The organism is Pseudomonas sp. B26(2017), assembly GCF_002113045.1.
Lineage (GTDB): Bacteria > Pseudomonadota > Gammaproteobacteria > Pseudomonadales > Pseudomonadaceae > Aquipseudomonas.
Genome location: NZ_NEJJ01000002.1, coordinates 341449 through 454752, shown reverse-complemented (window position 1 = coordinate 454752; position 113304 = coordinate 341449). Strand labels below are relative to the sequence as shown.

Annotated in this window: 109 protein-coding genes and 1 other RNA gene (2 of these 110 cut by a window edge); 46 read left to right on the top strand and 64 right to left on the bottom strand. The window is 61.4% G+C overall.

Annotated elements, in window-relative coordinates; all coding sequences use genetic code 11:
- Together CAF79_RS05145 and CAF79_RS29415 are read right to left on the bottom strand one after the other, a co-directional pair.
- On the bottom strand, positions 1-6 hold the start of the coding sequence (locus CAF79_RS05145; protein ID WP_085696928.1) for a glutamine synthetase family protein. 1353 nt of this gene lie to the left of the window's left edge; 6 of the gene's 1359 nt are visible here — the first part of the coding sequence; it begins with the start codon at positions 4-6; its stop codon lies beyond the left edge, outside the window.
- Positions 7-100: 94 nt separating this feature from the next.
- The gene (locus CAF79_RS29415) at positions 101-457 is read right to left on the bottom strand and encodes a gamma-glutamyl-gamma-aminobutyrate hydrolase family protein (protein WP_227233833.1); all 357 of its coding nucleotides are present in this window, start codon (positions 455-457) and stop codon (positions 101-103) included.
- Between the two features lie 278 nt (positions 458-735).
- On the opposite strand from CAF79_RS29415, the gene CAF79_RS05135 reads away from it, so the two are divergent.
- Positions 736-2112 carry a glutamine synthetase family protein gene (locus CAF79_RS05135; RefSeq protein WP_085696926.1) on the top strand — a complete coding sequence of 459 codons (1377 nt, stop codon included), beginning with the start codon at positions 736-738 and terminating at the stop codon, positions 2110-2112.
- 118 nt (positions 2113-2230) lie between these two features.
- Positions 2231-2857, top strand: a complete 627-nt coding sequence (locus CAF79_RS05130; protein WP_085696925.1) for a TetR/AcrR family transcriptional regulator — start codon at positions 2231-2233, stop codon at positions 2855-2857.
- A gap of 178 nt (positions 2858-3035) precedes the next feature.
- Here CAF79_RS05130 and CAF79_RS05125 read toward each other — a convergent pair whose 3' ends face one another.
- The 11 genes from CAF79_RS05125 to argE form a co-directional block, all read right to left on the bottom strand.
- Positions 3036-3251: a molybdopterin-binding protein gene (locus CAF79_RS05125; protein WP_065259896.1), complete on the bottom strand. Its 216-nt coding sequence runs from the start codon at positions 3249-3251 to the stop codon at positions 3036-3038.
- Between the two features lie 27 nt (positions 3252-3278).
- Positions 3279-4085, bottom strand: a complete 807-nt coding sequence (gene ssuB, locus CAF79_RS05120) for an aliphatic sulfonates ABC transporter ATP-binding protein (RefSeq protein ID WP_085696924.1) — start codon at positions 4083-4085, stop codon at positions 3279-3281.
- A complete protein-coding gene (gene ssuC / locus CAF79_RS05115; protein ID WP_085696923.1) occupies positions 4082-4864 on the bottom strand; it encodes an aliphatic sulfonate ABC transporter permease SsuC in 783 nt (260 codons plus the stop codon). The genes ssuB and ssuC overlap by 4 nt, the downstream gene beginning before the upstream one ends.
- A 9-nt stretch (positions 4865-4873) precedes the next feature.
- On the bottom strand, positions 4874-6022 hold the full coding sequence (gene ssuD / locus CAF79_RS05110) for an FMNH2-dependent alkanesulfonate monooxygenase (protein WP_011336452.1): 1149 nt from the start codon (positions 6020-6022) through the stop codon (positions 4874-4876).
- Between the two features lie 25 nt (positions 6023-6047).
- Complete coding sequence (locus tag CAF79_RS05105) at positions 6048-7028, bottom strand: sulfonate ABC transporter substrate-binding protein (protein ID WP_085696922.1); 981 nt, start codon at positions 7026-7028, stop codon at positions 6048-6050.
- A 90-nt stretch (positions 7029-7118) separates the two neighbouring features.
- Entirely contained in the window at positions 7119-7712 is a 594-nt protein-coding gene (ssuE, locus tag CAF79_RS05100) for an NADPH-dependent FMN reductase (RefSeq protein ID WP_085696921.1), read from the bottom strand.
- 348 nt (positions 7713-8060) lie between these two features.
- Positions 8061-8699, bottom strand: coding sequence for a peroxiredoxin (locus CAF79_RS05090; protein ID WP_085696919.1), 639 nt, complete (start codon positions 8697-8699; stop codon positions 8061-8063).
- 307 nt (positions 8700-9006) lie between these two features.
- Entirely contained in the window at positions 9007-10374 is a 1368-nt protein-coding gene (locus CAF79_RS05085; RefSeq protein WP_085696918.1) for an OprD family porin, read from the bottom strand.
- A gap of 418 nt (positions 10375-10792) precedes the next feature.
- The gene (locus CAF79_RS05080) at positions 10793-12121 is read right to left on the bottom strand and encodes an OprD family porin (RefSeq protein ID WP_085696917.1); all 1329 of its coding nucleotides are present in this window, start codon (positions 12119-12121) and stop codon (positions 10793-10795) included.
- A 553-nt stretch (positions 12122-12674) separates the two neighbouring features.
- A complete protein-coding gene (gene argA, locus CAF79_RS05070; RefSeq protein ID WP_085696916.1) occupies positions 12675-13973 on the bottom strand; it encodes an amino-acid N-acetyltransferase in 1299 nt (432 codons plus the stop codon).
- Positions 13974-14108: 135 nt separating this feature from the next.
- On the bottom strand, positions 14109-15257 hold the full coding sequence (argE, locus tag CAF79_RS05065) for an acetylornithine deacetylase (protein ID WP_085696915.1): 1149 nt from the start codon (positions 15255-15257) through the stop codon (positions 14109-14111).
- 156 nt (positions 15258-15413) lie between these two features.
- On the opposite strand from argE, the gene CAF79_RS05060 reads away from it, so the two are divergent.
- A complete protein-coding gene (locus tag CAF79_RS05060; protein WP_085696914.1) occupies positions 15414-16784 on the top strand; it encodes an inorganic triphosphatase in 1371 nt (456 codons plus the stop codon).
- Positions 16785-16929: 145 nt separating this feature from the next.
- Here the strand turns inward: CAF79_RS05060 and CAF79_RS05055 are convergent, their stop codons facing one another.
- Positions 16930-17400: an Lrp/AsnC family transcriptional regulator gene (locus tag CAF79_RS05055; RefSeq protein WP_007951785.1), complete on the bottom strand. Its 471-nt coding sequence runs from the start codon at positions 17398-17400 to the stop codon at positions 16930-16932.
- 126 nt (positions 17401-17526) lie between these two features.
- On the opposite strand from CAF79_RS05055, the gene CAF79_RS05050 reads away from it, so the two are divergent.
- From CAF79_RS05050 to CAF79_RS05040, 3 genes are all read left to right on the top strand, one after another.
- Positions 17527-17865, top strand: a complete 339-nt coding sequence (locus CAF79_RS05050; RefSeq protein ID WP_085696913.1) for a hypothetical protein — start codon at positions 17527-17529, stop codon at positions 17863-17865.
- A 90-nt stretch (positions 17866-17955) separates the two neighbouring features.
- Positions 17956-19740 (top strand): GspE/PulE family protein, encoded by a 1785-nt coding sequence (locus CAF79_RS05045; RefSeq protein WP_085696912.1) that lies wholly within the window; start codon positions 17956-17958, stop codon positions 19738-19740.
- A 69-nt stretch (positions 19741-19809) separates the two neighbouring features.
- Positions 19810-20127 carry a DUF2388 domain-containing protein gene (locus CAF79_RS05040; protein WP_007951791.1) on the top strand — a complete coding sequence of 106 codons (318 nt, stop codon included), beginning with the start codon at positions 19810-19812 and terminating at the stop codon, positions 20125-20127.
- A gap of 103 nt (positions 20128-20230) precedes the next feature.
- On the opposite strand, the gene gcvP is transcribed toward CAF79_RS05040, so the two are convergent.
- From gcvP to CAF79_RS04990, 10 genes are all read right to left on the bottom strand, one after another.
- Positions 20231-23104 carry an aminomethyl-transferring glycine dehydrogenase gene (gene gcvP / locus CAF79_RS05035; protein WP_085696911.1) on the bottom strand — a complete coding sequence of 958 codons (2874 nt, stop codon included), beginning with the start codon at positions 23102-23104 and terminating at the stop codon, positions 20231-20233.
- Positions 23105-23238: 134 nt separating this feature from the next.
- Positions 23239-23622 (bottom strand): glycine cleavage system protein GcvH, encoded by a 384-nt coding sequence (gene gcvH, locus CAF79_RS05030; RefSeq protein WP_085696910.1) that lies wholly within the window; start codon positions 23620-23622, stop codon positions 23239-23241.
- 49 nt (positions 23623-23671) lie between these two features.
- Positions 23672-24754, bottom strand: coding sequence for a glycine cleavage system aminomethyltransferase GcvT (gcvT, locus tag CAF79_RS05025; protein WP_085696909.1), 1083 nt, complete (start codon positions 24752-24754; stop codon positions 23672-23674).
- Positions 24755-24911: 157 nt separating this feature from the next.
- Positions 24912-26528, bottom strand: a complete 1617-nt coding sequence (locus CAF79_RS05020) for an iron ABC transporter permease (protein WP_085696908.1) — start codon at positions 26526-26528, stop codon at positions 24912-24914.
- Between the two features lie 157 nt (positions 26529-26685).
- Positions 26686-27690, bottom strand: coding sequence for an extracellular solute-binding protein (locus tag CAF79_RS05015; RefSeq protein WP_085696907.1), 1005 nt, complete (start codon positions 27688-27690; stop codon positions 26686-26688).
- Between the two features lie 137 nt (positions 27691-27827).
- Positions 27828-29045, bottom strand: a complete 1218-nt coding sequence (locus CAF79_RS05010; protein ID WP_170929697.1) for a 2-octaprenyl-3-methyl-6-methoxy-1,4-benzoquinol hydroxylase — start codon at positions 29043-29045, stop codon at positions 27828-27830.
- A gap of 9 nt (positions 29046-29054) precedes the next feature.
- Complete coding sequence (locus CAF79_RS05005; protein WP_085696905.1) at positions 29055-29540, bottom strand: DUF4442 domain-containing protein; 486 nt, start codon at positions 29538-29540, stop codon at positions 29055-29057.
- Positions 29533-30720, bottom strand: coding sequence for a 2-octaprenyl-6-methoxyphenyl hydroxylase (ubiH, locus tag CAF79_RS05000; RefSeq protein ID WP_085696904.1), 1188 nt, complete (start codon positions 30718-30720; stop codon positions 29533-29535). The genes CAF79_RS05005 and ubiH overlap by 8 nt, the downstream gene beginning before the upstream one ends.
- Positions 30717-32051, bottom strand: a complete 1335-nt coding sequence (pepP, locus tag CAF79_RS04995) for a Xaa-Pro aminopeptidase (RefSeq protein ID WP_085696903.1) — start codon at positions 32049-32051, stop codon at positions 30717-30719. The genes ubiH and pepP overlap by 4 nt, the downstream gene beginning before the upstream one ends.
- 27 nt (positions 32052-32078) lie before the next feature.
- The gene (locus CAF79_RS04990) at positions 32079-32639 is read right to left on the bottom strand and encodes a YecA family protein (protein ID WP_085696902.1); all 561 of its coding nucleotides are present in this window, start codon (positions 32637-32639) and stop codon (positions 32079-32081) included.
- A 125-nt stretch (positions 32640-32764) separates the two neighbouring features.
- Here CAF79_RS04990 and CAF79_RS04985 point away from each other — a divergent pair, with 125 nt between their 5' ends.
- From CAF79_RS04985 to CAF79_RS04970, 4 genes are all read left to right on the top strand, one after another.
- Positions 32765-32974: a TIGR02449 family protein gene (locus CAF79_RS04985; RefSeq protein WP_007940359.1), complete on the top strand. Its 210-nt coding sequence runs from the start codon at positions 32765-32767 to the stop codon at positions 32972-32974.
- Positions 32971-33288, top strand: a complete 318-nt coding sequence (locus tag CAF79_RS04980) for a cell division protein ZapA (protein WP_007951811.1) — start codon at positions 32971-32973, stop codon at positions 33286-33288. The genes CAF79_RS04985 and CAF79_RS04980 overlap by 4 nt, the downstream gene beginning before the upstream one ends.
- Positions 33289-33318: 30 nt before the next feature.
- Positions 33319-33497, top strand: a non-coding RNA gene (gene ssrS, locus CAF79_RS04975) — 6S RNA.
- A gap of 80 nt (positions 33498-33577) precedes the next feature.
- Positions 33578-34183 carry a 5-formyltetrahydrofolate cyclo-ligase gene (locus tag CAF79_RS04970; protein ID WP_085696901.1) on the top strand — a complete coding sequence of 202 codons (606 nt, stop codon included), beginning with the start codon at positions 33578-33580 and terminating at the stop codon, positions 34181-34183.
- 35 nt (positions 34184-34218) lie between these two features.
- Here the strand turns inward: CAF79_RS04970 and CAF79_RS29100 are convergent, their stop codons facing one another.
- Complete coding sequence (locus tag CAF79_RS29100; RefSeq protein WP_007911192.1) at positions 34219-34374, bottom strand: hypothetical protein; 156 nt, start codon at positions 34372-34374, stop codon at positions 34219-34221.
- Positions 34375-34571: 197 nt separating this feature from the next.
- Between CAF79_RS29100 and CAF79_RS04965 the strand changes: the two genes are divergently transcribed.
- From CAF79_RS04965 to CAF79_RS04950, 4 genes are all read left to right on the top strand, one after another.
- Complete coding sequence (locus CAF79_RS04965; RefSeq protein ID WP_085696900.1) at positions 34572-35021, top strand: EVE domain-containing protein; 450 nt, start codon at positions 34572-34574, stop codon at positions 35019-35021.
- A gap of 121 nt (positions 35022-35142) precedes the next feature.
- Positions 35143-36108 carry an HlyD family secretion protein gene (locus tag CAF79_RS04960; protein ID WP_085696899.1) on the top strand — a complete coding sequence of 322 codons (966 nt, stop codon included), beginning with the start codon at positions 35143-35145 and terminating at the stop codon, positions 36106-36108.
- The gene (rbbA, locus tag CAF79_RS04955) at positions 36105-38825 is read left to right on the top strand and encodes a ribosome-associated ATPase/putative transporter RbbA (RefSeq protein ID WP_085696898.1); all 2721 of its coding nucleotides are present in this window, start codon (positions 36105-36107) and stop codon (positions 38823-38825) included. Before CAF79_RS04960 ends, rbbA begins: the two co-directional genes overlap by 4 nt.
- Positions 38825-39943: an ABC transporter permease gene (locus CAF79_RS04950; RefSeq protein ID WP_085696897.1), complete on the top strand. Its 1119-nt coding sequence runs from the start codon at positions 38825-38827 to the stop codon at positions 39941-39943. Before rbbA ends, CAF79_RS04950 begins: the two co-directional genes overlap by 1 nt.
- A 16-nt stretch (positions 39944-39959) precedes the next feature.
- Here CAF79_RS04950 and CAF79_RS04945 read toward each other — a convergent pair whose 3' ends face one another.
- The gene (locus tag CAF79_RS04945; RefSeq protein WP_027610485.1) at positions 39960-40367 is read right to left on the bottom strand and encodes a flagellar basal body-associated protein FliL; all 408 of its coding nucleotides are present in this window, start codon (positions 40365-40367) and stop codon (positions 39960-39962) included.
- Positions 40368-40517: 150 nt separating this feature from the next.
- On the opposite strand from CAF79_RS04945, the gene CAF79_RS04940 reads away from it, so the two are divergent.
- Positions 40518-41495 carry an NADPH:quinone oxidoreductase family protein gene (locus CAF79_RS04940; protein WP_085696896.1) on the top strand — a complete coding sequence of 326 codons (978 nt, stop codon included), beginning with the start codon at positions 40518-40520 and terminating at the stop codon, positions 41493-41495.
- A 51-nt stretch (positions 41496-41546) separates the two neighbouring features.
- Here CAF79_RS04940 and CAF79_RS04935 read toward each other — a convergent pair whose 3' ends face one another.
- Positions 41547-42155, bottom strand: coding sequence for an energy transducer TonB (locus tag CAF79_RS04935; protein ID WP_085696895.1), 609 nt, complete (start codon positions 42153-42155; stop codon positions 41547-41549).
- A gap of 326 nt (positions 42156-42481) precedes the next feature.
- Between CAF79_RS04935 and glpT the strand changes: the two genes are divergently transcribed.
- The gene (gene glpT / locus CAF79_RS04930) at positions 42482-43831 is read left to right on the top strand and encodes a glycerol-3-phosphate transporter (protein WP_085696894.1); all 1350 of its coding nucleotides are present in this window, start codon (positions 42482-42484) and stop codon (positions 43829-43831) included.
- Here glpT and CAF79_RS04925 read toward each other — a convergent pair.
- From CAF79_RS04925 to CAF79_RS04895, 7 genes are all read right to left on the bottom strand, one after another.
- Positions 43807-44475, bottom strand: coding sequence for a gamma-glutamylcyclotransferase (locus CAF79_RS04925; protein ID WP_085696893.1), 669 nt, complete (start codon positions 44473-44475; stop codon positions 43807-43809). The genes glpT and CAF79_RS04925 overlap by 25 nt on opposite strands.
- A gap of 197 nt (positions 44476-44672) precedes the next feature.
- Complete coding sequence (locus CAF79_RS04920) at positions 44673-45641, bottom strand: CDP-6-deoxy-delta-3,4-glucoseen reductase (protein WP_085696892.1); 969 nt, start codon at positions 45639-45641, stop codon at positions 44673-44675.
- Complete coding sequence (gene ubiD / locus CAF79_RS04915; RefSeq protein ID WP_085696891.1) at positions 45641-47107, bottom strand: 4-hydroxy-3-polyprenylbenzoate decarboxylase; 1467 nt, start codon at positions 47105-47107, stop codon at positions 45641-45643. Before ubiD ends, CAF79_RS04920 begins: the two co-directional genes overlap by 1 nt.
- An 80-nt stretch (positions 47108-47187) precedes the next feature.
- Positions 47188-49143, bottom strand: coding sequence for an acyltransferase family protein (locus tag CAF79_RS04910; RefSeq protein ID WP_085696890.1), 1956 nt, complete (start codon positions 49141-49143; stop codon positions 47188-47190).
- A gap of 134 nt (positions 49144-49277) precedes the next feature.
- The gene (rho, locus tag CAF79_RS04905) at positions 49278-50537 is read right to left on the bottom strand and encodes a transcription termination factor Rho (RefSeq protein WP_007951825.1); all 1260 of its coding nucleotides are present in this window, start codon (positions 50535-50537) and stop codon (positions 49278-49280) included.
- A 249-nt stretch (positions 50538-50786) separates the two neighbouring features.
- Positions 50787-51119, bottom strand: a complete 333-nt coding sequence (gene trxA, locus CAF79_RS04900; protein ID WP_085696889.1) for a thioredoxin TrxA — start codon at positions 51117-51119, stop codon at positions 50787-50789.
- Positions 51120-51239: 120 nt separating this feature from the next.
- Positions 51240-51947 (bottom strand): FadR/GntR family transcriptional regulator, encoded by a 708-nt coding sequence (locus CAF79_RS04895; RefSeq protein ID WP_007951828.1) that lies wholly within the window; start codon positions 51945-51947, stop codon positions 51240-51242.
- 256 nt (positions 51948-52203) lie between these two features.
- Between CAF79_RS04895 and CAF79_RS04890 the strand changes: the two genes are divergently transcribed.
- The 5 genes from CAF79_RS04890 (at position 52204) to ppx (ending at position 56735) form a co-directional block, all read left to right on the top strand.
- Positions 52204-52989, top strand: coding sequence for a transporter substrate-binding domain-containing protein (locus CAF79_RS04890; RefSeq protein ID WP_085696888.1), 786 nt, complete (start codon positions 52204-52206; stop codon positions 52987-52989).
- 21 nt (positions 52990-53010) lie between these two features.
- A complete protein-coding gene (locus tag CAF79_RS04885; protein ID WP_085696887.1) occupies positions 53011-53691 on the top strand; it encodes an amino acid ABC transporter permease in 681 nt (226 codons plus the stop codon).
- A complete protein-coding gene (locus tag CAF79_RS04880; protein ID WP_085696886.1) occupies positions 53688-54338 on the top strand; it encodes an amino acid ABC transporter permease in 651 nt (216 codons plus the stop codon). Before CAF79_RS04885 ends, CAF79_RS04880 begins: the two co-directional genes overlap by 4 nt.
- Positions 54325-55062, top strand: coding sequence for an amino acid ABC transporter ATP-binding protein (locus CAF79_RS04875; RefSeq protein ID WP_011336491.1), 738 nt, complete (start codon positions 54325-54327; stop codon positions 55060-55062). Before CAF79_RS04880 ends, CAF79_RS04875 begins: the two co-directional genes overlap by 14 nt.
- Before the next feature lie 170 nt (positions 55063-55232).
- Positions 55233-56735 carry an exopolyphosphatase gene (gene ppx / locus CAF79_RS04870; protein ID WP_085696885.1) on the top strand — a complete coding sequence of 501 codons (1503 nt, stop codon included), beginning with the start codon at positions 55233-55235 and terminating at the stop codon, positions 56733-56735.
- 67 nt (positions 56736-56802) lie between these two features.
- On the opposite strand, the gene ppk1 is transcribed toward ppx, so the two are convergent.
- Together ppk1 and hemB are read right to left on the bottom strand one after the other, a co-directional pair.
- On the bottom strand, positions 56803-59028 hold the full coding sequence (ppk1, locus tag CAF79_RS04865; RefSeq protein ID WP_085696884.1) for a polyphosphate kinase 1: 2226 nt from the start codon (positions 59026-59028) through the stop codon (positions 56803-56805).
- An 18-nt stretch (positions 59029-59046) separates the two neighbouring features.
- On the bottom strand, positions 59047-60060 hold the full coding sequence (hemB, locus tag CAF79_RS04860) for a porphobilinogen synthase (RefSeq protein ID WP_085696883.1): 1014 nt from the start codon (positions 60058-60060) through the stop codon (positions 59047-59049).
- A 208-nt stretch (positions 60061-60268) separates the two neighbouring features.
- Here hemB and CAF79_RS04855 point away from each other — a divergent pair, with 208 nt between their 5' ends.
- Positions 60269-60925: a DedA family protein gene (locus tag CAF79_RS04855; RefSeq protein ID WP_085696882.1), complete on the top strand. Its 657-nt coding sequence runs from the start codon at positions 60269-60271 to the stop codon at positions 60923-60925.
- Here CAF79_RS04855 and CAF79_RS04850 read toward each other — a convergent pair.
- A complete protein-coding gene (locus CAF79_RS04850; protein ID WP_085696881.1) occupies positions 60906-62141 on the bottom strand; it encodes a sterol desaturase family protein in 1236 nt (411 codons plus the stop codon). The genes CAF79_RS04855 and CAF79_RS04850 overlap by 20 nt on opposite strands.
- 115 nt (positions 62142-62256) lie before the next feature.
- Here CAF79_RS04850 and elbB point away from each other — a divergent pair, with 115 nt between their 5' ends.
- Entirely contained in the window at positions 62257-62925 is a 669-nt protein-coding gene (gene elbB, locus CAF79_RS04845; protein ID WP_085696880.1) for an isoprenoid biosynthesis glyoxalase ElbB, read from the top strand.
- 139 nt (positions 62926-63064) lie between these two features.
- Here the strand turns inward: elbB and CAF79_RS04840 are convergent, their stop codons facing one another.
- The gene (locus CAF79_RS04840; RefSeq protein WP_085696946.1) at positions 63065-63520 is read right to left on the bottom strand and encodes a YaiI/YqxD family protein; all 456 of its coding nucleotides are present in this window, start codon (positions 63518-63520) and stop codon (positions 63065-63067) included.
- A 4-nt stretch (positions 63521-63524) separates the two neighbouring features.
- Complete coding sequence (locus CAF79_RS04835) at positions 63525-65420, bottom strand: FTR1 family protein (RefSeq protein WP_085696879.1); 1896 nt, start codon at positions 65418-65420, stop codon at positions 63525-63527.
- A 151-nt stretch (positions 65421-65571) separates the two neighbouring features.
- Between CAF79_RS04835 and CAF79_RS04830 the strand changes: the two genes are divergently transcribed.
- From CAF79_RS04830 to CAF79_RS04810, 5 genes are all read left to right on the top strand, one after another.
- Positions 65572-66945, top strand: coding sequence for a COG3014 family protein (locus CAF79_RS04830; RefSeq protein WP_085696878.1), 1374 nt, complete (start codon positions 65572-65574; stop codon positions 66943-66945).
- Between the two features lie 202 nt (positions 66946-67147).
- Positions 67148-68542: a COG3014 family protein gene (locus tag CAF79_RS04825; RefSeq protein ID WP_085606055.1), complete on the top strand. Its 1395-nt coding sequence runs from the start codon at positions 67148-67150 to the stop codon at positions 68540-68542.
- Positions 68543-68557: 15 nt separating this feature from the next.
- Complete coding sequence (locus CAF79_RS04820; protein ID WP_085696877.1) at positions 68558-68932, top strand: YcfL family protein; 375 nt, start codon at positions 68558-68560, stop codon at positions 68930-68932.
- Between the two features lie 36 nt (positions 68933-68968).
- Positions 68969-69556, top strand: coding sequence for a penicillin-binding protein activator LpoB (lpoB, locus tag CAF79_RS04815; RefSeq protein WP_085696876.1), 588 nt, complete (start codon positions 68969-68971; stop codon positions 69554-69556).
- 3 nt (positions 69557-69559) lie between these two features.
- Entirely contained in the window at positions 69560-70303 is a 744-nt protein-coding gene (locus tag CAF79_RS04810; protein ID WP_085696875.1) for a penicillin-binding protein activator LpoB, read from the top strand.
- Between the two features lie 60 nt (positions 70304-70363).
- Here CAF79_RS04810 and CAF79_RS04805 read toward each other — a convergent pair whose 3' ends face one another.
- The 3 genes from CAF79_RS04805 to CAF79_RS04795 form a co-directional block, all read right to left on the bottom strand.
- Positions 70364-70996: a LysE family transporter gene (locus tag CAF79_RS04805; protein ID WP_064600316.1), complete on the bottom strand. Its 633-nt coding sequence runs from the start codon at positions 70994-70996 to the stop codon at positions 70364-70366.
- 115 nt (positions 70997-71111) lie between these two features.
- The gene (locus tag CAF79_RS04800; RefSeq protein WP_011336505.1) at positions 71112-71693 is read right to left on the bottom strand and encodes a mechanosensitive ion channel family protein; all 582 of its coding nucleotides are present in this window, start codon (positions 71691-71693) and stop codon (positions 71112-71114) included.
- On the bottom strand, positions 71693-73603 hold the full coding sequence (locus CAF79_RS04795; protein ID WP_085696874.1) for an ATP-binding cassette domain-containing protein: 1911 nt from the start codon (positions 73601-73603) through the stop codon (positions 71693-71695). The genes CAF79_RS04800 and CAF79_RS04795 overlap by 1 nt, the downstream gene beginning before the upstream one ends.
- A gap of 50 nt (positions 73604-73653) precedes the next feature.
- Between CAF79_RS04795 and CAF79_RS04790 the strand changes: the two genes are divergently transcribed.
- On the top strand, positions 73654-74115 hold the full coding sequence (locus tag CAF79_RS04790; protein WP_085696873.1) for a TIGR02444 family protein: 462 nt from the start codon (positions 73654-73656) through the stop codon (positions 74113-74115).
- Here CAF79_RS04790 and CAF79_RS04785 read toward each other — a convergent pair.
- The gene (locus tag CAF79_RS04785; protein WP_085696872.1) at positions 74112-75320 is read right to left on the bottom strand and encodes an AlgP family protein; all 1209 of its coding nucleotides are present in this window, start codon (positions 75318-75320) and stop codon (positions 74112-74114) included. The two genes, CAF79_RS04790 and CAF79_RS04785, sit on opposite strands and share 4 nt — an antisense overlap.
- 192 nt (positions 75321-75512) lie before the next feature.
- Between CAF79_RS04785 and CAF79_RS04775 the strand changes: the two genes are divergently transcribed.
- The gene (locus tag CAF79_RS04775) at positions 75513-76178 is read left to right on the top strand and encodes an FKBP-type peptidyl-prolyl cis-trans isomerase (RefSeq protein WP_085696871.1); all 666 of its coding nucleotides are present in this window, start codon (positions 75513-75515) and stop codon (positions 76176-76178) included.
- Between the two features lie 60 nt (positions 76179-76238).
- Here CAF79_RS04775 and CAF79_RS04770 read toward each other — a convergent pair whose 3' ends face one another.
- From CAF79_RS04770 to CAF79_RS04740, 7 genes are all read right to left on the bottom strand, one after another.
- A complete protein-coding gene (locus tag CAF79_RS04770) occupies positions 76239-76697 on the bottom strand; it encodes an Rsd/AlgQ family anti-sigma factor (protein WP_007951863.1) in 459 nt (152 codons plus the stop codon).
- A gap of 185 nt (positions 76698-76882) precedes the next feature.
- Positions 76883-77434 (bottom strand): disulfide bond formation protein B, encoded by a 552-nt coding sequence (locus CAF79_RS04765; RefSeq protein ID WP_085696870.1) that lies wholly within the window; start codon positions 77432-77434, stop codon positions 76883-76885.
- A gap of 220 nt (positions 77435-77654) precedes the next feature.
- The gene (locus CAF79_RS04760) at positions 77655-78893 is read right to left on the bottom strand and encodes a heme biosynthesis protein HemY (RefSeq protein WP_085696869.1); all 1239 of its coding nucleotides are present in this window, start codon (positions 78891-78893) and stop codon (positions 77655-77657) included.
- A complete protein-coding gene (locus CAF79_RS04755) occupies positions 78890-80032 on the bottom strand; it encodes a uroporphyrinogen-III C-methyltransferase (protein ID WP_085696868.1) in 1143 nt (380 codons plus the stop codon). Before CAF79_RS04755 ends, CAF79_RS04760 begins: the two co-directional genes overlap by 4 nt.
- 16 nt (positions 80033-80048) lie before the next feature.
- On the bottom strand, positions 80049-80816 hold the full coding sequence (locus tag CAF79_RS04750; RefSeq protein ID WP_085696867.1) for a uroporphyrinogen-III synthase: 768 nt from the start codon (positions 80814-80816) through the stop codon (positions 80049-80051).
- Positions 80813-81754: a hydroxymethylbilane synthase gene (gene hemC / locus CAF79_RS04745; protein WP_085696866.1), complete on the bottom strand. Its 942-nt coding sequence runs from the start codon at positions 81752-81754 to the stop codon at positions 80813-80815. The genes CAF79_RS04750 and hemC overlap by 4 nt, the downstream gene beginning before the upstream one ends.
- A 138-nt stretch (positions 81755-81892) precedes the next feature.
- Positions 81893-82639, bottom strand: a complete 747-nt coding sequence (locus CAF79_RS04740; protein WP_085696865.1) for a LytTR family DNA-binding domain-containing protein — start codon at positions 82637-82639, stop codon at positions 81893-81895.
- 474 nt (positions 82640-83113) lie between these two features.
- Here CAF79_RS04740 and argH point away from each other — a divergent pair, with 474 nt between their 5' ends.
- Complete coding sequence (gene argH / locus CAF79_RS04730; protein WP_085696863.1) at positions 83114-84508, top strand: argininosuccinate lyase; 1395 nt, start codon at positions 83114-83116, stop codon at positions 84506-84508.
- 129 nt (positions 84509-84637) lie between these two features.
- Here argH and CAF79_RS04725 read toward each other — a convergent pair whose 3' ends face one another.
- Positions 84638-85297 carry a glutathione S-transferase family protein gene (locus CAF79_RS04725; RefSeq protein WP_085696862.1) on the bottom strand — a complete coding sequence of 220 codons (660 nt, stop codon included), beginning with the start codon at positions 85295-85297 and terminating at the stop codon, positions 84638-84640.
- Between the two features lie 123 nt (positions 85298-85420).
- Here CAF79_RS04725 and CAF79_RS04720 point away from each other — a divergent pair, with 123 nt between their 5' ends.
- From CAF79_RS04720 to CAF79_RS04710, 3 genes are all read left to right on the top strand, one after another.
- Positions 85421-85705 (top strand): hypothetical protein, encoded by a 285-nt coding sequence (locus CAF79_RS04720; RefSeq protein ID WP_085689966.1) that lies wholly within the window; start codon positions 85421-85423, stop codon positions 85703-85705.
- Between the two features lie 191 nt (positions 85706-85896).
- A complete protein-coding gene (locus CAF79_RS04715) occupies positions 85897-86142 on the top strand; it encodes a TIGR02647 family protein (protein WP_085696861.1) in 246 nt (81 codons plus the stop codon).
- Between the two features lie 195 nt (positions 86143-86337).
- Positions 86338-89181: a class I adenylate cyclase gene (locus CAF79_RS04710; RefSeq protein WP_085696860.1), complete on the top strand. Its 2844-nt coding sequence runs from the start codon at positions 86338-86340 to the stop codon at positions 89179-89181.
- A gap of 6 nt (positions 89182-89187) precedes the next feature.
- Here the strand turns inward: CAF79_RS04710 and rnk are convergent, their stop codons facing one another.
- The 3 genes from rnk to cyaY form a co-directional block, all read right to left on the bottom strand.
- Positions 89188-89598 (bottom strand): nucleoside diphosphate kinase regulator, encoded by a 411-nt coding sequence (gene rnk, locus CAF79_RS04705; RefSeq protein WP_085696859.1) that lies wholly within the window; start codon positions 89596-89598, stop codon positions 89188-89190.
- Positions 89599-89726: 128 nt separating this feature from the next.
- Positions 89727-89951, bottom strand: a complete 225-nt coding sequence (locus CAF79_RS04700) for a DUF1289 domain-containing protein (RefSeq protein ID WP_085696858.1) — start codon at positions 89949-89951, stop codon at positions 89727-89729.
- A gap of 4 nt (positions 89952-89955) precedes the next feature.
- On the bottom strand, positions 89956-90288 hold the full coding sequence (cyaY, locus tag CAF79_RS04695) for an iron donor protein CyaY (protein WP_085696944.1): 333 nt from the start codon (positions 90286-90288) through the stop codon (positions 89956-89958).
- 239 nt (positions 90289-90527) lie between these two features.
- Between cyaY and CAF79_RS04685 the strand changes: the two genes are divergently transcribed.
- The 6 genes from CAF79_RS04685 to CAF79_RS04660 are packed head-to-tail and all read left to right on the top strand — an operon-like array spanning position 90528 to position 95135.
- Complete coding sequence (locus CAF79_RS04685) at positions 90528-90701, top strand: lipoprotein (protein ID WP_085696945.1); 174 nt, start codon at positions 90528-90530, stop codon at positions 90699-90701.
- A 9-nt stretch (positions 90702-90710) separates the two neighbouring features.
- Positions 90711-91958 (top strand): diaminopimelate decarboxylase, encoded by a 1248-nt coding sequence (gene lysA / locus CAF79_RS04680; protein WP_085696857.1) that lies wholly within the window; start codon positions 90711-90713, stop codon positions 91956-91958.
- Between the two features lie 4 nt (positions 91959-91962).
- A complete protein-coding gene (gene dapF, locus CAF79_RS04675; protein WP_085696856.1) occupies positions 91963-92793 on the top strand; it encodes a diaminopimelate epimerase in 831 nt (276 codons plus the stop codon).
- A gap of 13 nt (positions 92794-92806) precedes the next feature.
- The gene (locus CAF79_RS04670; protein ID WP_007951894.1) at positions 92807-93532 is read left to right on the top strand and encodes a DUF484 family protein; all 726 of its coding nucleotides are present in this window, start codon (positions 92807-92809) and stop codon (positions 93530-93532) included.
- Positions 93533-93534: 2 nt separating this feature from the next.
- Positions 93535-94434, top strand: a complete 900-nt coding sequence (xerC, locus tag CAF79_RS04665) for a tyrosine recombinase XerC (protein WP_085696855.1) — start codon at positions 93535-93537, stop codon at positions 94432-94434.
- Positions 94431-95135 carry an HAD family hydrolase gene (locus CAF79_RS04660; RefSeq protein ID WP_085696854.1) on the top strand — a complete coding sequence of 235 codons (705 nt, stop codon included), beginning with the start codon at positions 94431-94433 and terminating at the stop codon, positions 95133-95135. The genes xerC and CAF79_RS04660 overlap by 4 nt, the downstream gene beginning before the upstream one ends.
- A gap of 65 nt (positions 95136-95200) precedes the next feature.
- Here the strand turns inward: CAF79_RS04660 and sutA are convergent, their stop codons facing one another.
- The 4 genes from sutA to glnK all read right to left on the bottom strand — a co-directional run bounded on the left by sutA (position 95201) and on the right by glnK (position 97984).
- Positions 95201-95527: a transcriptional regulator SutA gene (gene sutA / locus CAF79_RS04655; protein ID WP_007951900.1), complete on the bottom strand. Its 327-nt coding sequence runs from the start codon at positions 95525-95527 to the stop codon at positions 95201-95203.
- A gap of 102 nt (positions 95528-95629) precedes the next feature.
- The gene (locus CAF79_RS04650; RefSeq protein WP_085696853.1) at positions 95630-96055 is read right to left on the bottom strand and encodes a secondary thiamine-phosphate synthase enzyme YjbQ; all 426 of its coding nucleotides are present in this window, start codon (positions 96053-96055) and stop codon (positions 95630-95632) included.
- A 215-nt stretch (positions 96056-96270) separates the two neighbouring features.
- Complete coding sequence (locus tag CAF79_RS04645) at positions 96271-97608, bottom strand: ammonium transporter (RefSeq protein ID WP_007951904.1); 1338 nt, start codon at positions 97606-97608, stop codon at positions 96271-96273.
- Between the two features lie 37 nt (positions 97609-97645).
- Positions 97646-97984 carry a P-II family nitrogen regulator gene (gene glnK, locus CAF79_RS04640; protein WP_002555808.1) on the bottom strand — a complete coding sequence of 113 codons (339 nt, stop codon included), beginning with the start codon at positions 97982-97984 and terminating at the stop codon, positions 97646-97648.
- 398 nt (positions 97985-98382) lie between these two features.
- Between glnK and CAF79_RS04635 the strand changes: the two genes are divergently transcribed.
- Together CAF79_RS04635 and CAF79_RS04630 are read left to right on the top strand one after the other, a co-directional pair.
- Entirely contained in the window at positions 98383-98643 is a 261-nt protein-coding gene (locus tag CAF79_RS04635) for an accessory factor UbiK family protein (protein ID WP_011336527.1), read from the top strand.
- 394 nt (positions 98644-99037) lie between these two features.
- Entirely contained in the window at positions 99038-99565 is a 528-nt protein-coding gene (locus CAF79_RS04630) for a Bro-N domain-containing protein (protein WP_085696852.1), read from the top strand.
- Here the strand turns inward: CAF79_RS04630 and CAF79_RS04625 are convergent.
- Positions 99560-99829: a HigA family addiction module antitoxin gene (locus CAF79_RS04625; RefSeq protein WP_085696851.1), complete on the bottom strand. Its 270-nt coding sequence runs from the start codon at positions 99827-99829 to the stop codon at positions 99560-99562. The two genes, CAF79_RS04630 and CAF79_RS04625, sit on opposite strands and share 6 nt — an antisense overlap.
- A gap of 487 nt (positions 99830-100316) precedes the next feature.
- Between CAF79_RS04625 and CAF79_RS04620 the strand changes: the two genes are divergently transcribed.
- On the top strand, positions 100317-101810 hold the full coding sequence (locus CAF79_RS04620; RefSeq protein WP_085696850.1) for a YifB family Mg chelatase-like AAA ATPase: 1494 nt from the start codon (positions 100317-100319) through the stop codon (positions 101808-101810).
- Between the two features lie 105 nt (positions 101811-101915).
- On the opposite strand, the gene CAF79_RS04615 is transcribed toward CAF79_RS04620, so the two are convergent.
- Positions 101916-103892 carry a methyl-accepting chemotaxis protein gene (locus tag CAF79_RS04615; protein ID WP_085696849.1) on the bottom strand — a complete coding sequence of 659 codons (1977 nt, stop codon included), beginning with the start codon at positions 103890-103892 and terminating at the stop codon, positions 101916-101918.
- A gap of 184 nt (positions 103893-104076) precedes the next feature.
- Positions 104077-104997, bottom strand: a complete 921-nt coding sequence (locus CAF79_RS04610; RefSeq protein ID WP_085685856.1) for a LysR substrate-binding domain-containing protein — start codon at positions 104995-104997, stop codon at positions 104077-104079.
- A gap of 158 nt (positions 104998-105155) precedes the next feature.
- On the opposite strand from CAF79_RS04610, the gene CAF79_RS04605 reads away from it, so the two are divergent.
- A complete protein-coding gene (locus CAF79_RS04605; protein WP_085696848.1) occupies positions 105156-106550 on the top strand; it encodes a NorM family multidrug efflux MATE transporter in 1395 nt (464 codons plus the stop codon).
- A gap of 42 nt (positions 106551-106592) precedes the next feature.
- Here CAF79_RS04605 and CAF79_RS04600 read toward each other — a convergent pair whose 3' ends face one another.
- On the bottom strand, positions 106593-108263 hold the full coding sequence (locus CAF79_RS04600; protein ID WP_085696847.1) for a bifunctional diguanylate cyclase/phosphodiesterase: 1671 nt from the start codon (positions 108261-108263) through the stop codon (positions 106593-106595).
- 264 nt (positions 108264-108527) lie between these two features.
- On the opposite strand from CAF79_RS04600, the gene rep reads away from it, so the two are divergent.
- On the top strand, positions 108528-110537 hold the full coding sequence (gene rep / locus CAF79_RS04595; protein ID WP_039765244.1) for a DNA helicase Rep: 2010 nt from the start codon (positions 108528-108530) through the stop codon (positions 110535-110537).
- Positions 110538-110594: 57 nt separating this feature from the next.
- Entirely contained in the window at positions 110595-111167 is a 573-nt protein-coding gene (locus CAF79_RS04590) for a xanthine phosphoribosyltransferase (RefSeq protein WP_075946495.1), read from the top strand.
- A gap of 67 nt (positions 111168-111234) precedes the next feature.
- Here the strand turns inward: CAF79_RS04590 and CAF79_RS04585 are convergent, their stop codons facing one another.
- Both CAF79_RS04585 and CAF79_RS04580 read right to left on the bottom strand, forming a co-directional pair.
- Positions 111235-113157: an acetyl-CoA hydrolase/transferase C-terminal domain-containing protein gene (locus CAF79_RS04585; RefSeq protein WP_085696846.1), complete on the bottom strand. Its 1923-nt coding sequence runs from the start codon at positions 113155-113157 to the stop codon at positions 111235-111237.
- A gap of 136 nt (positions 113158-113293) precedes the next feature.
- Positions 113294-113304: the 3' portion of a cytochrome c5 family protein gene (locus CAF79_RS04580; RefSeq protein ID WP_039765242.1), read on the bottom strand. Its footprint extends 406 nt past the window's final position; the window shows 11 of its 417 coding nt (coding positions 407-417); the start codon falls outside the window, past its right edge — the gene reads right to left on this strand; the stop codon is at positions 113294-113296.

Below are 113304 nucleotides of genomic sequence, written 5' to 3'. Positions count from 1 at the left end.
ACTCATAAATGCCTCTGGGCTGAGTCTCCTGACAGATGTCAGGCAATGTTTGACGCACCAGGCGTCGCGTTAAAGGGCCTTGCTCGCGCGCAGTGCCGGCTTACGCCTGGCACCGCGCATAGACAATGAAGGAGGAGCTTACCTGCCCTTTACGCTGGTGTTGCATTTCCTGTGCACATTCCGGGTGTGCAGAATCACGGGCACGGCGACGGACGCGATGCAGGCCGGGAGCGGGAAAGAGATCTATATTGAAAGTAGAACCGTTAAAGAGGATGCCCTCGCACACGTCCGGAATATCGGACGCTGCCGCTCGATCTGCCATGGGCAGGGAGATCGCTGGCACGTTGCAGGCCTTGCGGGCCGTGCTGCGGACGGACGTGTCGCCACTGATGTGATAAGCATGCAGACCGGACTGCAAAGAGCAGTCGGTGACGCCGATTAACGGCAGGCGAGACATGAAGCACCCCGGTATTATTGCTGTTATGGGTTTGACCCGAGCTTAGCCTTGTTCATTTTTTTACACAACACCCCCGTAAAAAATACAACACGGCCTGCTCAAGCCTGCGGGTGGCGCGTCCTTCACGGATAAAAAAATGCCCCAAAGTGCCCCATAAATGCCCTCGTGGCGCTTTTTCAGGGCAGAAAAGGCCTCGCTTGACTTCGGCAGGCCGTTCGGGTTGACTGAAACCAGAAAAGATCAATGATTGATATTTTTAACAACAAAGGTGTTGCATCATGTCGGTACCCCCGCGTGCCGTTCAGCTTAACGAAGCGAACGCGTTCCTTAAGGAACATCCTGAGGTTCTGTACGTTGACCTTCTGATTGCGGATATGAATGGTGTGGTGCGCGGCAAGCGCATCGAACGCACCAGCCTCCACAAGGTTTACGAGAAAGGCATCAACCTGCCGGCCTCTCTATTTGCTCTGGATATCAATGGTTCGACGGTGGAAAGCACCGGCCTGGGCCTGGACATCGGCGACGCCGACCGTATCTGCTATCCAATCCCCGATACCCTGTGCAACGAGCCATGGCAGAAGCGCCCGACCGCGCAACTGTTGATGACCATGCACGAACTCGAAGGTGACCCTTTCTTCGCCGATCCGCGCGAAGTGCTCCGTCAAGTTGTTGCAAAGTTTGACGAGCTTGGCCTGACCATCTGCGCCGCATTCGAACTCGAGTTCTACCTGATCGACCAGGAAAACGTGAACGGCCGCCCTCAGCCGCCACGCTCGCCGATCTCCGGCAAACGTCCGCACTCGACCCAGGTCTACCTGATCGACGACCTCGACGAGTACGTCGACTGCCTCCAGGACATTCTGGAAGGTGCCAAAGAGCAAGGTATCCCGGCCGACGCCATCGTCAAGGAAAGTGCCCCGGCGCAGTTCGAAGTGAACCTGCACCACGTCGCCGACCCGATCAAGGCGTGCGACTACGCAGTCCTGCTCAAGCGTCTGATCAAGAACATCGCCTACGACCATGAAATGGACACCACTTTCATGGCCAAGCCGTACCCGGGCCAGGCAGGCAACGGTCTGCACGTCCACATTTCGGTTCTCGACAAACAAGGCAAAAACATTTTTGCCAGCGAGGATCCCGAGCAGAACGCCGCGCTGCGTCACGCGATCGGCGGTGTGCTCGAGACCCTGCCCGCGCAGATGGCTTTCCTCTGCCCGAACGTCAACTCCTACCGTCGTTTCGGCGCACAGTTCTACGTGCCGAACTCGCCGAGCTGGGGCCTGGACAACCGCACCGTGGCCCTGCGCGTACCGACCGGCTCCGCCGACGCGGTCCGTCTGGAACACCGCGTGGCCGGCGCCGACGCCAACCCGTACCTGCTGATGGCATCGGTGCTGGCGGGCGTGCACCATGGTCTGACCAACAAGATCGAGCCACCGGCCCCGACCGAAGGCAACAGCTACGAGCAGAACGAGCAGAGCCTGCCGAACAACTTGCGCGATGCCCTGCGCGAGCTGGACGACAGCGAGGTGATGGCCAAGTACATCGATCCGAAATACATCGATATCTTCGTCGCCTGTAAAGAGAGCGAGCTGGAGGAGTTCGAACACTCCATCTCCGACCTCGAGTACAACTGGTACCTGCACACCGTTTAAGCGGATTGCAGCAAACGAAAACGCCGTTGGCTTCTCAGCCAGCGGCGTTTTTTTATTGGCCTCTGTGGCAGAGATTCAAGCTCTGCGTACAATGCCCGCTGCCCCGCAGGAGACTTTCATGACGCGTCCCGCCCCCGTCCGCAAACCCCGTGCCCGCAGTCAGGCGCGGATCGATTCGATACTCGACGCCGCACGCACGCTGCTGGCCGCCGAGGGCGTGGCGAGCCTGTCGATCTACAGCGTGGCCGAGCGCGCGCAGATTCCGCCCTCCTCGGTCTACCACTTCTTCGCCAGCGTCCCGGCGCTGCTTGAAGCCCTGACGGCGGACGTGCACGCAGCCTTCCGCGCCTGCCTGCAAGCGCCGATCGACCACGCCGCCCTGCGCAACTGGCGTGACCTGTCGCGGCTGGTCGAAGAGCGGATGCTGCAGATCTACGGCGAGGATGCCGCCGCCCGGCAACTGATCCTCGCGCAACACGGCCTGACCGAAGTCACCCAGGCCGACCGCCAGCACGACCTCGAACTCGGCGACCTGATGCACAAGCTGTTCGATCATCACTTCGAACTGCCGCGCCTGCCGGATGACGTGGATGTGTTCGCGCTGGCCATGGAACTGGGCGACCGCGTCTACGCCCGTTCGGTGCAGCAGCATGGGCAGATCACCCCGCGCATGGCCGAAGAAGGGATGCGAGTGTTCGATGCCTATGTCGGGCTGTATCTGCCGCCCTATCTGCCCAAACGCTGAGACATGATCGTTCCCACGCTCTGCGTGGGAATGCCTCTGGGGACGCTCCGCGTCCAGTGACGCGGAGCGTCACGGGCTGCATTCCCACGCGGAGCGTGGGAACGATCACTCGACCGCACTGACCATAAAAAACCCCGAAGGGCTCACACCCTTCGGGGTTGTTTTTTTACTCACAGACTTACAACTTGGCGATGGACACCTCGGTGGATTTCACGAAGGCGATCACTTCGCTGCCGACCTCCAGTTCCAGTTCCTTGACCGAACGGGTGGTGATCACCGACGTGACGATGCCGGAAGCGGTCTGCACGTCGATTTCCGACAGCACGTCGCCGAGAACGATCTCCTTGATCGAGCCTTTGAACTGGTTGCGTACGTTGATGGCTTTGATAGTCATGGCATTGATTCCTGTCGTTTGCTTGAGTTATTGAGCCCAACGCAGTTGCGTCGGCAAGGGTGAAACGGGTTCCGGCGCCGGCGGCTCGCCGGGCAGGGACAACACACGATTGAGTACTTCGGTTTCCAGCGCGGCCAGGCGATGTGAGCCTCGTACCCGAGGGCGCGGCAGCTCTATTGGCAGATCGAGACCGATTTCGCCGTCCTCGATCAGAATCACCCGGTCGGCAATCGCCACCGCTTCGCTGACGTCGTGGGTCACCAGCAACACGGTGAAACCATGTTGTTGCCAGAGACGTTCGATCAGTTGCTGCATCTCGATCCGGGTCAGCGCATCCAGCGCACCCAGCGGCTCGTCGAGCAGCAAAAGACGCGGTTGATGAATCAGCGCCCGAGCCAGCGCCACGCGCTGCTTCTGCCCGCCGGACAACGCCGCCGGCCATTCACTGGCGCGATCGGCGAGACCGACTGCATCCAGCGCCTGCAAGGCCTGCGGGCGCCAGTCGCCCTTGAGGCCGAGACCGACGTTGTCGATGATCTTTTTCCACGGCAGCAGCCGCGCTTCCTGGAACATCAGCCGGGTGTCATCCCGGGCATCGCTGAGCGGTGCAGCACCCGCCAGCAGATCGCCGCCGGTGGGTTGATCGAGGCCGGCCAGCAAGCGCAGCAAGGTGCTTTTGCCGCATCCGCTGCGCCCGACCACAGCGACGAACTGCCCCGCCGGAATGTGCAGATCGATGTCTCGCAGCACCTGCCGCGCGCCGAAGGTCTTTCGCAGGTTGCGCACCGCCAGCGGAATCCCGCGCAGCAGGCGTGGAGGTTGTTGAGCGGTCATGCCGCACCTCCTTTGGCCACTTGATACGCCGGATGCCAGCGTAGCCAGACGCGCTCAAGGCCACGGGCAGCGAGGTCGGCCAGCTTGCCGAGCACCGCGTACAGCAAAATCGCCAGCACCACCACGTCGGTCTGCAAAAACTCCCGGGCGTTCATCGCCAGGTAACCGATGCCGGAGCTGGCAGAAATGGTTTCTGCCACGATCAGCGTCAGCCACATGAAGCCAAGGGCGAAGCGCACACCGACCAGAATCGAAGGCAGCGCGCCCGGCAGAATCACCTGCCAGAACAGGCTGAAACCGGACAGGCCATAACTGCGCGCCATCTCCACCAGCGCCGGATCGACGTTGCGGATGCCGTGATAGGTGTTGAGGTAGATCGGGAACAACGTGCCCAACGCCACCAGAAAAATCTTCGCCGACTCGTCGATGCCGAACCACAGAATCACCAGCGGAATCAGCGCCAGGTGCGGCACGTTGCGGATCATCTGTACCGAGCTGTCGAGCAGACGCTCGCCCCACTTCGACAGACCGGTGATGAACCCCAGCACCAGGCCGATGCTGCCACCGATGGTGAAGCCCAGCGCGGCGCGCCAGCCGCTAATTGCCAGGTGCATCCAGATTTCGCCGCTGCGCACCAGACTCACGCCGGCTTCGATCACCGCCACCGGTGCCGGCAGAATCCGCGTCGACAACCAACCGGCCGACACCGACAACTGCCACACCCCCAGCAACAACACCGGCAACGCCCAGGGCGCGAGGCTGTGGATAAATTTCTTCATGGCAGCGCCTCAGCTCTGGGACGCGGCTTTGGGAAGAATGTCGTTGGCCACCATCTCGCCGAACGGGCTGACGTAACCGGCGCTTTTCGGCAGTTCCGGGCGCTCGACGTCGAGGTGCGGAAACAGCAGCTCGGCCACGCGATAGGATTCTTCGAGGTGTGGATAACCGGAGAAGATGAAGGTATCGATGCCCAGATCCGCGTACTCCTTCACCCGTGCCGCCACGGTCGGGCCGTCGCCGACCAGCGCCGTACCGGCACCGCCGCGCACCAGACCGACGCCGGCCCACAGGTTCGGGCTGACTTCGAGGTTGTCGCGGCTGCCGCCGTGCAGCGCGGCCATGCGTTGCTGACCGACCGAATCGAACCGCGCCAGCGAGGCCTGGGCACGCTTGATGGTGTCGTCGTCCAGATGAGAAATCAGACGATCCGCCGCTTGCCAGGCTTCGGCGTTGGTTTCCCGCACGATCACATGCAGACGGATGCCGAAGCGTACGGTGCGGCCGAGCTTGGCAGCCTTGGCGCGAACCTGTTCGATCTTCTCGGCGACTGCCGCAGGCGGCTCGCCCCAGGTCAGCACCATTTCCACTTGCTCGGCGGCCAGATCCTGCGCGGCTTCCGACGAGCCGCCAAAGTACAGTGGCGGACGCGGTTGCTGGATCGGCGGATAGAGCAATTTGGCGCCCTTCACGCTGATGTGCTCGCCGTCGTAATCCACGGTTTCGCCCTCCAGCACACGGCGCCAGATCCGGGTGAATTCCACCGAGGCCTGATAGCGCGCTTCGTGATCGAGGAACAGACCGTCACCCGCCAACTCTTCCGGATCGCCACCGGTCACCAGGTTGAACAGCGCACGGCCGCCGGATAGACGATCCAGGGTCGCGGCCTGACGCGCCGCCACCGTCGGGGAAATGATCCCGGGGCGTAGGGCGACGAGGAATTTCAGACGCTGGGTCACCGGGATCAGCGAGGCCGCCACCAGCCACGAGTCCTCGCAGGAACGGCCGGTGGGAATCAGCACGCCGCCGAAACCCAGTCGATCCGCCGCTTGCGCGACCTGTTGCAGATAGCCGTGGTCGACGGCGCGGGCGCCTTCGGCGGTGCCAAGGTAATGGCCGTCGCCGTGGGTCGGCAGAAACCAGAAGATGTTGAGGCTCATGGAGTGGTCTCCTTGGGGATTCGAATTACTGGGCCTGGGTGGCCGAGCTTTGGGCCACAGCGGCCGGTGGGGTCCAGATCACGTCCTTGATGCTCAGCGGCTTGGGAATCAGCTTGAGCTGGTAGAAGGTGTCGGCGATTTTCTGTTGTGCGGCGACCACTTCCGGGGTCAGGAACAGCGCGCCATAGCCCTGGCGTTTCACCGAGGTCAGGGTGATGTCTGCCGGCAGGCCGAGCAGCGGCGACACCTGTTGGGTGACGTCTTGCGGGTTGGCTTTGGACCACTCGCCGACGGCGCGCACTTCGTCCACGAGGGTCTTGATCACCTCGGGATTTTTCTGTGCATAGGGTTTGGTCGCCAGGTAGAACTGGTGGTTGTCGACGATGCCTTTGCCGTCACGCAGGGTGTGCGCTTGCAGCTGTTTCTCGGCGGCGGCCTGGTAGGGGTCCCAGATGACCCAGGCGTCGACGCTGCCACGTTCGAACGCGGCGCGGGCATCGGCCGGCGGCAGGAATACGGTTTGAATGTCGGTGTACTTGAGGCCGGCGTCTTCCAGCGCACGCACCAGCAGGTAGTGAACGTTGGAGCCTTTGTTCAGGGCGACTTTCCTGCCCTTGAGATCCGCCACCGATTTGATCGGCGAATCTTTCGGCACGAGGATCGCTTCGCTGTTCGGCGCTGGTGGCTCGTAGGCGACGTAGAGCAGGTCGGCACCGGCTGCCTGGGCGAAGACCGGTGGGGTTTCGCCGGTGACACCGAAGTCGATCGAGCCGACGTTCAGGCCTTCCAGCAATTGCGGGCCGCCGGGGAATTCAGTCCATTGCACGTCGACGCCTTGGGCGGCGAGGCGTTTTTCCAGGGTGCCCTTGGCTTTGAGCAGCACCAGGGTGCCGTACTTCTGATAACCGATTCTTAGCGTCTCGGCTTGAGCTTGAGTGATGGCGCCGAAGGACACAGCCGCAGCAAACAGAGCGACCAGACCACGACGCAAAAATACAGTGCGCATAGCGCTCTCCTTTTTTGCTGTTGGGTTTTGGCTGCACCTGCTTGCCCGTTGGCGGGCGAGTAAGGCCAGTACTTCAAATTTCGATGTGGCTTAAATGCTCCAGCGAGCACTCAACAAACGTTCGTTCAACAACCCCGGCTCCAGTGGCTTCGGCCGACGGGCCATGGCGCTGACAAACTGGTCCAGCGCTTCATGCAACCGCTGCTCCAGCGCCGGTGCCAGCTGCGCCTGGGCACTGCCCTCGCCGTAGGCGATCTGGCTGTCCTCGGCAAAAATCCCTTGCAGCATTTCCTGGGCTTTCAATGCCGACAGCACAGGTTTGAGGGCGTAATCGACCACCAGCATGTGGGCGATGCTGCCGCCGGTGGCCATCGGCAAAACAATCTTGTGGTTCAGCGCACGTTCGGGCAGCAGATCCAGCACGGTCTTCAGAGCGCCGGAAAACGACGCCTTGTACACCGGCGTGGCGATCAGCAGGCCATCGGCGTTTTCAATCTGTTGCAGCAGGTGGAGCACCTTCGGGCTGTCGAAGCGGGCGTGGAGCAGGTCTTCAGCCGGAAAGTCCCGCACCTGATAACTCACCACTTCCACCCCTTGCTGCTGCAACCAGCGTTGCGAGCGCTCCAGCAACACCCCTGAGCGGGAACGTTGACTGGGACTGCCACCGAGTGAGACGACCAGCATTCAGAAGATTCCTTGCGCGTTACAGGCGATTCGCGGGTTGCGGTCTCGCTTCAATGACAGTGACCTTACCAGCTCATTTATATATCCATAAATCATATTTATTCATTTGGTTATTCTTTAAAGATATATGTATTTCACTTTCCTGCGGGCAAAAAAACAGGCCGTGAAAACGGCCTGAAACCCTGCATCGTGTTCGTACTGATCGCTCCCTAGCACTGATGATCGTTCCCACGCTCTGCGTGGGAATGAATCCATGGACGCTCCGCGTCCACTGTGACGCAGAGCGTCACGGGCGGCATTCCCACGCGGAGCGTGGGAACGATCTGCAACGAGGTGTGCCCGGTCAGATCACTTGTTCGGCTGTGGGGTCAGGCGCAGGTAGGGCTTCACCGCGCGGTAGCCCTTCGGAAAGCGTTGCCTGATTTCGTCTTCGTCCTTGAGCGACGGCACGATCACCACGTCTTCACCGTCCTGCCAGTTGGCCGGGGTGGCCACCTTGTAGTTGTCGGTGAGCTGCAGCGAATCGATCACCCGCAGAATCTCGTGGAAGTTGCGCCCGGTGCTCGCCGGGTAGGTGATGGTCAGGCGGATCTTCTTGTTCGGATCGATCACGAACAGCGAACGCACGGTCAGGGTGTCGTTGGCGTTCGGATGGATCAGATCGTACAGATCGGAGACCTTGCGATCGGCGTCGGCCAGGATCGGGAAGTTGACGATGGTGTTCTGCGTTTCGTTGATGTCTTCGATCCACTTGTGGTGCGAATCCACCGGATCGACCGACAGCGCAATGGCTTTCACGCCACGTTTGCTGAACTCATCCTTGAGCTTGGCAGTGAAGCCCAACTCGGTGGTGCAGACCGGGGTGAAGTCCGCCGGGTGAGAAAACAGCACGCCCCAGCTATCGCCCAGCCATTCGTGGAAACGAATCTTGCCGGCGCTGGAATCCTGTTCGAAATCGGGGGCGATATCGCCAAGTCTGAGGCTCATGGTGCGGCTCCTGATGAGTTGTTGGAGACCTCAACTGTAGCTCGGGATTTGTTCTTCTGAAAAAGAATAAATAACGAGATATTTATATCGTTATTGAATATTAAACATCTGTTCACTGGACGCCCCGCAGCATCGCGACGAACATCGCCCACAAGGTTCGAGAAGGCCTTGAGTTGCTGTAAAGAGGGGAACATCGGGAAAGGCTTACGGGGGTGAGCCGGACCCGAAACGCAAAAGCCCCGTCCGGCGCGATGCCGGACGGGGCTTTTTTACATCGGGCTTTTTACATCAGTGCAGGAGCGCGCTATTACAGCAGCGGGATCGAGTAGCTGACGATCAGGCGGTTTTCGTCCTGGTCACGCTGACCTGGAATGTCGTTGCGCCAGGTAGCGTTTTTCCACATCAGACCCAGGTTTTTCAGCGGGCCTTCTGGTACCACGTAACCAACAGTCAGGTCGCGTTCCCACTCGGAACGACCGCTGCCAGCCACCGGGTGAGCAGGCGTGTTGGCGATGGTGTCGATGTTATCGCCACGCAGGTAAACCACACCGGCGGTCAGGCCTGGCAGGCCGACTTTCGCGAAGTCGTACGAGTAGCGTGCTTGCCAGGTGCGCTCGCCGGCACGGCCGAACTTCTGGATTTGCATGTCGGTGATGGTGTAGTTCGACGAACCATCACCTTGGTTCAGCCAAGGGAAGTCGCTGCTGCCATTGGAAACCTGATAGCCGCCACCGAAGGTGTGACCGGCCACGGTGTACAGGAACAAGCCGCTGTACAGGTTGTTGTCGACTTTACCGCGACCAGCACGGAAGCCTTGGTAGTTACCCGAACTGAAATAGTTCGAATCATGGCCGTTGGCACCGTCATCGGAGCTGTTGAAATAACGGAAGTCGGACTTCAGCACGCCTGGGCCGATTGCCCAGTTGTGAACCAGACCCAGGAAGTGTTGCTTGTAGAAGTCTTCCAGGTTGCCGTAGTAGTACTGGGCAGTCAGGTCTTTGGTGATCTTGTAGTCACCGCCGGCGTAGATGAATTTGTTGCTGTCGCGGAAAGTTGCGCCACGGGAGTTGGCACCACCGATCGACAGGTTTTCGTTGTTGCTGGAGTTACGACCTTTCACTTCTTCGATCTGACCGCCAACCAGAGTCAGGTCCTTGATCTCGCCGGAAGTGATCTGACCGCCCTGCCAGGTTTGTGGCAGCAGACGGCCATCGTTGGTCACGATAACCGGGTTCTTCGGCTGCAGAGTACCCAGCTTCAGTTCGGTCTGGGAGATCTTGGCCTTGGCAGTCAGGCCCAGGCTGGAGAAATTATCAACCGCTTCACCGTTGGACTTGCTTGGGAACACGGTGCCGCCGTAAGAAGCGCCAGTGGCGCCGTTAGTGCCGCCACCCGAATCCAGACGAACGCCCAGCAGGCCGATAGCATCAATACCGAAGCCTACGGTGCCTTGGGTGTAACCGGAGATGAAACGCAGATCGAAGCCTTGGCCCCATTCTTCGTTCTTGCTCTGCACGCCGGAGGCGGTTTTGGCAGCGCTGTCGCGGTTGTCAGTGTTGATGTAGAAGTTACGCAGCCCCAGGGTGGCCTTGCTGTCTTCGATGAAACCGGCGGCGCCTGCCTGCTGCGCCAAAACCCCTACGGCCACGGCCAGGGCCAAGGTGGACTTGTTCATGTTTCGCTCCTCTCGTTTCTATTTCTTTTGCTTTTTTTTTGCTGTCGGCTCCGGATCAATTGCCCGAAAACCTGAAACACCTAACGCTGCGGATCTCTTAGCCCCGTCAAAGCCGCGGAAGCATACCTCGTCATAATCTCGAAAAGAATTGTTCCACTCTTTTTAAGAACGTCGAGACATATACAAACGCGCGACAGAATCGAGGTATCGGCTCAAACGCCGATTCCTGAACCCTTTAGATTGTCGAGGGACAAAAATGCCAAAACACCGCAGCGCATTCCGGACATCGGACGGTCTACTCTAGACTGACGCCGAAAAACACAAAAAGAATAAAAAACACTCAATAAGTAACATTCAGGAATATGGAATAAAAGGCAAAAAAAACCTTGCCGAGCGGCAAGGTCTTTTTCAGCATTTTTTACAGGAAGCTATAGGTGTAGTTGAAGATCAGACGGGTCTGATCCTGATCGGCAATATTGATCTGGCTGCCACGATAAACACCATTGCGCAGTGTCACGCCGAAGCCTTTGAGTACGCCCTCTTGAACGGTGTAATCAATACGCATGTCTCGCTCCCACTCGGACATGTCGCTACCGGTACCGTTCGTTGCCTTGATGTTTTCGCCATGCAGATAAGCGATCGAGGCTTTGAGGCCCGGTACGCCCAGACCTGCGAAGTCATAGGAATACTGTCCGAAGGTGGTGTTTTCACCGGCACGGACAAAGCCGTTAACCATGGCGTCAGTGAACAAATAGAAACTGGTCCCACCGGCACCTTCGGGACGACCGTTGCCATCCACCACGTTGCCTTGGTTCAAGTAGACGAAACCACCGTCATCGTTGACGCGTTGATGGCCGAGCAAGAATGCGTTGCCACCCAAGGTGTATGTGAACATGGCGCTCCAGGTCTTGTTATCGACCTCGCCCGGGTTCCTGGCATAACCACCGTTGTTATTGAAGCGGTAGCCTGCCTCCCCGTTCTTGCCATCGGAGCTGCTGTCAAAATAGCGGATATCGGTCTTGAACGACTGGTTGGTGCCGATCGGAAGAACATGCACCAGGCCGAAGAAGTTCTGCTTGTAATAATCCTGCAGGTTGGAGTGGTAGTACTGCAGGGTCAGGTCTTTGGTGACCTTCCAGTCGGCGCCTGCATAGCGGAACTGATTGCTGTCCTGCGTACCACCAGCCACTGCCAGGCCAGTGCTGTTTGTCGAGGCACGACCCACTGCATGCTCGAGCTGACCGGCGTTGAAGGTGACGTTGTCGATTTCCTTGGAGGTGACCGTGCCACCCTCGAAGGTTTGAGGCAGCAGGCGGCTATCGTTCGCGACCAGAATCGGCAAGTTAGGTTGCAGAGCACCACCCAAGTGAGCTTCGGTCTTGGACAGACGTGCCTTGACGTTACCCGCTATGCGGCTCCAGGAATGTGTTGCCGAGCCGTCGGAATCACTTGGGGAGAACGTGTTGCTGTCCGGGTGGTGCCCACGTCCACCATCCAGGTGAATGCCGCTGATCGCCTGCACATCCAGACCAAACCCGACCGTGCCCTGAGTGAAACCGGAGAGGTAATCGAACTTGAAGCCCTGCGCGGTCTCTTTCTGATCGGCGCCGCCATCACGGTTATCGTTGTTGTAGTACATGGTGCGGGAGCTCAGGGAAGCCTTGCTGTCTTCGATGAAACCCGCGGCACCTGCCTGCTGCGCCAATACCCCAAAGGCCACAGCCACGGCCAAGGTGGACTTATTCATTGTCAAGCTCCTCTCGTTTCTAATTCTTGTTTTCCCGGCCCGGATCGACGCCCGAGTCCCAAGGTTAGCGATTAGCGCCAGAGCGTGACTCACAAGTCAATCGTAACCATGTGTGTCTACGACCATAGTCTAATCTCCGGTTTTTTGGTCCATGCAGTTTCATGAGTTCGTCATGAATCCGAAAAGAATTGATGTCTTCTTTTCTAATACCCTTTAGGAATTTAAACCCCGTGTTTAAAGGCTCGAGTGCTCCCCACGCGAACGCGACGATCAATTTCTGAAGAGTATTTGAATCACCCTGTCGAGAGTGATTTGTGCTGAAGCAATCCGGAAACATTTCCATCACAACAACCGCCAACCCGCGCAATATCCAGATCAATTGTTACAGTTTGTGTATCGGGATATTTTTTTCACGCACAACGCATCCGCCTTGCCGAATTGACCTGGCTCGATGCAGCAATCGTGTTCAGTGATGTTGAATCAGGGGGGGACTGCAGAAAGCGGCTGAGTGGGGAGCTTGCGGCCTGCATCTGCTGCCCCACAGCCTGATGAATCAAAGCGTCTTTTCGAAGATCTTCGAATTGCGCTGATAGTTATAGAGCGAAGCCCGCGCCGCCGGCAGGCGCTCGACGCTGCTCGGTTCGAAACCGCGCTCGCGGAACCAGTGGGCCGTGCGGGTGGTGAGGACGAACAGGGTCTTCAGGCCCTGCGCCCGGGCGCGGGTTTCGATGCGCTCGAGCAGTTCGTCGCCGCGACCGCCATGGCGATACTCGGGATTCACCGCCAGGCACGCCAGCTCGCCGGCATCCGAATCGGCAATCTGATACAGCGCCGCACAGGCGATGATCATTCCTTCACGCTCGACCACGCTGAACTGCTCGATTTCACGCTCCAGCACTTCACGGGAGCGACGCACCAGAATCCCCTGCTCCTCCAGCGGGCTGATCAGATCGAGCAAGCCGCCGACATCCTCAATAGCCGCCTCGCGCACCAGTTCGAATTGCTCCTGGGCCACCAGCGTACCGCCACCGTCACGGGTGAACAGTTCGGTCAGCAGCGCACCGTCCTCGGCATAACTGACGATATGGCTGCGCGCCACGCCGCCACGACAGGCTTCGGCAGCAGCATCCAGCAGTTCCGCCTGATAGTTGCTGCCCAGACGCTGCAAGTGCGCCGGCACCTGTTGCGGGCGCAGCTCACGCACCAGTTTGCCGTTTTCGTCGATCAGACCGGGGTCGGCACCGAACAGCAGCAGCTTGTCGGCACCCAGATCGATCGCAGCACGGGTCGCCACGTCTTCACAGGCCAGGTTGAAGATTTCACCGGTCGGCGAATAGCCCAGCGGCGACAGCAGCACGATGGAGCGCTCGTCAAGCAGGCGGTTGATGCCCTTGCGGTCGACCCGGCGCACTTCGCCGGTGTGGTGATAGTCGACACCTTCCAGCACGCCGATCGGCCGTGCCGTCACGAGGTTGCCGCTGGCCACCCGCAGACGCGAGCCCTGCATCGGCGACGAAGCCATGTCCATCGACAGCCGCGCTTCGATGGCGATGCGCAGCTGGCCGACCGCGTCGATCACGCACTCCAGCGTCGCGGCATCAGTGATGCGCATGCCGTGGTGGTAGTGCGGGGTCAGGCCGCGGGCGGCGAGACGGGTTTCAATCTGTGGGCGAGAACCATGAACCAGCACCAGCCGCACGCCGAGGCTGTGCAGCAGCACGATGTCGTGGACGATATTGCCGAAATTCGGATGCTCGACGCCGTCGCCCGGAAGCATGACGACGAAGGTGCAATCGCGGTGAGCATTGATATAGGGAGACGCGTGGCGAAGCCAATTGACGTATTCGGGCATGAACCTGGGCCTGTAATAAATAGCAGCCGGAAAAGGGGCGAAACGGAAAACGCACAGCGGGCTGATGGTTATCGTCGGAACAGGCTTGGCGACACGCGCGCTCTCCTCATGAATACGGGTGGGTGTGTGGGCAATTTATACAGCTTTGAGACAGTAATGTTCGATCAACTGCCGCAATAGATGCACGGTAGGCTGCAAACGTGACATTTCGAGGTACTCGTCCGGCTGGTGCGCACAAGCGATGTCGCCGGGGCCGAGGACGATGGTTTCGCAGCCAAGGCGCTGAAGATAAGGCGCTTCGGTGCCGAACGCTACCGCTTCGGCCGCGTGGCCGGTGAGTTTTTCGGCAATTCGCACCAGTTCCGCGTCTTCGGCCTGCTCGAACGGCGGCACTTCGGGAAACAGCGGTGCGTAATCGATCTTCACCTGATGGCGTTCGGCGACCGGATTGAGCCTGTGCAGAATCTCGCTGCGCAAGACCTTGGGGTCCATCCCCGGCAGCGGCCGCAGGTCGAATTCCAGCGAACACTGGCCGCAGATGCGGTTGGGGTTGTCGCCACCGTGGATACAGCCGAAGTTCATGGTCGGCTGCGGCACGCTGAACTGCGGGTTGTTGAATTCGCGCTGCCACAACAGGCGCAGGCCGCGCAGTTCGCCGATGGCGTCGTGCATTGCTTCGAGAGCGCTGTGTCCCAGACGCGGATCCGACGAATGGCCGCTCTGCCCGAGGATATCGATGCGCTCCATCATGATGCCCTTGTGCATGCGGATCGGCTTGAGCCCGGTCGGCTCGCCGATCACCGCCGCCCGGCCCAGCGGCCGCCCCGCTTCAGCCAGCGCCCTGGCACCGGACATCGAGCTTTCTTCATCGCAGGTGGCAAGGATCAGCAGCGGTTGCTTGAACGGCTGGTCGAGCAGCGGTTGCACGGCTTCGATGATCAGGGCGAAAAAGCCCTTCATGTCGCAACTGCCGAGGCCGACCCAGCGGCCATCGACTTCGGTGAGTTTCAGCGGGTCGGTTTTCCACAGCACATCGTCGTACGGCACCGTGTCGCTGTGCCCGGCCAGCACCAGCCCGCCGGGGCCGCTGCCGAAACTGGCGAGCAGGTTGAATTTCCCGGGGCTGACCTGCTGGATGTCGCAAGCGAAACCGAGGTCGCCGAGCCAGCCCGCGAGCAGGTCGATCACCGCCCGGTTGGACTGATCGAGGCCCGGCTGGGTGCAACTGACCGACGGCGCGGCGATCAGTGCAGCGAACTGGTCTTGCATGGACGGCAAAGGCATCGCTGACTCCAACTCCCGGATTGAGGTTCATCATAGAACCATCCGGCGCCGAGAATAAACCGCCGCAAAGCGTAGGAAGGTTCAGTCCTGTACACTGCACGACCTTGGCAGCCACACATTCCCCCGGCTGCGCTCCCGATCCTGGATTTTCCGGCCATGCAGAAAGAAACCGAAATCAAACTCCGCGTCAGCCGCGAAACCCTCGCCGCCCTGCGCGAGCACCCTCTCCTGAAAAAACGCAACAAAAGTGGCTGGGAACGCCGTGAGTTGATGAATCAATACTTCGACACGCCCGAGCGTGACCTGGCCCGGGCCAAGGTTGCCCTGCGCCTGCGCAAGGACGGTGAAGAAGTGATTCAGACCCTCAAGACCCGTGGCCAGAGCGTCGCCGGCCTGTCCGAACGTAACGAGTACGACTGGCACCTGCCCAAAGCCAAGCTCGACGTGAAGAAACTCGACGGCGAGTGCTGGCCCGAGTCCCTTGCCGAGCTGGACAAGAAAACCCTGAAACCGATCTTCACCACCGATTTCGTCCGCGAACGCGCCGAAATCGCCTGGGGCCGTGGCAAGACCAAAGTGGTCATCGAAGCCGCGCTGGACCTGGGCCACGTGGTGGTCGGCAAGCAGAAAGAAGAAATCTGCGAGCTGGAACTGGAACTGCGCGAAGGCGAACCTGCCGCACTGCTGGAACTGGCCGCCGAACTGGCCGAAACCCTGGCCCTGATGCCGTGCGACATCAGCAAGGCCGAGCGCGGTTATCGCCTGTACGACGCCAACAGCTACTCGCTGAGCCTGCCGGCGCCGGCCATTACCGCCGAAACGCCGCTGGACGACGCCTTCGCCGCCCTGGCCTGGCACTTGCTCGGCAGCAGTCAACGTCTGGCCGAACAGTATCGTTTCAACGGTCACTGGCGCCTGCTGCAGGACTGGGTCGAGAACCTTGCGGAAATGCGCGCCCTGCTGAGCAGCCTTGGCCAGGCTGCGCCCCGTCAGTCGACCCACGACTTGCGCGTTGCGCTGGATGCACTGCTGGAAGACTGGCGCCCGCTGGTACAGGTCGGCATCGAAGACGAAGACGTGCGCAAAGCCGCGCCGGAGCAGTTCCTCGAAGAACTGGAAGACCCGCGCTGGGGCCTGTTCTCGCTGAACGCTTCGCGCTGGTTGCTGGCCCGCACCTGGACGGCTGACCGCAACACCCGTGGCAATCGCCAGGGTGCCGCGCAGTTGCAAAGCTGGCTGCCGCGCCTGCTGGGCGAAGAAGCCACTTCGCTGCAATTGCAGCGTTATCAGCAGCAACCGGAAGATCTGGCCGAGCAACTGCCGCGCATCGAGCGCATCCAGGTCTGGCTGCACCACGCGCGCAACGTGCTGGACATCCCGGAAATGGATCGTCTGTACGGCGAGCTGAACAAACTGGCGCAACTGGCCAACGAGCCGACCATCACCGACGAACTGCTCGATGCACGCAAGCATCAGGCGATTGCGGTGTACCAGAATCGCGCCTGGAAAATGCTGCTGCGCATGTAACACCGCCATCGCCAGCAGACTGTGATCGTTCCCACGTCGAGGCGTCGAACCGTCTGCGTGGGAATGCCTCAATGGACGCTCTGCGTCCGCTTTGGGACGCGGAGCGTCCCGGGCTGCATTCCCACGCAGAGCGTGGGAACGATCATCAGCGCAGTACCGGCAGGCTCGTCGTCGACTTGATCTCCGACAACGCCACAATCGAGTTCACTTCCTGAATCCCCGGCACCAGCGACAGCTTTTCGAAGAAGAATCGCTCATACGCCTCGATGTCCGCCGCGACGATCCGCAGCAGGAAATCCACCGCCCCCATCAGCACATAACACTCCAGCACTTCGGGAAAGCCGCGAATCGCCTCGGTGAATTCAGTGAAGTTCGAACGGCCGTGGGCGTTGAGTTTGATCTCGGCGAAGATCTGCGTGTTCAGGCCGATTTTCTTGCGATCGAGCAAGGTCACCTGACCACGAATGATCCCCTCCTCCTTCATTCGCTGAATTCGCCGCCAGCAGGGCGACTGCGACAGGCCGACCTGTTCGGCAATCTGTGCGCTGGACAGGGAAGCGTCCTCTTGCAGCAACGCGAGAATGCGTCGGTCGTAACTGTCCAGCTCACTGTGCATAAATAATCCTCGGAATCAGCCAATAGCGAATTGATCCAGCCGATCAATCGCAGAATCGGCTCATCTTAGATAAGAAATGCCCGGCATCGAATGTAAAAATTTCTCCACTGACTCCGGAGACCTGCCATGCCACACCTCGAAGCCGTCAACACCCCCGCGCCCCGTGCCGATGTGTGGAACGCCAGCAACCCTCATTGCCTTGCGCAGTACCGGATCCTGGCCGAGGCCGAGCCGGATGTGCTGGTGCGCGTGCTGAACCTGTTCGCCTTGCAGTTCCTCACCCCGGAACAGGTCAATGTCCAGCGAATGGACGATTTGCTATCGATCGACATCGTCATGGGTGGCCTGAGCTGGCACCGCGCCCAGGTGATCGCGGAAAAACTTCGTAACCTGATCAGCGTCTGCTCGGTAAACCTGCAAAACCCCGACGCGGCGTGGGATGCGCCGGCGCAGGCGGCCGGCTGACAAGAGCCGAAACGTCTTCGTCGGGTAGTGGCCCAACGGTCGGCGGGGCCACGACTATTCTTTGCGCACTGTCGTTCAAAAGGAGTCCGCATGCCCGTTCAACTCGCCACTCAGGACCGCTGGCTGGATCTCAATGAGGTACTGCGTGAACTGGTCGCCCAGGGTTTCATCTGCCAGGACTCGGCCGAGCAGGCGCTGAATGCCCGGCGCCGGCATGCCGCCCACGGCCAGAAGCACCCGCTGGAATTCATCGCCAGCCAGCAACTGGACGACCTCAGCCGTCCGGGCAAACACCTCGACCTGGAAAGCCTGACCCTGTGGCTGGCGCAGCAGGCCGGCCAGCCGTATCTGCGGATCGATCCACTGAAGATCAACGTCGCCGCCATCACACCGCTGATGTCCTATGCGTTTGCGCAGCGCCACAAGATCCTCGCGGTTTCGGTCGACCGCGACGCGGTCACTGTGGCCAGCGCCCAGCCCTACGTCAGCGGCTGGGAGGCGGATCTGACTCACGTCCTGAAACTGCCGATCAAACGGGTGGTGGCCAACCCCGCCGACATTCAGCGTTTCAGCGTCGAGTTCTTCCGTCTCGCCAAATCGGTCAGCGGTGCCAGCAATGCCGATGCGCAGGGCGGCAACCTCGGCAACTTCGAGCAACTGCTCAATCTCGGTGCCAGCGATCAGGAACCCGACGCCAACGACGCCCACATCGTCAACATCGTCGACTGGCTGTTCCAGTACGCCTTCCAGCAGCGGGCCAGCGATATCCACATCGAGCCCCGGCGCGAGCAAGGCACGGTTCGCTTTCGCATCGACGGTGTGCTGCACAACGTCTATCAATTTCCGCCGCAGGTGACGATGGCCATCGTCAGCCGCCTGAAAAGCCTCGGCCGGATGAACGTTGCCGAGAAGCGCAAACCCCAGGACGGCCGGGTCAAGACCAAGACCCCGGACGGCGGCGAAGTCGAGCTGCGGCTGTCGACCCTGCCCACCGCGTTCGGCGAAAAAATGGTGATGCGGATCTTCGACCCGGAGGTGCTGCTCAAGGATTTCGACCAGCTCGGGTTTTCCGCCGACGACCTGCGGCGCTGGCAGGACATGACCCGCCAGCCCAACGGCATCATTCTGGTCACGGGCCCGACCGGTTCGGGCAAGACCACCACGCTCTACACCACACTGAAAAAACTGGCGACCCCGGAGGTCAACCTCTGCACCATCGAGGATCCGATCGAGATGGTCGAGCCGGCGTTCAACCAGATGCAGGTCCAGCACAACATCGACCTGACCTTCGCCGCCGGCGTGCGCGCGCTGATGCGGCAGGATCCGGACATCATCATGATCGGCGAGATCCGTGACCTAGAGACCGCCGAAATGGCAATCCAGGCGGCGCTGACCGGGCACCTGGTGCTCTCGACCCTGCATACCAACGATGCGCCGAGCGCCATCAGCCGCCTGCTGGAACTCGGCGTGCCGCATTACCTGATCAAGGCCACCGTGCTCGGGGTGATGGCGCAGCGACTGGTACGAACCCTGTGCCCGCACTGCAAGGCGCCGCTGACTCTGGACGAAGAAGACTGGGAAACCCTGACCCGGCCGTGGCAGGCGCCGCTGCCGGGCAATGCGCAACGGGCCATCGGTTGCCTGGAATGCCGCGACACCGGTTATCACGGTCGTGCCGGGGTCTACGAAATCATGCAACTGACCGACAGCCTCAAGGCCTTGATCAGCCCCGACACCGATCTCACCGCGATCCGCCGGCAGGCGTTCAAGGAAGGCATGCGCAGCCTGCGATTGTCCGGCGCACAGAAAGTCGCGGCAGGGCTGACAACCCTTGAGGAAGTGTTGCGGGTGACACCCCAGAGCGAGCAGAAATAGCCGCTCACGGAACCGGATCGGGGAAACGGCGATCCAACCGGTTATTCAACACCAGTGGAGTCACCCAACATGCGTCTCAAACTTGCTGTCGCCACCCTTGCCCTGCTGTCTCTGCCTGTTGGTTCGGCAATGGCCGACAGCTTTTGGCGTAACGTCATTTCGTCCGGTGCCACCACCGGCTCGACCTACCTGACCTTCAAGGATCACAAACTGATCGTTGCCGCCCAGGACGATGCCGGCAGCTTCGTCGCCAGTGACGGCGGTATCCGTGGCCCGTACCTGGAAGCGGCGATGCAGAAAGTCCGCGCCGACAATCCGGGCCTGCAGGCAACGGACATGGAACTGGCGAACGCGATTCTGGCGAAGAACGCCGTGGCGTCGGAATAACTTTCCGGACAGACAAAAATGCCGCTCACACGAGCGGCATTTTTGTGCCCGCAGTTTCCGGTTCGCCCTGACCCGCTCCCACGGTCGAGGCATACGCGAAAGATCAGCGGTAATCGTCCACCGGCACGCAGGCGCAGAACAGGTTGCGGTCGCCGTAGACGTTATCGACCCGGTTCACCGCCGGCCAATACTTGTGCGCCTTGGTGTGAGCATCCGGCGTGATGCCCTGCTCGATGCTGTAAGGCCGATCCCACACGCCGGTGATATCGGCCAAGGTGTGTGGCGCCCGCTTGAGCGGGTTGTCTTCGGCCGGCCAGTTGCCGTTCTGCACCTCGGTGATTTCTGCGCGGATGCTCAGCATGGCGCCGATGAAGCGATCCAGTTCGGCCTTGGACTCACTTTCGGTCGGCTCGACCATCAGGGTGCCCGGCACCGGGAACGACATGGTCGGCGCGTGGAAGCCGTAATCCATCAGGCGTTTGGCGACGTCTTCCTCGCTGATGCCGGTGGCGGCCTTGAGCGGCCGCAGATCCAGAATGCATTCGTGGGCGACCCGCTCGTTGCGCCCGGTGTACAGAACGGGGAAAGCGCCGGACAGGTGCTGCGCCAGGTAATTCGCCGCGAGGATCGCCACTTCGCTGGCGTCCGCCAGTTGCGGCCCCATCATCGCGATGTACATCCAGCTGATCGGCAGAATGCTCGCACTGCCCCATGGGGCGGCGCTGACCGCTCCATTCTGCGGTTGCGGCCCGTCGATCGGAATCACCGGATGGTTGGCAACAAATGGCGCCAGATGCGCACGCACGCCAATCGGCCCCATGCCCGGCCCGCCTCCGCCATGGGGAATGCAGAAGGTCTTGTGCAGGTTCATGTGTGATACGTCGGCGCCGATGTCCGCCGGCCGCGCCAGCCCGACCTGGGCGTTGAGGTTGGCGCCGTCCATGTACACCTGGCCGCCGTGCTTGTGGATAACTTCGCAGATTTCGCTGATGCCTTCCTCGTACACACCGTGGGTCGACGGATAGGTCGCCATCAGGCACGACAGCCTGGCGCCAGCCTCGGACGCCTTGGCTTTCAAATCTTCCAGATCAACGTTGCCGGCCTCGTCGCACTCGACAATCACCACGTGCATCCCGGCCATCTGCGCCGAGGCCGGGTTGGTGCCGTGGGCCGAGGAAGGAATCAGACAAATATTCCGCCCGCCCTGCTGGCGGCTCTCGTGGTATTTGCGGATCGCCAGCAACCCGGCGTACTCGCCCTGGGCGCCGGAGTTGGGCTGCATGCAGATCGCATCGAACCCGGTGATCGCGCACAGCCAGCGCTCCAGCTCTTCGATCATCAGCGTGTAACCGACAGCCTGCTCGCGGGGCACGAAAGGGTGCAGGTTGGCGAACTGCGGCCAGGTGATCGGGATCATCTCGCTGGTGGCGTTGAGTTTCATGGTGCAGGAGCCCAGCGGGATCATCGACTGGTTGAGCGCCAGATCCTTGTTCTCCAGCTGCTTGAGGTAGCGCAGCATCTCGGTTTCGCTGTGGTGGGCGTTGAACACCGGGTGACGCAGGTACGGCGTGCTGCGTTGCAGTGTGTCGGGAATGCCGGAGGTCAGCGTTTCGCCGTCGAGATCATCGACACTCAACCCGTGATCGGCGCCCAGCAGCACATCGAATAGCCTGGCCACGGTGGTTTCATCACAGGCCTCGTCGAGGCTCAGCCCCAGTTGGCCACGACCGAGGATGCGCAGGTTGATCTGCGCGGACCGGGCACTTTCAATGATCGCGGTTTGCGCCCCGCCGACGTCCAGCGTGAGGGTGTCGAAGAAGTGTTCGTTGAGGCGCTTGATGCCATGGCGTTCAAGCCCGGCGGCGAGAATGCAGGTCAGCCGGTGCACGCGCTGGGCGATTCGTTTCAGTCCTTCCGGGCCGTGATAGACCGCATAGAAACTGGCGATGTTGGCCAGCAACACCTGGGCGGTGCAAATGTTCGAATTGGCTTTCTCCCGGCGAATGTGCTGCTCGCGGGTTTGCAGGGCCATGCGCAGCGCGACGTTGCCACGGGCATCTTTCGACACGCCGATGATCCGCCCGGGAATTGCCCGTTTGTATTCCTCGCGACTGGCGAAAAACGCCGCGTGCGGGCCTCCATAACCCATTGGTACACCGAAGCGCTGGGATGAGCCGAACACCACGTCCGCACCCAGTTCGCCCGGCGGGGTCAGCAGCAACAGGCTGAGCAGATCCGCCGCCACGCAGGCCAGCGCCTGCTGCGCGTGCAGGTGGTCGATCAGCGGCCGCAGGTCGCGAACTTCGCCGTGGGTGTCGGGGTATTGCAGCAGCGCGCCGAACACCTGGTGCTGCTTCAAGTTATCCACAGTGTCGACGATCAGCTCGAAACCGAAGCCTTCGGCGCGGGTCCGCACCACGGAAATGGTCTGGGGATGACAGTTTTCGTCGACGAAGAACAGATTGCTTTTCGACTTCGCCACCCGCTTGGCCAGGGCCATGGCTTCCGCGGCGGCAGTGGCTTCATCGAGCAGGGAGGCGTTGGCCAGTTCAAGGCCGGTGAGGTCGATGGTCAGTTGCTGAAAGTTGAGCAACGCTTCGAGCCTGCCCTGGGCGATTTCCGGTTGGTAAGGCGTGTAGGCGGTGTACCAGCCGGGATTTTCCAGCACGTTACGCAGGATGACGGTCGGCGTCAGGGTGCCGTGGTAGCCCATGCCGATCAGGCTGGTCCAGACCTGATTCTGTTCGGCATAACCGCGCAGTCTGGCCAGCGCTGCCTGTTCGTCCAGCGCCGGCGGCAGGTCCAGCTCGCGGTTGAGGCGAATGCCCGGCGGCACGGTCTGTTCGATCAGCTCGACCCGGCTGCCGAGGCCGAGGCTGTCGAGCATCGCCTGCTGCTCGGCGGCATCGGGCCCGAGGTGGCGGCGCAGAAAGGCATGGGGATCGCGTAACTGGCTCAGGGATGGCAACTGGGACATGACGGGCTCTCTCTTGGCTGGCGGCTCAGCGTCAATGCAACACGGTCAAACCAGCATAGCAGCCACCCCGACCGCAAAAGTCCCGGGCAGAAAAAAGCCCCGACGGGTCGGGGCCTTGGGATCTGGCCTGCAGCTTATTCGCCGATGGCGGCCTTGTAGGCGGCAGCGTCGAGCAGTTTGTCCAGCTCGGACTTGTCGCTTGGCTTGAGCTTGAAGATCCACGCGGCGTACGGATCGTTGTTCAGCTCTTCCGGCGAACCGGCCAGTTCTTCGTTGACGGCAATCACTTCGCCACCAACCGGGGAATAGATGTCGGAAGCAGCCTTGACCGATTCGACAACGCCGGCGGCATCACCGGCGGCGAACACCTTGCCCACTTCTGCCAGCTCGACAAACACCACATCACCCAACGCTTCCTGGGCGTGATCGCTGATGCCCACGGTGACAGTGCCGTCGGCTTCCAGGCGCGCCCATTCATGACTTTCGGCAAAACGCAGTTCAGCTGGGATGTTGCTCATGCTCGGTGTCCTCAAGAAATTGTCAGCGGTCGTGCCCGCCGGAAAAGGTTTAGATCAAGGTTTTGCCGTGACGGACAAAGGTCGGTTTGACCACTCGTACCGGATACCACTTGCCACGGATTTCCACTTCGGCGCGGTCGGCAGTCGCCATCGGTACACGCGCCAGGGCAATCGACTTGCTAAGCGTAGGAGAGAAACTACCACTGGTGATCTCTCCTTCGCCAACATCTGCGATACGAACCACCTGATGCGCACGCAAAACCCCGCGTTCCTCAAGCACCAGGCCGACCAGTTTGTGCTGCACGCCGGCGGTTTTTTCCGCTTCCAGCGCATCACGTCCGATGAATCGGCGCGTGGCCGGTTCCCAGGCGATGCTCCAGGCCATGTTCGAGGCCAGTGGCGAAACGTCCTGATGGATGTCCTGACCGTAGAGGTTCATCCCCGCTTCCACCCGCAAGGTGTCGCGAGCGCCGAGGCCAATGGGAGAAATGCCGGCGCCCACCAGATCGTTGAAAAATCCCGGAGCCTGATCGGCCGGCAGGGCGATTTCCAGACCGTCCTCACCGGTATAGCCGGTGCGCGCAATGAACCAGTCGCCGTCGACGTGGCCTTCAAAAGGCTTGAGCATCTGGATCAGATTGGCGCGGGACTGGGTCACCAGTTCGGCAATCTTGTGCCGGGCATGGGGGCCTTGAATGGCGAGCATCGCCAGCTCGGAGCGTTCGTGCATTTGCACATCGAAGCTGCCCAACTGTGCCTGCATCCAGGCCAGATCCTGATCGCGGGTGGAGGCGTTGACCACCAGGCGATAACCGTCCTCGAGACGGTAGACGATCATGTCGTCGACGATACCGCCGCGCTCGTTGAGCATGGTGCTGTACAACGCACGGCCGGGGCTGTGCAGACGTTCGACGTCGTTGGCCAGCAAATGCTGGAGCCAGACCTTGGCCTGGGGGCCGGTGACATCGATCACGGTCATGTGGGAAACATCGAACACCCCGCAATCGCGACGCACTTCGTGATGCTCCTCGACCTGCGAGCCGTAATGCAGGGGCATGTCCCAACCGCCAAAATCGACCATCTTCGCGCCAAGGGCGAGATGCAGGTCATACAGAGGCGTACGCTGTCCCATGGGTTTCTCCTTCCGGGCGTGGCGAAGGTGCGGAACGCTGCTGCACGGCTCGGAAAACCCCGTAAAAAAGGGCTTTCAGCCGATTTCAGCGACAGGGTCTGTCAGACGGACCGCACCGAATGCCGCGCATTGTAGCCGCATGATTCAGGACTCACTACTAAGTGTTTCGATGCGCCGAGCGGCGAATAAGTCCGACAACCGGCAACAGACCGACCAGCACCAGGGTCAATGCCGGCAGCGACGCCCTCGCCCATTCGCCTTCGCTGGTCATTTCGAAGATCCGCACCGCCAGCGTGTCCCAGCCAAACGGGCGCATCAGCAGGGTCGCGGGCATTTCCTTGAGCACATCGACGAACACCAGCAACGCGGCGCTGAGCGTGCCGGGCAGCAACAGCGGCAGATACACTTTGAAAAACAGTCGCGGCCCACTGACACCCAGGCTGCGTGCCGCTTCAGGCAAAGAAGGCCGTATACGCGCCAGACTGCTTTCCAGCGGCCCATAGGCCACCGCCACGAACCGCACCAGATACGCCAGCAGCAACGCCGCCAGACTGCCCAGCAGCAACGGTTTGCCCGCACCGCCAAGCCAGCCGGACAGTGGAATCACCAACTCCCGATCCAGATAACTGAACGCAAGCATGATCGACACCGCCAGCACCGAGCCCGGCAAGGCATAACCGAGATTGGCCAGACCGACCGCAGAGTCGATCGTCCGGGTTGGCGCCAGACGCCGGGCGAACGCCAGCAACATCGCCACGCCGACCGTGATCAGCGCCGCCATGCCGCCCAGATATAACGTGTGGAGAATCAGCCCGGCGTAGCGCTCATCCAGATCGAATCGCCCGCGCTGCCAGAACCACACCACCAGTTGCAGCACCGGAATGACAAACGCACAGGCGAACACCAGACCGCACCAGCCGCTCGCCGCCCAGGCCTTTGGCCCGCGCAGCTGATACAGCGCCTTGACCCGTGGTCGCTCGTTGCTTGCCCGATTGGCGCCGCGTGCGCGACGTTCGCCGTACAGCACCAGCATCACCACCAGCAACAACAGGCTGGCCAGTTGCGCGGCGCTTGGAAGGCTGAAGAAGCCATACCAGGTCTTGTAGATCGCGGTGGTGAAGGTGTCGAAGTTGAACACCGAGACCGCACCGAAATCCGCCAGGGTTTCCATCAACGCCAGCGCCACACCGGCACCGATGGCCGGCCGCGCCATCGGCAACGCCACGCGCCAGAACGCCTGCCACGGCGACTGGCCGAGCACTCGCGCGGCTTCCATCAAGCCCTTGCCCTGCGCCAGGAACGCGGTGCGCGCCAGCAGGTAAACGTAGGGATAAAACACCAGCACCAACACCAGAATCACGCCACCGGTGGAGCGCACTCGCGGCAGGCGCAGGCCGCTGCCGAACCATTCGCGCAGCAGGGTCTGCACGGGACCTGCGAAGTCCAGCAGGCCAACGAAGACGAACGCCAGCACGTAGGCCGGGATGGCGAACGGCAGCATCAGCGCCCAGTCGAGCCAGCGTCGTCCGGGGAATTCGCAGAGGCTGGTGAGCCAGGCAAGGCTCACGCCGATCAGCGTCACACCGACACCGACGCCGAAGACCAGTGCCAGCGTATTGCCCAGCAGGCCCGGCATCTGGGTTTCCCACAGGTGCGACCAGATCTGCTGATCGATGGTTTGCCATGAGAGCAGGAGCACGCTGAGAGGGAGCAACACCAACGCGGCGATGGCGAAGACGATGGGGTACCAGCGGCGTTGGGCGGGGTGGGCCAATGAAACAGTCTCGTTCAAATGTGTGTGCCCACGCTTTGCGTGGGCACACATCCTGTGACGCTCCGCATCACGCTATCGTTGATGCGACGCAGAGCGTCGGGGGCCTGCATTCCCACGCAGTCGGTTCGACGTGGGAATGATCAAAAAAAGTGAAAACTCAGTTCCAACCCGCCCGATCCATCATCCGGATCGCTTCAGCCTGACGCTTGCCCGCCACTTCAACCGGCAGCGTATCAGCCACGAACTCCCCCCAAGCCGCCACTTCGTCCGAAGGCTTCACCGCCGGATTCGCCGGAAACTCCTGGTTCACATCGGCAAAGATCTTCTGCGCTTCAGGCGTGGTCATCCACTCGACCAGCGCCTTGGCCGCTTCCGGGTGTGGTGCGTGTCTGGTCAGGCCGATACCCGACAGATTGACGTGTACACCGCGATCCGCCTGGTTCGGCCAGAACAGTTTCACCGGCAGTTCCGGCTTCTGCTTGTGCAGGCGACCGTAGTAGTAGGTGTTGACGATGCCGACGTCGCACTGGCCGGCGTTGATCGCCTCCAGCACCGCGACGTCGTCGGAGAACACGTCGGTGGACAGGTTGTTGACCCAGCCCTTGAGGATCTTCTCGGTCTTCTCGGCGCCGTGCACTTCGATCATGGTGGCGGTCAGCGACTGGTTGTAGACCTTCTTCGCCGTGCGCAGGCACAGGCGGCCTTCCCAGTTCTTGTCGGCCAATGCTTCGTAAGTGGTCAGTTCACCCGGTTTCACCCGTTCGGTGGAATAGGCGATGGTCCGCGCGCGCAGGCTCAGGCCGGTCCAGGCGTGGCTGGACGAGCGATATTGCAGCGGAATGTTGGCGTCGATGGTTTTCGAGGTGAAGGGCTGGAGAATGCCCATCTGCTCGGCCTGCCAGAGGTTACCGGCATCGACGGTCAGCAGCAGGTCGGCGGTGGCGTTCTCGCCTTCGGCCTTGATCCGCTGCATGAGCGGCGCTTCCTTGTCGGTAATGAACTTGATCTTAACCCCGGTCTTGGCGGTGTAGGCATCGAACACCGGTTTGATCAGTTCATCGATACGCGAGGAGTAGACCACCACCTCGTCGGCGGCCTGGGCGGCAGTGCTGCCGATCAGGGTCAGGGCCAGTGCGGTCAGAACACGCTTGGATGCCAACATGGGAGCGGTCTCTCGGTCGGGAAAAGTGGCCCAAATGATAAGGACTCACATTTGCGAGCTCAATCGAACACTTTCCCAAGGAGTTACCAGATGTTGCACAGCCCGAAACTTCCTGCGCCGTCAGCCTCAATAGAGCACTAAGGTTTAGCCAGGACTGGAAGGTCCCCAGTCAGCCCCAATGCTTCACGCACGAACAACGCCTTGGCCTCTGGCATCTGCTCGACGATTTTCAGGCCGGTGTTGCGCAGCCAGCGCAGCGGCAGCGGGTCAGCCTGGAACAACCGCTCGAAGCCCTCCATCGCCGCCATCAGCGCCAGGTTGTGCGGCATGCGCCGGCGTTCGTAGCGGCTCAGCACTTTCACATCCGCCAGGCGTTCGCCGCGTTCATTGGCTTGCAGCAGTACTTCGGCGAGTACAGCGGCATCGAGGAAACCGAGGTTTACACCCTGCCCCGCCAACGGGTGAATGGTATGCGCGGCATCGCCGATCAAGGCCAGGCCCTCGGCCACATAGCGCTTGGCGTGACGCTGACGCAGCGGCACGCACAGGCGCGGATCAGCGCTGATGACATCGCCGAGGCAACCTTCGAAGGCACGCTCCAGTTCACGGCAGAAATCCGCTTCATCCAGCGCCATCAGCCGCTCGGCTTCGCTCGGCGTGGTCGACCAGACGATCGAGCACCAGTCCTGCTGACCGTTACGCTCAAGCGGCAGAAACGCCAGCGGCCCGTGATCGGTGAAACGCTGCCACGCGGTCATCCGGTGCGGTTTGCTGCTGCGCACGCTGGTGACGATGGCGTGATGCAGGTAATCCCACTCACGGGTGGCGACGCCGGTCAGACGGCGCACGGCGGAATTGGCCCCGTCCGCCGCAATCACCAGCGGTGCGCGCAAAGTGCGGCCGTCGGCCAGGGTCAGCAGCCAGTCGTCACCGGAGCGGCGCATCTGCTCCAGCCGCGCGTTGGCCAGCAGGCCCATGTCGCAATCGTGCAGACGGTCGAGCAAGGCATCCTGAACCACGCGGTTTTCGACGATATGCCCGAGCACATCGGCGTGTACGCTGCTGGCCGAGAAGTGAATCTGGCCGGTGCCGCTGCCGTCCCAGACGTGCATGTCGGTGTAAGGGCTGCTGCGTCGGTTGACGATGCCGTCCCACACGCCGAGGCGATCGAGGATGCGCTGGCTGGCCGCCGACAGTGCGCTCACCCGTGGCTCGAACGGCGCATCGCCATTGAAGGGTTTGACGCTCAACGGGCTGCCGTCGAGCAACAGCACTTCCAGTCCGCTGCCTTGCAACGCCAGCGCCAGGGCACTGCCGACCATTCCGGCTCCGACAATCAGCACATCCGCGCGCATTTCCATGCTTTAAGCCTGTCTCGCTGGCGGCTTGAGCCGCACGTAAAGGGTTTTACCGACCCGCGCCACCAGGTTGCCGGCGCCGTCATGAATATCGACCTGCAACTGCGGCAGGTACTTTTCGCCACTGGCGGTCTGCCGACGGATCTCGTCGAGCAACGTGTCGTCGATGTGGAACCGGGCGAACACCGGACCTTTGCCTGGCGCTATGAAATCAATGTCGGCGGCCTTGTCCCAGACGATGTACCGCGAGCCGAGGTTTTCCATGAGCATCAACATGAAGAACGGATCGACCATCGAATACAGACTGCCGCCGAACTGGGTGCCGACGTAATTGCGGTTGTACCAGCCCAGGCCCATCGAGACCTGAATGTCCCGAAAGTCATCGCTGATGTGCTTCACCCGGACACCGGCGCCGAAGTACGGCGGGTAGAACGTCATGATCCAGCGCATCAGCCGCGCCTTGCCAAATAGTTTGATCAGCCACTCACGCATCCGGCCGCGTCCCCAGCCCCATGGCCTGACGGGCGAACCAGCGTTTGGCCGGCGGCAGCAGATCGAGGCCGAGCAGGCCGATGTTGCGTCCCAGTGATACCAGCGGCTGGGTACTGCCGAACAGCCGCGTGACCTGATCGGAGAAACCGACGGTGAGGTCCTGATCGAGACGCTGACGCTCGCGATAAGCCTGCAACGTGTCGAAATCCCCCAGCGGTTTGTCGCTGGTCAGCAGCGCGGCGGCCAGCGCATCGGCATCGCGCAGGGACAGGTTGAAACCCTGCCCGGCAATCGGGTGCAGACTGTGGGCGGCGTTGCCGAGAACGGCCAGATGCGAACGCACCTGCTCTTCGGCTTCCACCAGCGCCAGCGGGTACAGATGCCGTGCGCCGACCTGTTTCAGGGTGCCGAGGCGATAACCGAACACGCCTTGCAGTTCGCTGAGGAAATCCCGCTCGCTCAGGTCCGCCAGACGTTGCGCGTCCATGCCCAGACGGGTCCAGACCAGCGCGCAACGGTTTTCCGGCAGCGGCAGCAGCGCCATCGGGCCTTCGTCGGTGAAGCGCTCGAACGCCATGCCGTTGTGGGCTTCGCTCGGGGTGATGTTGGCGATCAGTGCGCTCTGGTTATAGGGGCGCTTGCGTACGTTGATGCCCAGTTGCTCACGCAGACCGGAACGGCCGCCATCGGCGAGCACCGCCAGATCGCACTCGACCGTGGTCTCATCGTTGAGGGTCAGGCGATAGCCGTCCGGCAACGGTTCCATGCGGGAGACTTCTGCCGGGCAGCGCCAGCTGATCACGTCTTTGTCGAGGTGCTGCCACAGGCACTGACCGAGCCAGGCGTTTTCCACTACATAACCAAGTGCCGGAACGCCCTCTTCCATCGCCGACAGTCGGGCGGTGGAAAAGCGCCCACGGTCGGACACGTGAATCTGTTTGATCGGCTCGGCGCGGCGGGAGATTTCCTGCCACACGCCCAGCCGCTGATAAATCTGTCGCGAGCCGAAGGACAGCGCCGAAGAACGCGCGTCGTAGCTTGGCTGCCAGGTGTTCCCGGGGGCGAACGGTTCGATCAGCACGATCTTCCAGCCACGGGCCTTGGCCCCGACCTGCAAGGCCAACGCCAGACTGGCGCCGACCAGACCGCCACCGATGATTGCCAGATTGACCCGACTCATGCCGCGCAGGTCCGTGCTTGCGCCATCAGGGCTTCGATCTCGGCGACGGTTTTCGGCACGCCGCCGGTCAGGATTTCACAACCGCTCTTGGTCACTACCACGTCATCCTCGATGCGCACGCCAATGCCGCGCCATTTTTTCGCTACGTTCTGATTGTCCGGGGCGATGTAGATGCCCGGCTCCACGGTCAGCGCCATGCCGACTTCCAGCACCCGCCATTCACCGCCGACCTTGTACTCGCCGACGTCATGCACATCCATCCCGAGCCAGTGGCCGGCGCGGTGCATGTAAAACGCCTTGTAGGCCTCGGAGGCGATCAATTCGTCGACTTCGCCCTGCAACAGCCCCAGCTTCACCAGCCCGGCGGTAATGACCCGGACCGTGGCCTCGTGCGCCTGGTTCCAGTGTTTGTTCGGAGCGATTTCAGCGAACGCTGCTTCCTGCGAGGCCAATACCAATTCGTAGATCGCTTTCTGCTCGGCGGAAAACTTGCCGTTGACCGGCCAGGTGCGGGTGATGTCGCTGGCGTAGCAGTCGATTTCGCAGCCAGCGTCGATCAGTACCAGATCGCCGTCCTTGAGCAACGCGTCATTCTGCTGGTAATGCAGGATGCAGCTGTTGCGCCCGGCAGCGACGATCGAACCGTAGGCCGGCATTTTCGCCCCGCCCTTGCGGAACTCGTAATCGAGCTCGGCTTCGAGGCTGTACTCGTACAGGCCGGCACGGCTGGCCTGCATTGCCCGGATGTGGGCCTGGGCGGAAATCCGCGCCGCTTCGCGCATCACCTTCACTTCTGCCGCCGATTTATACAGACGCATGTCGTGCAGCAGGTGATCCAGGGCAACGAATTCGTTCGGCGGCTGGGCGCCGAGATGCGCCTTGGAACGGATCACGTTGATCCAGTCCATCAGGTGGCGGTCGAACTCCGGGTTGCTGCCCATGGCCGAATACACCCGGTCGCGGCCTTCAATCAGGCCCGGCAGGATGTCGTCGATGTCGGTGATGGGGAAAGCGTCGTCGGCGCCAAAATCGCGAATCGCGCCTTCCTGGCCGGCGCGCAGACCGTCCCAGAGTTCGCGTTCGGCATTGCGTTCACGGCAAAACAGCACGTACTCGCCGTGTTCGCGACCGGGCATCAGGACGATGACCGCCTGTGGCTCGGGGAAACCGCTGAGGTACTGGAAGTCGCTGTCCTGGCGATAGACATGCTCGACGTCGCGGTTGCGGATGGCGACCGCGGCGGCAGGCAGGATCGCGATGCTGTTGGGTTCCATCTGCGCCATCAGCGCCTTGCGGCGCCGGGCGTATTCCGCTTTCGGGATATGGATCATGGGCAGATGGCTTTCCCTGGCACGCGATCAGTGCAGCGACGGCTTGGCCGCTGGCGGCACGTCGGCCTTTTTGGTTTCGGAGAACAGCAGCAGCGGCGCTACACGCAGGTACTCCATGACTTCCATATAGTCGCTTTCGCCGTCTTCGGACTCTTCCAGTGCGTCTTGCACCTGGGAGATTGCTGCAAGATCCTGCAACACTTCGGTGGCTTCGGTACTCAGCATGCTGCTGTCGCGGCAGTTCAGGCCGAAACCGGTGAGGAAGCCCTGGCACCATTCGCCCAGCGCGGCGGCGCGCTCGGTCAGCGGAGCGTCATCGTTCGGCAGCAGCAGAACCACGGTGATATCGTCGCCGGTGAGTTCGCTCTTGACCATCTCCTGCAGACCGATCAGCGCGTTGCGGACGTTGTCCTGCGGCTCGCTTTCGAGCAGCTCGGCAGCATCGATCAGCCATTCTTCGGCATTGAAGCCGGCGCCGGCGCAACTGCGACCCAGCAACAGGCCGTGCAGTTCGGCAGGCGAAACGGAGTGACCGCTGGAATTGAGCAGGGTGGCAAAGCCTTGGTACGGGGAATTCTGAATGGGCATGGGCAGCTAGGCGCCAGACGGCGCTATGTCTAGAATGAAGGCCTTGTATCCTACATCGACAGACTCGCCAAGACCATTAAAGGCTGTCCGCCAGCCAAACCCATCAGACCGAATCAGTGGACACAATGGAAGACACCGACCTGCAAGCGCTGATGGCCAGACTCGAACTGCTGATTACCCGAGTCGAGCAACTAAAAAGTCAAAATGCACTCTTACTTGCTCAGGAAAAGACCTGGCGCGAGGAACGCGCGCACCTCATTGAAAAAAACGAAATCGCCCGGCGTAAGGTCGAATCGATGATTTCGCGCCTCAAGGCCCTGGAGCAAGACTCATGAGTTCAAGCAATAGCGTTACCGTGCAGATCCTCGACAAAGAGTATTCGATCATCTGTCCCCAGGAAGAGCGCAGCAATCTGATCAGCGCCGCCCGCTACCTGGACGGCAAGATGCGCGAGATCCGCAGCAGCGGCAAAGTCATCGGCGCCGACCGCATCGCCGTGATGGCCGCGCTGAACATCACCCACGATCTCTTGCACAAAGAAGAGCGTCCGGACATCCAGGCCAGCGGTTCGACCCGTGAACAGGTGCGTGACTTGCTCGATCGTGTCGATCTGGTGCTGGCCGACGATCCGGACATCAGCAAGGGCTGATTCACCAGGCCGCTTGAGTTATACTCGCCGCACTCCCTGGGGTGCTTGCCAGTTGACGATGTCCCTGAGCCGATTTGCACTACCCTGGGGGTTGCACGTTGGGCTGGTGTGCATGTCCGCCAGACGGAAAGCCTTAAAGCCTACTGCATCCTCCACCTTGAACTCTCGGGTTCAAGGGCTAAGTCGACAGCGGCTCATCCGGGGAGCCTGATTCGAATCCGATGCCGGTGCATGCCGGCATCGGATTTTTTATGCGTACGTTTTCGTCCCACCCTGCCGAAGCCGAACCATGACCGAACCCGCGTTGCTGCCCCGCCCCCAACTGCGCCGCCTGCTGCGCAAGGCCCGCCGTTCTCTGACGCCGAGCCAGCAACGCCAGGCCGCCGAAGGCCTGTACAAGCAACTGGCACAAGACCCGCACTTTCGCCGGGCCAAACACATTTCCCTGTACCTGCCCACCGACGGTGAAATCGACCCGCGCCTGTTGCTGCGCGCGGCCCAGCGGCGTGGCAAGAAAACCTACCTCCCGGTGCTCAGTGCCTGGCCGAGGACCAAAATGGTCTTTCAACAGATCCGTCCCGGCGAAAAACTCAAGCCCAACCGTTTTCGCATCCTTGAGCCGCGCGCCAATCTGGCCCGTCAGCGCAAGGTCTGGGCACTGGATCTGGTGTTGTTGCCACTGGTGGGATTCGACGATGTCGGCGGGCGCCTGGGCATGGGCGGCGGATTCTACGACCGCAGCCTGGCGTATCTGGCCCGACGCCAGAACTGGCGCAAGCCTACACTGCTGGGTCTGGCCCATGAATGTCAGAAAGTCGGACGTCTCGCGCAAGCGAGCTGGGATGTACCGTTGCAGGGAACGGTGACAGACAAGGCATGGTATTTCGCGGGATAGACGCCGCGCGGATCAGCGGCGTCGAAAAGGCAGTTTCAGCGTTTGAAGGCTGTCGACTGTTGTACTTGTTGCGCCACTTCAATCGGAGCATCGGCCTTGTTGGCCCACAGACTTTGCGCATAACCGGTGGTCACGACGCCCAGACCGAACAAAATAACCAAAGTCCACAGCAAATCCGGTTTGCGTTTCATCGATTGCCCCCCTCAAGGCACATCATCACGATGACAGCAGCGGTTTCCATTCGTAGGCCGTGCAGCAGCGTCAAGCTTTAAAGGCCGGCATTTTGCGACAACGTGAACCTCTGCGCAAATGCTGACGTCAACCGACCGTCGGTTTGTCATAAAATTGCCCGACAACCTGCCCAACGACCGCTTGAGGAGCACACACCATGGCCTACTGGCTGATGAAATCCGAGCCCGACGAGCTCTCGATCAAGGGTTTGGAAAAGCTCGGTAAAGCGCGCTGGGACGGGGTTCGCAACTATCAGGCACGCAATTTCCTGCGGGCCATGGCAGTAGGGGACGAATTCTTTTTCTACCACTCCAGCTGCCCGGAGCCGGGAATTGCCGGGATCGGCAAAATCATTCAGGCCGCGTACCCGGATCCCACCGCAATGGATCCGCAAAGCCATTATTTCGACCCGAAAGCCACGCCAGAGAAAAACGCCTGGAGCGCGATTGACGTCGCCCATGTGGAGACGTTCAGCCGGGTCTTGAAGCTGGATTATCTGAAACAGCAGACCGCACTGGCCGAAATGCCGCTGGTACAAAAGGGCTCGCGACTGTCGGTGATGCCAGTGACGGCCGAGCAGTGGGCGGCAGTACTCGGTTTGCGCTGAGAGACCTCGGCCCTTGCGGCTGACATGACTCAGCGCTGCTGCTTCGCCGACATTTGACCGACATCAAGCGATGCCATCGCTTAACCCGACAGACTGAACGCCCAAGCCGCAGGATGCCCTCATGTCAACGCATCGACGCTCCTCTCTGATATACGCCGGCGCCCTCATTCTGTTGTTGATGGCGGCCGGAGGCTTCGGCTACTGGAAGTCCATGAGCAACCGCCTTCCCGAAGGGCTCCACAGCGCAAACGGGCGACTCGAGGCAACGCAAGTGCAGATCGCCAGCAAGACCCCGGGACGTCTCGCCGAGGTCTTGGTCGACGAAGGCGACAAGGTCAGCAAAGGGCAACTGCTTGCGCGAATGGACACCCGAACCCTTGAGGCCCAGCGCAATCAGGCCGAAGCCGAGGTTATCCGCGCCCGCGAGAACCTCGCCGCCGCCCAGGCCAACGTGCAGTTGCGCCTGAGCGAGCAACTGCTGGCCCAGCAAGAACTTGGCCGCTCGCAGTCGTTGTTCAAGCACGGTTTTGTCAGCGCGCAGGTCATCGATCAATTGCAATCACGGATCGGCACCGCTAACGCTGCTGTGACTGCGGCCCGGGCGCAGGTCGCTGCAGTCAGCGCGGCCATCGGTGCAGCCCAGGCCCAGGTTGCGCAACTGGCCAGCGAGATCGATGACAGCCGTCTGCGCGCGCCGATCGACGGGCTGATCCAGTTGCGCATGGCCGAACCCGGCGAAGTGCTGGGTGCCGGCGGCCGAGTCCTGCTGCTGATCGATCCCGGCGACCAATACATGAATCTTTACTTGTCGGCCTCCGTCGCCGGGCGTCTGGCGGTCGGCGATGAAGCGCGGATCCTGCTCGACGCCCTGCCCGATCAGGCCTTGCCGGCGAAAGTCAGTTTCGTGGCGGCCAAATCACAATTCACACCCAAAGAGGTCGAAACCCGCGACGAGCGACAAAAACTGGTCTTTCGCGTCAAGCTGCGCCTGACCCGACCTGGCGACGTCCCCCAGGCCAAGCCCGGCATGCCCGGCGCGGGCTATGTGCGCACCGCGCCGATCGACTGGCCGGCCAATCTGCAATGAACAGCGTCGCGGTTCACGCGAACGCCATCACTCACCGCTATGGCGAGCGGCAAGCCCTGAATGGCATTGCGTTCGACCTGCCGACCGGTACCCGCTGCGGCTTGATCGGCCCTGACGGCGCGGGCAAATCCAGTCTGCTGGGGCTGATTGCGGGCGTGAAAACCCTCCAGCAAGGGCAACTGGAAGTGCTTGGCGGTCCGATCCAGGATCGCAGCCACCGCAACACGCTGTACGCGCGCATCGCTTTCATGCCGCAAGGATTGGGCGGCAACCTGTACCCGGAACTGTCGATCCGCGAGAACGTGCATTTTTTCGCCACCTTGTTCGGCCTCTCTGCAGACGAAAGCGCCCAGCGCCTGCACAACCTGTTGCTCGCGACCGATCTGCTGAGGTTCGCCGATCGACCAGCCGGCAAACTTTCCGGCGGCATGAAACAGAAACTCGGACTGTGTTGCGCCCTGATCCACGAACCGGATCTGCTGATCCTCGACGAGCCGACCACCGGCGTCGATCCGCTTTCACGTCGCAAGTTCTGGGAGTTGATCGACGATGTTCGACGCCAACGACCGCAGCTGACCCTGCTGGTCGCCACGGCCTACATGGAGGAAGCAGAGCAGTTCGAGCATTGCCTGATGCTCGACGGCGGGCGGATGATCGCCACCGGTTTGAGCCGCGAACTGGCCGCTGTCACGCCCAGCGGCAAGCTGGATGACGCCTTCACTCATTTCCAGGGTGACAGCCGTCACACCACTCAACCACTGCAGATCCCGCCTCGCACCGGCAACGCCGATATTGCCATCGAAGCTCACGACCTGACGTTGCGTTTCGGCGACTTTACGGCCGTGGATCACGTCAGCTTCGCCATCGGGCGAGGCGAGATTTTCGGTTTCCTTGGCTCCAATGGCTGCGGCAAGACCACCACAATGAAAGTCCTGACCGGACTGATGCCTGCCAGCGAAGGTAGCGCAACGCTGCTGGGCAATCCGGTGGATGCGAAGGATCTGGCCACGCGCAAACGGGTCGGATTCATGTCTCAGAGCTTTTCGCTGTATGCCGAACTCAGCGTCCGGCAGAACCTTGAACTGCACGCGCGCCTGTTCGACTTGCCGAAAACCGAGAGCGCCCAGCGCATCGACGCGCTGATTCAACGCTTCGATCTGCACGGTGTCGCCAATCAATCGTCCGGGGCCTTGCCGCTGGGAATACGCCAGCGCCTGTCACTGGCGGTGGCGGTCTTGCATGGCCCGGAAGTGCTGATTCTGGATGAGCCGACCTCCGGAGTTGATCCCGCGGCGCGAGACGATTTCTGGCGCCTGTTGATCGAGCTGTCCCGTGATCAAGGCGTGACCATTTTCCTCTCCACCCATTTCATGAACGAAGCTCAGCGTTGCGACCGCATCTCGCTGATGCACGCGGGCAAAGTGCTGGCCTGTGACACGCCGACGGCACTGCAACAACAGTTTGGCGGCAAGTCCCTGGAGGCAGCGTTCGTGACCTGCCTTGAACAGGCTCAGGGCGACGCCGAAACCGCCCCGCCCCCCGAGCCGTCACCGCCCCCGAAAGCGCCGGCCGGTTCCGTCAAGGAACGGGTTTTCAGTTTCGGTCGTCTGACGGCAGTGGCTCGCCGCGAAGGCAAAGAGCTGGTCCGCGACAAAGTGCGCATGGCGTTTGCACTGCTGGGTGCGATTTTCATGATGGTGATTTTTGGCTTCGGGATTTCCCTGGATGTGGAGAACCTGGCCTTTGCCGTGTATGACCAGGATCAAACGCCACAAAGCCGCGCCTATCTGGAGGCCTTTCGCGGCTCCCGCTATTTCGCCGAACAGCCGCCCATCGAAGATCCACAGGCTCTGCACCGTCGGCTGCAACGTTCGGAAATCAAACTGGCGCTGGAGATCCCGCCCGGCTTCGGCCGCGACCTGTACGCCGGGCATCGGCCGGAGGTCGCGGCGTGGCTGGATGGCGGCATGCCCTTTCGCGCCGAGACCAGTCGCAACTACGTCGAGGCCGTTCATCTGGCCAATCTCGAGCAACTTGCCGAACAAAGCAGCCCGGCCTTGACCCTGTCAGCCCCGGCCACGCTGCAGACCCGCTTTCGCTATAACCAGGATGTGGTCAGCGTCAATGCCATCGGTCCCGGCGTGATGGCGCTGATTCTGGCCTTCATTCCGGCGATGCTGACGGCGCTCGGCATCGTGCGCGAGAAAGAGCTGGGCTCAATCACCAACTTCTACGCCACGCCCCTGACCCGCCTCGAATTCCTCCTGGGCAAACAAATGCCTTATCTGCTGGTCAGCCTGGTCAACCTCGCCGTGCTCACGGCCATGAATCGCTGGTTGTTCGGCGTGCCCTTCAAGGGCAGCCTGCCGACCCTTGCGTTCGGCGGGCTTTTGTATGTACTGGCCACCACCAGCATGGGCCTGCTGATTTCAGCGTTCACCCGAACACAGATTGCGGCGATCCTCGGCACCATGATCATCACCAGCCTGCCGACCATTCAGTTCTCGGGTCTGATCGTGCCGCGTTCTTCGCTGGAAGGGGCCGCCGCCGTGATGGGCGTGCTGTTCCCGGCCGGTCACTTCCTCGACATCGCCGTAGGAACGTTCACCAAAGCTCTGGACCTGCGCCAGCTCTGGCCACAATGCCTGGCGCTGGGCGGCTTTTTTATCGGGTTCACCGGTTTGAGCCTGATCATGCTGAAAAAGCAGGAGGCGTGATGCACAAGCTCGCACATATCCTGCGATTGGGCCTCAAGGAGCTGACGAGCCTGCGCCATGACAGCGTACTACTGCTGTTCCTGTTCTATGCCTTCACCGTAGCCATCTATATGCCAGCCGCCGGTTCGGTGATCGGCGTGCATAACGCCAGCGTGGCGATTGTCGACGAGGATCACGGCGCCCTTTCGCGCCAATTGGCCGAGGCGCTGCAACCTCCGGAATTCCAGACGCCGGTACCGCTGCCCTACGAGCAACTGGATGAGGTCATGGATAGCGGCCGCTACACGTTCGTCATCAACATCCCCGCCAGTTTTCAGACAGACCTGCTCGCGGGTCGCCAGCCAGCCCTGCAGGTCAACGTCGACGCCACTGCCATGAGTCAGGCGTTCATGGGCGCCGGCTACATCAGCCGAATATTTCAACGTGAGTTATTGGCTTACTCAGGCCAGGGTGATGTGCAGACCGGGTCTGCGGTGCAACTGACGACTCGAGCCCTGTTCAATACCAATCTTGAGGGCGGTTGGTTTCTGGCCGTGATTCAGATCGTCAACAACATCACTATTCTGGCGATTGTTCTGACCGGCACCGCGCTCCTGCGCGAGCGCGAACACGGCACACTGGATCATTTGCTGGTGCTGCCGCTGACCGCACTGGAAATCATGCTGGCGAAAGTCTGGAGCAATCTGCTGGTGGTGGTGCTATGCACCTGGCTGTCCCTGGAAGTGATTGTCAAAGGTGCGTTGGGCGTACCTTTATCCGGCTCATTGAGCCTGTTCTTGCTGGTTACGGCCGTTTATCTGTTCGCCAGCACCGCGCTGGGCATATTTCTGGCAACGCTGGCGCGTTCGACACCGCAGTTCGGCCTGCTGGCCATCCCGGTGATTATCCCGATGTTGCTGTTGTCCGGGGGCAGTACACCGCTGGACAGCATGCCGCCGTGGTTGCAATGGGTCATGCAAGGGTCACCGTCCACCCACTTCGTCAGCCTCGGCACCGCGATCCTGTTCCGCGACGCCGGGCTGAGCGTGGTGTGGCCTGACTTGCTGGCGCTGGTCGTCATCGGTTTGCTGTTCTTTTTCATCGCCCTGGCACGGTTTCGCAAGAGCCTGGCGTCCTGAACAACCGCGACAACATTTACTGAATGATCAGGTTGTTGAACAACAGATCCTCGACCACCGGCTTGCCGGTCTCGTCATTCATCACTTGCTGGGTCTGCTTCAAGGCTTCCTGACGCAGTTTTTCCTTGCCTTCGATGCTGCCCATCGCTTCGGTGGTTTGCTGAGTGAACAGCGCCACCAGTTGATTGCGAATCAGCGGCTCGTTGGCCTTGACCAGTTTGGTCGCCTCTTCGCCGGTCACCCGCAGTGCCACGTCGGCCTTGTAGACCTTCAGCTTCGGCGTGCCATCCAGCCCGTAGTTGCCCACGAACGGCGGGCTCAGGGTGATGTAGTTGACCTTCGGCGCCTCGCCCTCTTTGGCTTCTTCGGCCAGCGCTGCCACAGGCAGAGACAGGGCCAGCAACAACATGATCCACGCTTTCACAATTCGCTCCTTATCCGGTTTGCGGCCTAGCATAACGACCCGCCGCGCAAGCACAAGCTTATGGCGGACTATCAGGGCCGGGCATGCTCGTTGACCCGTTGACTGCCACACCTACACTTATCGGCCATCACTCCCAAAGGAATAGCCCTGATGAAAGCCGTGCTGTGCAAAGCCTTCGGCCCTGCCGAATCGCTGGTGCTGGAAGACGTCGCCAGTCCTGTCGCCAAGAAGAACGAAATCCTGCTGGACGTGCACGCCGCCGGGGTCAACTTCCCGGACACGCTGATCATCGAGGGCAAGTACCAGTTCAAGCCGCCCTTCCCGTTCTCCCCGGGTGGGGAAGCCTCCGGCGTGGTCAGCCAAGTGGGTGAAAAGGTCAGTCACCTGAAGGTCGGCGACCGGGTCATGGCCCTGACGGGCTGGGGCAGCTTTGCCGAGCAGGTCGCAGTGCCGGGCTACAACGTGCTGCCGATCCCGCCGTCGATGGATTTCAACACTGCCGCCGCGTTCAGCATGACCTACGGCACGTCGATGCACGCCCTCAAACAGCGCGGCAACCTGCAACCGGGTGAAACCCTGCTGGTACTCGGTGCCTCCGGCGGCGTTGGTCTCGCCGCCGTGGAAATCGGCAAAGCCATGGGCGCCCGGGTGATTGCCGCCGCCAGCAGCGCGGAAAAACTCGCCGTCGCCAAGGCTGCCGGTGCTGACGAACTGATCAACTACAGCGAAACCAGCCTCAAGGACGAGATCAAACGCCTGACCGACGGCCAGGGCGCCGACGTGATCTACGACCCGGTCGGCGGCGACCTGTTCGACCAGGCTATCCGCGCCATCGCCTGGAACGGCCGCCTGCTGGTCGTCGGCTTCGCCAGCGGACGCATTCCCGAACTGCCGGTCAACCTCGCCCTGCTCAAGGGCGCGGCGGTACTCGGCGTGTTCTGGGGTTCCTTCGCCCAGCGCCAGCCGCAGGACAACGCCGCAAACTTCCAGCAACTGTTCGGCTGGTTTGCCGAGGGCAAGCTCAAGCCGCTGGTGTCGCAGGTCTACCCGCTGGGCAATGCCGCGCAGGCGATCAATGATCTCGGGCAGCGCAAGGCTGTGGGCAAGGTTGTCGTCAGCGTGCGCTAAACGGAAAAAGCTGTCTGGTCATGTACCTGACCAGACAGGCATGCACTGTTCTCATAAAACCTTGCGAATGTCTTCCGGCAGAAGGGTGACGTATTTAAGGCCTGGACTCTTTTGGCAGCGCGTCACAATGCTGGGAACACGCTTGTTCATTTTGGCAACCATGGCCAGGCGTTGCTCCATCGGGATCTGTCCCTGGAAAAACGTATTTGCCAGATAACCGCGCACATAATGAAACGGTGCAGCATCCACCCAGGCATGTCTTGGATAGTGCGCCAGCAAACTGTTGAACTCGCGGCATTTGAGATCCTTCAGCCACAGATTGACACCGTCGGGAGAGTCGAATCCGAACGTCATCGGGGCGATTATTTCCTGCTCTGGCGGGCGTTCTCCTTCAACAGTCCACGGTTTAAAGCGCCATTGCGCCAGCGCTTTTTTGACCGCATCGGACAGTTCGGCATGATCGCTTTTCAAAATGCCGACCTTACTCACCGCTCCGTCTGCACTGACGGTAAAGCTTACTTTGACGCCTCCGGTAAACCCGGCCCGTTGCAGCCCCGGAGGGTAGATTGGTTTCGGATGATGTTCCGGAATCAAAAATACCTCGGCCGCCCAGGTACTGCCCGCCACCAACAGCAAAACCAACAACATCCACCAGCGCATGATTCCTCCCCTCGCGACCCGAATGCCCGATCAGGCATCTGCGAAAAGGTTAAGGCGCGCCCCTCCAAAATAGAACGTCGCGGCTTCTGCGTTGCAAGCAGGAGATTTCCTCAAAACTTGCCCTACGTCTCGCTGAAACCCTGCAGGAAGCCGCCGAAGTAACCTTTCCCACAGCGCCCCTCACTTATATCTGAGCGACATGTTCATAAAGGAACGTGCGACTTCCAACATTTCCACTGTTTTGTCGATGGGAAGCGGTGCTATTTTCGGTAACGAAACTGTAACATTCGCATCCGCAGTCAAAACAAGAAATCTGGAGCTCTTGAATGTTTGCTTTCTTTCGTCCTGCCGCACATCAGGCTCCATTGCCTGAAGAAAAAATCGACAGCACCTACCGACGCCTGCGTTGGCAGATCTTCGCCGGCATCTTCTTTGGCTACGCGGGTTACTACCTGCTGCGCAAGAACTTCTCGCTGGCCATGCCGTACCTGATCGACGAAGGCTACAGCCGTGGCGATCTGGGCCTGGCGATGTCGGCGATCGCCATTGCGTATGGCTTGTCCAAGTTCCTCATGGGCCTGGTCTCCGACCGCTCCAACCCGCGTTACTTCCTGCCCTTCGGCCTGCTGGTATCGGCCGGGGTCATGTTCATTTTCGGTTTCGCGCCTTGGGCAACGTCCAGCGTGACCATGATGTTCATCCTGCTGTTCATCAACGGTTGGGCCCAGGGCATGGGCTGGCCGCCGAGCGGACGCACGATGGTGCACTGGTGGTCGCAGAAGGAACGAGGCGGCGTGGTGTCGGTGTGGAACGTGGCGCATAACGTCGGGGGCGGCCTGATCGGCCCGCTGTTCCTGGTCGGCATGGGCCTGTTCAACGACTGGCACGCAGCGTTCTACGTTCCGGCCGCTGTTGCTCTGGCGGTAGCGGTGTTCGCGTTCGTGACCATGCGCGACACCCCGCAATCGGTTGGCCTGCCGCCGATCGAGAAGTACAAGAACGACTATCCGGAAGGCTACGACGCCAGCCACGAAGACGAATTCAGCGCCAAGGAAATCTTCGTCAAATACGTGCTGCGCAACAAAATGCTCTGGTACATCGCCATGGCCAACGTCTTCGTTTACCTGCTGCGCTACGGTGTACTGGACTGGGCGCCGACCTACCTGAAGGAAGCCAAGGGTTTCACTGTAGATAAAACCTCGTGGGCCTATTTCTTCTACGAATGGGCGGGGATTCCAGGCACGCTGCTGTGCGGCTGGATGTCAGACAAGATCTTCCGTGGCAACCGTGGCCTGACCGGCATGGTGTTCATGGCGCTGGTGACCGTGGCGACCCTGGTTTACTGGCTGAACCCGGCCGGCAACCCGACCATCGACATGATCGCGCTGTTCTCCATCGGCTTCCTGATCTACGGCCCGGTGATGCTGATCGGCCTGCAAGCGCTGGAGCTGGCACCAAAGAAAGCCGCCGGTACTGCTGCGGGCTTCACCGGTCTGTTCGGGTATCTGGGTGGTTCGGTCGCGGCCAGTGCAGCGATGGGCTACACCGTGGACCATTTCGGCTGGGATGGCGGTTTCGTGTTGCTGGTGGGCGCTTGCCTGCTGTCGATGGCCTTCCTGGCCCCGACCCTGTGGCACAAGCAAGTCGCCAGTCAGACCCGCGAAGCAGTCGCCTGATCGGCCTTTGACCTGCAGCGCTTGAGCCGCGCCTCCAGATTCCGGTCTGGCATGGCGTGGCTGCGCAGGGCGTGAGCGGTCTGCTCGACATAATCGCGAGTCGTGCCGTAACGCCCGCAAGCGCTTTCGAACACCTGGCTCAGCACATGATCCGGCAAGTTGCCGGCGTAGCTGGGCAGGTGTCGCTCCAATACGAATCCCAAGGCCTGAACCTGGCTGCCATCTTCGAGTCGGCAGTTGAGCCAGTGTGGGCGATAGGACGGGAACGGCATCTCGCGCTTCCACAACGCGTACAGCGCGCTGTCCAGGTTGTCTTCCGGCAACCGGTAGGCAAAGCCGCTGCATGAACCGCCCCGGTCCAGACCAAAGACCAGACCCGGCATTTCCGGCGTGCCGCGATGCTCGTGGGACCACAGGTACAAGCCACGATGGTAGCCATGCACTCGACCGCGCACACGCTCGACGGCGGTGCATTCCGGCCGCCAGATCAGCGATCCGTAGGCGAACAGCCACACCGGCCCGCCCTTGTGGCGCGCCATGGTCGATTGCATGGAAGCGAGAAGTTGTTCGTGCGTCAGCTGCGGCCCGAGATCGAGCCGCGGAGGGTAAGCCAGGTTCAGAAAAGCGTTTTCAATGGCGCTCATGGCGAATAGCGTTCAGCTCCCCGCGGGTGAAGAATTACTTAATAGAACGCACCGCTGTAACAATAAGGCACATATGTTTTAAAGCAATTGGAGTGCCATGGCACAGTTCTTAATTTATTGCCTGATTGATATATAACCTACCGGCATTTATGCAATTACATAAATACCGATCGGCTATATAGAGAGTTATAAAGAATTCAGGAACGGGGCGCGTAAGCGAACACATCCGCACGCATCTGATGGGCATCCATCCCCGCTTCCACCAGCGCATCCAGCGTGCCGTAGACCATGGCCGGCGAGCCGCTGGCGTAGACGTGCAGCGGTTTCAGATCGGGAAAATCCTCACACACCGCCTCATGCAACATGCCGCAGCGCCCTTCCCAACCGCATTGATCACTGACGACCTTGTGCAGGAACAGGTTGGGCAACTTCAGCCATTCGTCCCAATGTTCGATTTCGTAGAAGTCTTCCGGGCGACGCACGCCCCAGTACAAGTGCACCGGCTGTTTGAAGCCGTTGGCCCGGCAATGTTCGATCAGGCTGTGGATCTGACCCATGCCGGTGCCAGCGGCGATCAGCACCAGCGGCCCGTCCGGCAATTCCGCCAGATGGGTGTCGCCGAACGGCAGTTCGACCCGCACCATCGGGTTGCGCTTGAGCTGATCGATCAGGTTCAGCGCACTGGATTCGCGCGCCAGCACATGGATTTCCAGATCGCGCCCGCCGTGGGGCGCCGAGGCCATGGAGAACGCCGACTTCTCGCCGTTCTCGCGCTCGATCATCAGGTACTGACCGGCGTGATAGCGCGGCGGCTTGCCGGCCGGTGCCCGCAGGCGCACACGAAAGGTATCGCCACCGACGTCCCGGCATTCGATGACCTGACACGACACACTGCGCACGGGCAGTTCTCCCAGCGCGAGCACGCCATCCCACAGCACGATGCAGTCTTCCAGCGGCTCCGCTATGCAAGTGTAGAACTCGCCGTGGTCGTGCACCTTGCCGGCCTGTTCGACCCGGCCTTCCACCAGCAGTGCCGCACACACATGGCAATTGCCGTTGCGGCAGCTCTGCGGGCATTCATAGCCCAGGCGCCGCGCACCATCGAGAATCCGCTCTCCGGGCCGTATCTCGAGCACCGCTCCGGAGGGCTGCAGGGTTACACGCATCAATCTATTCCTAACTGATTCCAGATGGCATCGATCCGTTGGGTGACGGCATCATCCTTGACGATGACGCGGCCCCACTCGCGAGTGGTTTCGCCCGGCCACTTGTGGGTGGCATCCAGGCCCATCTTCGAGCCGAGCCCCGACACTGGCGAGGCAAAGTCGAGGTAGTCGATCGGCGTGTTGTCGATCATCACCGTGTCGCGCTTGGGGTCCATGCGCGTGGTGATGGCCCAAATCACGTCGTTCCAGTCACGCGCGTTGATGTCGTCGTCGGTGACGATAACGAACTTGGTGTACATGAACTGTCGCAAAAACGACCAGACACCCAGCATCACGCGCTTGGCATGGCCCGGATACGCCTTCTTCATCGTCACCACGGCCATGCGGTACGAGCAGCCTTCCGGCGGCAGGTAGAAGTCGGTGATCTCCGGGAACTGCTTCTGCAGGATCGGCACGAACACTTCGTTCAACGCCACGCCGAGAATCGCCGGCTCATCCGGCGGACGGCCGGTGTAGGTGCTGTGGTAGATCGGTTTGATCCGGTGGGTGATGCGCTCGACGGTGAACACCGGGAAGCTGTCGACTTCGTTGTAGTAACCGGTGTGGTCGCCGTACGGGCCTTCATCGGCCATTTCGCCCGGATGGATCACGCCTTCGAGGATGATTTCAGCGGTGGCCGGCACTTGCAGGTCGTTGCCACGGCACTTCACCAGTTCTGTGCGGCTGTCGCGCAGCAGACCGGCGAAGGCGTATTCGGAGAGGCTGTCCGGCACCGGGGTGACCGCGCCGAGAATGGTCGCAGGATCCGCACCGAGGGCCACGGACACCGGGAACGGCTGACCCGGATGCTTCTCGCACCACTCGCGGAAATCCAGCGCGCCACCTCGGTGGCTGAGCCAGCGCATGATGACCTTGTTGCGGCCAATCACTTGCTGACGGTAGATGCCGAGGTTCTGCCGATCCTTGTTCGGGCCCTTGGTGACGGTCAGGCCCCAGGTAATCAGCGGTGCCACGTCGCCCGGCCAGCAGGTCTGCACCGGTAACATCGCCAGATCGACGTCGTCGCCTTCGATGACCACTTCCTGGCACGGCGCGTCTTTGACGACTTTCGGCGCCATCGCAATGATCTTGCGGAAGATCGGCAGCTTCGACCAGGCATCCTTCAAGCCCTTCGGCGGCTCCGGCTCCTTGAGGAACGCCAGTAGCTTGCCGATTTCGCGCAGCTCGCTGACCGACTCGGCGCCCATGCCCATCGCGACCCGCTCGGGAGTGCCGAACAGGTTGCCGAGCACCGGAATGTCATGGCCGGTCGGTTTCTCGAACAGCAGCGCCGGGCCCTTGGCCCGCAGCGTGCGGTCGCACACCTCGGTCATCTCCAGCACCGGCGAGACGGGAATCTGGATGCGTTTCAACTCTCCGCGCTGCTCAAGCTGCTGCACGAAATCCCGAAGATCCTTGAATTTCATTGACGATGGCACCCTCAAAATAGGCGTACATCCTACCTGCTCTGACGGGCAAACAGCAGCCCGTCAGCATCAGGCCTCGCTCAATTGTGGCTCGTACCCAGCAGCAGAGGCGCAAACAGCGGGCTCAGCCGGGAGCTCCCCGCGTCCGAAAGATGATCCTCATCCTTGTACTGCGAATGACCGTTGACCTCGATGCTGCAGACGCCGTTGGCGCACATCAGCGGCGTTGGATCGATCACGTGCACACCCGGATCAGCGGCGCTCATTGAGTCGAACAGGCTGCTGAGGAAATGCTGGCGCGCCAGATGTTCCTCAAGCGGACGACCCAGCCCTTCGGCTGACCTTCCGATCCGCGCCAGGCTGGTCAAGCGGTTGACGATGCCTTTGCGTTGCAGCGGCACCTCCTTGAACAGCCAGACTTGCGCCCCCGTCGCTCTCAATGCGGCAACTCGCGCTTTCAGCGCTGCGGCCATGCGTTGCTCGGCCTGGACGGTATCGTCTTGCGAATTGAGCAGCACCTTCTTGTCGCCGTCTTCGCGGCCATACACGTAAAGGCTCCAGTTGGACGCCAGCACCACATCCTTGATGCCGAGACTGCGCACGCGTTCCATGGTCCGTTCGTTGAAATCCTTGCAGCGCTGACGCGGGTCGTCGCTGAGAATCGGCGGGCACGCGCTCATGCTGTACAGCCAAACCGGACGCCCCTCGCGACGGGCATTATTCTCGATAGCCGGCAGCAAGGCGGCGGCGTGGCTATCGCCCCAGAACAATTGAGTGGCCGGAACATCCCCACTGCCACCCACCAGACAAGCCTTGTCCAGCTCTTTATCCTGAGTCACCAACATGCATTTCATCTGCCCCGCATGCCACTCACGGGACTGTGCATACTCCAGCGCTTTACCGGTCAGACGTTGAGGGACGCCACCGGCGGAACGGATCGCCGACCCCGTCGCCACAAGTGCAACGATGGCCGCCAGACTGCCTGCCAGCACTGCATTACGCGAGGCGAGCAAGCGTTTTTCGCGAAACGGCAGCTCGATATAGCGCAGACTCAGCCAGGCCAGACCCAGCGCCAAGGCTATCCAGCCGATTGCTTCAACAGGCTGAATGCCATCGATGGAAATCGCGTTGGCATAGACAAACACAGGCCAATGCCAAAGATAGAGCGAATACGAAAGCAAGCCGACCCAGACCAACGGCCGCAGACTCAAGAGCCGCCCGGTGAGGCTCGCACCTTGCGCGCCCGACCAGATCAACGCCGTCGTCCCCAGTACCGGCAACAAGGCTGCCCAACCCGGAAACACGGTGGACTTGTCAAAAGTGAACACCGCAACCAGTACTGCCACCAGACCGGCCAGCCCCACAGCCTGATACAACCAGGGACGCACCGCCTGTTTCGGCGCCGGCATGACCGCGAGCATCGCGCCGCAGAGCAACTCCCACGCCCGGGTAGGCAGCGAGAAGAAGGTGAATTCCGGCTTGTGTTCGATGTTGGCGATGTTCAAGCCGAACGATACCAGCAACACGGCGAACAGCATCCAGCGCCAATGGCGGAAATAGCGGATCAGCACCGCCATCAACAGCGGAAAGAAGATGTAGTACTGTTCTTCTACCGCCAGCGACCAGGTGTGCAGCAGCGGCTTCAGATCCGAGGCTGGCTGAAAGTAGCCGTCCTCTCGCATGAACAGAATGTTGGAGATGAAAAGCGACTGATAGCGCACTGTTCGCCCGAGTTCGGCGAAGTCCTTGGCCGTCAGCAGCAACCAGCCCAATGCCAGCGTCACCAGCATGACCACACTCAGGGCAGGAATGATGCGGCGGGCACGGCGTGCCCAGAAATCAATGAAGCTGAAGCGCTGAGAGCTGATTTCGCGGAACAGGATCGTTGTGATCAGGAAGCCGGAAATGACGAAAAAAACGTCAACCCCGACAAAGCCGCCACTGAATGTACTGAATCCGAAATGAAACAGTACGACCGGAATAACCGCCAGAGCTCGTAATCCGTCGATATCACGGCGATTGCCAAACGTGTGCATGATCTTTCTCGTTCTGGATACAGAGTCCTTGGAAAGCGCGAAAGTTATCAGCCACGTACATTTCAATCCAGATACAAATAATCCGTTGCAAAAAAAAGCGCCCTTATAGGGCGCTTTATTCAAACAACAGCGAATTACTTGCGCTTCATCGACAGGAAGAATTCGTCGTTGGTCTTGGTCGTTTTCAGCTTGTCGACCAGGAACTCGATGGCCGCCACTTCGTCCATCGGGTGCAGCAGTTTGCGCAGGATCCACATACGCTGCAGCTCATCGTCGGCAGTCAGCAGCTCTTCGCGACGGGTACCGGACTTGTTGATGTTGATGGCCGGGAACACACGTTTCTCGGCGATACGACGGTCCAGTGGCAGCTCCATGTTGCCGGTGCCCTTGAACTCTTCGTAGATCACTTCATCCATCTTCGAGCCGGTTTCAACCAGCGCGGTGGCGATGATGGTCAGCGAGCCGCCTTCTTCGATGTTGCGCGCGGCGCCGAAGAAACGCTTCGGTTTCTCCAGGGCGTGGGCATCGACACCACCGGTCAGCACCTTGCCGGAGCTCGGAATCACGGTGTTGTAGGCACGGGCCAGACGGGTGATGGAGTCGAGCAGGATCACCACGTCCTTCTTGTGTTCGACCAGGCGCTTGGCCTTCTCGATCACCATTTCAGCCACTTGTACGTGACGGGTCGGCGGCTCGTCGAAGGTCGAGGCAACCACTTCGCCGCGCACGGTGCGCTGCATTTCGGTCACTTCTTCCGGACGTTCGTCGATCAACAGCACGATCAAGTGAACTTCAGGATTGTTACGGGCGATGTTCGCCGCGATGTTCTGCAGCATGATCGTTTTACCGGCCTTCGGCGGTGCAACGATCAGACCGCGCTGGCCTTTGCCGATCGGGGCGCACAGGTCGATCACGCGACCGGTCAGGTCTTCGGTGGAACCGTTGCCGGCTTCCATCTTCATGCGCACGTTCGGGAACAGCGGAGTCAGGTTCTCGAAGAGAATCTTGTTCTTCGCGTTCTCAGGACGATCGAAGTTGATCGTGTCGACCTTGAGCAGGGCGAAATACCGCTCGCCTTCCTTCGGAGGGCGGATCTTGCCAACGATGGTGTCACCGGTGCGCAAGTTGAAACGGCGGATCTGGCTCGGCGAGACGTAGATGTCGTCAGGGCCGGCGAGGTAGGAAGCGTCAGCGGAGCGCAGGAAGCCGAAGCCGTCCTGGAGAATCTCCAGCACGCCATCACCGGAGATTTCCTCACCGCTTTTAGCGTGCTTTTTCAGCAGGGAGAAAATCACGTCCTGCTTGCGCGAACGGGCCATATTTTCTATGCCCATCTGTTCGGCCAATTCGAGCAGTTCGGTAATCGGCTTTTGCTTGAGTTCAGTCAGATTCATATAGGAATGACGTAATCATTTATGGAGGGGGGAAATTAAGCTTTTGGCTTAATGAGGCCGCGCCGCGGAGAAGGCGACAGGATCGCGTACTTATTCGAAAAGGAGTGCGTCGGCGACGGCTAGCAGGGGGCAGTGGAGAAACCAGTGCGGGGCCGAATGTATCACCTGAGTTTCGGAGCGTCTAGCCCTGAATACGCAAAAAGCCCCGCAAATTGCGGGGCTTTTCAAGGACAGTCTTTACCGCAACGCTTAGATGTTGGCGTCGAGGAAAGCTTTCAGCTGAGACTTCGACAGCGCGCCGACCTTGGTCGCTTCCACGTTGCCGTTCTTGAACAGCATCAGGGTTGGAATACCACGCACGCCGTGCTTGGCAGGGGTTCCCTGGTTTTCGTCGATGTTCAGTTTGGCAATGGTCAGCTTGCCTTCGTATTCCTCTGCAATCTCGTCCAGAACCGGAGCGATCATTTTGCAAGGGCCGCACCATTCAGCCCAGTAGTCGACCAGGACAGCGCCTTCGGCCTTGAGTACGTCGGCTTCGAAGCTAGCGTCGCTAACGTGTTTGATCAGATCGCTGCTGCTCATGGAATTCTCCAGGTTGTAAGCAAAAAAACGTGGCCCATCATAGCCGCCCTTCCCTTGTTCAGGAAGCCGCAGATGATTGAGTCTTGCTATGGCACCCGATGAGTTTGGGTATAGCTCAAGTCACGCGCTGGCGGGGGCAATGAAGGAAATTCCGGTGCGCAGGGCCGCGTTGCGCACGTGTTCCTGCATGGCTTTCTGCGCGGCGGCAGAGGCCCGGCGAGCCAGGGCGCGGAGGATCTTGCGGTGTTCCTGCCAGGTTTCCATGGCCCGCTCGGCGCGGATGAACGGTAGTTTCTGGCTCTCCAGAAAGATGTCGGCACTGGCGGTAAGGATGCTCAGCATCGCCTGATTGCCGCTGGCCAGCAGGATCCGCCGGTGAAATTCGAAATCCAGTTTCGCCGCCGCCTCGAAGTCGCCGGCGCGCAGCTGCTCGCGCATGGCCGCGACGTTGTCTTCCAGTTCGTCCAGATCAAACGTGCTCAGCGTCACCGCCGCCAGACCGGCCGCAAACCCTTCCAGCGCATAGCGCAATTGAAAGATTTCCAGCGGCGAAGCCTGGGCTGCAAACGGCCACGCCGGCGCGCCCTCGCCGCGCGGCAATTCCACCGGCGCCTGCACGAACACGCCTTTGCCCGGCTGGATGCTGACCACGCCCAGCGCACTCAAGGACGACAACGCCTCACGCAGCGACGCGCGACTGACACCCAACTGAACCGCCAGATCCCGTTGCGAGGGCAGCGCATCGCCGGGGCCGAAGCCCTGCTCGGTGATTAGTTTGCGGATCGCTTGCAGCGCCACTTCGGGTACGGCGCGGGAGATCGAGTTCATGGTTTTCCAGACGAACCAGGCCAAGGTGCGGCCAGTTGTAAAGCTATTCGAGGCATCAGGCAAGTCGTGCCCCAGCGGGGTTCGACAGGGCGCGTCGATGCGCTATCGCAGTGCGAAACCCGATCCGACTGTTCAGACCAGTAAGACCGAACAAACCCGCTAAACCCGTGGCTTTGCGGGGCCGAACCTCTGTCTTGGCACGGCCCATGCTCTGTCCGATCGCACATTTCACTTCCCGCCGATCCGGAGATTGTCCATGACGAAGCGTTACAGCGCCCTCCTCGCCGCCCTGTTTGCCGGTCTGATGCTGAGCCAGGCCCCCGCCCATGCCGACGGTCTGGATGACGTGGTCAAGCGCGGCACCTTGAAAGTCGCCGTGCCTCAGGACTTCCCGCCGTTCGGTTCGGTCGGCCCGGACATGAAGCCGCGCGGCCTCGATATCGACACTGCGAAACTGCTGGCCGAGCAGCTCAAGGTCAAACTCGAACTGACCCCGGTCAACAGCACCAACCGCATTCCATTCCTGACCACCGGCAAGGTTGACCTGGTGATTTCCAGCCTCGGCAAAAACCCCGAGCGCGAGAAGGTCATCGATTTTTCCCGCGCCTATGCGCCGTTCTACCTCGCCGTGTTCGGTCCGCCGGACGCAGCCGTCAACACTCTCGACGACCTGAAGGGCAAGACCATCAGCGTCACCCGTGGCGCCATCGAAGACATCGAGCTGACCAAGGTCGCTCCCGAAGGCGTGACCATCAAACGCTTCGAAGACAACAACTCGACCATCGCCGCCTACCTCGCAGGGCAAGTCGACCTGATCGCCAGCGGCAACGTGGTGATGGTCGCGATCAGCGAAAAGAACCCGAAACGCGTCCCCGCGCTGAAAGTGAAACTCAAGGATTCGCCGGTCTACGTCGGCGTGAACAAGAACGAGCCGGCGCTGCTGGGCAAGGTCAACGAGATCCTGGCCACTGCCAAGGCTGACGGCGCGCTGGAAAAGAATGCGCAGACCTGGCTCAAAGAGCCGCTGCCGGCCGACCTCTGACCGGCGCCGCGGGAGACTTTAATGGCCTATCAGTTCGATTTCTTGCCGGTGGTGGAAAACACCGACCTGCTGCTGCGCGGGGCGTTGTTTACCCTTGAGCTGACGGCCATCGGCGCGCTGCTCGGGGTTGGCGTGGGCATCGTCGGAGCGCTGGTGCGGGCGTGGAAGATCCGTCCGTTCTCGGCGATCTTCGGCGTGTACGTGGAGCTGATCCGTAATACGCCGTTTCTGGTGCAGTTGTTCTTCATTTTCTTCGGCCTGCCGTCCCTCAGCGTACAGATTTCCGAGTGGCAGGCGGCGGTGCTGGCGATGGTGATCAACCTCGGTGCCTATTCGACCGAGATCATCCGCGCCGGCATCCAGGCAATTCCGCGCGGGCAGCTGGAAGCCGCGGCGGCATTGGCGATGAGCCGCTTCGAAGCGTTCCGTCACGTGGTGCTGCTGCCGGCGCTGGGCAAGGTCTGGCCGGCGCTGAGCAGCCAGATCATCATCGTCATGCTCGGTTCGGCGGTGTGTTCGCAGATTGCCACCGAGGAGTTGAGCTTCGCCGCCAACTTCATTCAGTCGCGCAACTTCCGCGCCTTTGAAACCTACGCCCTCACCACCCTCATTTATCTGTGCATGGCGCTGTTGATCCGTCAGTTACTGAACTGGCTCGGCCGGCGCTACCTGTCCAAAAGCAGCGCAAGGAGCAGCCAATGAGCGACTTCACGTTCTGGGACATCCTGCGCAACCTGCTCACCGGCCTGCAATGGACGCTGGCGTTGTCGCTGGTGGCGTTCATCGGCGGCGGGGTCGTCGGGTTGCTGATCCTGATCATGCGCATCTCGAAAAACCCGCTGCCCAGCAGCATCGCCCGCACCTGGATCGAACTGTTCCAGGGCACGCCGCTGTTGATGCAGCTGTTTCTGGTGTTCTTCGGCGTGGCACTGGCCGGCGTCGAGATTTCGCCGTGGATGGCGGCGGCGATTGCCCTGACGCTGTTCACCAGCGCCTATCTGGCGGAGATCTGGCGCGGCTGCGTCGAGGCGATTCCCAACGGTCAGTGGGAAGCGTCGTCGAGCCTGGCGCTCAATCCGCTGGAGCAACTGCGCTACGTGATCCTGCCGCAGGCGCTGCGCATCGCCGTGGCGCCGACCGTGGGCTTCTCGGTGCAAGTGGTCAAGGGCACCGCCGTGACCTCAATCATCGGCTTCACCGAACTGACCAAGACCGGCGGCATGCTCGCCAACGCCACCTTCGAACCGTTCATGGTCTACGGCCTCGTCGCCCTGGGCTACTTCCTGCTCTGCTACCCCTTGTCCCTCAGTGCGCGCTACCTGGAAAGGAGACTGCATGCCTCTGCTTAGAATTTCCGCTCTGCATAAATACTACGGCGATCACCATGTGCTCAAAGGCATCGACCTGAGCGTCGAGGAAGGCCAGGTGGTGGCGATCATTGGTCGCAGCGGCTCGGGCAAATCCACCCTGCTGCGCACCCTCAATGGCCTGGAATCGATCAACGACGGCGTGATCGAAGTCGACGGCGAATACCTCGACGCTGCCCGCGCCGACCTGCGCAGTCTGCGGCAGAAAGTCGGCATGGTGTTTCAGCAGTTCAACCTGTTCCCGCACCTGACCGTTGGCGAAAACGTGATGCTCGCGCCGCAAGTGGTGCAGAAAGTGCCCAAGGCCAAGGCGCAAGAACTCGCGCGACGGATGCTGGAACGTGTGGGTCTGGGCGAGAAGTTCGATGCCTTCCCGGAGCGTCTCTCCGGCGGCCAGCAACAGCGCGTGGCGATTGCCCGGGCACTGGCGATGTCGCCGAAGGTGCTGCTGTGCGACGAGATCACCTCGGCGCTGGACCCGGAGCTGGTCAACGAGGTGCTCAGCGTGGTCCGCCAGCTCGCCAAGGAAGGCATGACGCTGATCATGGTCACCCACGAAATGCGCTTCGCCCGGGAGGTCGGGGACAAACTGGTGTTCATGCATCAGGGCAAGGTGCACGAGGTGGGCGATCCGAAAGTGCTGTTTGCCGATCCGCAGACGCCGGAACTGGCGAATTTCATTGGCACTGTGGAAGCAACTGCCTGAAACGGCCTGCTACCCGATCATTCCCACGCTTTGCGTGGGAATGATCAGCGTCATTGACCGCGCAGCGGTCACTGACTTTATGCGCTGAATCAAGGGTTTGAACCCTGCGCGTTGGCGGCAGCGTTTGATCGTGGCACGATGGCGGGGTTATCGACCGAGACCCCCTGACCATGCCCCAATCCCAAGCCAAGAATCTGTCCCTGATCGCCGCGATCGACCTGGGCTCCAACAGCTTCCATATGGTCGTGGCCAAGGCCCAGAACGGTGAAATCCGCATTCTCGAGCGGCTCGGAGAAAAGGTTCAACTGGCCGCCGGCATCAACGATGAGCGTCAGCTCAACGAAGAGTCCATGCAGCGCGGGCTCGACTGCCTCAAGCGCTTTGCCCAACTGATCAACGGCATGCCACTGGGCGCCGTGCGGATCGTTGGCACCAACGCCCTGCGTGAGGCGCGCAACCGTGGCGAATTCATCCGCCGCGCCGAAGAAATCCTCGGCCATCCGGTGGAAGTCATCTCCGGTCGTGAAGAGGCGCGCCTGATCTACCTGGGCGTGTCCCACACCCTCGCCGACACACCGGGCAAGCGTCTGGTCGCCGACATCGGCGGCGGCAGCACCGAATTCATCATTGGCCAGCGTTTCGAACCGCTACTGCGCGAAAGCCTGCAAATGGGCTGCGTGAGCTTCACCCAGCGCTATTTCAAGGACGGCAAGATCACCCCGGCCCGCTACGCCCAGGCGTACACGGCGGCGCGCCTGGAAATCATGAGCATCGAACACGCCCTGCACCGCCTGACCTGGGATGAGGCCATCGGCTCCTCGGGCACCATCCGCGCCATCGGCCTGGCGCTGAAAGCCGGCGGCCATGGCACCGGCGAAGTGAACGCCGAAGGCCTGGCGTGGCTCAAGCGTCGCCTGTTCAAGCTTGGCGATGTCGACAAGATCGATTTCGAAGGCATCAAGCCTGACCGCCGCGCGATCTTCCCGGCGGGCCTGGCGATTCTCGAGGCGATCTTCGATGCTCTTGAACTGCAACGCATGGATCACTGCGAAGGCGCACTGCGTGAAGGCGTGCTGTACGACCTGCTGGGCCGCCATCACCACGAAGACGTGCGCGAACGCACCCTGACCTCGCTGATGGAGCGCTACCACGTCGACCTGGAACAGGCCGCGCGGGTCGAGCGCAAAGCCCTGCACGCCTTCGATCAAGTGGCCGTGGATTGGGAGCTGGACGACGGCATCTGGCGCGAACTGCTGGGCTGGGCGGCGAAAGTGCACGAAGTCGGGCTCGACATCGCTCACTATCACTACCACAAGCACGGTGCCTACCTGATCGAGCACTCGGACCTCGCCGGCTTCTCCCGCGAAGACCAGCAAATGCTCGCTCTGCTGGTGCGCGGCCACCGCCGCAACATCCCCAAGGACAAGTTCGCCGAGTTCGGCGACGACGGCGACAAGCTGATCCGTCTGTGCGTGCTACTGCGTTTCGCCATCCTGTTCCACCACATTCGTGGCACCCAGGCGATGCCGCAGGTTGCGCTGCATGCCAACGGCAACCACCTCGACGTGGAATTCCCGGAAAACTGGCTGGATGAAAACCAGCTGACCCAGGCCGATTTCGGGCTTGAAGCCGAATGGCTGACGCGGGTGGGGATTGTTCTGACCGTTCACTGAGTGACAAGTCAGGCGCAAAAAAGGCGATCCGGATGGATCGCCTTTTTTATTTCTTTGAAACCTGCGGTCAGCTGCTCACCGGCAGAATCGGGCTGCCCAACCGCTCCAGCAACGTCGCCTGCGCACTGCGCGGGTTCTGGTTGCCGGTCGGCGTGTTGCGGATGTAGCGGCCGTCCGATTGCAGGCTCCAGCTGTGGGTGTTGTCGGTCAGGTACAGCTCCAGCTCTTTCTTGACCCGGGTCAGCAGCTTCTTGCCCTCAACCGGGAAGCAAGTCTCGACGCGCTTGTCGAGGTTGCGCTCCATCCAGTCGGCGCTGGAGAGGAACATCTGCTCCTCGCCACCGTTGAGGAAGTAGAACACCCGGGTGTGCTCGAGGAAGCGGCCGATGATCGAGCGCACGTGAATGTTGTGCGAAACCCCGGCGATGCCCGGACGCAGGCAGCACATGCCGCGCACCACCAGATCGATGCGCACGCCGGACTGGCTGGCCTTGTACAGCGCGCGGATGATCTTCGGATCGGTCAGCGAGTTGAACTTGGCGATGATGTGCGCCGGTTTGCCGTCGAGCGCAAATTGCGTCTCGCGGGTAATCATGTCGAGCATGCCCTTCTTCAGGGTGAACGGCGCATGCAGCAGCTTCTTCATGCGCAGCGTCTTGCCCATGCCGATCAACTGGCTGAACAGCTTGCCGACGTCTTCGCACAAGGCATCGTCCGAGGTCAGCAGGCTGTAGTCGGTGTACAGACGGGCGTTGCCGGCGTGATAGTTACCGGTGCCGAGGTGCGCGTAACGCACGATCTCGCCGGCCTCGCGACGCAGGATCAGCATCATCTTGGCGTGGGTCTTGAAGCCGACCACGCCGTAGATCACCACCGCACCGGCCGCTTGCAGACGGCTGGCCAGTTGCAGGTTGGATTCTTCGTCGAAACGCGCCCGCAGCTCGATGACCGCCGTCACTTCCTTGCCGTTACGCGCGGCGTCCACCAGCGCATCGACGATTTCCGAGTTGGCGCCGGAACGGTACAGGGTCTGGCGCACCGCCAGAACATGCGGATCCTTGGCAGCCTGGCGCAGCAGGTCGACCACCGGGGTGAACGACTCGAACGGGTGCAGCAGCAGGATGTCCTGCTTGCTGATCACGCTGAAAATGTTCTCGCTGTTTTGCAGCAGTTTCGGGATCTGCGGCGTGAACGGCGTGTATTGCAGTTCCGGATGGCTGTCCAGACCGGTGATGCTGAACAGACGCGTCAGGTTCACCGGACCGTTGACCTGGTACAGCTCGGTCTCGCTCAGGTTGAACTGCTTGAGCAGGTAGTCCGACAGGTGTTTCGGGCAAGTGTCGGCGACCTCCAGGCGCACGGCGTCACCGTAACGACGGGAGAACAACTCGCCACGCAGGGCGCGGGCCAGGTCTTCGACGTCTTCGGAATCGAGCGCAAGGTCGGCGTTCCGGGTCAGACGGAACTGGTAGCAGCCTTTTACCTTCATGCCCTGGAACAGGTCATCGGCGTGAGCGTGGATCATCGACGACAGGAACACATAGTTGTCACCAGGGCCGCCGACTTCTTCCGGCACCTTGATGATCCGCGGCAGCAGGCGCGGCGCCGGGATGATCGCCAGACCGGAATCGCGCCCGAAGGCGTCGATACCTTCGAGCTCGACGATGAAGTTCAGGCTCTTGTTCACCAGCAACGGGAACGGGTGCGTCGGGTCGAGACCGATCGGGGTGATGATCGGCGCGATCTCGTCGCGGAAATAGCGGCGGACCCAGGTCTTGAGCTTGGTCGTCCAGTTGCGCCGACGAATGAAGCGCACCTGATGCTTTTCCAGCTCCGGCAACAGAATGTCGTTGAGAATCGCGTACTGGCGGTCCACGTGACCGTGCACCAGCTCGCTGATGCGGGCCAGGGCCTGATGCGGTTGCAGGCCGTCAGCGCCGGCCTGTTCACGGGCGAAGGTAATCTGTTTCTTGAGGCCGGCGACGCGGATCTCGAAGAATTCGTCGAGGTTGCTGGAGAAGATCAGCAGGAACTTCAGCCGCTCCAGCAACGGGTAGGACTCGTCCAGCGCCTGTTCCAGCACGCGGATGTTGAACTGCAGTTGCGACAATTCACGGTGGATGTACAGGCTGCTGTCATCCAGGCCGGGAATCGCGATCGCCGGTGCCGCCGCGGCAGGCTCGGTTGCCGGCGCGGGTGGCGCAGGCTCCAGTTCCGGCGGGGTTTCGGTAATCTGCTCGACCACGGGTTGAGCTTCTTTTACGGCAACTTCAGTGAGTCCTTCGGTATTCATCGAATGTTCCTGGGAGGGCTATTTCTGCTCTCGTAACAATTGAGCGGCACGGACAGCAAAGTAAGTGAGGATGCCATCAGCGCCGGCACGTTTAAAGGCGGTCAGGGATTCGAGGATCACGCCTTCGCTCAACCAGCCATTCTGGATCGCCGCCATGTGCATGGCGTATTCACCGCTGACCTGATAGACGAAGGTCGGCACTTTGAAGGCATCTTTTACCCGGAACAAAATGTCCAGGTACGGCATGCCGGGCTTGACCATGACCATGTCCGCGCCTTCAGACAAGTCCGCGCCCACTTCGTGCAGCGCTTCGTCGCTGTTGGCCGGGTCCATCTGATAGGAGGCCTTGTTCGCCTTGCCCAGGTTTGCGGCCGAACCTACCGCATCGCGGAACGGGCCGTAATAGGCGCTGGCGTACTTGGCCGAGTAGGCCATGATCCGCACATTGACGTGACCGGCCAGCTCCAGCGCTTCGCGGATTGCCTGGATGCGGCCGTCCATCATGTCCGACGGGGCAACCACCTGGGCGCCAGCAGCGGCATGAGACAAGGCTTGCTTGACCAGCGCATCGACAGTGATGTCGTTCTGCACATAGCCTTCTTCATCGAGAATGCCGTCCTGACCGTGAGTGGTGAACGGGTCGAGGGCAACGTCGGTAATCACGCCCAACTCGGGGAATCGGTCACGCAGGGCGCGGGTAGCGCGCTGGGCGATACCTTGCGGATTCCAGGCTTCGGCGGCGTCGAGGGATTTGAGCTCCGGCGGGGTGACCGGGAACAGCGCCAGCGCCGGAATCCCCAGTTCGACCCATTTCGCCGCTTCTTCAAGCAGCAGGTCGATGGTCAGGCGCTCGACACCTGGCATCGAGGCCACGGCTTCGCGGCGGTTTTCACCGTCGAGCACGAACACCGGCAGGATCAGGTCATCGACCGTCAACACGTTCTCACGCACCAGCCGCCGGGAAAAATCGTCACGGCGATTGCGACGCAGGCGGGTGGCAGGGAACAAACGGTTGGCTGGGGTAAAGCTCACGGCAGACTCCTGAGCCCGCGCAAACCGGCGAGCGTGACAGTTATAGATGGCCATTATGACGGTCGTATGACAGTTATGTGCACCCCTGCGACAGGTAGTCGCTTTCCATTGTCCGTGTAGGAAATGTTCACGTCGAGACACATTTCGACACTTTCCTGAATGTGTCCGAAGGGTTAGGCTGCGCGTTCATTTCGCCAGCACCCAGACAATGCTCCAACAATTTCTGCATGACTTCGGCTACTTTGCCCTGTTTCTCGGGACGTTTTTCGAAGGCGAAACCATCCTGGTGCTCGCGGGCTTCCTCGCGTTCCGTGAATACATGGACATCAAACTGGTGGTGGTCGTGGCGTTCTTCGGCAGCTATGCCGGGGATCAGCTGTGGTACTTCCTGGGCCGCAAACACGGACGCAAATTGCTGGCGCGCAAACCGCGCTGGCAGATGATGGGCGACCGCGCGCTGGAACACATCCGCAAGCACCCGGACATCTGGGTCCTGAGCTTTCGCTTCGTATACGGCCTGCGCACGGTGATGCCAGTGGCGATCGGCCTGTCGGGCTATCCGCCGGGACGTTATCTGCTGCTCAACGGTATCGGCGCCGCGATCTGGGCCACCGCCCTGGCCGCTGCCGCCTACCACTTCGGCGCTGTGCTCGAAGGCATGCTCGGCAGCATCAAGAAGTATGAGTTGTGGGTACTGGGCGCACTGCTGGTGCTCGGCCTGGGCCTGTGGCTGCGCCGCCGGTTCAAGAATGCCCGGCTGGCAAAAAAGGTCTACGAGGAAGAACAGGCCGAGCAACTGGCCAAGGCCGAACAGCACAAAGCCGACATGGCCAAGGCTTCCGACCCTAAGACGCCAGCCGAGTAAGTCGCTGGCGGCAGCAATACAGCCCGATGCCGCTGAGCAGGCTGTAACTGAGCAGGCCGACCCATATCCCCGGGCTGGCCGGCCACAGCCCGACCAGCGGCGCCAGCCACACCAGCGGCAGGTTCGATGCCAGCCGCAGCGCTTCCAGCCTTCCCGCCCACGGGCGATTCTCCAGGGCCACGCCCAACACGAACAGACCGAACGCCACCGCGCTCCAGCCAAGCAGCAATGCAGCGGTGGACAGACTGTGTTCCAGATTCATCAGGTAACTGCCCAGCGCCACGTACACGCCGAACTGCAACCCCACGTACCACTGCCGACGGCTGTCCAGCGCCACCTCGAATTTGCGGAACTGACGCAGGTCCGGCTTGCTCATCGGGTACTTCGCCGCGACGTCCGCTGGACGCCATCCGGTGCGCATGAACCAGATCCTAATTTTGTCCCACGTGCGCTCGGCCCGACGCGCGTCCTCCCACAGCTGCGCGTAGAACTGCAGGTTGGCCCACAACGGATTCCAGCTCGCCAACGGCGTGGTCACGCCAAAAATCACCGGTTCATTGTCGTCCTCTTCCTGGAACGAGCCGAACAGACGGTCCCAAATAATGAACACCCCGCCGTAGTTGCGATCCATGTAGAGAGCGTTCTGTGCATGGTGGGCCCGATGATTGGACGGCGTGACGAAGCACCACTCGAACCAGCCGAGCTTGGGAATATGCCGGGTGTGGACCCAGAACTGATACAGCAGATTCAGCGCCGCAACACTGACGAACACCAGCAGCGGCACACCGAGTACCGCCATCGGCAGGTAGAAAATCCAGCTCAGCAGAAACCCGGTGCTGGTCTGGCGCAAGGCGGTGGAAAGGTTGTAGTCCTCGCTCTGGTGATGCACCGAATGCGCGGCCCAGAGGATGTTGCGTTCATGGCCCATGCGATGCAGCCAGTAATAGCAGAAGTCATAGAGAACAAAGGCCAACACCCACACCCAGACGCTGTCCGCAGGCAACCTGACCAGCGCCAGATGCTCAAGGGCAAACGCATAGGTCACCAGGCCAACACCCTTGGTCAGCAGGCCGGTGGTGGTCGACAACACGCCGGTGCTGATGCTGTTCACCGCATCGGCCAGGCGATAGTTGCTCACCCCGCGCCAGCGGTCGGCGATGAGTTCGGCCGCCATCAATACGAAGAAAAACGGCACCGCATACAGAATGAAGTTCATGACGTGCCCTGGTCGAAATCTGTAGCACAGATCCTAGGTGTAGCCGCGGCTGCACCCTATGGCAACGAGCGACAAATTAGTGGACATTTAACGCCATGAATCTGGAGAGAAACCCATGAGCAAAAAAGTTGCAGTGATCTTGTCCGGTTGCGGCGTGTACGACGGCGCCGAGATCCAAGAGAGCGTCATCACCCTGCTGCGCCTCGACCAGCGCGGCGCTCAGGTGCAGTGCTTCGCCCCGAACATCGCGCAATTGCATGTGATCAACCACCTGACCGGTGAAGAAATGCCCGAGTCGCGCAACGTGCTGGTGGAATCGGCACGCATCGCCCGGGGCAACGTCAAGGACCTGCGCGAGGCCGATGTCGAGGACTTCGATGCGCTGATCGTGCCCGGCGGTTTCGGTGCAGCGAAGAACCTGTCGAACTTCGCCAGCGAAGGCGCCGGCTGCACCGTACAGCCGGAAGTGCTGGCGCTGGCCGAAGCCTTTGCCGAAGCGGGCAAGCCTGTCGGCCTGATCTGCATCTCGCCCGCGCTGGCCGCAAAAATCTATGGCCCGGGCGTGACCTGCACCATCGGCAACGATGCCGACACGGCCGCCGCCATGAACAAGATGGGCGCCACCCACGAAGACTGTGCGGTGACCGACATCATCGAAGACAAGGCGCGCAAACTGGTGACGACCCCGGCGTACATGCTGGCGCAGACGATCAGCGAGGCGGCTTCGGGGATTAACAAGCTGGTGGATCGGGTGCTTGAGCTGACCCACGAAAACGACGCCTGACCGGCGATAGCGATCGTTCCCACGCTCCGCGTGGGAATGCAGCCTTGGACGCTCCGCGTCTGCCTTGCAACGGCGGTGAGGCTGGGACGCGGAGCGTCCCGAGAGGCATTACCACGCAGAGCGTGGGAACGATCAATGTTCAGGTTTTGCGGGTGAGCCTGGTGAGGATCCGATCCAGCGCGTTGGCAAACGCCTGCTTCTCGCGGTCACCGAACGGCGCCGGGCCGCCGCTGACCTGGCCCTGTTCACGCAAGTCGGTGAACAGGTTGCGCGTCGCCAGCCGCTCAGCCATGTTCTGCGCGTCGAACTCCTTGCCTCGCGGGTCCAGCGCCGCCACACCCTTCTTCACCAGCCGGTCGGCCAGCGGGATGTCGCTGCAGATCACCAGTTCGCCCGGCACCGCGTGTTCCACCAGATAATCATCCGCCGCATCCGGGCCACTCGGCACCACGATCAGCTTGACGATCGCCAGCGCCGGTTTGCTCTGCGGCTGCCCCGCCACCAGCACCACCTCGAAGCGGCGCTTGAGGGCAAACTTCACCACCAGCTCTTTAGCCATCTTCGGGCAGGCGTCGGCATCGATCCATACGCGCATCATCTCAGGCCGCCACCCGGCGCTTTTCCGCCACCCGGCTGCGACCGTAGAGCACGATGATCGCCGCAATCGCCACGGCCTGCGCCGTCAGCGAATAGGCATCGGCGTGAATCCCCAGCCAGTCGAAATCGAAGAACGCCACCGGCCGGGTGCCGAAGATCCCGGCTTCCTGCAACGCCTTCACGCCGTGGCCGGCGAATACCACCGACAACGCGCAGAGCAGCGCCGCGTTGATGCTGAAGAACAGCGTCAGTGGCAGTTTTGCCGAACCGCGCAGGATCACCCATGCCAGACCGAACAGCAGCACCAGCGCCGTCGCGCCGCCGGCGAGTACCGCGTTATGCCCGGCGGGACCGGCCTGCAACCACAGGGTTTCGTAGAACAGGATCACTTCGAACAGCTCGCGGTACACCGAGAAGAACGCCAGGATCGCGAAGCCGAAACGCCCGCCGCCACCGACCAGGCTCTGTTTGATGTAATCCTGCCAGGCCGCCGCGTGGCGACGGTCGTGCATCCACACGCCAAGCCACAACACCATGACACTGGCGAACAGCGCCGTGGCGCCTTCGAGCAGTTCACGCTGGGAGCCGCTGACATCGATGACATACGCCGCCAGCGCCCAGGTGCCAAGGCCCGCCAGCAGCGCCAGACCCCAGCCGATGTTGACGCTGCGCACCGCCGATTGCTGGCCGGTGTTGCGCAGGAACGCGAGGATCGCCGCCAGCACCAGAATCGCTTCCAGACCTTCGCGCAGCAGAATCAGCAGGCCGGAAATGTAGCTCAGCGACCAGCTCAGACCGTCGCTGCCCAGCAGACCGGCAGATTCCTTGAGTTTGGCCTTGGCCGCGTCCAGACGCTGCTCGGCCTGCGCCACCGGCAAACCGTCCTGCAGCGATTGCCGATAGGCCATCAGGGATTTTTCGGTGTCTTTACGCACGTTGGCATCGACGTTGTCCAGCGAGCTTTCGACCAGTTCGAAACCTTCCAGATACGCCGCCACCGACAGGTCATAGGCTTGATCGTGCTCACCGGCACGGTACGCCGCCAGGCTCTTGTCCAGCGTCGCGGCGGTGTAGTCGAGCAACTGCGCAGGGCCGCGCTTGACTTGTGGCGGCTGCGCCCGTTGCACGCGGAAGATCGCAGCGGCGTCAGCGCCCTCGGCAGCCTGCACTTCGGCCGGAGTCTGACGGGCAAGGTCGGCGATGTTGTAGGTCTTGTCGGATTTGGCCGTGGCCGGATCGGCGCTGAACTGTGCGATATAGGTCGCCAGGTCCCAGCGCTGACGATCATCCAGTTGATCGGCGAAGGCTGGCATGTCAGTGCCTTCGACGCCCTGACCGAGGGTGCTGTAGATCGCATACAGACTCAGGCGATCCATCCGCGCAGCGTCGCGCAGATTGGCCGGCGCCGGGGTCATGCCAAGACCCGCCGGGCCGTCACCGGCACCCGTGTCGCCGTGGCACACCGAGCAGTTTTGCGCGTAGAGCGGCGCGCCACGGGTCGGATCAGGCGTGATGATCGGGGCCTGGCTGACTTCATAAGCCACCGCCAGTTTCGCCCCCAGTTGCCGGGCCTGACGGGCCACGTCCGCGCCGTCCTGTTTCGCCGTGATGGCGGCGTGCAAGGCAGTGACACCCTGTTCCAGCGCCGCCTTCTCAGGTTTGGCCGGCAGGCCGGCGATCAGCCCTTGCAGCACTTGGGTGAATTCCAGCTGCTCGCGGTATTCACCGTCGTCGATGACCTTGCCAGCCTGCACCGTCGGCGGGTAATCGGCGCTGATGTAATCGAGCAGGTGCAGCGCTTGCGGTGCGCCTTCCACGGTGTCGGCCAGCAGATTGAAGCTGCTCAGCGCGCACAACGGGAACACCAGCCAGGCCAGAAATCGGGACGCGGCAGTCATGAATGAGTCTCAAGTGGAAATGCGAAGTTACATATTGTTCACGTCGAGGGAGCCTGACTCAAGCTTTCTCTCCAATCGCCGGCACTTGGCCATCGCCCGCCCATATAATCCGACACCTCCCGCCTTACTGTTCAAGGAAGAGCTGCACTCCATGCGCCAATGCCTGCTGTTCCCGATGTTAATCGGCACGCTCCTGCTACTTAGCGGATGCGCCGCTTACCGCAATTACGACCTGGAAATGCAGCAAACCAACGACCGGCTGATGCTCGGCGACTATCAGGGCGCCCTGGATGTGCTGGAGTGGCACAACCCGTGGGAAGACAAGGACCTGCTCTACTACTTCGAGAAGGGTTCAATTCTCAGCTTCGCCAACGCACGCCCGCAGAGCCAGAAAGCCTGGCGCAGCGCCGACCGGATGGTGTTCCAGCGCGAAGAAGCCGTGCCTTCCGCACCCATGAAGCTGCTCAACCGGTTTGCCTATGAAATGGGCACCATGCTGGTCAACGACAAGCTCAGTCGCTACGAAGGCTATGACTACGAAAAAGTCATGCTGACCACACAGATGGCCCTCAACCAATTGGGTGAAAGTGATTTCGACGGCGCCCGGGCAGACATCAAGAAGACCCACGAACGTGAAGCACTGATCGCCCGTCAGCGGGAGCGCCAGTATGAAGAGCTCGAGGAACAGGCCAAAGCTCAAGGCATCGTCGTGCAATACAAGGATCTGCAGGGCTATCCCGTCACCACCCTGGATGCGCCGGCGGTGATTGAACTGAAAAACGGTTACCAGAGTGCTTTCAGCCATTACCTGGCCGGGTTCACCTATGAAGCGCTGGGTGAACGGGATCTGGCCGCACCGGGTTATCGCCAGGCGATCGAGTTGCGCCCAAACACGCCCTTCCTCGAACAGGCGTTGCGCAATCTCGACAAACCGCCGGCCAAGGATGATGAAAGCGATGTTCTGATCGTCGTCCAGAGCGGTCTGGCGCCGGCCCGCAGCTCGGTAACAGTGCCGATACCGGTGCGGCTCAATGAAAATCTGGTCATTACCGCGCCGATCTCGTTTCCCATTCTGGTGCCGGACACCGTCACACCGGCGTTCGACCACATCCTGGTGGATGGCCGCAAGCGGCGGCTGACCATGATCAACAGCGTTACCGACATGGCATTCCGTACGTTGCGCGACGACATGCCGGCGATCATTTCCCGGGCGATGTTTCGCGCCAACATGGCCGCCATTTCCCAGGCGCAGGAAAACGAGCGCAATCCGGCCAAGGCCTCGCTGGTCGTCACCGAGCACGATCCCTTTGAGGAGGCCGATACCCGAACGTGGCGCACGCTCCCCGACAAGACACTGGTGGCACGCATTCGACTGAAGAAAGGCGATCATCGATTCAATGCGCCCAATGCGCCCGGAGCGTCATCGGTCATCCTGCGCATCGACCGCGATCACCAGTTGGTCAACCTGCGAGTTCTGAGAGATGTCGCCAACGTAATCGGCAATGCCAGATTGCCGGATAAGTAATGGCACCTAACTAACCGGTGCAATTAAAAAGCTATTACATAGCCAGCATCGCCCGCTTATAATGCCGCGCCCGCGCTATCGCGATGCGGCATTAAAGCTCCTCTTTTTATGAGGAATTGGCAGGAGGCCAATGCCACTGTCGATCGGTCCCAGCAGCCCGACCCGCACCCGAGGCTGTCGCTACTCATGGAAGAAGTACCCCATGGCATTCCGCGCTCCCACTCTGATCGCGCTCAGCGCCGTCACCCTGCTGTCCGGCTGTTCGGCGTTTCGCAACTACGATTCCGAACTGGCCCAGACCAACCAGCAACTGGCTACCGGCAACGTCGACGCCGCCCTGACCCTGCTGGAAAAGAACAACACCGGCCCGGACAAGGACCTGCTCTATTACTTCGAAAAGGGTGAACTGCTGCGCGCCAAGGGCGATCTGTCCGGCAGCCAGAACGCCTGGACCAGCGCCGACCAGGTGGTGGGCAAGTGGGAAGACTCGGTCAAGCTCGACACCGACAAGTACCTGGCCCAGTTCGGCAGTTTCCTGGTCAACGACAAGGTGCGCCGTTACGAAGGCTATGACTACGAAAAAGTCATGCTGACCACGCAGATGGCCCTGAACCTGCTGGCAGTCAATGATTTCGACGGCGCCCGTACCGCAATCAAGAAGACGCACGAACGTGAAGCGGTGATCGCCGACCTGCGCGACAAGGAATACCTCAAGAGCGAAGAGGAAGCCGAAAAAGAAGGCATCAAGACCGAATACAAGGACTTGCAGGGCTATCCGGTCGCCAGCCTCGACGCGCCGGAAGTGGTCGGCCTGAAAAACAGCTACCAGAGTGCGTTCAGCCACTACCTGGCCGGTTTCGTCTATGAAGCCCTGGGCGAGAAAGACCTGGCTGCGCCGGGCTATCGCAAGGCTGCCGAGCTGCGCCCGAACACCCCGCTGCTGGAGCAGGCGCTGGTCAACCTCGACAAGCCGGTCAAGAGCGACGACAGCGACATCCTGATCGTGGTGCAAAGCGGTCTGGCGCCGGCCCGCGATTCGATCCGCGTGCCGTTGCCGCTGCCAATCTCCAACAACGTAGTGATCACCCCGCTGTCGTTCCCGATCATCAAACCTGACACCTCCACCGCGACCTTCGCGCAGATCGGCGTCGATGGCCAGCAGGTCGACCTGACCGCACTGAACAGCACCACCGCCATGTCCCGCCGCGCGCTGCGCGATGACATGCCGGGGATCATCCTGCGCACCACCGTGCGCGCGATCACCAAAGGTGTGGCGCAGAAGAAGATCAACGAAACCAACCCGCTGGCCGGTCTGGCGGTCGGTATTTCTTCAGCTGTGCTCGAAGGTGCCGATACCCGTACGTGGCGCACCCTGCCGGACACCACACAAGTGGTCCGTCTGCGCCTGAAAAAGGGTGAGCACCAGGTTACTCTGCCGAGCGCCGTCGGGGGCTCTCAGGTCAAGGTGACCGTCGATCAGCGTTACCAGGTGATCACCCTGCGCGCCGTCGGCAATCAGGTGTTCGCCGCCGGCCTCGCCGCCCACGTCACCCCGAGCGCTGGCGCCACCGCCGTGGCCAGCCTCAAACAACCTTAAGAACGGAGTCTTTGCATGCGCCTCAAACTCATCGCCGTCGCCGCCTTCGCCCTTCTGGCGAGCGGCTGCGCCACCCCGCCACCGCCGGAGCCGGGCAGCGCCGCGAGCAAGGTCGTGGCCATGGGCCCGCAGAAACACATCGTGGTCGGCGCGATGCGCGTGGCCCGCGAAAACGGTTTCATGACCGTCAACGTGCAGTTGAGCAACACCCTCAACAGCAACAAGACGTTCTACTACCGCTTCGCCTGGCTCGGGCCGGAAGGGTTCCCGATCGCCGAAGAAGAAGTCTGGAAGAGCCAGATGATGTACGGCGCCCAGACCAGCTTCATCCAGGGCATTGCCCCGACGCCGAAAGCCGTGGACTTCCGTCTGGAACTCAAGACGCCTTAAGCCCGACACCCTATTTCCGATTCAGAGACCATTCCCATGTTTGCACGCTTTTCCTTCATCGCCGTCCTCGCCCTGCTGGCCTCCGGTTGCGCCAACACTTCGCCGACCCTGGGCAGCAAGAACATCAGCTACGGCGACACCAAGGCCGTTGAAACCGTGACCAACGAGTTCGGCTCCACCGACCTGCAGATGATCGCCGAATCGATGACCCGTTCGCTGGCCCAGTCCGGCATCCTGCAGGGTCGCCCTGTGGTGCAGGTCTACGACGTGAAGAACAAGACCAGCGAATACATCGACACCCGCGAAATCACCACCAGCATCAAGACCCAGCTGATGAAGTCCGGCACCGCCCGCTTCGCCAGCGACAACAATGCGATGCAGAGCCAGGTCGACCAGCTCAAGCTGCAAAATCAGAGCGGCCTGTACAAGAAGAGCACCGTGGCCAAGACTGGCAACATGATCGCCGCCAAATACCGTCTTGAAGGTTCGATCAGCTCGATCGTCAAGCGCAGCAGCGACTACAAGGACGTCTTCTACAAATTCAGCCTGCAACTGATCGACGTTGAAAGCGGTCTGGCGGAGTGGATGGACGAAAAAGAGATCCGCAAAACCACGGAGCGTTAATCGATGCGCGCATGGATTGGCATGATGGCCCTGGCTTGCGCGTTCAGCGTGCAGGCGGCCCCGAAAGTCGCGGTGACGGATCTGGCGTACCAGGAACGTGTGGAGCAATACATCCACATCGTTTCGGCACAGAACAATTACCGCGAAGGTTATTACAGCGCCAGTGGGTCTTCGAGCTACAACGAGCTCGAAGCCACCACCAGCTACATCGAACAGACCGAACTGCGTAAATTCACCGGTGACATCAAGGGTGAAATCCTGCGTACCGGCATGTTCCAGCTGGTGCAGGGCACGCCGTACACCGCGTCCTCCAAAGGTGACGTCTACGACGTGATCAAGCGGATCAAGGCCGGCAACTTCAAGGGTGCCGATTACGTGCTGTTCGGCACTGTATCGGACATCGACTTCACCCAGGACGTGAACGAGCTGGCGAACACCGACAGCTACTCCGCCGTGCTGGGCCTGACGCTGGTGGCTGACTTCAGCCTGATCAACACCAAGACCTACGAAATCACCTCGGCGTTCACGGCGATGGGTGAAGCGCAGGACACCAAACTGGTGAACCACCGCGACATCAAGATCTCGCTCAACCGCCCGCGGGTGGTGCGTGACGTGTCGAAGGCGCTGGGCGAAGACGTGGCCGGGCAACTGAGCATGCAGCTCGGCGGTGGCGGTTACGAGCAGCCGCGTGAGCCGCAGCAACGTAACAATCTGCCGCGTGATACGGCGCCAGTGATTCTGCGCTGATTAACAGTCGGAAACGAAAAAGGCGACCTGCAAAGGTCGCCTTTTTTGTGCCTGTACGCTTTACGCAGCAGCTTTGCGCAACGTCGCCATGAACGCCGCGGCGCCAATGAACAGCCCGGCAAACGTGCGGTTCATGCGTCTCTGCTGAGTCGGTGTGCGCAACAGGCGCAGCACCTTCGAAGCCAGACCGGTGTAGCCGGCCATGACGATCAGGTCGACCGCAATCATGGTCACGCCGATCACCACGTACTGGATCAACAGCGGCGCATGCGGATTGATGAACTGCGGCAGCACCGCCAGCATGAACACCAGGGCCTTGGGGTTGCTGATGTTCACCAGAAAGCCACGGAACACCAGGGCCAGCGGTTTGCCGATCGGCCGGACCGCCGCGTCGTCACTCATGTCCATCGGCAGTGCGCGCCACTGCTTGATCGCCAGATAAACCAGGTAGGCGACACCGAACCATTTGATCGCGTGGAACGCGGTGGCCGAAGCGGTGAGAATCGCGCCGACACCGGCGCCGACGATGGCGATCTGCACAGCCAGGCCGATCTGCAGGCCCAGGGCATTCCAGTAGCCGCGCCAGAAACCGTACTGCAGGCCGCTGGACATCGACGCAATGGCGCCGGCACCCGGAGAAAGGCTGATCACCCAGCAGGCGGCAAAAAACGCCAGCCATGTTTGAAGCTCCATCGCACACCTCGACTTCGGACTCGTGACAATCCTCAAAGCTAATGCGGATTTGGCTGGATGACTACCGATTTTTTGCAGGATGTTGCGGCCGCCGACCAACGCGGCCGGCGCGCGATCACTTTTCGAAACCGCTGGAAGGGAACACATCCGTGCCGCGCCAGCGTCGCACCGAACGCTGGAAGAACAGGCTGTTGGGCACTTGCACCATGGCGCTGCCGGTGCCGAGTTCTTCGGCTTCGATCAAGGTGGTGTAGAGCAGATTGATCGCTACCACCCGACCTTTGACGCCGGGCTTGTCGGTGGTGTCCACCAGTTCGACCACGTCGCCGAGACGAAACGGACCGACGGTGAAGATCAGAATTGCGCAGAGCAGGTTCGACAGCACGCTCCACATCGCGAAAAAGGCCACCGCCGCCACCGCGACGAAGCCCGACAACGCAGTCCAGAGCACCGTGGCCGAGACTCCAAGGCGTTCCAGCACGAAGATCAGCGCACTGCCCATGATCAGCCAGCGCAGACCGCCGCGCAGCGGCATCAGCAGCTGCGGCGGGAACGGATACTTCTCGCCCAGGCGGGTCAGGAATCGGGCGACGACACGCTGGGCGAAGTAGCCGGCCAGCAGGATCAGCAGAATCTGCACGCCGAGCCAGATCGGCTCGACCCACATGGCCGGCAATGGAAGTTTGAAGGCTTCCATCAGGACAACGCCTCCAGCTCCGCCTGCATGCTTTCCAGCGTTTCCAGGGCTTGCATCCACGCTTCTTCAAGTTCGCCTTCGCGGACTTTCAGCTTGGCCTGCTCGGCCAGCAGGTCACGCAATTCGCTCTTGCGCGCCGGCTCGTAGATGTCGCTGTCGCCAAGGCTGGCATCGACCTTCGCCAGCTTCTCGTGCAGCTTGCCGAGCTCGGCTTCGAGCTTGTCAGCCTCGCGCTTGTGCGGCGCCAGTTGCTGACGCAACGCAGCGGCGGCCTGACGCTGGGCCTTCTTGTCAGTCTTGTCCGGATTGACCGGCGTGTTGCTGACCGGGGCGTTGCGCTGGCGGTATTCGACCAGCCAACGAGCGTAATCCTCGATATCGCCGTCGAACTCTTCGACCTTGCCGTCCGCGACCAGGAAGAAGTTGTCGGTGGTGCTCTTGAGCAGATGCCGATCGTGGGAAACCACCAGCACCGCACCACTGAATTCCTGCAACGCCATGGTCAGCGCCAGGCGCATTTCCAGATCCAGGTGGTTGGTCGGTTCGTCGAGCAGCAACAGGTTCGGCCGTTCCCAGGCGATCAGCGCCAGGGCCAAACGGGCCTTTTCGCCACCGGAGAAATTCAGCACCGGCTCGTCGATCCGCGCACCGCGGAAGTCGAAACCACCGAGGAAGTCGCGCAGGGTCTGCTCGCGCTCGGTTGGCGCCAGACGCTGCAAGTGCAGCAACGGGCTGGCCTTGGCATCCAGAGAGTCGAGCTGATGCTGGGCGAAGTAGCCGACCACAGTGTTCTCACCGCGAGTCAGGCGCCCGGCCAGTGGTTCGAGTTCACCGGCGAGGTTCTTGATCAGCGTGGACTTGCCTGCACCGTTGGGGCCGAGCAAGCCGATTCGCGCGCCGGGGGTCAGTTGCAGCTTGACCTTCTCCAGCACGGTTTTCTCGCCATAACCCAGGCGCGCATCAGACAGGTCGATCAGCGGGCTGGAGATCTTGGTCGACTCGCGAAACACGAAGTCGAACGGCGAATCGACGTGGGCCGCCGACAGCTCTTCCATGCGTTCCAGCGCCTTGATCCGGCTCTGAGCCTGACGGGCCTTGGTGGCCTGGGCCTTGAAGCGGGCGATGTAGCTTTCCATGTGCGCACGTTGCGCCTGCTGCTTCTCGTAGGCCTGTTGTTGCTGGGCCAGACGTTCGGCACGGGCGCGCTCGAACGCGGTGTAGCCGCCACGGTAGAGCGTCAGCTTGCGCTGATCGACGTGGGCCACATGATCGACCACTTCATCGAGGAAATCCCGGTCGTGGGAAATCAGCAGCAAGGTGCCGGGGTAACTTTTCAGCCACTCTTCGAGCCAGATGATGGCGTCGAGATCCAAGTGGTTGGTCGGTTCGTCGAGCAGCAGCAAGTCTGATGGGCACATCAAAGCCTGCGCAAGGTTCAGACGCATCCGCCAGCCACCGGAGAAATCTCCCACCTGACGATCCATCTGCTCGTTGGTGAAACCGAGCCCGGCGAGCAACTTGCGCGCTCGCGCATCGGCGGTGTAACCATTGGCGCTGTCGAGTTCGGCGTGCAGGCGCGCCAGCGCGGTGCCGTCGTGGGCCTCTTCGGCTGCCGCGAGCTCGCGCTGCACTTGGCGCAGACGCAGGTCACCGTCGAGCACATAGTCGACCGCCAGGCGTTCGAGCGTATCGACCTCCTGGCGCATGTGGGCGATACGCCAGTCGGCCGGCAGCAGACAGTCGCCCGAGTCCGGGTGCAACTCACCGCGGAGCAAGGCGAACAGGCTGGATTTGCCGGCGCCGTTGGCACCGATGAGGCCGGCTTTCTGGCCGGCGTGCAGGGTCAGCTCGGCGTCTTCTAGCAGACGTTGCGGGCCACGCTGTAAAGTCAGGTTCTGAAGTCGGATCATAATGGCGGCGGAGTCTACCAGCTTCCCCCGCAACTGGCGCGAGTAGCACGATGTCCTCTGACCTGTGGAGCTTTGCCCTTGCCGTCTACGCCCGTCCTGGCGTGGAGGATGCCTGCCTGCGCCTGCAATCGGCGGGAGCCAACGTGTGCCTGATGCTATGCGGCTTATGGCTGGAACAACGCGATGTGACCTGTGACGAGGTGCGCGCCCGGCAGCTTGTAGAACTGACAGAGCCCTGGGACCGGGAAGTGGTCCAGCCGTTACGCGCATTGCGCACGCAGTGGAAAACCCTGGCCGACACCGATCCGGTGCTCAAGGGCATGCGCGAGCAGATCAAGGGACTGGAGCTGGAGGCGGAGCGTGCACTGCTGTCGCGACTTGAAGGCGCCGCGCAAGGCTGGAAGCGTGACTCCAAGGAATCGAGTGACTGGCTGAACGTGCTGGCCGGCCCGGCGGCCAACCTGAACCGCGACGCGCTGCAAGTGCTGCGCGTCGCGGCGACCGGCGCTTAGGAAGCGCTGGACGGATTGCTGGTGACGCTCGACACCGGCGCCGGGGATGGCGTGGTTGCGGTGGTCGAGGTAGTGGCGGCCGGTGCCGGTGCTGCAGTCGGAGCCGGGGTTGCCGGTGCGGCAGGTTTGGCAGCAGGCGCAGTGGCAGGTTTTGCTGCAGCTGGTTTTGCTGCTGGCTTGGCGGCAGCTGGCTTGGCAGCGGCAGGTTTTTTCACCGCAGGTTTTGCAGCAGGTTTCGCTGCTGGCTTGGCGGCCGGTTTGGCAGCGGGTGCTGGCTTGGCTGCGGTGGTTGCAGGCTTCGCGGCGGCAGCCGGTTTGACGGCTGGTTTGGCAGCGGGTTTTGCCGCAGCTTTTGCCGCAGGTTTCGCCGCCGCTTTGGCAGCAGGTTTCGCAGCAGGCTTGGCAGCGGTTTTCGCCGCAGGCTTGGCAGCAGCAGTTTTGGCGGCTGGTTTGGCAGCGGCTTTAGCGGCTGGTTTTGCTGCCGGCTTTGCAGCCACTTTGGTGGCTGGCTTGGCAGCAGGTTTCGCAGCGGCAGTGCTTGCCGGAGCGGCCTTCGCAGCAGCGGTTTTCGCCGCAGGTTTGGCAGCTGGTTTTGCAGCAGCCGGCTTGGCAGCAGCTGGTTTGGAAGTCGCTGGTTTGGCTGCTGTGGTTTTGGCCGCAGGTTTAGCAGCGCTGGCGGCTGCAGGTTTCTTCGCGGCTGGTTTTGCAGCGGCTTTCACTGGCGCTTTTGCAGGGGCTTTGACCGGTGCTTTTGCAGCAGGTTTGGCAGCCGCTTTTTTCGCAGGCGCCGCTGCCGGTTTGGCCGAACGCAGGGACAACGCCTTGCCGACGGCCTCTTGAACACGACCGACACCCTGGGCCAGTTTCAGGCTTTCCTGGGCATCGCGCTTGAGTTGCAGAATGTAGCTGCGGGTATCGGACTGACGCTCCTTCAGGGCATCAAGCAGATCTTCGAGTTCCTTCACGGCAGCCTTGGCCTTGGTCTGCGCCTTGGCTTTACCGGCCGCTGCTGCGTCCTGCAATTTGGTGCGGGATTTGTGCAGCTTTTCTTGTGCCTTGCCGCGCTGCTTTTCCAGTTTGGCGAGCAGTTTTTCAGCATCAGCCAAGGCTTGGGAGCAAGCGTTTTCCAGATGCTCGAGCAAGCTGCCCGAGAGTTGTTGGAGTAAATGCAACGGAGTGTTTACAGGCTTCTTGGTGGCCGACATGGTTTACCTCCTGGCTGACGTGAGTGCGGCTCATACTAGACCTCTGCTGCTACCGCCGCTAGGGCATGTTGACAGTATCGAAAGCACTCGGTTGCAGGCTTGCGAAAAACTTCTGCGCATTGGCAAAAGCAGTTCACCGTTGCAGACGTTCGCGCTGGCATAATCCACCGCAATTCAGGACGGAGAGTGCCCATGTCGCGCTACCTTTTTTTATCCCTCTGCATGATTTTTTCCTTGGCGCAGGCCGACGAAAAAAACACTGCAAACGATGCCCACGATCTGGCTTACAGCCTGGGTGCCAGCCTCGGTGAACGGCTGCGCCAGGAAGTGCCGCAGCTACAGATCCAGGCGTTGATCGAAGGTCTGCAACAGGCCTATCAAGGCAAACCGCTGGCACTGAGCGAGGCACGCATCGAGCAGATTCTGGCCGATCACGAATCGCAGACAGCCGAGCAGGCAGCGATGCCTTCGACTGAAGCCGCGATGGAAAACGAGCGACGTTTTCTCACCGCCGAAAAAGCCAAACCGGGTGTGAAGGAACTGGCCGACGGCATCCTGCTGACCGAGCTTTCGCCGGGGAACGGCACGAAGGCCGGCCCGGATGGAAAAGTGCAGGTGCTGTATATCGGCCGACTGCCGGATGGCACCGTGTTCGATCAAAACACACAACCACAGTGGTTCAATCTCGACAGCGTGATCGCCGGCTGGCGCACGGCGCTACAGAACATGCCCGTGGGCGCGAAGTGGCGTCTGGTGATTCCGTCGGATCAGGCTTATGGCGCTGACGGTGCCGGCGACCTGATCGCGCCGTTTACACCGTTGGTGTTCGAAGTGGAATTGCGCGGCGCGACCAGTTGATCGCCCAATAAAAAACGGTGCGCCTGGGGCGCACCGTTTCTGGTTCTTGCAAGGCCGGATTCAGGCCTGAACCGAATCCTCTTCCTTATGTGCGGTATGCAGCACTTCGATCAGGCAGTCTTCCAGTTCGAAGCGCTCGTGGAGCAGGCCGCCCAGCTCCTTGAATTTCTCAGCAACGCATTTGCCTTCATCGCAAAGGTCGTTGAATGCGAGCAGCTTTTCGGTGATGACATCGATCCGTGGGTAGATCGTCTCGGCCAGTTCCAGGCCGCGCTTGTCGTTGAAGGCCTTGGCCTCGCCCGTCAGCTGTTCGTAGATCTCGAAGTGGCCGGCCGAGACGTAATCGACCAGCACGCCGCAGAACTCCTGCAAGGGCTTTCGATCCTCGGACAGCGCCTGAGGCTTGGCGCCCAGCTTGTCATAGGCAGCGATCAACTCCTCACGCTCCTGCAGCCAGCGGTCGATCAGCAGATGAACTCCACCCCAGCGTTCCTGAGCATTCTGACAACTTTCGAGCATGGCGATCTCTCTTCCCTTGTGGGTCATGCTGCTCTACACCCGCGCCCCTTCTTGTGGCTAATGCTTTGAGAGGCGGCCAGGCAGAGCGTCATCGAGCAACACAATTCCAATGACACGTGCGGGCCAGATTATGCCCGCACGACTATGGCTTCAAGGTACGCAGGAGAGAAAGTTCATACAAGTGTTTAATCCCTGACCAGCGCCGGGTGCGACGGTTGGCCGCGCAGCGGTCGCTGCAATGCCATCCAGACCTGCCGCAGCAACTGATAAAAAGCCAGGATCGACATCCCCACAAAAAACAGCAGACTCCACTCCGGAATGCTCAGATCGAACAGCGTCCAGGACAATTCCGCGCAATCGGCGGTGTCGTTGAACATGCGCATCAGTGCGCACAACCACGGCAGGCTGCTGAACATCTCTTCCGGCCCGGGCCCGCAATGCGCCAGTCTTTGCAGGGAATCACTTTGCAACAGCACTTGCCGCCAGGCCGCCGTCATGCCGCCAAGACTGGTCAACAATGCCATCACCCAATACAGCGACAGACCGACACGTTGCGGCCCATGGATCGCAGCCATACCACAACAAAGGGTGAGGACACTCATGAACAGACGCTGGACCAGACACAGGCTGCAAGGCACCAGACCGACCGCGTATTCGAGGTAATAGGAAGCTCCCAGGGCCAGAATCCCCGCAGTGAAAGCCATAAAGAACAGGGAGCGTGAGCAGGCCAAAGACATGGCTTATCCGTAAAAATAAAGACAGGCAGTTACGGTAGAGGAAAGCGCCTCGGGCTTTCAAGGCAGGTCACTGGCGACACTTCATCAGAAGTGTAGGGAAATCCCGACAAGCACAGAAGGATTCGGTGCAGTCCACTGTAGGACTTTGCTCAGGAAGGGATTTACGGGTAACTATTCAGTCACCGGAAGAAAAAGGAGGAGCATCGCTCCTCCTTTCTGATCACGCTCGAACAGCTACGGGTAATGGCGCAGCCAGCAGGCGTTCATCCAGCATCCCGAGCCCTTCCTGGAACAGCAGATTGCTGCGCTCGGTGTCACCCAACCGGGCCAGCAGGCGAGCCAACTCGGCGCAGGCCTCCGGATTACGCTGCACTCGCAGGCTGCTTTCCAGATAATCCCGCGCCTTGCCCCACAGACTGGCTTGCAGGCACAAACGCCCCAACGTCAGCAGCAGGCTGGCGTCGCCCGGATGATCCTTGAGCCAGCCTTCAGCCGCCTGCAACTGACGCGCCGGATCACTGCCGCGCACCAGACCGTAAAGGCGTGCCAGATGGCTGTCGTACTTGCGCTTGAGCGCCGTGCGCAGCACTTCTTCCGCTTCGACCTGGGCACCCAGTTGGCGCAACTGCTCGGCGTAGGCCAGCACCAGCGCCGGTTCCTGGCGCTGGGCAGAAGTCAGCTGCTGCCAGGCTCGGTTGAGCGACTGCAAACCGACTGCGCCATCCTCTTCACGCTGGGCCGCCAGGGACAGATTTTCTCCCCAGGCGCGACGCTCGAGCTCGGTCAGCTCAGCCGGTGGCAGGACTTTGTCCTTGCGCAGCTCCGGCAACAGCCGGATCACGGACGACCAGTCACCGCGCTGCTGATGCAGGCGCTGCAACTGACGCAAAGTCTGCACATTGTGCGGATGGCGCTCGTGCATCGCCTGCAAAGTGACCAGCGCGCCATCGGTATCGCCACGATCGGTCTGCAACTGCGCATGGCTGAGGGCGATCGCCAGCTCGGCCTGCGGCTGACGCTCGAGGGCGCGCTCCAGCAGGCGATCGCTTTCCTCGTAGTGGCCTTGTTCGTTGGCGGCGCGAGCGGCGCCCAGGTAATACAGCAACGGTTGACGCTCGGCTTCGGCGGCCCGGTAAAGGTGGCGCTGGGCACTGGCCCAGCGACCTTCGGCCAGGTCGAGCTGACCATGCTCGATCGCCACCTGCACACGGCGACTGCGGTTGCGTCGCGACCATGGATTGACCACGCCGCCGGAGGTCAGCACCAACTCGACCAGCGCCTTGATGCCCCAGACCAGCAGCCACAGCACCGCGACCACCGCCAGGGTTGCCCACAGGCTCGACTCATAACGAAAGCTTTTGTAGGCGACCAGCACGTAACCGGAATGCTCGGCAATCGCCAGGCCCAGCGCCGCCGTTGCCGCGATCACCAGAAACACGATCACATACAGGCGCTTCATGGTGTCGCCTCCTGAGCGGTGCTCGCGGCCGGTTTGGCGAAGGGTTTCACTGATTCCTCGGCGTTGACGTTACGGCGCTCCAGATACGCCTGCACCGCGCTCAACGTTCCGGCGAGATCCGGCGTGTTGACGGTAACCGGTTGCTTGCTCAGTTCCGCGACCTGCTCGAGCATGATTTTGCTCTGCGGGTTGTCCGGATTGAAGTTGCCGGTGAGGACGTCACGCGCTTCGGCCAGGGCCTGGGTGTAAACCGGCGCCTGGCCGTTGAGCGCAGCCCATTGCGCCTGCTCGAGCGAAAGGCTCAGGGCCAGACGCACCTGACTCAGACTCTGGCCAGCAAGCAGCGGCCGGACGTTTTTGTCAGCGTTGAAATCGATGCGGATGTAACGCGAGATCTGATCCCACCACTGCGCCCAGCGACTGGCGCCATCGCCGTCGGAAGTCAGGCCCAGCAGCGAATCGCCGCGATCCTTGTATTCCGGCGCCAGCTCGGTGAGACCGACGACCTGATCGCGCAAGGCGCCCAGGCGCAGAAACAGCCCGGTGCGATCCGGCTGTTCGGTACTGCGCAGCGCCACAAGGGTTTTCGCCACTTGCTCGCGGGCGGCGAACGAACCGGGATCATTCTGCTCACGCAGGATTTCGTCGGCACCCTGCACCAGTGCCTGAGCGCTGCTGATGTCCTGCAGGGCGGAAAGACGCAGACTGGCCAGACGCAGCAAGTGTTCGGCCTCGGCCAGACGCCAGTCCTTGCGGCTGGCGCCGAGGACGGTTTCCAGACGCTGATTGAGGCGCTGCTGATCGCCCTGAAGCTGGGTCACCAGACGCTGGCGATCGGCAAGTTCATCGGCGCCGGGCAATTGCCCGAGACGCTCGGTCAGTCGTTGCTCGTTGAGCTTCAGGGTCTGTGCCTGATCGTTCAACGCTTGAACCTGACTCAATTGATTTTGAGTGTTGGCCTGCAGGTGTCGCACCTGCCAGACACCCCAGCCACCCACCGCAACACCGGCGGCGCCGAGCAGCAGCGCGAGAATGGCCAATCCGTTGCCTCGGCGCGGTTCGGCGGCCGGTGGCGGTGCATCAACCGGTGCATCGATCACAGGTTGAACGTCATCTTTAGGCAAGGTTGTTTCGCTCACGTATCCATCCTTTGCATTAGAGAACGGGCACGGGATGCTCCCGTAACGCCGTCAGCAAAGCCGCGGCACTCGCGCCGCGACAATCCACAACTGTTCGGGCCCCGGCGGCACTGGCCTGCTCGGCAACCCTTGGGCTTGGAACAAACAACGGCAACTGCGCAAGCACAGGCCAGGTATCGCCGGCCAGTTGGCGCAGGTGCTCGAAACCCTGTCCACTGCTGACCACCAGCCCGTTCAGGCGTTCCGCTGCAATCCTGCGAGGCAGCTCCTGCGGCGCATAGTCCGGCAGGTCGCGACGGTACAACTCCAGATATTCGACACTAGCACCAAGCGCGCGCAGGCGCTCGGCCAGCAATTCGCGTCCGCCCTCACCGCGCAGGATCAACACCTGCGAACCGGGTACGGCCACCGCCGCCAGAAGACGCGGCAATTGCAGCAAGGCTTCGCTGTCGTCGCCCGCGTCCGGGAAGCTCACATCCAGCCCCCGATCCCGAAGGATCGCGGCGGTCGCTGCACCCACGCTGAACCATGGCATCGTCGGAGTCGACAGACCCAGAGAATCGAGCAGATCCACCGCGATCCGCGCCGCCGGCTTGCTGACCACGATCACGGCGCTATAACGCGGCAGTTGCGTGATCGTGTGGCGCATTGTGTCAGAGACCGGCAGTGGCGCAATTTCCAAAAGCGGCAGACAGCTGCTGAAAAACCCTTGTTCGGCCAGCACGGCGGCGAGCGCCGAACAGTCCTCCGCCGGGCGCGTCAGCAGCAGGCGCCAGGCGGTCACTCGTGACCTGCCTCGCCGTAGACTGCCTTGAGAATATCGTCGGCGCCCTGGCTGAGCAGGTCTTCGGCCACCTGCACGCCCAGCGTCTGGGCTGCGGCACGCGGCGCACGGGCCTGTGCGCTGAGCAGCTTGCCGCCGCTCGGTTCGCCCACCAGACCGCGTAGCCACAATTGATCGCCTTCGAGCACGGCGTAGCAGGCGATCGGCACCTGGCAGCCGCCATTCAGATGTTTGTTGAGGGCACGCTCGGCCGTGACACGGTCAGCGGTGTCGGCGTGATGCAGGGGTGCGAGCAGGGCATGGATTTCAGTGTCGGCACTGCGGCACTCGATACCGACGGCGCCCTGGCCACCGGCCGGCAGGCTGTCGTCGACGCTGATGGCCGAGGTGATGCGGTCTTCGAAACCAAGACGGATCAGACCAGCTGCCGCGAGGATGATCGCGTCGTACTCGCCGGCGTCAAGCTTGGCCAGACGGGTGTTGACGTTGCCGCGCAGGAAACGGATCTCCAGATCCGGACGACGGGTCAGCAACTGCGCCTGACGACGCAGGCTGGAGGTACCGACGATGCTGCCGGCAGGCAATGCATCGAGGCTGGAATATGCATTGGAGACAAACGCGTCACGCGGATCTTCGCGCTCGCAGATGCAGAACAGACCGAGGCCTTCGGGGAAATCCATCGGCACGTCTTTCATCGAATGCACGGCGATGTCGGCTTCGTTTTCCAGCAGCGCGGTTTCCAGTTCTTTAACGAAAAGGCCCTTGCCGCCGATTTTCGACAGGGGCGAATCAAGCAGCTTGTCGCCACGACTGACCATGGGCACCAGCGTCACCAGCAGGCCCGGGTGGGCTGCTTCCAGACGGGCTTTGACGTATTCGGCCTGCCAGAGGGCCAGAGCACTTTTGCGGGTGGCGATGCGGATTTCGCGAGAGGACATGGATCAATCCGTACTGAATAGATACGGCGGATAATAACAGCTCAGCCAAATCCACTTTGACCTGAATCAGAAACCGCGTGGCCTCCCTGGCCTGCAATGCCTGGTGAAAAGAACGAAGAACCGCCCGGAGCCTGCGGCCTAAAGCCCCTGCATCATTTTGCGCACGCCCGCCACATGCCGGCGGCTGACGATCAGCGCGTCACCGTTCAGACCCTTGAGGAACAACTGGAAGTGGCCCAGCGGTGTGCGTTGCAGTCGCTCGATGCGGTCGCGGGCGACCAGCGCGTTGCGGTGGATCCGCACGAAGCGCTCGCCGAATTCGTCTTCCAGTGCCTTGAGCGGCTCATCCAGAAGAACTTCGCCGGCTTCGTGGCGCAAGGTCACGTATTTGTGGTCGGCAATGAAATACACCACCTGATCCAGCGGGATCAGTTCGATGCCTTTACGGGTGCGGGCGCTGATGTGGCTGCGCGGGCCGTTACCGCTTTCGGCGGCAGGACGGGTCAGGGCCGAGAGCTGGGCCCGGTTGGGACGTTCAGCCCGTTTCAGGGCGTCATGCAGATGTTCGGTTCGCACGGGTTTCACCACATAGCCCACGGCGCTGGCCTGAAGGGCTTCCACGGCAAATTCATCGGGACCTGCGCAAAACACCACGGCTGGCGGGGTCTCGCGTTCGCACAGACGGGCAGCCACCTGCAGGCCATCGAGGCCCGGCATGCGAATATCGAGCAGCACGATATCCGGCTTGTGGCTGTCGATCAGCGCCAACGCCTCTTCGCCATTGGTGGCGCTAGGCTCCAGGACTGTGTAGCCCTCGAGCTCGCTCACCATTCGGGCGAGGCGCTCGCGGGCCAGTGGTTCGTCATCAACGATCAGGACATTCATATTGCGCTGGATTCCTGCGTGAGTCTCGCACAAGGATAGCGTAGACAAGTGGAGTGACGTCCGTCACCGCGATCCACGCTAAGACTAGCGCGAGCGTCAAAAAGTGCCGTACGTCGGCCGGCAATATTTGCCGACACGAGCAACGTACCGACTGACGCCCGTCGCCGACTGCGTTTTACGCAGGGTATGCCAATGGCCAATACACCCACCCCTCTCTCTTCTTATAGTCGGTGACCGGACCTTTGCGCGATCCGCCGCCACGTCGACCCCTATGTCCTACTGTAGACGCTCGTCAGGCCGATATTGCTCAATCGAAAAATATCCTTGCGCAAATCCCCCGCAGACACCGGCGACTATGGAGGAGGACATGAGAAAAAAACGTATCGACCAGTGTCAGCGACAGGATTGGCAACCCTGTTATTATCCGCGCCAGCGTTTCACGCCTTCTTTCTTCAAGCCGATACGAGCGAATTCATGAGCACTGACAAGACCAATCAGTCCTGGGGCGGCCGCTTCAGTGAACCCGTCGACGCCTTCGTCGCCCGCTTCACCGCCTCCGTCACTTTCGACCAGCGCCTGTATCGCCACGACATCATGGGCTCGATCGCCCACGCCACCATGCTGGCCAAGGTCGGCGTGCTGACGGATGCCGAGCGCGACAGCATCATCGATGGGCTGAAGACCATCCAGGGCGAAATCGAGGCCGGCCAGTTCGACTGGCGCGTCGACCTCGAAGACGTGCACATGAACATCGAAGCACGCCTGACCGACCGCATCGGCATCACCGGCAAGAAGCTGCACACCGGCCGCAGCCGCAATGACCAGGTCGCCACCGACATCCGCCTGTGGCTGCGTGACGAGATCGACCTGATCCTGAGCGAAATCACCCGCCTGCAAAAAGGCCTGCTGGAGCAGGCCGAGCGCGAAGCCGCGAGCATCATGCCGGGTTTCACCCACCTGCAGACCGCTCAGCCTGTGACCTTCGGGCACCACATGCTGGCCTGGTTCGAAATGCTCAGCCGCGACTACGAGCGCCTGGTCGACTGCCGCAAGCGCACCAACCGCATGCCGCTGGGCAGCGCCGCGCTGGCCGGTACCACCTACCCGATCGACCGCGAATACACCGCGCAACTGTTGGGCTTCGACGCCGTCGGCGGCAACTCGCTGGACAACGTGTCCGACCGGGACTTCGCCATTGAATTCTGCTCCGCCGCAAGCATCGCGATGATGCACCTGTCGCGCTTCTCCGAAGAGCTGGTGCTGTGGACCAGCGCGCAGTTCCAGTTCATCGATCTGCCGGACCGCTTCTGCACCGGCAGCTCGATCATGCCGCAAAAGAAAAACCCCGACGTGCCGGAACTGGTACGCGGCAAGACCGGCCGTGTGTTCGGCGCCCTGATGGGCCTGCTGACCCTGATGAAAGGCCAGCCACTGGCCTACAACAAGGACAACCAGGAAGACAAGGAACCGCTGTTCGACGCCGCCGACACCCTGCGCGACTCGCTGCGTGCCTTCGCCGACATGATCCCGGCGATCAAACCGAAACACGCCATCATGCGTGAAGCGGCGCTGCGCGGTTTCTCCACTGCCACTGACCTGGCCGACTACCTGGTGCGCCGTGGCCTGCCGTTCCGTGATTGCCACGAGATCGTCGGTCACGCGGTGAAGTACGGCGTCGACACCGGCAAGGATCTGGCCGAGATGAGCCTGGAAGAACTGCGTCAGTTCAGCGATCAGATCGAACAGGACGTGTTCGCCGTGCTGACCCTGGAAGGCTCGGTGAATGCCCGTGACCACATCGGCGGCACAGCGCCGGCGCAGGTCAAGGCTGCCGTGATTCGCGGCCAGGCGTTGATCGCCAGCCGCTAAAAGCTGAAAGCTTCGCGAGCAGGCCCGCTCCCACAATTGATCTCGATTGGACATCTGCCCGGTGTTCGCAGCAGATCGAATGCGAGAGCGGGCCTGCTCGCGAAAGCCATCTCGAAAGCACCAGTAAACTTACTTTTTGGCCGCGATCATCGCCAAAAACGCCGGCATCGCCGCATCCTTGTCCGCCTCGATCTTCTGCACGTGCGGATTCTGCTCAAGCCGCTCCAGCAGCGCCCTGGCCTTCGGCATCTCCGCCAGCAAATCCAGACCGAACAGTTTGTGCCCCACCGCAGCCGCCAGTGGCACGCTGTAGAGGAAGTACAAATCCGCAATGCTCAGGCTGTCGCCCGCCACATACGGGTCGAACTTGCCGTGACGTCCCAGCGCCGCAAAACCCAGCAGCAATTCAGCCTTGGTTTTCTCTTTGATCGCCTCCGGCAGCGCCGTACCGAAAAACGCTTCGCCATAACAGGCACGGGCCGGCAGCTCGATATACAGCTCGATTTCCTTGGCCACTGCCAGCACCTGGGCACGGGCGAACGGTTCGGTCGGTAACAGCGGGACACCCTGCTGACTGCTTTCGAGGTATTCGAGCATCACCATCGTTTCGTTGATGTAACCGCCTTCGGCCCCCAGCACCGGCACCTTGCCGCGCGGGCTGATGGCCAGAGATTCAGGCGTCGGCGTCGGGTAGAACGTGACCTCTTCGAACGGCAGGCCTTTTTCCAGCAGCGCCAGTTTGACCATGTTGTAGTAGTTGCTGACGGAGAATCCATAGAGCTTGAACATCACATAGCCTCCAGGCCGTGCGGGGTGGGCAGTGCCTGTTTATAGATCGCCCGGGGGGTTCTCGCCAGCAGCATCACGCCGCTGAATGCGGGTAAACTGGCGCCTTTCCTTGAGGAGCCTGCCATGAGCGAGCCGACTGACATCGACAATGATGAAGAAGAATTCACCGAATCGACGCTGATCGAAGCGATCGAGAACCAGATCGAAAGCGACAACCCGCCAGCGGCCAAGGCAACCTTCAACAAGCTGACGCTGGTCGGCTACGAGCGCGAAGACATCCTGAACCTGATGGCCCATGTGCTGGCCTACGAAATCGATGCGATGCTCGACGATGACCGCGCGTTCGATACCGAATGGTACGAAACCGCGCTGCGCGCATTGCCGGAACTGCCACCGGAAAAGCAGTAACCGGTCTCGCCCTGTGGGAGCAGGCCTGCTCCCACACAATTTGTCATCCATCTCCACGGCCTTCTGCTGACCCCTGACTACACTGGAATCCACCCCGGGACGAAAACCCTGACACGCGCACTGGACAGGCCGCGCCGGCAGGTTCACCTTAGGGGCGCTGTCGTCCAATTCCTAGAAAGTCTGGAGTCCTTATGTCGCTTACCCCTGAGTTGGTTGCCGAACTGGAAGTCCTCGCACTCTTCAACCTGGACAGTTCCCAGGAAGGTCTGAAAATTCATCAGACCGCTGCCCCGAAGCACATTGCCGCCGCACAACGCCTGTTTGAAAAAGAACTGACAGACCAGCCTGATGGCGGTTACCTGACCAGCCTCGGTCGCGATGCCGCACAAAACGTGCAAACCGTACTGACGATTCTCAAAGAGCAGCAAAACGCCTGATCCTCCCGACTTTGCCCACGGAAATCCCTGCCACGGGATTTCCGCGGGCCAGCCATGAACGTTGCCCATCGCCCAACGTTGGAAATCTGACGTCAAAAAAACAAATTCAGCTTAAAACTCCTGCTGCTCAGGCGCTAAACTCCCGGACACCCGAGACCCCTTGCCTCCGAGCCCTGCGCGCCGGTTTGAGCCGACATGACCCGCACCCATGAAATCCGCCCCGACCTGGACGAAGGCATCGACCGCAAGGTACTCAGCCAGCTACGTGCACGTTTTCTGAAACTCAATGAAGGTCGCCTGAACCGGGCACTGGAAGGCCTGTCGACGCGCCAGCAAAGTGTGCTGACGCTGCTGCCGCTGTTTTTTCACGTCAATCATCCGCTGTTGCCCGGTTATGTCTCGGGCGGTACGCCGGCCGGGCTGTCGAATTACGAACCGGATGCCGACGCGCTGGCCGAAGCCCAGCGCCTGACCCGCTCGTTCTCCTACAAACCGCGACACGGCAGCAACCCGCCTCGACCGATTCATGGGCTGTTCCTGATGGGCAGCCTCGGCACGCTGGCCCAGGCCGATCAGAGCGACATGGACGTTTGGGTCTGCCATGCCCCCGACCTGAGCGACAGTGAACTGGCCGAGCTGCGCAAGAAATGCCAGTTGCTCGAAACCTGGGCTGCCAGCCAGGGGGCAGAAGCGCATTTCTTCCTGATCGACCCGGTGCGCTTCGTCAAAGGCGACCGCGACACCCAGCTCAGCTCTGAAGATTGCGGCACCACCCAGCACTATCTGCTGCTGGACGAGTTCTATCGCACCGCGATCTGGCTCGCCGGGCGCACGCCGATCTGGTGGCTGGTGCCGGTCTACGAGGAACGCGCCTATGACGCGTACACCCACACCCTGATTTCCAAGCGGTTTATCCGCAACGATGAAACCCTCGACCTGGGGCCGATGGCGCACATTCCGCCGGGCGAGTTCGTCGGCGCCGGGCTGTGGCAACTGTTCAAGGGCATCGAGTCGCCTTACAAGTCGGTGCTCAAGCTGCTGCTGACCGAGGTTTACGCCAGCGAGCATCCACAGGTGCAATGCCTGAGCCTGCGCTTCAAGCAGGCCGTATTCGCCAACCGGCTGGACCTCGACGAGCTGGACCCGTACATGGTGGTTTACCGGCGGATCGAGGAATACCTCACGGCGCGCAACGAACCGGAGCGTCTGGAACTGGTGCGCCGGGCGCTGTACCTCAAGGTCAACCGCAAGCTCACCGGCAACACCCGCACCCAGAGCTGGCAGCGTTCACTGCTGGAACGACTGGCCAGCGAATGGCATTGGGACCAGCGGCAACTGGCACTGCTCGACAGCCGCAGCCAGTGGAAAGTCCGCCAGGTCAGCGCCGAGCGCCGGGCCCTGGTCAACGAGCTGAATTACAGCTACCGCTTTCTGACCCAGTTCGCCCGCACCGAACAGACCGTCAGCCTGATCAACAAGCGCGACCTCAACGTTCTCGGCCGGCGCCTGTACGCCGCGTTCGAGCGCAAGGCGGACAAGGTCGAGTTCATCAATCCCGGCATCGCCCCGGATCTGGCCGAAGACACCCTGACCCTGGTGCAATCGCCGAACAAAAAGGAACCGGGCCAAACCCAGTGGGGCCTGTACAACGGCAGCCTGACGGCGCTGGAGTGGGAACATTTCGCGCCGATCAAGCGCAGCCGCGAGTTGCTGGAACTGCTGACCTGGTGCCACCGCAACGGCGTGATCGACAGCAGCACCCGACTGGCCCTGCACCCCGGCACCAGCGACCTGAGCGAATTCGAACTGTTCAACCTGCTCGGCAGCCTGCAACAGAGCATCGCCCTGCCCTTGTCGACCGTTGCCGAAGAACCGCTGCTGCGCGCCGCCGTGCCGAGCGAAGTGCTGATGCTGGTGAATGTCGGGGTCGACCCGCTCAAGCATCACCGCGACCTGAACATCCTGATGACCACCGAGCGTACCGATTCGCTGAGCTACGCCGGTGTGCGCGAGAACCTGGTGCTGACCCTGGATCAGGTCACGCTCAACAGCTGGAACGAGGTACTGGTCAACCGCTTTGACGGTCCGCATGCCTTGATGGACTGCCTGCGCGATTACCTCAACAACCTGCCGCGCGGGCCGCAACAGCCATCGCTGCGAGTGCGTTGCTTCTGTCACAACCGCGCGCAGTTCATCGCCCGCCGGGTGGAAGAAATCGTCGACACCGCGCAGACACTGCTGTTAAGCGATTTGAATCACCGCTACCTGATCCAGGTGCAGCAGCACTATCACGTGCTGGAACTGGTGCCGGGCCAGGTCAGCCATGTGGCCCTCGCCACCCTGCCGGCGCTGCTTGATTACCTTGGTGAGGAACAGCCGCGCTACAGCCCGCTGCACCTGGATCCGATGGCGCTGGAAGACCACGACCTGGCGCTGATCCTGCCGATGGGCCAGCCCGAATGCATTCAGGTGTTCTACCGGCTCACCGAACAAACCGCCGAACTGTACGTACTCGACGAGTTCAACGCGCTGTGGCAGCAGCACTTGCCCTATCACGACGAGCAAAGCCTGTTGGTGCCGTTGCAGCGATTCCTGCAATCGATCCAGTTCCGCCGCGAAGCGCTGCTGCCGATGGACTCGGGCCACGCCGTCAGCCTTGAAATCTTGTATTACCAGTTATTGCCATCAGGGACGGGACGCGCGCGACGAGTCGAAATGCGCCCGGCGCCGCAGACGCCGGTCAACAAACCGTTCTACGACGTGCAGGCGATCGTCGGTAAAGCCGCACCCGGCGAAGTGCAGGTCACGCTGTATTGCAATCAACGGGAATTCAGCGAGCTGGAACATGGCGACCAGCTGTTCAGCGTGGTCGCCCGGGAGATCGTCGGGCAGCGCCGGGAAACCGAGCGCTACCGCTGCTACATCACCGACCTCGACCTGTCGGGTGTGATCGGTGACGGGCAGAGTTCAAGCAATCTGTATCTGCGTTACAAGGCCGACCTGGAACGCTCTCTGAACGAGGCGCTCGAGCAGGTCTGAGGCGGGTTATTCCGGGAAGTCGCCGCCGTTGGCCGGCTGCGACTCGACTTCCAGCAAGGTCAGTTTCAAGGTCTTGCCACCCGGTGCCGGCCAGTCGATGTGCTGACCGACTTTGAGGCCCAGCAGCGCACTGCCGACCGGGGCCAGGATCGAGACTTTGCCTTCGTCGGCGTTGGCGTGCTTCGGGTAGACCAGGGTCAGGTGGTAGTCCTTGCCACTGCTTTCTTCACGGCAGTGCACACGGGAATTCATCGTCACGACATCGGCAGGCACTTCATCGTGACCGACCAGGGTATCGGCGCGGTCCAGTTCGGTTTGCAGCGCGATCACGCCCGGCAGCGAGTCATCCAGGCTGTCGATCAGGCGCTCCAGACGTTGCACGTCCAGACGGGTAAGGGTGATGGAAGGTGCGGTCATGATCCGGGCAGACTCCTTTCTTCTGCACACAAAAAAAGCAAAACCCCGCCAAAAAAGACGGGGTTCTCACCAGGCCTCGATGGGTTGAGGCGTTTCCGGACACTATCACAGCTCAAAAAATATACAAGCTACGCTCCGGCGAGCTGCCGGCGCTGAGCCGCCTGCGCACAAATCACGCGACGGCGCTCGTCATCGGCCGAACGCCACTCGCGGATGTCTTCGACATGGCGCATGCAGCCGCGGCAGACCTTCTGCTCATCCAGCCGACAGACGCCGGTGCACGGCGATGGCACGGCCGGGCTGACGTTGCTGTAGAGCGGCTTCGGCGGACGGACGGGCGCGGTATCAGTCACGAAATCACAGGCCTTCGAAATCGAATTCGGTGCCGGCCTGCTGCTTGACGATGCGCTCCAGCATTTCGCCCAGCTGCTCTTCGCTCTTGTCGCACATCCAGCGTTCGCTTTCTTCGTCGTAGTCGAAGTGGAAACCACCGGACACCGCGGCCAGCCACAGCTGACGCAACGGTTCCTGACGACTGAAGATCAGCTGGGTGCCGTTCTCGAACTTGACGGTCAGCACACCGGCCGAGTTCTCCATGTCGATGTCCATGTCGCTGTCGTCGAAGATGTCTTCCAGTTTTTCCTGGGTTTCATCGACCAGATCGTGGAAACGGGCTTCGGACAAACTCATTGCGGCAACCTCAAAAAATGTCTGATCAGGCTCAAGCGCCGCAAGATACGGACGCTGCCGGCCGATTGCAAAGGATAACGACCAAGCGCCCTGCCCGGCGACGAAATATCCACCCGCCACGCGGGAAAAGTTTCCGCGCCGCAGCCCGAGCCCCGCCGGACGGGAGTTCCGTCGCATAGGCAAGCTGCCGGGTGGCCGGTATACTCCGGCGCAATTAACGCATATTCAAGGATTTCGCCATGAAGCGCCTGATCTCTTCCATCGCTGCGATCGTCGCGGTTGCCTGCCTCGTTTCGGCTTGCGGTCAGAAAGGCCCGCTGTACCTGCCCGATGAAGATCAGGACCCGGCCGAGCAAGCCCAGTCTTCGCAAAAGCAGCCTGTCTCCAAGGCACACAAGCACGACGTTTACTAAGGGATCGCCATGGACGCTTTTAACTACCGTGGCGGGGAACTGTTCGCGGAAGGTGTGGCGCTGTCCGCCATCGCCGATCGCTTCGGCACACCGACCTACGTCTACTCCCGCGCCCACATCGAGGCCCAGTACCTGGCCTACGCCGATGCGCTGGCCGGCATGCCGCACCTGGTCTGCTTCGCGGTCAAGGCCAACTCCAACCTCGGTGTCCTGAATGTCCTGGCCCGCATTGGCGCCGGCTTCGACATCGTCTCCCGTGGCGAACTGGAACGCGTACTGGCCGCCGGCGGCAGCCCGGACAAGATCGTGTTCTCCGGCGTCGGCAAGACCCGTGACGACATGCGCCGCGCGCTGGAAGTCGGCGTGCATTGCTTCAACGTCGAATCCACCGACGAGCTCGAGCGCCTGCAGCTGGTCGCCGCCGAGCTGGGCGTTCGCGCGCCGATCTCGCTGCGCGTCAACCCGGACGTCGATGCCGGCACCCACCCGTACATTTCCACCGGTCTCAAAGAGAACAAGTTCGGCATCGCCATCGCTGACGCCGAAGACGTGTACGTGCGTGCCGCGCACCTGCCGAACCTGGAAGTGGTCGGCGTTGACTGCCACATCGGTTCGCAACTGACCTCCCTGCCACCGTTCCTCGACGCCCTCGACCGCCTGCTGGATCTGGTCGATCGCCTCGGCGATTGCGGCATCCACCTGCGCCACATCGATCTCGGTGGCGGCCTGGGTGTGCGTTATCGCGATGAAGAGCCGCCATTGGCCGCCGATTACATCAAGGCCGTGCGCGAGCGTCTGGTCGGTCGCGACCTGGCACTGGTGTTCGAACCGGGCCGCTTCATCGTCGCCAACGCCGGCGTGCTGCTGACCCAGGTCGAGTACCTCAAGCACACCGAGCACAAAGACTTCGCCATCGTTGACGCGGCCATGAACGACCTGATCCGCCCGGCGCTGTACCAGGCCTGGATGGACGTGACCCCGGTCAAGCCACGCGAGACCGCTGCGCGTACCTACGACGTCGTCGGCCCGATCTGTGAAACCGGCGATTTCCTCGCCAAGGAACGTGAACTGGCGCTGGAAGAAGGCGATCTGCTGGCCGTGCATTCGGCCGGTGCCTACGGTTTCGTGATGAGCTCCAACTACAACACTCGCGGCCGTGCCGCTGAAGTGCTGGTGGATGGCGATCAGGCTTTTGAAGTGCGTCGCCGCGAGACCGTGGCCGAGCTGTTTGGCGGCGAAAGCCTGCTGCCGGAGTAACCCCATGCTGCTGCGTTTTACCAAGATGCACGGCCTGGGCAACGATTTCATGGTCCTCGACCTGGTCAGCCAGCACGCGCACATTCAGCCCAAGCACGCAAAAATGTGGGGCGACCGGCACACCGGCATCGGTTTCGACCAGTTGCTGATCGTCGAGGCGCCGAGCAATCCGGACGTGGATTTCCGTTACCGGATCTTCAATTCCGACGGCTCCGAAGTGGAGCAGTGCGGCAACGGTGCGCGCTGCTTCGCCCGCTTCGTGCTCGACAAGCGCCTGACCGCCAAACGGAAGATCCGCGTCGAGACCAAGGGCGGCATCATTGAACTGGACGTGCGCAACGACGGCCAGATCGGCGTGAACATGGGCGCCCCGCGTCTGGTGCCGGCGGACATTCCGTTCCAGGCGCCGGAGCAGGCCCTGAGTTATCAGGTCGATGTCGACGGTACGCCGGTCGATCTGGCGGCGGTGTCCATGGGCAACCCCCATGCGGTGCTGCGGGTCAGCGATATCAACACTGCACCGGTGCATGAACTGGGGCCGAAAATCGAACACCATCCGCGCTTCCCGGCACGGGTCAACGTCGGTTTTCTCCAGGTCATCGACCGCCATCGCGCGCAACTGCGCGTGTGGGAACGCGGCGCCGGGGAAACCCAGGCCTGCGGCACCGGTGCCTGCGCTGCTGCTGTAGCGGCGATCAGTCAGGGGTGGATGGATTCGCCACTGCTGATCGACCTGCCGGGCGGGCGTCTGTCCATTGAATGGGCAGGCCCCGGCCAACCGGTGTTGATGACCGGCCCGGCAGTGCGCGTATACGAAGGACAAGTGCGTCTTTGAGTGAGCAGAAGCCATGACCGATAAGCCTCAGGTACCCGCCCGACAGTCCGGTGAATCAGCGTCCGAGAGCCTGGAGGCGGCAGCGGTTGCCGCGTACCTGGAGGCTCATCCGGACTTCTTCGTCGAGCATGAAGAACTGCTGCCGTCCCTTCGCATCCCCCATCAACGCGGCGATACCGTCTCGCTGGTGGAGCGTCAGATGGCCATTCTGCGCGACCGCAACATCGAGATGCGTCATCGCCTCTCGCACCTGATGGACGTCGCCCGGGACAACGATCGCCTGTTCGACAAGACCCGTCGCCTGATCCTCGCCCTGATGGACGCTGCCACTCTGGAAGACGTGGTGATCAGCGTCGAAGACAGCCTGCGCCAGGATTTCCAGGTGCCCTTTGTCAGCCTGATCCTGCTCGGCGACAACCCGGCCCCGGTCGGTCGCTGGGTGACCCACGCCGATGCGCAAACCGCCATCGGCGGCCTGCTTACCGAAGGCAAGAGCGTCAGCGGCAGCCTGCGTGAACACGAGCTGGACTTCCTGTTCGGCGAAGAGCAACGCAAGCAGATCGGCTCCACCGCCGTAGTCGCCGTCAGCCATCAAGGCATCCACGGGATTCTGGCTATCGCCAGCCGTGATCCGCAGCACTACAAGAGCTCGGTCGGCACGCTGTTCCTCAGCTACATCGCCGAAGTCATGGGTCGCGTGCTGCCACGGGTCAACAGCTCCCTGCGCTCGGTACGCTGAGCATGGAACGACAACTGGACGCTTACTGCGAACACCTGCGCAGTGAGCGGCAGGTGTCGCCGCACACGCTGTCAGCCTACCGCCGCGATCTCGATAAAGTCCTCGACTGGTGCAACAAACAGAACATCGGCAGCTGGCAGGCACTGGATATCCAGCGTTTGCGCAGTCTGATCGCCCGCCTGCATGCCCAGGGCCAGTCCTCGCGCAGCCTGGCGCGCCTGCTCTCGGCGGTGCGCGGGCTCTATCACTATCTGAACCGCGAAGGCCTCTGCGATCACGATCCGGCCACCGGCCTGGCACCGCCCAAAGGCGAGCGCCGCCTGCCGAAAACCCTCGACACTGACCGCGCCCTGCAACTGCTTGAAGGTGCTGTGGAGGACGATTTTCTCGCGCGGCGCGATCAGGCGATTCTGGAGTTGTTCTATTCCTCCGGCCTGCGCCTGTCGGAGCTGACCGGGCTCAATCTCGATCAGCTCGATCTGGCCGACGGCATGGTTCAGGTGCTGGGCAAGGGCAGCAAGACGCGCCTGTTGCCGGTCGGCAAAAAGGCCCGGAAAGCGCTGGAACAATGGCTGCCTTTGCGGGCGCTGACCAATCCGGCGGACGATGCCGTGTTTGTCAGCCAGCAAGGCCGACGTCTCGGCCCGCGCGCGATTCAGGTGCGGGTCAAACTGGCGGGCGAGCGCGAACTGGGACAGAACCTGCACCCGCACATGCTGCGGCACTCCTTCGCCAGCCACCTGCTCGAATCCTCCCAGGACCTGCGCGCGGTGCAGGAACTGCTCGGCCACTCGGACATCAAGACCACCCAGATCTATACCCACCTGGACTTCCAGCATCTGGCGGCGGTCTACGACAGCGCCCATCCACGGGCCAAACGCATGAAAGGCGACGATTCATGAGTATCCAGTTGATCACCTTCGACCTCGACGACACCCTGTGGGATACCGCCCCGGTGATCGTCAGCGCCGAAGCGGTTTTGCGCGAATGGCTGAGCGAACATGCGCCGAATCTGGGCGCGGTGCCGGTGGAGCATCTTTGGTCGATCCGCGAGCGGGTGCTGGCCAACGAACCGGGACTCAAGCACCGCATCAGCGCGCTGCGCCGGCGAGTGCTGTTCCATGCGCTGGAGGAAGCCGGCTACGCCCACGGCGAAGCGTCGGAACTGGCAGACAAGAGTTTTGAAGTGTTTCTGCATGCGCGGCATCAGATCGAGGTGTTCCCGGAGGTCGAGCCGATCCTGGAAACCCTCGCCAAGCACTACGCCCTCGGCGTGGTCACCAACGGCAACGCCGATGTACGTCGTCTCGGGCTGGCGGACTACTTCAAGTTCGCGTTGTGCGCCGAAGACATCGGCATCGCCAAGCCGGATGCGCGACTCTTCCACGAAGCGTTGCAACGCGGTGGCGTGAGCGCCGAAGCCGCCGTGCATATCGGCGATCATCCCGGGGATGACATCGCCGGGGCGCAGCAGGCCGGTCTGCGAGCGATCTGGTTCAACCCGGCCGGCAAGGTCTGGGAAGCGGAACGCCTGCCGGATGCCGAGATTCGCAGCCTGACCGATCTGCCCGCGGTGCTCGCCCGCTGGAACAGCCGCCGCTAGATTTCTTTCGCCCATGAAAAAGCCCGCAGCGACGGCGGGCTTTTTCAGCAAGCAAGCGGCACGCCTCAGATAGGGCGGCTGCCGTACTTGTTGTCCGGCTTCTTGGGCGGATCGGCGACCACGTTGGCCTCCACTTCCTGAACCTTGCCACCGCGCGCAAGGAACTCTTCCATGGCCTTGGCCAGGGCATCGCGCTCCTTGTTCTTGGCTTCGATGCTCGGCAACTCGTCGACCGATACCGCAGCCTTGGCCTTGCCTTTGGCAGCCGGGGCCGGCGTATCGTCACCGCCATCGTCTTCAGCAACGTCTTCCGCTGCTGCTTCCAGACCGTCTTCGGCCTCGTCTTCGTCGCCTACTTCGAGGTCGTCGTTTTCCAGATCATCGTCGCTCATGTTCTACCTCATGACTTGCGAAAAGCAGATTAGTTATAGACCAGCTTTAGCGACTGTCGAAAGTCGCCGGAAAAAAATCGGTAACCATTGGTGACCAACGGTTTATGCCTCTTCACCGTGCAAGGTGGCGAGGACTTTACGGGCACCGCCATGATCACGGTGCTCGCCCAGGTAAACGCCTTGCCAGGTGCCCAGTGCCAGTCGGCCCGCCGTTATCGGCAAACTGATCTGACAGCCCAGCACGCTGGCCTTGAAGTGCGCCGGGAGGTCGTCCAGGCCTTCGTCGTTATGCTCATAGCCGTCTGCTCCTTGTGGGATCAGACGATTGAAAAATCGTTCGAAGTCGCGACGTACCGCCGGATCGGCGTTCTCGTTGATGGTCAACGACGCCGAGGTATGCTGCAGCCACAAATGCAACAGACCGACCCGGCATGCCTTGAGTTCGGGCAGGCCGGCGAGCAACTCGTCCGTCACCAGATGAAAGCCCCGGGGCCGCGCCCGCAGGGTTATCAGAGTCTGTTGCCACATACAGTTCTCCGCACGTTCGGGGCGCATTCTAGCGCGCTCTGGAAAAAAACAAAGGCCCTGATGTTCCTTCAATGATGTAAGCCTTTGGCCGCAGAAAAACACACGTCGTAAACACGACCAAAGCCGTACGAAAAATCCTTTCAGCCATATCAGGGAAGACAAATTCCAGACAAAAAAATGCCCGGCAAGCCGGGCAAGTTTTTTGCGGCGCGTGCTTACAGGTTGTAGCCGCGCTCGTTGTGTTGTGCCAGATCCAGGCCGACCGATTCTTCTTCCTCGGTCACGCGCAGACCCATCACGGCATCCAGCACCTTGAGGATGATGAAGGTCACGATCGCGGTGTAGATCACGGTGAAGCCGACGCCTTTGCACTGAATCCAGACTTGTGCGGCGATGTCGGTGACGGTGCCGAAGCCACCCAGCGACGGTGCGGCGAACACACCGGTGAGGATCGCGCCGAGGATACCGCCGATACCGTGCACGCCGAAGGCATCCAGGGAGTCGTCATAACCGAGTTTGCGTTTCAGGGTGGTGGCGCAGAAGAAGCACACCACGCCCGCTGCCAGACCGATCACCAGTGCGCCCATCGGGCCCACGGTGCCAGCGGCCGGAGTGATCGCAACCAGGCCTGCAACCACACCGGATGCGATACCCAGTGCGCTTGGTTTGCCGTGGGTGATCCACTCGGCGAACATCCAGCCCAGTGCGGCAGCGGCGGTCGCGATCTGAGTCACCAGCATCGCCATGCCGGCGGTGCCGTTGGCGGCTGCGGCGGAACCGGCGTTGAAGCCGAACCAGCCAACCCACAGCATCGCCGCGCCCATCAGGGTGTAACCCAGATTGTGTGGCGCCATCGGGGTGGTCGGGAAGCCTTTGCGTTTACCCAGTACCAGGCAGGCAATCAGACCGGCCACACCGGCGTTGATGTGCACCACGGTGCCACCGGCAAAGTCGAGTACGCCCCAGTCCCACATCAGGCCGCCGTTGCCGGACCAGACCATGTGCGCGATCGGTGCATAGACCAGGGTGAACCAGATGCCCATGAAGATCAGCATCGCGGAGAACTTCATCCGCTCGGCGAACGCACCGACGATCAGCGCCGGGGTGATGATCGCGAAGGTCATCTGGAAGGTGATGAAGACCGCCTCGGGGAACAGCGCCGCCGGGCCGGTCAGGCTCGCTGGCGTGACACCGGCCAGGAACGCCTTGCCGAATCCACCCACGAACGAGTTGAAGTTGACGACGCCTTGCTCCATGCCGGTGGTGTCGAACGCGATGCTGTAGCCATAAATGACCCACAGGACGCTGATCAGGCCGGTAATGGCGAAGCACTGCATCATCACGGAAAGAATGTTTTTCGACCGGACCATACCGCCGTAGAACAGCGCGAGGCCGGGAATGGTCATGAACAGTACGAGGGCTGTGGAGGTGAGCATCCAGGCGGTGTCGCCGGAGTTCAGGACTGGAGCTGCCACTTCGTCTGCCGCCATGGCCAGGCCGGGCATTACGATAGACAACAGGGCTCCTAGCCCTGCGAATTTACGCAGAGTCATATTGTTTTCTCCTGGGGCGTTGGGTTTGTGGCGGCGTTTAGATCGCGTCGGTATCGGTTTCGCCGGTACGGATGCGGATCGCCTGTTCCAGATTGACCACGAAGATCTTGCCGTCACCGATCTTGCCGGTGTTGGCAGCCTTGGTTATCGCCTCGATAACCCGATCCAGATCCTTGTCGTCGATGGCAACGTCGATTTTCACCTTGGGCAGAAAATCGACCACATACTCCGCGCCGCGATACAGCTCGGTGTGACCCTTCTGCCGACCGAAGCCTTTGACTTCAGTAACGGTAATGCCCTGCACGCCGATTTCGGACAGCGACTCGCGCACGTCGTCCAACTTGAACGGCTTGATGATGGCAGTGACTAGCTTCATGAAACTCTCTCCCGAATTGGTGGACTTGCCCCAGGAAAACAAACCCGACTCAAGTCTAAGCGCAGTGCCTGGCTTTGTAACGCTTCGTTGTCGACGCCAGCTAACCGCTCCAGACGAAACTCCCCGCTCCGTCTGCCGCACTGCATTCGTCACAGCGACTGCATCAGTGCATGGGTCGAAGGTGACTAAGCAGAAAGCTTGCCATCTCGCCAAAAACCCCTGATTTCAATCCCTTGGCCGCTGTCGCAGATGCCATCACCCAAATGGCACTCGGGATACGCACAACAACGGTGCGCGGCCGTGCATCCAGTTGCGCGAAAAGCGTGCATCCGTGCCTGCGTCAATGACTATAGACACTGCGTGATACACTGCCGGCCATTGTTTCCAGGACATATCCCATGCTCGCGCCCAAAGACTTCCTCGACGCCCTGAGCGGCACCGCCTCCCGCCTGTTCAGCGGCGATACGCCCTTGCCAAAAGCCGAAATCGAAAGCCAGTTCAAGATGCTGCTGCAAAGTGCCTTCAGCAAACTGGACCTGGTGAGCCGCGAAGAGTTTGACAGTCAGATGGTGGTGCTGGCGCGCACTCGCGCCCGGCTCGAAAGCCTTGAGGCGAAGGTGGCTGAATTGGAAGCGAAGCTGACGCCGCCGGCTGAGTAACACCTCGTGTCTTTGTGAAAGCGGCCCCTGTGGGAGCGGGCTTGCCCGCGAATGAAGGTCGGAACGACCTTTCTGCGATTCAGGATTCGCTATCGACTCTCGGCAGAATCCTACAGTTTGCAACCCCGCCATCCGATTGCGTCGTGAAGCCCTGATTCCTAAGCTCACCCAATGCTGAATGTTCAGCACTGGGTTTGGCGACCCGGAAAGCTTAAGGCGCACGACAACCATGATGGCGGCTGTGTTTACCGCCACATCGAGTCATGGCGGTTGTGCGTGGGAGACCTTCGGGTCTGCCGGGTTCCTTTTGCTCCGGTTCGCCAACCCGCGTACGACTGCCACCCAATTGTTTGGCGACAATTGAGGGCAGCCCTAAAGCAAAAGGAGCTGTTCAATGAATAACGAAGAGACGTATCTCACTCCTCAGGTTTTCACCCGCCACAAACTCCCCCTCCACGCCCTGCTCATCCAGAACCAACCCTGGTTCTCCGCCCGCGACCTGGGCCGCCTGCTGCATATTTACCTCAACGAACGCATGCTGCGAAAACTCGACCCCGACCAATACCAAACCCGCAAAACCCTGATCCACAATCAGATCGAAAACACCCTCCTGATCAGCGAATCCGGCATCTACGCCCTCCTCGTCTATCACTACTGCCCCGAATACCGAGCGCTACGCGAATGGCTCACCCATCAAGTCATTCCCACCCTGCGCGACGCCCAGCACCCCACCACAAGCGAACGCCCACAGCTAAGCCTGCTGAATTGGCCCGAGATGTCGTTGAGTTTGCTGCACTGGAATAACCAGCCGTGGATTCGGTTGCAGGATGTGCCGTTGATGGTGGTAGAACGGGAAATGCTAAAGCGCCCAGAACCGGGCACTTGGTGGAAGAGGGCTTCGCGGATGCTGCAATCGCTATAGGCCCGCATGCCGGAGCTGGGCCCTGCGTAAATCGTAAGTCGACTGAAGACTCATCCAGAACTCAGGCGGGGTGTTGAGGTGAATTGCCAGTCTGATTGCCAGATCGGCGCAGATCCTGAGCTGGCATTTCACAAGCTTCTCGATCTCGGTTTCAGGCCAGTTCGTGGGCATGGCCAAGTCCATGACAGGCATGCCCAACGGCTCCATGAACTCCTTATTCAGAACCTCGCCGGGATGAATCGAGCGCATACCATTGCGGTTCATTTTTCGCCTCCAGAGGCTGCATTGAGCGGCCAAACTGGAGCACCCGACTTTGCAATACAAGACCGTCGAGTCGCTTTCACTAGCGTCCTACAACTATTAGGGCATGCCCCTACAAAAATCAGCGTCTGCGCCTATTTAAGTTGTCCTTACGCCTGTCATTACATTAGCGACACCCATCAGGAAGGAGGTCTCTGTGAAGGATAAAAAGAGAAAGACAAAGCTACTTCAGGTTGTTGAACTACACCTCGAAGCACTTCGACTGGCTGGAAATTTGTCAGCCAATCAACGGAGGTTTATTGAAGTTGCCGTTACGTGCGGACCTGAGCTTGAGCCAAGTGGTCTGTTAGCAGGCAGAAGATGAATGCATAGGCCCGCACAACCGCTTTCTGATACGTCTTGTAAACCTCTACTCAAACGCTAGAACCCCGCTCAACTACCCTTCAAAAACCCGCAGGAAGCGGCCCCCGATTCAACACAAGGAACGACCATGTCCCTCGCCATCGTCCACAGTCGCGCCCAGATTGGCGTGGATGCTCCCGCTGTCACCGTCGAAGTCCACCTGGCCAACGGCCTGCCCTCGCTGACCATGGTCGGCCTGCCCGAAGCGGCGGTGAAAGAGAGCAAGGACCGGGTGCGCAGTGCGATCATCAATTCCGGACTGCAGTTCCCAGCGCGGCGGATCACGCTGAATCTGGCGCCGGCGGATCTGCCCAAGGATGGCGGGCGGTTCGATCTGGCGATTGCGCTGGGGATTCTGTCGGCGAGTGTGCAGGTGCCGACGTTGACGCTCGATGACGTGGAATGCCTCGGTGAGCTGGCGTTATCCGGCGCAGTGCGGGCGGTGCGCGGGGTGTTGCCTGCGGCGCTGGCGGCACGCAAGGCCGGGCGTACGCTGGTGGTGCCACGGGCGAATGCCGAGGAGGCTTGTCTGGCTTCGGGACTGAGGGTGATTGCGGTGGATCATCTGCTGGAGGCCGTGGCGCATTTCAATGGACATACACCGGTCGAACCCTATGTCTCGGACGGGCTGATCCATGCCGCCAAACCCTATCCCGACCTGAATGAAGTACAGGGCCAACTGGCCGCCAAACGGGCGCTGCTGATTGCCGCCGCTGGCGCACACAACCTGCTGTTCAGCGGGCCACCCGGGACGGGCAAGACGTTGCTGGCCAGTCGATTGCCGGGGTTGCTGCCACCGCTGACCGAGAGTGAAGCGCTGGAAGTGGCGGCGATTCAATCCGTCGCCAGCGGCGCACCGTTGACCCACTGGCCGCAGCGCCCGTTTCGCCAGCCGCATCACTCGGCCTCCGGGCCGGCACTGGTCGGTGGCAGCTCAAAACCGCAACCCGGCGAAATCACCCTCGCCCATCACGGCGTGTTGTTTCTCGATGAGCTGCCCGAGTTTGATCGCAAGGTGCTGGAGGTTCTGCGTGAACCGCTGGAGTCCGGCTGCATCGTGATCGCCCGTGCCAAGGAGCGGGTGCGCTTTCCGGCGAGATTCCAGCTGGTGGCGGCGATGAATCCCTGCCCCTGTGGATATCTCGGCGAACCGAGCGGCAAATGCTCATGCACACCGGACATGGTGCAGCGCTATCGCAACAAACTGTCGGGGCCGTTGCTGGACCGGATCGATTTGCACCTGACAGTAGCGCGGGAGGCGACAGCGTTGAACCCTGCCGTGAAACCGGGAGAAGACAGCGCCAGCGCGGCCACATTGGTCGCCGAGGCCCGCGAGCGTCAGCAAAAACGCCAGGGCTGCGCCAATGCGTTTCTCGATTTGCCGGGGCTGAAGAAGCACTGCAAGTTATCCACAGCCGATGAAGCCTGGCTGGAGACGGCGTGCGAAAGACTGATCTTGTCGTTGCGCTCGGCGCACCGGTTGCTCAAGGTGGCGAGGACATTGGCGGATCTGGAGAAGTGCGCGGATATCAGTCGCGAGCATCTGGCCGAAGCGTTGCAATACCGGCCGGCGACTCAATAAGTGCCGCGATGGTGGTGGGCCAAAACGCGAGCAGGCTTGCTCTCACAGGTCCTACAAGAACCCTGGGGGAGCGAGCCTGCTCGCGATAGCTATTTCAAAGAGGCCTCAACGGAAGCGGTCGACCTCCTGGCGCAGGTCGGCTGCCAGACCTTCCAGTTCCTTGGCGGTGATTGCCAGGTTGGACACCACCTCGCGCTGCTCGCTGTTGGCCATCGCGATGCTCTGCAGGTTGCTGCTCAACAGCGTCGCGGTGCTGCTCTGTTCCTGGGTCGCGGTGGTGATCGCGGCAAATTGCTGGCCTGCCGAACGGCTCTGCTCATCGATCCGCGCCAGCGCCGATGCGACGTTGGCGTTACGCGACAGGCCTTCCTGCATCAGCACGTTGCCTTGTTCCATGGTGCTGATGGCGTTGCCGGTTTCCTGCTGGATGCTATGGATCATGCCGGAGATTTCATCGGTCGCCTGACGAGTGCGCGACGCCAGATTGCGCACTTCGTCGGCCACCACGGCAAAACCCCGACCCTGTTCACCGGCACGGGCCGCTTCGATGGCGGCGTTGAGTGCCAGCAGGTTGGTTTGTTCGGCAATCGAGGTGATCACGCTGACGATGCCGCCGATTTCCTGGGAGCGCTGACCCAGCGTGTTGATCACGGTCGCCGTGGTGTTCAGTGCGCCGGCAATCTGCTCCAGCGAGGACGACGCTTCTTCCATCGACGTGCGACCGATCTGGGTCTGCTGAGCGTTTTCCTGGGCCAGACGCTGGGTGTTGCCCATGTTGTCGGCAATGTTCAGCGACGTGGCGGAGAACTCTTCAACCGCACCCGCCATGCTGGTGATTTCGCCAGACTGCTGCTCCATGCCTTCATAGGCGCCGCCAGACAGGCCGGACAGCGCTTGAGCCCGACGGTTGACCTCTTCCGAGGCGCGGCGGATGTGCTCGACCATGGTCGACAGCGCCTGGCTCATCTGGTTGAAGGCGCGGGCCAACTGGCCGATTTCGTCATTGCTCGACACGCTCAGACGCACGCTCAGATCACCGGCACCCAGGGCTTCCGCCTGACGTACCAGATCACCCAAAGGCGCCAGTTTGCTGCGCAGCAACCAGACCACGGAGCCGACCGCCAGCAACATTGCCAGCAGACTGCCGATGGCCAGTTGGGTACCCACGCTCCAGGTCACCGCGCGAATCTCGGCCTTCGGCATGCTCGCCACCACCGACCACGGGCCGCCTTCGAACGGCACGGCAATGCTGTAGAAGTCTTCGGACTTGTCGCTCCAGAACCGACCTTTACCCGGCGTTTTCGCCAGATCATTGATCACAGGAACCGCTTGATCCAGCGCCTGCACGCCAGCCGGCGCCACCAGCCATTGGTTCTTTTCGTCCAGCAGTGCCAGCGAGCCGGTCTGGCCGATGCGGAAGCGCTTGAGGTTTTCGAACTGGGCGTTCTGCGCGTCGGTGTAATCGAAGCCGACGAACAACACAGCAATCACCTTGCCGCTGCTGTCACGCACCGGGGTGTATTGAGTCATGTAGGAGCGATCGAACAGCAAGGCGCGGCCAACATAACCCTGCCCCGCCATCAACTTCGCGTAGGCCGGGTGAGCGTGATCGAGCAAGGTGCCGATGGCGCGACTGCCATCCTGCTTGGTCAGCGAGGTGCTGACCCGCACGAAGTCTTCGCCGCTGCGCACGAACAGCGTGGCGACACCCGCCGTCATCTGCTTGAACTCGTCGACTTCCTTGAAGTTGTTGTTCAGCACTTCGCTGCCCAGATGCAGGCCTGGGGTCTGGGTGCCAGCGACGTTGACCGGCTCGCCCGGATGAATGCTCAGGCCGGCGCTGAAGCGCTTCTCGAACAATCCGCTCAGGCGCTGGGTGCTTTCACGCAGCGTGCCGTGGAAAGTGCTCAACTGATCGGCGAGCAGGCGTGCCTCGCTGGCCAGGTGTTCTTCACGAGTGGCGAGGTTGGCGGTGTCCAGCGAACGCAGGGCGAACACCGTACTGCCGCTGATGACAATCGCCAGTATCACGGCGAGCGCGAGGCCCAGCTGCGAGGCGATCCGAGCGCGAGGTTGAGACATGGACAGCTCCTGGCCGAGCCACGGGATCCTCCTTGATCCTGACTCGGAAATTTTTCTAATAGTGGGGGTGAATCGTGGATACCGGCACGACGGTTCCACATGCACGTATTCGGCGGTAAAACCGAATACTTGAGCGAATAGCAGGGTTATGGCGAAAGGCCGGCATTGTGCAGGCTCGAACGTTTCAGCTCAAGCGTGTGACCGCCGGCAGCGTCATGGCGCGGACTTCCCCTTGCAGGAAGTCGCTCAGGCGGCGCAAACGTTCACCTCCCGGACGGGTTTTTGGCCACACCAGGTAATAATTCAGTCCGCTGGCGACCGCCGTCGGCCACGGCAGACTCAGGCGTCCTTGCGCGACATCCTCGGCCACCATCAGCAAATCCCCCATGGACACACCGTAGCCCCGGGCCGCCGCAATCATCCCGAGTTCCAGGGTATCGAACACCTGCCCGCCCTTGAGTGACACCTGATCCGACAACCCCATGTGTTCCAGCCAACTGCGCCAGTCCCGGCGATCCGGCGTCGGGTGCAGCAATTCGGCGCTGGCCAGCCGTGCAACGTCCCAGGGCTGGTCGTTGAGCAGGTTCGGCGCGCCGACCGGAATCAGTTCCTCTGGAAACAGCAGGCTGGCTTCCCAGTCCGGCGGGAAATGCCCGTCACTGAGCAACACCGCGCAATCGAAGGGCTCGTTGTTGAAGTCAACCGAATCCACGTCCATCCAGGCGCTGGTCAGTTGTACCTCGTTGCCCGGCTGCAGATGGCGGAAGCGACTGAGCCGCGCCAGCAACCAGCGCATGGTCAGGGTCGATGGGGCTTTCATGCGCAGGATGTCATCTTCGGCGCGCAAGGTATTGCAGGCTCGCTCCAGGGCGGCGAATCCCTCGCGGATGCCCGGCAGCAGCAGGCGCGCCGACTCGGTCAGTTGCAGATTGCGACCACTGCGATGGAACAAGCGGCAGGCGAAATGCTCTTCGAGCGTGCGGATGTGCCGGCTCACCGCACTTTGCGTGATTGACAACTCTTCGGCGGCCCGCGTGAACGAACTGTGACGGGCCGCCGCTTCGAATGCGCGCAGGGCATACAAGGGTGGAAGACGACGGGACATGCACAACGCTCCAATGGCGGGATTGCGCCAACTTAGCAGAATCGTCGCAGGATGAGTTTTAATCATGCCACCCATCCTTTTTATCCCTTTGTGCAACCCGCACCAAACCCTGAGAATCGACGGTCTCCTGCTCCCTCTTTTATATGGATGTGAACACCATGCAGCGTCCTGTGCGTACCGAACTCTGGGCCATCCTGCGGCTGGCGGGGCCGTTGATTGCTTCGCAGTTGGCGCACATGCTGATGGTGCTGACCGACACCCTGATGATGGCGCGCCTCAGTCCCGAAGCGCTGGCCGGAGGTGGTCTGGGCGCAGCCAGCTATTCGTTCGTGTCGATTTTCTGCATCGGCGTAATCGCGGCGGTCGGTACCCTGGTGGCGATTCGTCAGGGCGCCGGCGACATCATCGGCGCCGCCCGCCTGACTCAGGCCGGGCTATGGCTAGCGTGGCTGATGGCACTCGGTGCCGGGTTGCTGTTGTGGAATCTGAAACCGGTGCTGTTGCTGTTCGGCCAGACCGAGACCAACGTCAACGCCGCCGGGCAGTTCCTGATCGCCCTGCCCTTCGCCCTGCCCGGCTACCTGAGTTTCATGGCCCTGCGCGGTTTCACCAGCGCCATCGGCCGGGCAACACCGGTGATGGTCATCAGCCTCGCCGGCACGGTGGCCAACTTCCTGCTCAATTACGCGCTGATCACCGGCATGTTCGGCCTGCCGAAACTGGGGCTGACCGGTATCGGTCTGGTCACGGCGATTGTTGCCAACTGCATGGCACTGGCGCTGGCCTGGCATATCCGCCGGCATCCGGCCTATAACGCCTACCCGCTGCGTGAAGGCCTGTCGCGGCCGAACCGGCAGTACCTGAAAGAACTCTGGCGTCTGGGGCTGCCGATCGGCGGCACCTATGCAGTGGAGGTCGGACTGTTCGCCTTCGCGGCGCTGTGCATGGGCACCATGGGCAGCACCCAACTGGCGGCGCATCAGATTGCGCTACAAATCGTCTCGGTGGCATTCATGGTGCCGGCGGGGATGTCGTATGCGATCACCATGCGCGTCGGCCAGCATTACGGCGCCGGGCAATTGAGCGATGCGCGGATGTCCGGGCGGGTCGGTATCGTCTTCGGTGCAGTGGTGATGCTGGGGTTTGCGATGGTGTTCTGGCTGCTGCCGAATCAGCTGGTCGGTTTGTTCCTCGACCATAACGACCCGGCATTTGCCGAGGTGATTCATCTGGCCGTGAGCCTGCTGGCCGTGGCGGCGTGGTTCGAGCTGTTTGACGGTACGCAGACGATTGCCATGGGCTGCATTCGCGGGCTCAAGGATGCCAAGACCACGTTTCTGGTCGGGCTCGGCTGCTACTGGCTGATCGGCGCGCCGTCGGCATGGCTGATGGCGTTCCATCTGCACTGGGGGCCGACCGGCGTCTGGTGGGGGCTGGCGCTGGGACTGGCCTGCGCGGCGGTGAGCCTGACGCTGGCATTCGAATGGAAGATGAAGCGGATGATTCGCCTTGAGCCGCAAGCTCAAGGCTTCAAGATCGCTCAGCCCGAGTGAGTTTCCCTGAGGGAGCAAGCTCGCTCCCACAGGTATTTGAGGCTAAACCACGATACCCAGCGGCGGCTGACTGGCATCAGCCACCAGATACTCAACCAGCTCGGCCAACGGCAGCGGCTTGCTGATCAGATACCCCTGCACCTGATCGCAACCGAAACCGCGCAACAGATCCAGTTGCTCGCGGGTTTCCACCCCTTCGGCCACCACTTCCAGGTGCAGGTTGTGCGCGAGGTTGATCATCGCGTGCACCAGTTTGCGGTTTTCTTCGCGTTGCTCCATGCCGCCGACGAAACTCTTGTCGATCTTCAGCAAGGTGATCGGCAGGCTGTTGAGGTGCACGAACGACGAGAACCCGGTGCCGAAGTCATCCAGCGAAAAACGCACGCCGAGTCGACCGAGCGCGTCCATGGTCTGCTTGACCAGATCGCTGCGGCGCATCACGGCGGTTTCGGTGAGTTCGAATTCCAGCCATTGCGCCTCGACACCGCGCTCGGCGATCAAGCGGCTGAGCGTCGGCAGCAACTGGCTGTCCTGAAACTGGCGGAACGACAGGTTGATCGCCATGTGCAGCGCCGGCAGACCGCGCTCGCGCAACGCCTGCATGTCACGCAGGGCCCGGGAAATCACCCAATAACCCAGCGGCACAATCAGGCCGCTCTGCTCGGCCAGCGGCACAAATTCGCTCGGCGCAAGCAAGCCGCGCTCACTGTGACGCCAGCGCACCAGCGCTTCGAGGCCGACGATCTGGCCATCCTGCAGATTCAGACGCGGCTGGTAATGCAGCTCCAGCTCATCGCGGCGCAAGGCCCGGCGCAGCTCGCTTTCGAGGTCGGCCATGCTCCGCGCGTTGCGGTTGATCCGTTCGTTGAAGATGTGAAACGTGCAGCCCTGGGTGCTCTTGGCCTGTTGCATGGCGATGTGCGCGTGCCACATCAGCGGATCGGCACCGCCCTGGGCCCGGGCATGAGCGATGCCGAGGCTGGAACCGATCAACAGGCTTTCGCCATCGACCCAATAAGGTTCGGCCAGGGCTTCGGTGATGCGTTCGGCCATCCATTCCGCCCGTTGCGGGGCGCGGCGGGTGTCGATCAGCAGGGCGAATTCGTCGCTGCCCAGGCGTGCCAGTTGATCGCCGACTTCCAGCTGACTTTTCAGCCGTGCGACGACTTGCAGGATCAGGCGATCGCCGGCCTGATGGCCGAGGGCGTCGTTGGCGTGGCGGAAGTTGTCGAGATCGAGGTGGCCGAGGGCCAGGCCGCGACCGTCGTTTTCGGCGAGGCGCGCCGTGAGCAGGGTCTGGAAGCCCTGGCGGTTGGCGATGCCGGTCAGCGGATCCTGTTCGGCCAGGCGTTGCAGGGTGTTTTCCAGCACGCCGCGTTCGCGCACATGCCGCAGGCAACGCCGGAGCATGCCGGCATCGAGGGCATCGAACACCAGCCAGTCGCTGACGCCATCGGGCGCGGTCGCCGGCTCCTGTTCCAAAAGCAATACCGTCGGCAGGCTGCAACGGCCGGGCGCCGGCTGCAACGCGGGAACGGTCAACAACACCGCGTGGCGGTTGTCTTCGAACAGGCTGCTGACCGACTCCCAGTTCGGCGCGCTGATCAGCACCGCCGCACTCCCCAACGGAGCCAGACACTCGCGCAATAACGCTGTCCACGCTGGCTCTTCGGCCAGTAGCAGCAAACGCAAGGGTTCGACAGGCGTAGTCAAGCTGACTCCCTAGACTCTGCAATGATGTGGGCGGCGGGCATTATGCCGTTGCGGCAACCAATGACCAAACGACAACGGATATCAAAACGTTATTTTGTGTCACGAATGAGAACATTAGCCGCAAAATCACCGCGCATCCTGCGTGAAAGTAACAAAACCGGCAAATTTCAATCGCGTGCTGCGTCACAAGTCGGAGAGAGCAGCACAAATCGCTGAGCCTGTTAAAATGCCGGCCCATTTCGTCAACGACTCCCGAATTTCCGTATGTCCCGACTCAATCCCCGGCAGCAAGAAGCCGTGAACTACGTCGGCGGCCCTCTATTGGTGCTCGCCGGTGCTGGCTCCGGCAAGACCAGCGTGATCACGCGCAAGATTGCGCACCTGATCCAGAACTGCGGCATCCGCGCCCAGTACATCGTCGCCATGACCTTCACCAACAAGGCCGCGCGCGAGATGAAGGAACGGGTCGGCACCCTGCTGCGCCCCGGCGAAGGTCGCGGCCTGACGGTCTGCACCTTCCACAACCTGGGCCTGAACATCATCCGCAAGGAACATGAACGGCTGGGCTACAAACCCGGTTTCTCGATCTTCGACGAAACCGACGTCAAGTCGCTGATGACCGACATCATGCAAAAGGAATACGCAGGCGACGACGGCGTCGACGAGATCAAGAACATGATCGGCGCCTGGAAAAACGACCTGATCCTGCCGGCCCAGGCCCTGGAAAACGCCCGCAACCCGAAGGAACAGACTGCCGCCATCGTCTACACCCACTACCAGCGCACGCTCAAGGCGTTCAACGCGGTGGACTTCGACGACCTGATCCTGCTGCCGGTGAAGCTCTTCGAAGAGCACGCCGACATCCTCGAAAAGTGGCAGAACAAAGTGCGTTACCTGCTGGTGGATGAATATCAGGACACCAACGCCAGCCAGTACCTGCTGGTGAAAATGCTCATCGGCAAGCGTAACCAGTTCACCGTGGTGGGCGACGACGACCAGTCGATCTACGCCTGGCGCGGCGCGCGGCCGGAAAACCTGATGCTGCTCAAGGACGACTATCCGTCCCTGAAAGTGGTGATGCTGGAGCAGAACTACCGCTCCACCAGCCGCATCCTGCGCTGCGCCAACGTGCTGATCTCGAACAACCCGCACGAATTCGAGAAGCAGCTGTGGAGTGAGATGGGCCACGGCGACGAGATCCGCGTGATCCGCTGCCGCAACGAGGACGCCGAAGCCGAGCGCGTGGCGATGGAAATTCTCAGCCTGCACTTGCGCACCGACCGCCCGTACAGCGATTTCGCGATCCTCTATCGCGGCAACTACCAGGCCAAGCTGATCGAGCTGAAACTGCAGCACCATCAGGTGCCGTACCGTCTGAGCGGCGGCAACAGCTTCTTCGGCCGCCAGGAAGTGAAAGACCTGATGGCCTACTTCCGACTGATCGTGAACCCGGACGACGACAACGCCTTCCTGCGGGTGATCAACGTGCCGCGCCGCGAGATCGGCTCTACGACCCTGGAAAAACTCGGCAACTACGCCACCGAACGCAAGATCTCGATGTACGCCGCCACCGACGAACTCGGCCTGGGCGAGCATCTGGACAGCCGCTTCACCGATCGCCTGTCGCGCTTCAAGCGTTTCATGGACAAGGTGCGCGAGCAGTGCGCCGGCGAAGACCCGATCTCCGCCCTGCGCAGCATGGTCATGGACATCGACTACGAGAACTGGCTGCGCACCAACAGTTCCAGCGACAAGGCCGCGGACTACCGGATGAGCAACGTCTGGTTCCTGATCGAAGCCTTGAAGAACACCCTGGAAAAAGACGAAGACGGCGAAATGACCGTCGAGGATGCCATCGGCAAACTCGTTCTGCGCGACATGCTCGAACGTCAGCAGGAAGAAGAGGACGGCGCCGAAGGCGTGCAGATGATGACCCTGCATGCGTCCAAGGGCCTGGAATTTCCTTACGTGTTCATCATGGGCATGGAAGAGGAAATCCTCCCGCACCGCTCCAGCATCGAAGCCGACACCATCGAAGAAGAACGCCGACTGGCCTACGTGGGCATCACCCGCGCGCGCCAGACCCTCGCGTTCACCTTCGCCGCCAAGCGCAAACAGTACGGCGAGATCATCGACTGCGCGCCCAGCCGCTTCCTCGATGAGCTGCCGCCGGACGACCTGGCCTGGGAAGGCAACGACGACACACCGACCGAAGTCAAAGCCGTGCGGGGCAATAGCGCATTGGCAGATATACGCGCGATGTTAAAGCGCTAGAATTGACCACTTTTTTAAAACCTTAGGGCGCACAAGGCGCCAACAGAGGACAGCTTCATGGAAGCCCTGCACCAGAAAATCCGCGAACAAGGCATTGTGCTTTCCGACCAGGTCCTGAAGGTCGACGCCTTCCTGAACCACCAGATCGACCCGGCCCTGATGAAGCTGATCGGCGACGAATTCGCCACGCTGTTCAAGGATTCGGGCATCACCAAGATCGTCACCATCGAAGCGTCCGGCATCGCCCCGGCGATCATGACCGGTCTGAACCTCGGCGTGCCGGTGATCTTCGCCCGCAAGCAACAGTCCCTGACCCTGACTGAAAACCTGCTGTCGGCGACGGTCTACTCGTTCACCAAGAAGACCGAAAGCACCGTGGCCATCTCCCCGCGTCACCTGACCAGCAGCGACCGCGTGCTGATCATCGACGACTTCCTGGCCAACGGTAAGGCATCCCAGGCGCTGATCTCGATCATCAAACAGGCCGGCGCCACCGTCGCGGGCCTGGGCATCGTGATCGAGAAATCGTTCCAGGGCGGCCGTGCGGAACTGGATTCGCAGGGTTACCGCGTCGAGTCGCTGGCTCGCGTGAAGTCGCTGGCGGGCGGCGTCGTGACCTTCATCGACTGATCACTGACTCAACTGCGCCGCAATACTTGTGGGACCAAGCTCGCTCCCACAGTGTTTTGTGTAGCGGTTACTGCGCGGTGGCCTTCAGGCCCGTAAGCAATAACCGCTGAAACAGATCTTCCTTCAGGCCTTCCGGGTGGGTCAGCTGCATGCGCGCCAAATGCTCCGGATACAGCGAAGCCTGCGGCGCATCCAGCGCGGCCTTGCCCAGTTCCAGAATCTCGGTCAGCTTGAATTTGCTCTTGAGCCAGTTCAGCGCCCGTAACAGATCCTTCTCGACCTCAGTGAAATCACAGCCCAGCGGATATTCCGGAAACAGGTTCGGATGCCGTGCGGCAATCGCCTGCAAGCGTTGTGGGGTGTTGTCGGTAAAGCGCGGATCGAGACGGAAATCCTTCGGCAGCTTGCCGACCTTCTGCGCCTGTTCGATCAGGCCTTGCTGGAAGCGCGAGTCGCTGATGTTCAACAGCGCCTCGATCACCACCGCATCCGATTTGCCGCGCAGGTCGGCGATGCCGTACTCGGTGACCACGATGTCACGCAGGTGCCGTGGAATCGTGCAGTGGCCGTACTCCCAGACAATGTTCGAACTGACATCGCCGCCGGACTCGCGCCAGCTGCGCAGCAGCAGAATCGACCGCGCATCGTGCAGCGCATGGCCCTGGGCAACGAAGTTGTACTGCCCGCCGACGCCGCTGAGCACCCGCCCGTCTTCCAGTTGATCCGCCACCCCGGCGCCCAGCAGGGTCATGGTGAACACGGTGTTGATGAAGCGCGCATCGAGGCGTTGCAGGCGCTTGAGCTCTTCCTGACCATACAGCTCGTTGATGTAGCTGATACGGGTCATGTTGAATTCGAGGCGTTTGCTCAGCGGCAACTCGCGCAAGCGCTCATAGAAACTGCGCGGCCCGAGGAAGAAACCACCGTGAATCGACAAGCCGTCGGTTTGCGCCGCCTCGTCGAGAGTCCCGGCGTTGGCCTGCTCCTGAGTCTGCACATCCGGGTAGACCTTGCGCCGGATGATCCCGGCTTCGGCCAGCACCAGCAGGCCGTTGACGAACATTTCGCTGCAACCGTACAGGCCCTTGGCGAACGGCTCGATGCCGCCCTCGCGTTCGATTAACTGTGCCCACTGGCTGAGGTTCACATCGCTCAGCAAGTGCTTGTACGAAGCGTTGTCAGCCTGACGCGCCAGCAACGCAGCGGTCAGCGCATCGCCCATCGAACCGATGCCGATCTGCAAGGTGCCGCCATCGCGCACCAGGGTGCTGGCGTGCAGACCGATGAAGTGATCCTGAAACCCGACGGGCATGTTCGGCGTGGAAAACAGCGTGCTGCTGTCCTTTTCATCGATCAGCAGGTCGAAGTTGTCGATATCGACTTCGGCATCGCCCGGCATGTACGGCAACTCGGTATGTACCTGGCCGACCAGCAGAATGGTCTCCCCCGCTGCCCGGCGTCTGGCGATCATCGGGAACAGGTCGAGGGTGATGTCCGGGTTGCAGCTCAGGCTCAGGCGATCGGGATGTTCGCTGCTGCTGGCGAGCAACTGCGCCACCAGGTTCAGGCCGGCGGCATTGATGTCGCGGGCCGCGTGGCTGTAGTTGCTGCTGACGTAATCCTGCTGGGCCGGCGCACTGTTGAGCAGGCTGCCGGGCTGCATGAAGAACTGTTCGATGCGAATGTTGGACGGCAGGCTGTCGCGGTGCAGGTCGGCGAGGAAGTCCAGCTCCGGGTAATCGCCAAACACCCGCTCGACGAAGGGTTCGATTAAGCGCTTCTGCAACCCATCGCCCAACGCCGGACGGCCGAGGCACAGGGCGGTGTAGATCGTCAGTTGCCGTTCGGGCAAACCGGCGATGCGGCGGTACAGCGCGTTGACGAAGGGGTTGGGTTTGCCCAGCCCCAGCGGCAGGCCCATGTGGATATGCGCCGGCAACCGCGCCAGTACGTCGTCCACTGCCTGTTCGATCGAACACAACTGCACCATCTGAAGCCTCCTGCCCGTTCCGTGAATAGAGGTACGACCGAGATTGCCGGTTGTTTGCTGCAAAGAACAGCCTCAGGCCCAAATCGCGCGTACAAAAAAACCGTCCGAAGACGGTTTTTTTCGTCGAAAGCGCGGCTTATTTCAGGC

Coding starts and splice junctions, on each gene's coding strand:
- CAF79_RS29415 (WP_227233833.1), bottom strand. CDS start 457: ATGTCTCGCCTGCCGTTAATCGGCGTCACCGACTGCTCTTTGCAGTCC.
- CAF79_RS05135 (WP_085696926.1), top strand. CDS start 736: ATGTCGGTACCCCCGCGTGCCGTTCAGCTTAACGAAGCGAACGCGTTC.
- CAF79_RS05130 (WP_085696925.1), top strand. CDS start 2,231: ATGACGCGTCCCGCCCCCGTCCGCAAACCCCGTGCCCGCAGTCAGGCG.
- CAF79_RS05125 (WP_065259896.1), bottom strand. CDS start 3,251: ATGACTATCAAAGCCATCAACGTACGCAACCAGTTCAAAGGCTCGATC.
- ssuB (WP_085696924.1), bottom strand. CDS start 4,085: ATGACCGCTCAACAACCTCCACGCCTGCTGCGCGGGATTCCGCTGGCG.
- ssuC (WP_085696923.1), bottom strand. CDS start 4,864: ATGAAGAAATTTATCCACAGCCTCGCGCCCTGGGCGTTGCCGGTGTTG.
- ssuD (WP_011336452.1), bottom strand. CDS start 6,022: ATGAGCCTCAACATCTTCTGGTTTCTGCCGACCCACGGCGACGGCCAT.
- CAF79_RS05105 (WP_085696922.1), bottom strand. CDS start 7,028: ATGCGCACTGTATTTTTGCGTCGTGGTCTGGTCGCTCTGTTTGCTGCG.
- ssuE (WP_085696921.1), bottom strand. CDS start 7,712: ATGCTGGTCGTCTCACTCGGTGGCAGTCCCAGTCAACGTTCCCGCTCA.
- CAF79_RS05090 (WP_085696919.1), bottom strand. CDS start 8,699: ATGAGCCTCAGACTTGGCGATATCGCCCCCGATTTCGAACAGGATTCC.
- CAF79_RS05085 (WP_085696918.1), bottom strand. CDS start 10,374: ATGAACAAGTCCACCTTGGCCCTGGCCGTGGCCGTAGGGGTTTTGGCG.
- CAF79_RS05080 (WP_085696917.1), bottom strand. CDS start 12,121: ATGAATAAGTCCACCTTGGCCGTGGCTGTGGCCTTTGGGGTATTGGCG.
- argA (WP_085696916.1), bottom strand. CDS start 13,973: ATGCCCGAATACGTCAATTGGCTTCGCCACGCGTCTCCCTATATCAAT.
- argE (WP_085696915.1), bottom strand. CDS start 15,257: ATGCCTTTGCCGTCCATGCAAGACCAGTTCGCTGCACTGATCGCCGCG.
- CAF79_RS05060 (WP_085696914.1), top strand. CDS start 15,414: ATGCAGAAAGAAACCGAAATCAAACTCCGCGTCAGCCGCGAAACCCTC.
- CAF79_RS05055 (WP_007951785.1), bottom strand. CDS start 17,400: ATGCACAGTGAGCTGGACAGTTACGACCGACGCATTCTCGCGTTGCTG.
- CAF79_RS05050 (WP_085696913.1), top strand. CDS start 17,527: ATGCCACACCTCGAAGCCGTCAACACCCCCGCGCCCCGTGCCGATGTG.
- CAF79_RS05045 (WP_085696912.1), top strand. CDS start 17,956: ATGCCCGTTCAACTCGCCACTCAGGACCGCTGGCTGGATCTCAATGAG.
- CAF79_RS05040 (WP_007951791.1), top strand. CDS start 19,810: ATGCGTCTCAAACTTGCTGTCGCCACCCTTGCCCTGCTGTCTCTGCCT.
- gcvP (WP_085696911.1), bottom strand. CDS start 23,104: ATGTCCCAGTTGCCATCCCTGAGCCAGTTACGCGATCCCCATGCCTTT.
- gcvH (WP_085696910.1), bottom strand. CDS start 23,622: ATGAGCAACATCCCAGCTGAACTGCGTTTTGCCGAAAGTCATGAATGG.
- gcvT (WP_085696909.1), bottom strand. CDS start 24,754: ATGGGACAGCGTACGCCTCTGTATGACCTGCATCTCGCCCTTGGCGCG.
- CAF79_RS05015 (WP_085696907.1), bottom strand. CDS start 27,690: ATGTTGGCATCCAAGCGTGTTCTGACCGCACTGGCCCTGACCCTGATC.
- CAF79_RS05010 (WP_170929697.1), bottom strand. CDS start 29,045: ATGCGCGCGGATGTGCTGATTGTCGGAGCCGGAATGGTCGGCAGTGCC.
- CAF79_RS05005 (WP_085696905.1), bottom strand. CDS start 29,540: ATGCGTGAGTGGCTGATCAAACTATTTGGCAAGGCGCGGCTGATGCGC.
- ubiH (WP_085696904.1), bottom strand. CDS start 30,720: ATGAGTCGGGTCAATCTGGCAATCATCGGTGGCGGTCTGGTCGGCGCC.
- pepP (WP_085696903.1), bottom strand. CDS start 32,051: ATGATCCATATCCCGAAAGCGGAATACGCCCGGCGCCGCAAGGCGCTG.
- CAF79_RS04990 (WP_085696902.1), bottom strand. CDS start 32,639: ATGCCCATTCAGAATTCCCCGTACCAAGGCTTTGCCACCCTGCTCAAT.
- CAF79_RS04985 (WP_007940359.1), top strand. CDS start 32,765: ATGGAAGACACCGACCTGCAAGCGCTGATGGCCAGACTCGAACTGCTG.
- CAF79_RS04980 (WP_007951811.1), top strand. CDS start 32,971: ATGAGTTCAAGCAATAGCGTTACCGTGCAGATCCTCGACAAAGAGTAT.
- CAF79_RS04970 (WP_085696901.1), top strand. CDS start 33,578: ATGACCGAACCCGCGTTGCTGCCCCGCCCCCAACTGCGCCGCCTGCTG.
- CAF79_RS29100 (WP_007911192.1), bottom strand. CDS start 34,374: ATGAAACGCAAACCGGATTTGCTGTGGACTTTGGTTATTTTGTTCGGT.
- CAF79_RS04965 (WP_085696900.1), top strand. CDS start 34,572: ATGGCCTACTGGCTGATGAAATCCGAGCCCGACGAGCTCTCGATCAAG.
- CAF79_RS04960 (WP_085696899.1), top strand. CDS start 35,143: ATGTCAACGCATCGACGCTCCTCTCTGATATACGCCGGCGCCCTCATT.
- rbbA (WP_085696898.1), top strand. CDS start 36,105: ATGAACAGCGTCGCGGTTCACGCGAACGCCATCACTCACCGCTATGGC.
- CAF79_RS04950 (WP_085696897.1), top strand. CDS start 38,825: ATGCACAAGCTCGCACATATCCTGCGATTGGGCCTCAAGGAGCTGACG.
- CAF79_RS04940 (WP_085696896.1), top strand. CDS start 40,518: ATGAAAGCCGTGCTGTGCAAAGCCTTCGGCCCTGCCGAATCGCTGGTG.
- CAF79_RS04935 (WP_085696895.1), bottom strand. CDS start 42,155: ATGCGCTGGTGGATGTTGTTGGTTTTGCTGTTGGTGGCGGGCAGTACC.
- glpT (WP_085696894.1), top strand. CDS start 42,482: ATGTTTGCTTTCTTTCGTCCTGCCGCACATCAGGCTCCATTGCCTGAA.
- CAF79_RS04925 (WP_085696893.1), bottom strand. CDS start 44,475: ATGAGCGCCATTGAAAACGCTTTTCTGAACCTGGCTTACCCTCCGCGG.
- CAF79_RS04920 (WP_085696892.1), bottom strand. CDS start 45,641: ATGCGTGTAACCCTGCAGCCCTCCGGAGCGGTGCTCGAGATACGGCCC.
- ubiD (WP_085696891.1), bottom strand. CDS start 47,107: ATGAAATTCAAGGATCTTCGGGATTTCGTGCAGCAGCTTGAGCAGCGC.
- CAF79_RS04910 (WP_085696890.1), bottom strand. CDS start 49,143: ATGCACACGTTTGGCAATCGCCGTGATATCGACGGATTACGAGCTCTG.
- rho (WP_007951825.1), bottom strand. CDS start 50,537: ATGAATCTGACTGAACTCAAGCAAAAGCCGATTACCGAACTGCTCGAA.
- trxA (WP_085696889.1), bottom strand. CDS start 51,119: ATGAGCAGCAGCGATCTGATCAAACACGTTAGCGACGCTAGCTTCGAA.
- CAF79_RS04895 (WP_007951828.1), bottom strand. CDS start 51,947: ATGAACTCGATCTCCCGCGCCGTACCCGAAGTGGCGCTGCAAGCGATC.
- CAF79_RS04890 (WP_085696888.1), top strand. CDS start 52,204: ATGACGAAGCGTTACAGCGCCCTCCTCGCCGCCCTGTTTGCCGGTCTG.
- CAF79_RS04885 (WP_085696887.1), top strand. CDS start 53,011: ATGGCCTATCAGTTCGATTTCTTGCCGGTGGTGGAAAACACCGACCTG.
- CAF79_RS04880 (WP_085696886.1), top strand. CDS start 53,688: ATGAGCGACTTCACGTTCTGGGACATCCTGCGCAACCTGCTCACCGGC.
- CAF79_RS04875 (WP_011336491.1), top strand. CDS start 54,325: ATGCCTCTGCTTAGAATTTCCGCTCTGCATAAATACTACGGCGATCAC.
- ppx (WP_085696885.1), top strand. CDS start 55,233: ATGCCCCAATCCCAAGCCAAGAATCTGTCCCTGATCGCCGCGATCGAC.
- ppk1 (WP_085696884.1), bottom strand. CDS start 59,028: ATGAATACCGAAGGACTCACTGAAGTTGCCGTAAAAGAAGCTCAACCC.
- CAF79_RS04855 (WP_085696882.1), top strand. CDS start 60,269: ATGCTCCAACAATTTCTGCATGACTTCGGCTACTTTGCCCTGTTTCTC.
- CAF79_RS04850 (WP_085696881.1), bottom strand. CDS start 62,141: ATGAACTTCATTCTGTATGCGGTGCCGTTTTTCTTCGTATTGATGGCG.
- elbB (WP_085696880.1), top strand. CDS start 62,257: ATGAGCAAAAAAGTTGCAGTGATCTTGTCCGGTTGCGGCGTGTACGAC.
- CAF79_RS04840 (WP_085696946.1), bottom strand. CDS start 63,520: ATGCGCGTATGGATCGATGCCGACGCCTGCCCGAAGATGGCTAAAGAG.
- CAF79_RS04835 (WP_085696879.1), bottom strand. CDS start 65,420: ATGACTGCCGCGTCCCGATTTCTGGCCTGGCTGGTGTTCCCGTTGTGC.
- CAF79_RS04830 (WP_085696878.1), top strand. CDS start 65,572: ATGCGCCAATGCCTGCTGTTCCCGATGTTAATCGGCACGCTCCTGCTA.
- CAF79_RS04825 (WP_085606055.1), top strand. CDS start 67,148: ATGGCATTCCGCGCTCCCACTCTGATCGCGCTCAGCGCCGTCACCCTG.
- CAF79_RS04820 (WP_085696877.1), top strand. CDS start 68,558: ATGCGCCTCAAACTCATCGCCGTCGCCGCCTTCGCCCTTCTGGCGAGC.
- lpoB (WP_085696876.1), top strand. CDS start 68,969: ATGTTTGCACGCTTTTCCTTCATCGCCGTCCTCGCCCTGCTGGCCTCC.
- CAF79_RS04810 (WP_085696875.1), top strand. CDS start 69,560: ATGCGCGCATGGATTGGCATGATGGCCCTGGCTTGCGCGTTCAGCGTG.
- CAF79_RS04805 (WP_064600316.1), bottom strand. CDS start 70,996: ATGGAGCTTCAAACATGGCTGGCGTTTTTTGCCGCCTGCTGGGTGATC.
- CAF79_RS04800 (WP_011336505.1), bottom strand. CDS start 71,693: ATGGAAGCCTTCAAACTTCCATTGCCGGCCATGTGGGTCGAGCCGATC.
- CAF79_RS04795 (WP_085696874.1), bottom strand. CDS start 73,603: ATGATCCGACTTCAGAACCTGACTTTACAGCGTGGCCCGCAACGTCTG.
- CAF79_RS04790 (WP_085696873.1), top strand. CDS start 73,654: ATGTCCTCTGACCTGTGGAGCTTTGCCCTTGCCGTCTACGCCCGTCCT.
- CAF79_RS04785 (WP_085696872.1), bottom strand. CDS start 75,320: ATGTCGGCCACCAAGAAGCCTGTAAACACTCCGTTGCATTTACTCCAA.
- CAF79_RS04775 (WP_085696871.1), top strand. CDS start 75,513: ATGTCGCGCTACCTTTTTTTATCCCTCTGCATGATTTTTTCCTTGGCG.
- CAF79_RS04770 (WP_007951863.1), bottom strand. CDS start 76,697: ATGCTCGAAAGTTGTCAGAATGCTCAGGAACGCTGGGGTGGAGTTCAT.
- CAF79_RS04765 (WP_085696870.1), bottom strand. CDS start 77,434: ATGTCTTTGGCCTGCTCACGCTCCCTGTTCTTTATGGCTTTCACTGCG.
- CAF79_RS04760 (WP_085696869.1), bottom strand. CDS start 78,893: ATGAAGCGCCTGTATGTGATCGTGTTTCTGGTGATCGCGGCAACGGCG.
- hemC (WP_085696866.1), bottom strand. CDS start 81,754: ATGTCCTCTCGCGAAATCCGCATCGCCACCCGCAAAAGTGCTCTGGCC.
- CAF79_RS04740 (WP_085696865.1), bottom strand. CDS start 82,639: ATGAATGTCCTGATCGTTGATGACGAACCACTGGCCCGCGAGCGCCTC.
- argH (WP_085696863.1), top strand. CDS start 83,114: ATGAGCACTGACAAGACCAATCAGTCCTGGGGCGGCCGCTTCAGTGAA.
- CAF79_RS04725 (WP_085696862.1), bottom strand. CDS start 85,297: ATGTTCAAGCTCTATGGATTCTCCGTCAGCAACTACTACAACATGGTC.
- CAF79_RS04720 (WP_085689966.1), top strand. CDS start 85,421: ATGAGCGAGCCGACTGACATCGACAATGATGAAGAAGAATTCACCGAA.
- CAF79_RS04715 (WP_085696861.1), top strand. CDS start 85,897: ATGTCGCTTACCCCTGAGTTGGTTGCCGAACTGGAAGTCCTCGCACTC.
- CAF79_RS04710 (WP_085696860.1), top strand. CDS start 86,338: ATGACCCGCACCCATGAAATCCGCCCCGACCTGGACGAAGGCATCGAC.
- rnk (WP_085696859.1), bottom strand. CDS start 89,598: ATGACCGCACCTTCCATCACCCTTACCCGTCTGGACGTGCAACGTCTG.
- cyaY (WP_085696944.1), bottom strand. CDS start 90,288: ATGAGTTTGTCCGAAGCCCGTTTCCACGATCTGGTCGATGAAACCCAG.
- CAF79_RS04685 (WP_085696945.1), top strand. CDS start 90,528: ATGAAGCGCCTGATCTCTTCCATCGCTGCGATCGTCGCGGTTGCCTGC.
- lysA (WP_085696857.1), top strand. CDS start 90,711: ATGGACGCTTTTAACTACCGTGGCGGGGAACTGTTCGCGGAAGGTGTG.
- dapF (WP_085696856.1), top strand. CDS start 91,963: ATGCTGCTGCGTTTTACCAAGATGCACGGCCTGGGCAACGATTTCATG.
- CAF79_RS04670 (WP_007951894.1), top strand. CDS start 92,807: ATGACCGATAAGCCTCAGGTACCCGCCCGACAGTCCGGTGAATCAGCG.
- xerC (WP_085696855.1), top strand. CDS start 93,535: ATGGAACGACAACTGGACGCTTACTGCGAACACCTGCGCAGTGAGCGG.
- CAF79_RS04660 (WP_085696854.1), top strand. CDS start 94,431: ATGAGTATCCAGTTGATCACCTTCGACCTCGACGACACCCTGTGGGAT.
- sutA (WP_007951900.1), bottom strand. CDS start 95,527: ATGAGCGACGATGATCTGGAAAACGACGACCTCGAAGTAGGCGACGAA.
- CAF79_RS04650 (WP_085696853.1), bottom strand. CDS start 96,055: ATGTGGCAACAGACTCTGATAACCCTGCGGGCGCGGCCCCGGGGCTTT.
- CAF79_RS04645 (WP_007951904.1), bottom strand. CDS start 97,608: ATGACTCTGCGTAAATTCGCAGGGCTAGGAGCCCTGTTGTCTATCGTA.
- glnK (WP_002555808.1), bottom strand. CDS start 97,984: ATGAAGCTAGTCACTGCCATCATCAAGCCGTTCAAGTTGGACGACGTG.
- CAF79_RS04635 (WP_011336527.1), top strand. CDS start 98,383: ATGCTCGCGCCCAAAGACTTCCTCGACGCCCTGAGCGGCACCGCCTCC.
- CAF79_RS04630 (WP_085696852.1), top strand. CDS start 99,038: ATGAATAACGAAGAGACGTATCTCACTCCTCAGGTTTTCACCCGCCAC.
- CAF79_RS04625 (WP_085696851.1), bottom strand. CDS start 99,829: ATGAACCGCAATGGTATGCGCTCGATTCATCCCGGCGAGGTTCTGAAT.
- CAF79_RS04620 (WP_085696850.1), top strand. CDS start 100,317: ATGTCCCTCGCCATCGTCCACAGTCGCGCCCAGATTGGCGTGGATGCT.
- CAF79_RS04615 (WP_085696849.1), bottom strand. CDS start 103,892: ATGTCTCAACCTCGCGCTCGGATCGCCTCGCAGCTGGGCCTCGCGCTC.
- CAF79_RS04610 (WP_085685856.1), bottom strand. CDS start 104,997: ATGTCCCGTCGTCTTCCACCCTTGTATGCCCTGCGCGCATTCGAAGCG.
- CAF79_RS04605 (WP_085696848.1), top strand. CDS start 105,156: ATGCAGCGTCCTGTGCGTACCGAACTCTGGGCCATCCTGCGGCTGGCG.
- rep (WP_039765244.1), top strand. CDS start 108,528: ATGTCCCGACTCAATCCCCGGCAGCAAGAAGCCGTGAACTACGTCGGC.
- CAF79_RS04590 (WP_075946495.1), top strand. CDS start 110,595: ATGGAAGCCCTGCACCAGAAAATCCGCGAACAAGGCATTGTGCTTTCC.
- CAF79_RS04585 (WP_085696846.1), bottom strand. CDS start 113,157: ATGGTGCAGTTGTGTTCGATCGAACAGGCAGTGGACGACGTACTGGCG.